At 54.0% G+C, this 113,486-nt stretch carries 110 protein-coding genes and 1 tRNA gene (1 of these 111 running past the window's edge); 74 read left to right on the top strand and 37 right to left on the bottom strand.

Annotated elements, in window-relative coordinates; translation table 11 throughout:
• The 12 genes from rsmH to BUB22_RS08570 all read left to right on the top strand — a co-directional run.
• Nucleotides 1–842: the 3' portion of a 16S rRNA (cytosine(1402)-N(4))-methyltransferase RsmH gene (gene rsmH, locus BUB22_RS08625; RefSeq protein WP_073114777.1), read on the top strand. Its footprint begins 172 nt before the window's first position; only the last 842 of its 1,014 coding nucleotides appear in the window; its start codon lies off the left edge, out of view; its stop codon occupies nt 840–842.
• A gap of 8 nt (nt 843–850) precedes the next feature.
• Nucleotides 851–1,153 (top strand): hypothetical protein, encoded by a 303-nt coding sequence (locus tag BUB22_RS08620; protein ID WP_175547270.1) that lies wholly within the window; start codon nt 851–853, stop codon nt 1,151–1,153.
• Complete coding sequence (locus tag BUB22_RS08615) at nt 1,146–3,014, top strand: penicillin-binding protein (RefSeq protein WP_254794691.1); 1,869 nt, start codon at nt 1,146–1,148, stop codon at nt 3,012–3,014. Before BUB22_RS08620 ends, BUB22_RS08615 begins: the two co-directional genes overlap by 8 nt.
• On the top strand, nt 3,014–4,438 hold the full coding sequence (locus tag BUB22_RS08610) for a UDP-N-acetylmuramoyl-L-alanyl-D-glutamate--2,6-diaminopimelate ligase (RefSeq protein ID WP_073114775.1): 1,425 nt from the start codon (nt 3,014–3,016) through the stop codon (nt 4,436–4,438). The genes BUB22_RS08615 and BUB22_RS08610 overlap by 1 nt, the downstream gene beginning before the upstream one ends.
• The gene (gene murF, locus BUB22_RS08605) at nt 4,432–5,820 is read left to right on the top strand and encodes a UDP-N-acetylmuramoyl-tripeptide--D-alanyl-D-alanine ligase (RefSeq protein WP_073114774.1); all 1,389 of its coding nucleotides are present in this window, start codon (nt 4,432–4,434) and stop codon (nt 5,818–5,820) included. The genes BUB22_RS08610 and murF overlap by 7 nt, the downstream gene beginning before the upstream one ends.
• A 30-nt stretch (nt 5,821–5,850) precedes the next feature.
• Entirely contained in the window at nt 5,851–7,083 is a 1,233-nt protein-coding gene (locus tag BUB22_RS08600) for an FtsW/RodA/SpoVE family cell cycle protein (protein WP_073114773.1), read from the top strand.
• The gene (gene murG / locus BUB22_RS08595; RefSeq protein WP_073114772.1) at nt 7,080–8,150 is read left to right on the top strand and encodes an undecaprenyldiphospho-muramoylpentapeptide beta-N-acetylglucosaminyltransferase; all 1,071 of its coding nucleotides are present in this window, start codon (nt 7,080–7,082) and stop codon (nt 8,148–8,150) included. Before BUB22_RS08600 ends, murG begins: the two co-directional genes overlap by 4 nt.
• Nucleotides 8,150–9,532, top strand: coding sequence for a UDP-N-acetylmuramate--L-alanine ligase (murC, locus tag BUB22_RS08590; protein WP_073114771.1), 1,383 nt, complete (start codon nt 8,150–8,152; stop codon nt 9,530–9,532). Before murG ends, murC begins: the two co-directional genes overlap by 1 nt.
• Complete coding sequence (locus tag BUB22_RS08585; RefSeq protein WP_072808675.1) at nt 9,529–10,371, top strand: cell division protein FtsQ/DivIB; 843 nt, start codon at nt 9,529–9,531, stop codon at nt 10,369–10,371. Before murC ends, BUB22_RS08585 begins: the two co-directional genes overlap by 4 nt.
• Nucleotides 10,364–11,605 carry a cell division protein FtsA gene (gene ftsA, locus BUB22_RS08580; protein WP_072808673.1) on the top strand — a complete coding sequence of 414 codons (1,242 nt, stop codon included), beginning with the start codon at nt 10,364–10,366 and terminating at the stop codon, nt 11,603–11,605. The genes BUB22_RS08585 and ftsA overlap by 8 nt, the downstream gene beginning before the upstream one ends.
• Before the next feature lie 41 nt (nt 11,606–11,646).
• The gene (ftsZ, locus tag BUB22_RS08575; RefSeq protein WP_073114770.1) at nt 11,647–13,212 is read left to right on the top strand and encodes a cell division protein FtsZ; all 1,566 of its coding nucleotides are present in this window, start codon (nt 11,647–11,649) and stop codon (nt 13,210–13,212) included.
• Nucleotides 13,213–13,475: 263 nt separating this feature from the next.
• Entirely contained in the window at nt 13,476–15,035 is a 1,560-nt protein-coding gene (locus BUB22_RS08570) for a hypothetical protein (RefSeq protein ID WP_073114769.1), read from the top strand.
• Nucleotides 15,036–15,274: 239 nt separating this feature from the next.
• Here BUB22_RS08570 and BUB22_RS08565 read toward each other — a convergent pair whose 3' ends face one another.
• Nucleotides 15,275–15,463 carry a hypothetical protein gene (locus tag BUB22_RS08565; RefSeq protein ID WP_073114768.1) on the bottom strand — a complete coding sequence of 63 codons (189 nt, stop codon included), beginning with the start codon at nt 15,461–15,463 and terminating at the stop codon, nt 15,275–15,277.
• The gene (locus BUB22_RS08560) at nt 15,450–16,007 is read right to left on the bottom strand and encodes a hypothetical protein (protein WP_073114767.1); all 558 of its coding nucleotides are present in this window, start codon (nt 16,005–16,007) and stop codon (nt 15,450–15,452) included. Before BUB22_RS08560 ends, BUB22_RS08565 begins: the two co-directional genes overlap by 14 nt.
• Nucleotides 16,008–16,493: 486 nt before the next feature.
• On the opposite strand from BUB22_RS08560, the gene BUB22_RS08555 reads away from it, so the two are divergent.
• From BUB22_RS08555 to BUB22_RS08520, 8 genes are all read left to right on the top strand, one after another.
• Nucleotides 16,494–18,332, top strand: coding sequence for a type I restriction-modification system subunit M (locus BUB22_RS08555; protein ID WP_073114766.1), 1,839 nt, complete (start codon nt 16,494–16,496; stop codon nt 18,330–18,332).
• A 59-nt stretch (nt 18,333–18,391) separates the two neighbouring features.
• Nucleotides 18,392–19,720: a restriction endonuclease subunit S gene (locus BUB22_RS08550; protein ID WP_073114765.1), complete on the top strand. Its 1,329-nt coding sequence runs from the start codon at nt 18,392–18,394 to the stop codon at nt 19,718–19,720.
• 47 nt (nt 19,721–19,767) lie between these two features.
• On the top strand, nt 19,768–22,740 hold the full coding sequence (locus BUB22_RS08545; RefSeq protein WP_073114764.1) for a type I restriction endonuclease subunit R: 2,973 nt from the start codon (nt 19,768–19,770) through the stop codon (nt 22,738–22,740).
• Nucleotides 22,741–22,943: 203 nt separating this feature from the next.
• On the top strand, nt 22,944–23,264 hold the full coding sequence (locus tag BUB22_RS08540) for a type II toxin-antitoxin system RelE family toxin (protein ID WP_217650367.1): 321 nt from the start codon (nt 22,944–22,946) through the stop codon (nt 23,262–23,264).
• On the top strand, nt 23,236–23,640 hold the full coding sequence (locus BUB22_RS08535) for a helix-turn-helix domain-containing protein (protein WP_254794690.1): 405 nt from the start codon (nt 23,236–23,238) through the stop codon (nt 23,638–23,640). The genes BUB22_RS08540 and BUB22_RS08535 overlap by 29 nt, the downstream gene beginning before the upstream one ends.
• Nucleotides 23,641–23,755: 115 nt before the next feature.
• On the top strand, nt 23,756–24,940 hold the full coding sequence (purT, locus tag BUB22_RS08530; protein ID WP_073114762.1) for a formate-dependent phosphoribosylglycinamide formyltransferase: 1,185 nt from the start codon (nt 23,756–23,758) through the stop codon (nt 24,938–24,940).
• Nucleotides 24,941–24,954: 14 nt separating this feature from the next.
• Complete coding sequence (locus tag BUB22_RS08525; RefSeq protein ID WP_073114761.1) at nt 24,955–26,124, top strand: hypothetical protein; 1,170 nt, start codon at nt 24,955–24,957, stop codon at nt 26,122–26,124.
• Between the two features lie 5 nt (nt 26,125–26,129).
• A complete protein-coding gene (locus tag BUB22_RS08520; RefSeq protein WP_139258876.1) occupies nt 26,130–27,284 on the top strand; it encodes a hypothetical protein in 1,155 nt (384 codons plus the stop codon).
• 72 nt (nt 27,285–27,356) lie between these two features.
• On the opposite strand, the gene BUB22_RS08515 is transcribed toward BUB22_RS08520, so the two are convergent.
• Nucleotides 27,357–28,334: a tyrosine-type recombinase/integrase gene (locus tag BUB22_RS08515; protein WP_073114786.1), complete on the bottom strand. Its 978-nt coding sequence runs from the start codon at nt 28,332–28,334 to the stop codon at nt 27,357–27,359.
• A 123-nt stretch (nt 28,335–28,457) separates the two neighbouring features.
• On the opposite strand from BUB22_RS08515, the gene BUB22_RS08510 reads away from it, so the two are divergent.
• The 5 genes from BUB22_RS08510 (at nt 28,458) to BUB22_RS08490 (ending at nt 33,314) form a co-directional block, all read left to right on the top strand.
• Complete coding sequence (locus BUB22_RS08510; protein ID WP_175547269.1) at nt 28,458–29,777, top strand: PorV/PorQ family protein; 1,320 nt, start codon at nt 28,458–28,460, stop codon at nt 29,775–29,777.
• Nucleotides 29,778–29,853: 76 nt separating this feature from the next.
• The gene (locus BUB22_RS08505) at nt 29,854–30,519 is read left to right on the top strand and encodes an STAS domain-containing protein (protein ID WP_139258874.1); all 666 of its coding nucleotides are present in this window, start codon (nt 29,854–29,856) and stop codon (nt 30,517–30,519) included.
• 7 nt (nt 30,520–30,526) lie between these two features.
• Entirely contained in the window at nt 30,527–31,444 is a 918-nt protein-coding gene (locus BUB22_RS08500; protein WP_073114757.1) for a hypothetical protein, read from the top strand.
• A 31-nt stretch (nt 31,445–31,475) separates the two neighbouring features.
• Complete coding sequence (locus tag BUB22_RS08495; RefSeq protein WP_073114785.1) at nt 31,476–32,543, top strand: hypothetical protein; 1,068 nt, start codon at nt 31,476–31,478, stop codon at nt 32,541–32,543.
• A gap of 45 nt (nt 32,544–32,588) precedes the next feature.
• Nucleotides 32,589–33,314, top strand: a complete 726-nt coding sequence (locus tag BUB22_RS08490) for an NUDIX domain-containing protein (protein WP_073114784.1) — start codon at nt 32,589–32,591, stop codon at nt 33,312–33,314.
• Between the two features lie 68 nt (nt 33,315–33,382).
• Here the strand turns inward: BUB22_RS08490 and BUB22_RS08485 are convergent, their stop codons facing one another.
• The 3 genes from BUB22_RS08485 to BUB22_RS08475 all read right to left on the bottom strand — a co-directional run bounded on the left by BUB22_RS08485 (nt 33,383) and on the right by BUB22_RS08475 (nt 34,779).
• The gene (locus BUB22_RS08485; protein WP_073114756.1) at nt 33,383–33,595 is read right to left on the bottom strand and encodes a hypothetical protein; all 213 of its coding nucleotides are present in this window, start codon (nt 33,593–33,595) and stop codon (nt 33,383–33,385) included.
• Between the two features lie 72 nt (nt 33,596–33,667).
• Nucleotides 33,668–34,357 carry an LrgB family protein gene (locus BUB22_RS08480; protein WP_072808650.1) on the bottom strand — a complete coding sequence of 230 codons (690 nt, stop codon included), beginning with the start codon at nt 34,355–34,357 and terminating at the stop codon, nt 33,668–33,670.
• Nucleotides 34,354–34,779, bottom strand: a complete 426-nt coding sequence (locus BUB22_RS08475; protein WP_073114755.1) for a CidA/LrgA family protein — start codon at nt 34,777–34,779, stop codon at nt 34,354–34,356. Before BUB22_RS08475 ends, BUB22_RS08480 begins: the two co-directional genes overlap by 4 nt.
• A gap of 43 nt (nt 34,780–34,822) precedes the next feature.
• Here BUB22_RS08475 and fmt point away from each other — a divergent pair, with 43 nt between their 5' ends.
• The 4 genes from fmt to BUB22_RS08455 are packed head-to-tail and all read left to right on the top strand — an operon-like array spanning nt 34,823 to nt 39,421.
• A complete protein-coding gene (gene fmt, locus BUB22_RS08470; RefSeq protein WP_073114754.1) occupies nt 34,823–35,749 on the top strand; it encodes a methionyl-tRNA formyltransferase in 927 nt (308 codons plus the stop codon).
• Nucleotides 35,737–37,080, top strand: coding sequence for a transcription antitermination factor NusB (locus BUB22_RS08465; RefSeq protein WP_254794689.1), 1,344 nt, complete (start codon nt 35,737–35,739; stop codon nt 37,078–37,080). Before fmt ends, BUB22_RS08465 begins: the two co-directional genes overlap by 13 nt.
• The gene (locus BUB22_RS08460) at nt 37,077–37,709 is read left to right on the top strand and encodes a hypothetical protein (protein WP_072808643.1); all 633 of its coding nucleotides are present in this window, start codon (nt 37,077–37,079) and stop codon (nt 37,707–37,709) included. Before BUB22_RS08465 ends, BUB22_RS08460 begins: the two co-directional genes overlap by 4 nt.
• The gene (locus BUB22_RS08455) at nt 37,709–39,421 is read left to right on the top strand and encodes a hypothetical protein (RefSeq protein WP_073114753.1); all 1,713 of its coding nucleotides are present in this window, start codon (nt 37,709–37,711) and stop codon (nt 39,419–39,421) included. Before BUB22_RS08460 ends, BUB22_RS08455 begins: the two co-directional genes overlap by 1 nt.
• A gap of 52 nt (nt 39,422–39,473) precedes the next feature.
• Here BUB22_RS08455 and BUB22_RS08450 read toward each other — a convergent pair whose 3' ends face one another.
• On the bottom strand, nt 39,474–40,616 hold the full coding sequence (locus tag BUB22_RS08450; protein ID WP_073114752.1) for an A/G-specific adenine glycosylase: 1,143 nt from the start codon (nt 40,614–40,616) through the stop codon (nt 39,474–39,476).
• Between the two features lie 109 nt (nt 40,617–40,725).
• On the opposite strand from BUB22_RS08450, the gene ettA reads away from it, so the two are divergent.
• Nucleotides 40,726–42,420 carry an energy-dependent translational throttle protein EttA gene (gene ettA, locus BUB22_RS08445; protein ID WP_073114751.1) on the top strand — a complete coding sequence of 565 codons (1,695 nt, stop codon included), beginning with the start codon at nt 40,726–40,728 and terminating at the stop codon, nt 42,418–42,420.
• A gap of 81 nt (nt 42,421–42,501) precedes the next feature.
• On the opposite strand, the gene BUB22_RS08440 is transcribed toward ettA, so the two are convergent.
• Nucleotides 42,502–42,912 (bottom strand): hypothetical protein, encoded by a 411-nt coding sequence (locus BUB22_RS08440; protein ID WP_073114750.1) that lies wholly within the window; start codon nt 42,910–42,912, stop codon nt 42,502–42,504.
• Nucleotides 42,913–43,267: 355 nt separating this feature from the next.
• On the opposite strand from BUB22_RS08440, the gene BUB22_RS08435 reads away from it, so the two are divergent.
• The 10 genes from BUB22_RS08435 to BUB22_RS08390 all read left to right on the top strand — a co-directional run bounded on the left by BUB22_RS08435 (nt 43,268) and on the right by BUB22_RS08390 (nt 50,486).
• Nucleotides 43,268–43,555, top strand: a complete 288-nt coding sequence (locus tag BUB22_RS08435) for a BrnA antitoxin family protein (protein ID WP_073114749.1) — start codon at nt 43,268–43,270, stop codon at nt 43,553–43,555.
• Nucleotides 43,556–43,567: 12 nt separating this feature from the next.
• A complete protein-coding gene (locus BUB22_RS08430) occupies nt 43,568–43,825 on the top strand; it encodes a hypothetical protein (RefSeq protein WP_073114748.1) in 258 nt (85 codons plus the stop codon).
• 172 nt (nt 43,826–43,997) lie between these two features.
• On the top strand, nt 43,998–44,528 hold the full coding sequence (locus BUB22_RS08425; protein WP_073114747.1) for a hypothetical protein: 531 nt from the start codon (nt 43,998–44,000) through the stop codon (nt 44,526–44,528).
• 3 nt (nt 44,529–44,531) lie between these two features.
• Nucleotides 44,532–45,176 (top strand): ABC transporter permease, encoded by a 645-nt coding sequence (locus BUB22_RS08420; RefSeq protein WP_073114746.1) that lies wholly within the window; start codon nt 44,532–44,534, stop codon nt 45,174–45,176.
• A gap of 16 nt (nt 45,177–45,192) precedes the next feature.
• Entirely contained in the window at nt 45,193–45,732 is a 540-nt protein-coding gene (locus tag BUB22_RS08415; RefSeq protein WP_073114745.1) for an RBBP9/YdeN family alpha/beta hydrolase, read from the top strand.
• A 151-nt stretch (nt 45,733–45,883) separates the two neighbouring features.
• Nucleotides 45,884–47,653, top strand: coding sequence for a type II secretion system protein GspD (locus BUB22_RS08410; protein ID WP_073114744.1), 1,770 nt, complete (start codon nt 45,884–45,886; stop codon nt 47,651–47,653).
• Nucleotides 47,653–48,750 (top strand): hypothetical protein, encoded by a 1,098-nt coding sequence (locus BUB22_RS08405; protein ID WP_073114743.1) that lies wholly within the window; start codon nt 47,653–47,655, stop codon nt 48,748–48,750. Before BUB22_RS08410 ends, BUB22_RS08405 begins: the two co-directional genes overlap by 1 nt.
• Nucleotides 48,740–49,759: a hypothetical protein gene (locus BUB22_RS08400; protein ID WP_073114742.1), complete on the top strand. Its 1,020-nt coding sequence runs from the start codon at nt 48,740–48,742 to the stop codon at nt 49,757–49,759. The genes BUB22_RS08405 and BUB22_RS08400 overlap by 11 nt, the downstream gene beginning before the upstream one ends.
• On the top strand, nt 49,756–50,298 hold the full coding sequence (locus tag BUB22_RS08395) for a prepilin-type N-terminal cleavage/methylation domain-containing protein (RefSeq protein WP_083535461.1): 543 nt from the start codon (nt 49,756–49,758) through the stop codon (nt 50,296–50,298). Before BUB22_RS08400 ends, BUB22_RS08395 begins: the two co-directional genes overlap by 4 nt.
• Entirely contained in the window at nt 50,277–50,486 is a 210-nt protein-coding gene (locus BUB22_RS08390) for a PilW family protein (protein ID WP_073114740.1), read from the top strand. The genes BUB22_RS08395 and BUB22_RS08390 overlap by 22 nt, the downstream gene beginning before the upstream one ends.
• A 4-nt stretch (nt 50,487–50,490) precedes the next feature.
• Here BUB22_RS08390 and BUB22_RS08385 read toward each other — a convergent pair whose 3' ends face one another.
• A complete protein-coding gene (locus tag BUB22_RS08385) occupies nt 50,491–52,041 on the bottom strand; it encodes a glycosyltransferase (protein ID WP_073114739.1) in 1,551 nt (516 codons plus the stop codon).
• 189 nt (nt 52,042–52,230) lie between these two features.
• Here BUB22_RS08385 and BUB22_RS08380 point away from each other — a divergent pair, with 189 nt between their 5' ends.
• Genes BUB22_RS08380 through BUB22_RS08370 form a run of 3 tightly spaced genes read left to right on the top strand, consistent with a single transcriptional unit; the run spans nt 52,231 to nt 53,715 of the window.
• A complete protein-coding gene (locus BUB22_RS08380; protein WP_073114738.1) occupies nt 52,231–52,767 on the top strand; it encodes a sulfurtransferase TusA family protein in 537 nt (178 codons plus the stop codon).
• Nucleotides 52,768–52,776: 9 nt separating this feature from the next.
• Complete coding sequence (locus tag BUB22_RS08375; RefSeq protein WP_073114737.1) at nt 52,777–53,367, top strand: hypothetical protein; 591 nt, start codon at nt 52,777–52,779, stop codon at nt 53,365–53,367.
• 9 nt (nt 53,368–53,376) lie between these two features.
• The gene (locus BUB22_RS08370) at nt 53,377–53,715 is read left to right on the top strand and encodes a hypothetical protein (protein WP_072808607.1); all 339 of its coding nucleotides are present in this window, start codon (nt 53,377–53,379) and stop codon (nt 53,713–53,715) included.
• A gap of 5 nt (nt 53,716–53,720) precedes the next feature.
• Here BUB22_RS08370 and BUB22_RS08365 read toward each other — a convergent pair whose 3' ends face one another.
• Both BUB22_RS08365 and BUB22_RS08360 read right to left on the bottom strand, forming a co-directional pair.
• Nucleotides 53,721–54,272: a pseudouridine synthase gene (locus BUB22_RS08365; RefSeq protein WP_073114736.1), complete on the bottom strand. Its 552-nt coding sequence runs from the start codon at nt 54,270–54,272 to the stop codon at nt 53,721–53,723.
• 16 nt (nt 54,273–54,288) lie between these two features.
• A complete protein-coding gene (locus tag BUB22_RS08360; protein WP_254794688.1) occupies nt 54,289–54,822 on the bottom strand; it encodes a carbohydrate-binding family 9-like protein in 534 nt (177 codons plus the stop codon).
• Nucleotides 54,823–55,030: 208 nt separating this feature from the next.
• Here BUB22_RS08360 and BUB22_RS08355 point away from each other — a divergent pair, with 208 nt between their 5' ends.
• Entirely contained in the window at nt 55,031–55,366 is a 336-nt protein-coding gene (locus tag BUB22_RS08355) for a SpoVG family protein (RefSeq protein ID WP_254794687.1), read from the top strand.
• A 9-nt stretch (nt 55,367–55,375) separates the two neighbouring features.
• Complete coding sequence (locus BUB22_RS08350; RefSeq protein WP_073114734.1) at nt 55,376–56,902, top strand: YifB family Mg chelatase-like AAA ATPase; 1,527 nt, start codon at nt 55,376–55,378, stop codon at nt 56,900–56,902.
• Between the two features lie 70 nt (nt 56,903–56,972).
• Here the strand turns inward: BUB22_RS08350 and folB are convergent, their stop codons facing one another.
• Nucleotides 56,973–57,338 carry a dihydroneopterin aldolase gene (gene folB, locus BUB22_RS08345; RefSeq protein ID WP_073114733.1) on the bottom strand — a complete coding sequence of 122 codons (366 nt, stop codon included), beginning with the start codon at nt 57,336–57,338 and terminating at the stop codon, nt 56,973–56,975.
• Nucleotides 57,332–58,378: a hypothetical protein gene (locus BUB22_RS08340; protein ID WP_073114732.1), complete on the bottom strand. Its 1,047-nt coding sequence runs from the start codon at nt 58,376–58,378 to the stop codon at nt 57,332–57,334. Before BUB22_RS08340 ends, folB begins: the two co-directional genes overlap by 7 nt.
• Nucleotides 58,379–58,575: 197 nt before the next feature.
• Between BUB22_RS08340 and pgk the strand changes: the two genes are divergently transcribed.
• The 4 genes from pgk (at nt 58,576) to hisH (ending at nt 64,399) form a co-directional block, all read left to right on the top strand.
• Nucleotides 58,576–59,832, top strand: coding sequence for a phosphoglycerate kinase (gene pgk / locus BUB22_RS08335; RefSeq protein ID WP_072808597.1), 1,257 nt, complete (start codon nt 58,576–58,578; stop codon nt 59,830–59,832).
• A gap of 326 nt (nt 59,833–60,158) precedes the next feature.
• Nucleotides 60,159–63,359: a glycoside hydrolase family 9 protein gene (locus BUB22_RS08330; protein ID WP_073114731.1), complete on the top strand. Its 3,201-nt coding sequence runs from the start codon at nt 60,159–60,161 to the stop codon at nt 63,357–63,359.
• Between the two features lie 8 nt (nt 63,360–63,367).
• On the top strand, nt 63,368–63,721 hold the full coding sequence (locus BUB22_RS08325) for a hypothetical protein (RefSeq protein ID WP_073114730.1): 354 nt from the start codon (nt 63,368–63,370) through the stop codon (nt 63,719–63,721).
• Nucleotides 63,722–63,784: 63 nt separating this feature from the next.
• The gene (hisH, locus tag BUB22_RS08320) at nt 63,785–64,399 is read left to right on the top strand and encodes an imidazole glycerol phosphate synthase subunit HisH (RefSeq protein WP_073114729.1); all 615 of its coding nucleotides are present in this window, start codon (nt 63,785–63,787) and stop codon (nt 64,397–64,399) included.
• Between the two features lie 116 nt (nt 64,400–64,515).
• Here hisH and rph read toward each other — a convergent pair whose 3' ends face one another.
• From rph to bioB, 4 genes are all read right to left on the bottom strand, one after another.
• On the bottom strand, nt 64,516–65,241 hold the full coding sequence (gene rph, locus BUB22_RS08315; protein WP_072808586.1) for a ribonuclease PH: 726 nt from the start codon (nt 65,239–65,241) through the stop codon (nt 64,516–64,518).
• A gap of 39 nt (nt 65,242–65,280) precedes the next feature.
• On the bottom strand, nt 65,281–66,132 hold the full coding sequence (locus BUB22_RS08310; protein WP_073114728.1) for a prephenate dehydratase: 852 nt from the start codon (nt 66,130–66,132) through the stop codon (nt 65,281–65,283).
• A gap of 127 nt (nt 66,133–66,259) precedes the next feature.
• Nucleotides 66,260–66,943, bottom strand: a complete 684-nt coding sequence (locus BUB22_RS08305; RefSeq protein WP_073114727.1) for a C40 family peptidase — start codon at nt 66,941–66,943, stop codon at nt 66,260–66,262.
• A 51-nt stretch (nt 66,944–66,994) separates the two neighbouring features.
• Entirely contained in the window at nt 66,995–67,966 is a 972-nt protein-coding gene (bioB, locus tag BUB22_RS08300) for a biotin synthase BioB (RefSeq protein ID WP_073114782.1), read from the bottom strand.
• A gap of 197 nt (nt 67,967–68,163) precedes the next feature.
• Here bioB and BUB22_RS08295 point away from each other — a divergent pair, with 197 nt between their 5' ends.
• Both BUB22_RS08295 and BUB22_RS08290 read left to right on the top strand, forming a co-directional pair.
• Complete coding sequence (locus tag BUB22_RS08295) at nt 68,164–69,024, top strand: TIGR02147 family protein (protein ID WP_073114726.1); 861 nt, start codon at nt 68,164–68,166, stop codon at nt 69,022–69,024.
• Nucleotides 69,017–69,904, top strand: coding sequence for a hypothetical protein (locus BUB22_RS08290; protein ID WP_139258869.1), 888 nt, complete (start codon nt 69,017–69,019; stop codon nt 69,902–69,904). The genes BUB22_RS08295 and BUB22_RS08290 overlap by 8 nt, the downstream gene beginning before the upstream one ends.
• Before the next feature lie 17 nt (nt 69,905–69,921).
• Here BUB22_RS08290 and BUB22_RS08285 read toward each other — a convergent pair whose 3' ends face one another.
• Entirely contained in the window at nt 69,922–70,896 is a 975-nt protein-coding gene (locus BUB22_RS08285; RefSeq protein ID WP_073114724.1) for a glycoside hydrolase family 16 protein, read from the bottom strand.
• Nucleotides 70,897–71,023: 127 nt separating this feature from the next.
• On the opposite strand from BUB22_RS08285, the gene BUB22_RS08280 reads away from it, so the two are divergent.
• Entirely contained in the window at nt 71,024–72,031 is a 1,008-nt protein-coding gene (locus tag BUB22_RS08280) for a glycoside hydrolase family 11 protein (RefSeq protein WP_073114723.1), read from the top strand.
• 5 nt (nt 72,032–72,036) lie between these two features.
• Here BUB22_RS08280 and ybaK read toward each other — a convergent pair whose 3' ends face one another.
• A complete protein-coding gene (gene ybaK, locus BUB22_RS08275) occupies nt 72,037–72,537 on the bottom strand; it encodes a Cys-tRNA(Pro) deacylase (protein ID WP_072808570.1) in 501 nt (166 codons plus the stop codon).
• 63 nt (nt 72,538–72,600) lie between these two features.
• On the opposite strand from ybaK, the gene BUB22_RS08270 reads away from it, so the two are divergent.
• Both BUB22_RS08270 and BUB22_RS08265 read left to right on the top strand, forming a co-directional pair.
• On the top strand, nt 72,601–73,320 hold the full coding sequence (locus tag BUB22_RS08270; protein ID WP_073114722.1) for a 4'-phosphopantetheinyl transferase family protein: 720 nt from the start codon (nt 72,601–72,603) through the stop codon (nt 73,318–73,320).
• A complete protein-coding gene (locus tag BUB22_RS08265) occupies nt 73,317–74,357 on the top strand; it encodes a Gfo/Idh/MocA family protein (RefSeq protein WP_073114721.1) in 1,041 nt (346 codons plus the stop codon). Before BUB22_RS08270 ends, BUB22_RS08265 begins: the two co-directional genes overlap by 4 nt.
• A gap of 165 nt (nt 74,358–74,522) precedes the next feature.
• Here BUB22_RS08265 and BUB22_RS08260 read toward each other — a convergent pair whose 3' ends face one another.
• Both BUB22_RS08260 and BUB22_RS08255 read right to left on the bottom strand, forming a co-directional pair.
• Nucleotides 74,523–76,997 carry a glycogen/starch/alpha-glucan phosphorylase gene (locus tag BUB22_RS08260; RefSeq protein ID WP_073114720.1) on the bottom strand — a complete coding sequence of 825 codons (2,475 nt, stop codon included), beginning with the start codon at nt 76,995–76,997 and terminating at the stop codon, nt 74,523–74,525.
• A 222-nt stretch (nt 76,998–77,219) separates the two neighbouring features.
• Entirely contained in the window at nt 77,220–77,468 is a 249-nt protein-coding gene (locus BUB22_RS08255) for a hypothetical protein (RefSeq protein WP_175547268.1), read from the bottom strand.
• Between the two features lie 89 nt (nt 77,469–77,557).
• Here BUB22_RS08255 and BUB22_RS08250 point away from each other — a divergent pair, with 89 nt between their 5' ends.
• Both BUB22_RS08250 and BUB22_RS08245 read left to right on the top strand, forming a co-directional pair.
• Complete coding sequence (locus tag BUB22_RS08250) at nt 77,558–78,163, top strand: fibrobacter succinogenes major paralogous domain-containing protein (RefSeq protein ID WP_073114718.1); 606 nt, start codon at nt 77,558–77,560, stop codon at nt 78,161–78,163.
• A 9-nt stretch (nt 78,164–78,172) separates the two neighbouring features.
• Nucleotides 78,173–78,883: an NAD(P)H-binding protein gene (locus tag BUB22_RS08245; protein WP_073114717.1), complete on the top strand. Its 711-nt coding sequence runs from the start codon at nt 78,173–78,175 to the stop codon at nt 78,881–78,883.
• Nucleotides 78,884–78,891: 8 nt separating this feature from the next.
• On the opposite strand, the gene BUB22_RS08240 is transcribed toward BUB22_RS08245, so the two are convergent.
• The 4 genes from BUB22_RS08240 to BUB22_RS08225 all read right to left on the bottom strand — a co-directional run bounded on the left by BUB22_RS08240 (nt 78,892) and on the right by BUB22_RS08225 (nt 81,881).
• The gene (locus BUB22_RS08240) at nt 78,892–80,109 is read right to left on the bottom strand and encodes a geranylgeranyl reductase family protein (protein WP_073114716.1); all 1,218 of its coding nucleotides are present in this window, start codon (nt 80,107–80,109) and stop codon (nt 78,892–78,894) included.
• Nucleotides 80,102–80,293, bottom strand: coding sequence for a 4Fe-4S binding protein (locus BUB22_RS08235; protein WP_073114715.1), 192 nt, complete (start codon nt 80,291–80,293; stop codon nt 80,102–80,104). The genes BUB22_RS08240 and BUB22_RS08235 overlap by 8 nt, the downstream gene beginning before the upstream one ends.
• Before the next feature lie 93 nt (nt 80,294–80,386).
• Nucleotides 80,387–80,460: transfer RNA gene (locus BUB22_RS08230), tRNA-Ile, on the bottom strand.
• Nucleotides 80,451–81,881, bottom strand: a complete 1,431-nt coding sequence (locus BUB22_RS08225) for a glycogen synthase (RefSeq protein WP_072808544.1) — start codon at nt 81,879–81,881, stop codon at nt 80,451–80,453. The genes BUB22_RS08230 and BUB22_RS08225 overlap by 10 nt, the downstream gene beginning before the upstream one ends.
• A gap of 146 nt (nt 81,882–82,027) precedes the next feature.
• Between BUB22_RS08225 and BUB22_RS08220 the strand changes: the two genes are divergently transcribed.
• Nucleotides 82,028–83,089, top strand: coding sequence for an LptM family lipoprotein (locus BUB22_RS08220; protein WP_073114714.1), 1,062 nt, complete (start codon nt 82,028–82,030; stop codon nt 83,087–83,089).
• A 71-nt stretch (nt 83,090–83,160) separates the two neighbouring features.
• Here BUB22_RS08220 and opgC read toward each other — a convergent pair whose 3' ends face one another.
• Nucleotides 83,161–84,219 carry an OpgC domain-containing protein gene (gene opgC / locus BUB22_RS08215; RefSeq protein WP_073114713.1) on the bottom strand — a complete coding sequence of 353 codons (1,059 nt, stop codon included), beginning with the start codon at nt 84,217–84,219 and terminating at the stop codon, nt 83,161–83,163.
• 34 nt (nt 84,220–84,253) lie between these two features.
• Nucleotides 84,254–85,396, bottom strand: coding sequence for a hypothetical protein (locus tag BUB22_RS08210; protein ID WP_073114712.1), 1,143 nt, complete (start codon nt 85,394–85,396; stop codon nt 84,254–84,256).
• Nucleotides 85,397–85,503: 107 nt separating this feature from the next.
• On the opposite strand from BUB22_RS08210, the gene BUB22_RS08205 reads away from it, so the two are divergent.
• The 4 genes from BUB22_RS08205 to BUB22_RS08190 are packed head-to-tail and all read left to right on the top strand — an operon-like array spanning nt 85,504 to nt 90,135.
• The gene (locus tag BUB22_RS08205; RefSeq protein ID WP_072808535.1) at nt 85,504–86,139 is read left to right on the top strand and encodes a LolA family protein; all 636 of its coding nucleotides are present in this window, start codon (nt 85,504–85,506) and stop codon (nt 86,137–86,139) included.
• Between the two features lie 2 nt (nt 86,140–86,141).
• Nucleotides 86,142–87,770: a hypothetical protein gene (locus BUB22_RS08200; protein ID WP_073114711.1), complete on the top strand. Its 1,629-nt coding sequence runs from the start codon at nt 86,142–86,144 to the stop codon at nt 87,768–87,770.
• Complete coding sequence (locus BUB22_RS08195) at nt 87,767–88,867, top strand: PorV/PorQ family protein (protein ID WP_073114710.1); 1,101 nt, start codon at nt 87,767–87,769, stop codon at nt 88,865–88,867. Before BUB22_RS08200 ends, BUB22_RS08195 begins: the two co-directional genes overlap by 4 nt.
• Complete coding sequence (locus BUB22_RS08190) at nt 88,864–90,135, top strand: DNA replication/repair protein RecF (protein WP_073114709.1); 1,272 nt, start codon at nt 88,864–88,866, stop codon at nt 90,133–90,135. The genes BUB22_RS08195 and BUB22_RS08190 overlap by 4 nt, the downstream gene beginning before the upstream one ends.
• A 103-nt stretch (nt 90,136–90,238) precedes the next feature.
• Here the strand turns inward: BUB22_RS08190 and mscL are convergent, their stop codons facing one another.
• The gene (mscL, locus tag BUB22_RS08185; RefSeq protein WP_072808527.1) at nt 90,239–90,679 is read right to left on the bottom strand and encodes a large-conductance mechanosensitive channel protein MscL; all 441 of its coding nucleotides are present in this window, start codon (nt 90,677–90,679) and stop codon (nt 90,239–90,241) included.
• An 84-nt stretch (nt 90,680–90,763) separates the two neighbouring features.
• Here mscL and BUB22_RS08180 point away from each other — a divergent pair, with 84 nt between their 5' ends.
• On the top strand, nt 90,764–91,636 hold the full coding sequence (locus tag BUB22_RS08180) for a DMT family transporter (RefSeq protein WP_073114708.1): 873 nt from the start codon (nt 90,764–90,766) through the stop codon (nt 91,634–91,636).
• A gap of 61 nt (nt 91,637–91,697) precedes the next feature.
• Nucleotides 91,698–92,285 carry a dephospho-CoA kinase gene (gene coaE / locus BUB22_RS08175; RefSeq protein ID WP_073114707.1) on the top strand — a complete coding sequence of 196 codons (588 nt, stop codon included), beginning with the start codon at nt 91,698–91,700 and terminating at the stop codon, nt 92,283–92,285.
• Nucleotides 92,286–92,377: 92 nt separating this feature from the next.
• Here the strand turns inward: coaE and BUB22_RS08170 are convergent, their stop codons facing one another.
• Entirely contained in the window at nt 92,378–94,249 is a 1,872-nt protein-coding gene (locus BUB22_RS08170; protein ID WP_073114706.1) for a glycoside hydrolase family 9 protein, read from the bottom strand.
• Between the two features lie 259 nt (nt 94,250–94,508).
• On the opposite strand from BUB22_RS08170, the gene BUB22_RS08165 reads away from it, so the two are divergent.
• Nucleotides 94,509–95,555, top strand: a complete 1,047-nt coding sequence (locus BUB22_RS08165) for a hypothetical protein (RefSeq protein ID WP_073114705.1) — start codon at nt 94,509–94,511, stop codon at nt 95,553–95,555.
• Nucleotides 95,556–95,699: 144 nt separating this feature from the next.
• On the opposite strand, the gene BUB22_RS08160 is transcribed toward BUB22_RS08165, so the two are convergent.
• The 4 genes from BUB22_RS08160 to BUB22_RS17345 form a co-directional block, all read right to left on the bottom strand.
• Nucleotides 95,700–95,930 (bottom strand): CopG family antitoxin, encoded by a 231-nt coding sequence (locus BUB22_RS08160; RefSeq protein ID WP_073114704.1) that lies wholly within the window; start codon nt 95,928–95,930, stop codon nt 95,700–95,702.
• Entirely contained in the window at nt 95,927–96,220 is a 294-nt protein-coding gene (locus BUB22_RS08155) for a BrnT family toxin (RefSeq protein WP_073114703.1), read from the bottom strand. Before BUB22_RS08155 ends, BUB22_RS08160 begins: the two co-directional genes overlap by 4 nt.
• Nucleotides 96,221–96,353: 133 nt before the next feature.
• Nucleotides 96,354–96,509 carry a hypothetical protein gene (locus tag BUB22_RS17105; protein WP_254794686.1) on the bottom strand — a complete coding sequence of 52 codons (156 nt, stop codon included), beginning with the start codon at nt 96,507–96,509 and terminating at the stop codon, nt 96,354–96,356.
• A complete protein-coding gene (locus BUB22_RS17345) occupies nt 96,479–96,658 on the bottom strand; it encodes a His/Gly/Thr/Pro-type tRNA ligase C-terminal domain-containing protein (protein ID WP_371586871.1) in 180 nt (59 codons plus the stop codon). The genes BUB22_RS17105 and BUB22_RS17345 overlap by 31 nt, the downstream gene beginning before the upstream one ends.
• Nucleotides 96,659–96,935: 277 nt before the next feature.
• Between BUB22_RS17345 and BUB22_RS08145 the strand changes: the two genes are divergently transcribed.
• On the top strand, nt 96,936–97,610 hold the full coding sequence (locus tag BUB22_RS08145) for an outer membrane beta-barrel protein (RefSeq protein ID WP_073114701.1): 675 nt from the start codon (nt 96,936–96,938) through the stop codon (nt 97,608–97,610).
• 61 nt (nt 97,611–97,671) lie between these two features.
• On the opposite strand, the gene BUB22_RS16345 is transcribed toward BUB22_RS08145, so the two are convergent.
• Genes BUB22_RS16345 through BUB22_RS08135 form a run of 3 tightly spaced genes read right to left on the bottom strand, consistent with a single transcriptional unit; the run spans nt 97,672 to nt 100,309 of the window.
• On the bottom strand, nt 97,672–98,199 hold the full coding sequence (locus BUB22_RS16345) for a hypothetical protein (protein ID WP_175547267.1): 528 nt from the start codon (nt 98,197–98,199) through the stop codon (nt 97,672–97,674).
• Nucleotides 98,200–98,229: 30 nt separating this feature from the next.
• On the bottom strand, nt 98,230–99,498 hold the full coding sequence (locus BUB22_RS08140) for a hypothetical protein (protein ID WP_139258865.1): 1,269 nt from the start codon (nt 99,496–99,498) through the stop codon (nt 98,230–98,232).
• 19 nt (nt 99,499–99,517) lie between these two features.
• The gene (locus BUB22_RS08135) at nt 99,518–100,309 is read right to left on the bottom strand and encodes a hypothetical protein (RefSeq protein WP_073114699.1); all 792 of its coding nucleotides are present in this window, start codon (nt 100,307–100,309) and stop codon (nt 99,518–99,520) included.
• Nucleotides 100,310–100,546: 237 nt separating this feature from the next.
• Here BUB22_RS08135 and BUB22_RS08130 point away from each other — a divergent pair, with 237 nt between their 5' ends.
• From BUB22_RS08130 to BUB22_RS08110, 5 genes are read left to right on the top strand one after another with little or no spacing between them, the layout of a single operon-like run.
• Nucleotides 100,547–101,389, top strand: a complete 843-nt coding sequence (locus BUB22_RS08130) for a TIGR02147 family protein (RefSeq protein ID WP_073114781.1) — start codon at nt 100,547–100,549, stop codon at nt 101,387–101,389.
• Nucleotides 101,386–102,483 carry an FISUMP domain-containing protein gene (locus tag BUB22_RS08125; RefSeq protein WP_073114698.1) on the top strand — a complete coding sequence of 366 codons (1,098 nt, stop codon included), beginning with the start codon at nt 101,386–101,388 and terminating at the stop codon, nt 102,481–102,483. Before BUB22_RS08130 ends, BUB22_RS08125 begins: the two co-directional genes overlap by 4 nt.
• Nucleotides 102,484–102,507: 24 nt before the next feature.
• Nucleotides 102,508–103,170 carry a hypothetical protein gene (locus BUB22_RS08120; RefSeq protein WP_073114697.1) on the top strand — a complete coding sequence of 221 codons (663 nt, stop codon included), beginning with the start codon at nt 102,508–102,510 and terminating at the stop codon, nt 103,168–103,170.
• A complete protein-coding gene (locus BUB22_RS08115) occupies nt 103,167–104,414 on the top strand; it encodes a hypothetical protein (protein WP_139258861.1) in 1,248 nt (415 codons plus the stop codon). The genes BUB22_RS08120 and BUB22_RS08115 overlap by 4 nt, the downstream gene beginning before the upstream one ends.
• 37 nt (nt 104,415–104,451) lie before the next feature.
• Nucleotides 104,452–106,080, top strand: coding sequence for a hypothetical protein (locus tag BUB22_RS08110; protein WP_073114695.1), 1,629 nt, complete (start codon nt 104,452–104,454; stop codon nt 106,078–106,080).
• 157 nt (nt 106,081–106,237) lie between these two features.
• On the opposite strand, the gene thrS is transcribed toward BUB22_RS08110, so the two are convergent.
• On the bottom strand, nt 106,238–107,641 hold the full coding sequence (gene thrS / locus BUB22_RS08105; RefSeq protein ID WP_254794685.1) for a threonine--tRNA ligase: 1,404 nt from the start codon (nt 107,639–107,641) through the stop codon (nt 106,238–106,240).
• 249 nt (nt 107,642–107,890) lie between these two features.
• On the opposite strand from thrS, the gene BUB22_RS08100 reads away from it, so the two are divergent.
• From BUB22_RS08100 to BUB22_RS08085, 4 genes are read left to right on the top strand one after another with little or no spacing between them, the layout of a single operon-like run.
• Nucleotides 107,891–108,376: a hypothetical protein gene (locus BUB22_RS08100; protein WP_073114694.1), complete on the top strand. Its 486-nt coding sequence runs from the start codon at nt 107,891–107,893 to the stop codon at nt 108,374–108,376.
• An 8-nt stretch (nt 108,377–108,384) separates the two neighbouring features.
• The gene (locus BUB22_RS08095; RefSeq protein WP_073114693.1) at nt 108,385–112,332 is read left to right on the top strand and encodes a hypothetical protein; all 3,948 of its coding nucleotides are present in this window, start codon (nt 108,385–108,387) and stop codon (nt 112,330–112,332) included.
• A gap of 3 nt (nt 112,333–112,335) precedes the next feature.
• The gene (locus tag BUB22_RS08090; RefSeq protein ID WP_073114692.1) at nt 112,336–113,001 is read left to right on the top strand and encodes a hypothetical protein; all 666 of its coding nucleotides are present in this window, start codon (nt 112,336–112,338) and stop codon (nt 112,999–113,001) included.
• 33 nt (nt 113,002–113,034) lie between these two features.
• Nucleotides 113,035–113,427, top strand: coding sequence for a hypothetical protein (locus BUB22_RS08085; RefSeq protein ID WP_073114691.1), 393 nt, complete (start codon nt 113,035–113,037; stop codon nt 113,425–113,427).
• Nucleotides 113,428–113,486 lie beyond the last annotated feature (59 nt).

Raw genomic sequence — 113,486 nt, 5'->3', positions numbered from 1 at the left:
GCGGACATTCCTACGCGATTGCAAATAAATTAAATGAAGACGGAACGCTTCACGCGTTTGACCGCGACGAGGAAGCCGTTGCGTTTGCGACCAAGCGCCTTGCGGGTGTAAAGTGCAAGTTCATTGTACATCCGGTGCGCTTTGGCGAGCTGAAGAACGAAATTGCACCGAACACTCTCGACGGTATCCTTTACGATTTGGGAATCAGCAGCCACCAGGTCGACGATTCCAAGCGCGGGTTTACCTTTGTGGGCGATAACCCGCTCGACCTCCGCATGGACCGCCGTGAAGGAACCTCTGCGCAGGAATGGCTCAAGAATGTCGATGCAGAAAAGCTTGCCGGTGCTCTCCGCAAGAATTCGGATATGGACCGTGCGTTCAAACTTGCGACCCGCCTTGTAGAAATGGCGACTATCGCCAAAAAGGAAGGCCGTGCCATTTTGCCCTCGGACGTGAAGTCTGTTGTGGAATCGGTATTCCCCGACAAGAAGCGCGAAGTGAACGGCCTTTTGGCCCGCGTATTCCAGGCGGTACGCATGGAAGTGAACGGTGAACTGAAGGAAATCGAGGACAGTCTCCGCGCCGCGGTGGATTGCCTCAAGGTGGGTGGCCGCCTGGTGGTGATGAGCTACCATTCCGTGGAAGACCGCTGTGTCAAGGAAACGGCAGCCGAATTCGAACGCGCTTGCATTTGCCCGGAGAACCTGCCGGTATGCGTGTGCGGTGGCAATCACCAGAAGCTTAGGAAGGTCAATCGCAAGCCGATTTTGCCGACAAACGAAGAAATTGCGAACAACAGCAGGGCTCGCTCTGCAAAACTAAGGGTTTACGAACGGGTATGAGCGAAACTGTGAAAATGCCTGTACTGAAGACGAACAAGATGATCGCTCTGATCGTCGTGCTCGCCGCGTTCGCTATCGTGATCGGTATCATGACTCCGCTATACTTGCAGAACAAGATCAACGCGCTCTACAAGGAATATAGCAGGCTTTCGAACGAGACGACTGTTCTGGAGAGCGATATACTGCAGTTGAAACTCAAGGTGAACCAGTATTCTTCGCTGGAACGCTTGAGGGACTTTGCCAAGGTCGCTGGGCTTGAATTGAATGCCGTGCCGGTGAAGGTCATGGGCGAAGGAGGGGCCGGTGAATAACAAAGTCCAGATAGAACCGCTCGCCTTTATCAAGTGGCTCCTGATGAGCCTCATCGCTATCCTTGCGTGGCAGACGATAAACATCCAGGTGGTGAACCGCGAAGTTTACCAGACGCAGACTGAGAGCATGGTGGTCAGCACGAAAAACGTGCATGCCGACCGAGGCCGTATTCTGGACCGTAATGGAAACGTGTTCGCGGATAATGTCAGCGATTCGGCGAACAACTATAGCCGCCTTTTCTTGCAAGGTAAGCTTGCGAGCCAGCTCATCGGGAAGGTGGGGCACGACGGAAAGGGCAGCATGGGCCTTGAACTTACCTTTGACGAAAAGCTGAGGGGCGTTAGTGGCCTCAGGGTCGGGGTGAAGGACCTTTACACGCGTTCCCGCGAAGTGGCGAAGGCCGAACCCGGTATGAGTCTCGTGCTTACCATCGACAAGAATATACAGGAAATTGTCGAGAGGGAACTTAAGGACGGTGTCGAGGAATTTGACGCGAAGAGCGCGAGCGCGGTTGTGGTGGAGCCATACACGGGCGAAATACTTGCGATGGCGAGCTACCCGACGTTCGATCCGAACTCCAAGACGCAGGGCGTTGGCCGCATGTCGAAAAACGATATCGTCTCCATGTCGTACGAACCGGGTTCTACCTTCAAGGTGATTACCGCCGCTGCGGCAATCGAGAACAAGGTGGTTGACCCGGCCCGCGTTTACGAGAACGAGGGCAAGTGCTGGAAGTGGAACCCGAAATCGGAAAAGATTTGCGATACGCATATCTACGGCGACATGGACATGAGCGAGGCGATGGTGCAATCCTCGAACATCGTGTTTGCAAAGATTGCCGACGAGGTGGGCGCGGACAGGCTCTACCACATGGCGCGCAGTTTTGGTTTCGGAATGCCGACGTCGGAGTTCTTTGCCGGCGAGGAAAATGGCCGCTTGCTCAAGCCCTACGAACTCAAGCGCGATGACCGTACGCTGAAGACGATGGGTTTTGGCCACGCAGTTTCCGTGACGCCTATCCAGATGGCGATGGCTTATGCGGCAGTCGCGAATGGTGGCGTATTGATGGAACCGATGATTGTGCGTGAATGGCGCAATGCCCAGGATAGCGTTATTGAGAAAAGGCTGCCGACTCCCGTGCGCCGCGTGATTTCTGAAAGCACCGCGTCGACAATCCGCTCCATGCTCTACCGCGTGGTGAACAGCGGTACGGCGAAGAAAGTAGTCTCGAAGAAGATTCCCGATGTGCTGTTCGGCGGCAAGACGGGTACGGCAGAAAAGTTCAACCAGGAAACGCAGAAGTATGACCGCGACCATCAGGTGGCATCGTTCATTGGCCTTGCCCCTGTGGAAGATACGCGCTACGTGTGCCTGGTGCTGGTCGATGACCCGCAGGGCAAGCACGTGGGCGGCCTTACCGCGGGCCCGATTTTCCGCCGGATTATGGAAGGCATCTACTACAATCCGGAAACATCGCCGCTTTCGCATAACCTCGCGCAGGTCAAGTCGCAGAACCCTTGCGATGTGGAATTTATGGGCCTGACTGTCGATGGCGCCAAGAAACTTGCCGATGACAAGGGCTGCAAGGTTACCTTCGTGGGTGAAGGCAACCGCGTGATGTCGCAGAATGTGGACGGAACGGGCGATGCGGGCATTGTGCTTTCGCTCGGGAACGTTTCGGCATCCAGAATGCCGGACCTGAACGGGCTTTCGCTCCGTGACGCTATGGAAATTATGGGCAATATACGCGTGAATGTGGAATACGAAGGCAAGGGCCGCGTAGTGGCGCAGTCCCCGAAGCCCGAGGAAGAACTCCGCAAGGGGACCATTTGCAAGTTGACGCTCAAGGAGAGAGGCTGATGATTTCGGAAGGATTGATGCAGAACTTGTCTGTGAAGGGTCTGTGCGACGATTCCCGCCGTGCGAAGCCTGGTGATTTGTTCTTCTCGCTTTCGACGGAAGGTTTCGAGGAATTTGCGCGCAATGCCGTTGCCGCGGGTGCCGTTGCCGTGGTAAGCGAGTTGCCTGCGCCCGAAGGGCTTACCTCCAGGTGGATTCAGGTGTCCGACGTGAAGGCGGCGCGCCTCGAGGCCGCAAGGATTTTCTACAAGGACCCGTTCGCGAAACTGGCCTGCCATGCCGTTACCGGTACGAACGGTAAGACGACGAGTGCATTCCTGATGAACGCGATGCTCGAGTCTTCGGGCAAGAAGACGGCGCTCCTCGGGACCATCAAGAACAAGATTGGCGATACCTCCGTGGTGGCGACGCTTACGACGCCCGGGCTTCTGGACCTGTTCGCTTTTGCCGCGAAGGCCGTGGCGGCGGGCTGCACCGACCTGGTGATGGAAGCCTCCTCGCATTCGCTGGTGCAGGGGCGCGTGGCGGGAATCCGCTTCAGGAGCGCGCTTTTCAGCAATCTCACGCAGGACCATCTCGATTACCACAAGACGATGGAGAACTACTTCGAGGCAAAGAAACTCCTGTTCACGAAGTATCTCGCGGAAGATGGCGTTGCGGTACTGAACATCGACGATGCGCATGGCGAAAAGATTTTTGACGAGATGAAAGCGGCCGGCCGCAAGGCGGTTGCCGTGTCGCGCCTCGGGAATGCGAAGGCCGACGTGAAGCCCGAGGGGGCGGTGAAGAGCACCGAGGAAGGGCTCGAGATGCTGCTCCCGATGATTGCGAAGGAAAAGCTGGAAACGCCGCTATGTGGCGAATTCAACGTGGATAATGTATTGCTGGTGCTCGCCTGGGCGAATGCCATCGGGATTCAGGAACTCGCTATGCGTGCGGCAATTGCGAGCGTGCGTGTGCCGGGCCGTTTCGAGAAGGTCTGGAACAAGGGTGGCCGCCACGTGATTGTGGATTACGCCCACACGCCCGATGCCCTGGAGCGCGTGCTGAATACGGCACGTAGCCTCTGCCGCGGCACGCTTTCGACCGTGTTCGGCTGTGGCGGCGACCGTGACCGCACCAAGCGCCCGATTATGGGGCATATTGCGGAAACTCTTGCAGACAAGGCCTGGCTCACTTCCGATAACCCGCGCACGGAAGACCCGCTCGCGATTATCGAGGACGTGCGTGCCGGAATGAAGACGGAAAAGTTTGAGGTGGTCCCGGACCGTGCCGAGGCGATTCGCAAGGCATGTGCCGCCCTGAAGGATGGCGACTGGCTCGTGATTGCGGGCAAGGGGCACGAGGATTACCAGATTGTCGGGAAGACGAAACACCATTTTGACGACCGCGAACAGGCGGTGAAGGCGATGGAAGAATGCTGAAACTTGATTTGACAGTGCAACAGATGCTGGAAATCCTGGAAACCGATGCAGTCGGCGTTCCGGCCCGCACTCTGAAAAGGAAGGTGAATCTTTGCCTGGATTCACGCGAGAAGGCCAAGGGCGTGGTGTTCTGGCCTATAAAGGGCACGCGTTTCGATGCCCACAAGTTTGTTCCTCAAATGGAAAAGGATGGAGCGCTGATGAGCGTAGTAAACAAGGAATCCGTTGAAGAGAATACCATCAAGATGTACGCCCCGGTGGACGATACCACCAAGGCCCTCCTCAAGCTCGCGAAGGGCTACCAGCGCCTCTTCAAGGTGAAGAAGGTGGCCATTACCGGCAGTAACGGCAAGACCACCACGAAGGAAATGGTGAAGGCGGTACTTTCTGCAAAATACAATACGCATGCCACGCAGGGGAACTTCAACAACCATATCGGTGTCCCGATGACGCTGTTCCAGCTGAGGCATAGCCACGAGGCGGCCGTCGTCGAGATGGGCACGAGTGGCCCCGACGAGATTCGACCGCTTTCGCTTGCGGTGGAACCCGATGTGGCGGTGATTACGAACATTGGCGCCTCGCATCTTGAACGTCTCGGTGACCTGGACGGAGTCTTCAGGGAGAAAATCACCATCAGGGAAGGCCTGAAGGCGGGCGGCACGCTTATCGTGAATGCGGACGACCCGCGCCTCTGCAAGGTGCGCAAGACGAGGAACATGAACGTGGTGACCTTCGGCGTGAAGCGCGGTATCATCAAGCCCGAAAAGCTTACCTGGAATGAGAATGCCTGTGCCGATTTCTATATCGGGCGTACGCACTTTGTGCTGAACGTGCCGGGCACGCACAACCTCTACAACTCGCTTGCCGCCATTGCGGTGGGCGATGCATTCCGCGTGCCGCGTACCACCATCGCGCGTGCCCTCGGGAACTTCCGTGCGACCAACATGCGTATGGAAATCCGTAAGGCGGCTGGCTTCAAGATTGTGTCCGACTGCTACAATGCGAACCCGTCTTCTACCCGTATGGCGCTCCAGACCATCGGCCATATGGATATTCGCGGGAGCCGCATCGCGGTGCTCGGCGACATGCTCGAACTGGGCAAGGCGAGCAAGGATTTGCACAAGGAAATCGGCGCCCTCGTGCCCGAGATGAACTTTGACCTCCTCCTTGCGGTAGGCAAGGATGCGCAGGAATTCGTGAAGGGAGCGCGTGCTGCCGGCATGGCGCAGGCGTACCACTTCGATTCCGTGCAGGAAGTGATTGAATTTCTGGGCGATGTCGTGTCGGAAGGCGATGTCGTGCTGGTGAAGGGCAGCCGCGGCATGCATATGGAGCAGGTCGTGGATGCGCTCACGAAACTTTCTCCGGTTTCCAAGGACTAGCAACTGTAGGTAAAGAGGCTTTAGATAGCGATGAGTAACAACCAGTCCGTAGGCGTAAACAAGCTGCTGTTGGTATCGACAATCCTGTTGATACTGTTCGGCGTTGCTGTCGTTTATACTGCGTCCGCTCCTGCTGCGATAAAGAAGTACGGGGATCCCGAATTCTACCTGAAGGCTCACTGCAGCAAGGTCCTGATTGCGTTTGTCGCCATGTTTGTTGCATCCCGGGTGGATTACTCCATCTGGAAAAAGGCGGCCCGCCCGGTATTTATTGTCGGGTGCGCCCTGACGCTTGCCGCAGTCCTGTTTGGCCCGACCATCAATGGGGCGAATCGCTGGATTTGGGGTATTCAGCCCTCCGAAATCCTCAAGTTCGGTTTTATCTTGATGGTGGCGACAAAGCTTTCCGATGCAGGTACCGAAATCAAGTCGCTCAAGTGCAGTATTATCCAGCCTGGCTTCCCGTTCTTGATTGCGGCATTCCTGCTTGCTCTGCAGCCGAACTTCTCGATGGTCGGCATGTTTGCTGGAATCTTTACGATAATGCTCCTGGTGGCTGGCGCAAACTTCAAGCATATGCTCAAGAGTTACGGCATTGCCGCGGGTGCAGGTACTATCGTGATTCTGCTGAAGGAACTTGTCAAGGCCATTTCTGGGAGCAAGGATAAACCCATATACCAGCATGTTAAGGACAGGTTTGATGCGTTCTTCTCGTCGGGTGACCCTGCGATGCAGACCGAACTTGTAAAGAAGAAGATGTACCAGACGCAGCAATCCCTGGAAGCGCTGGGTAACGGCGGAATCCTGGGCACGGGTGTCGGTAACAGCGCCCACAAGCTGGGGTACCTGCCCGAAGCCCACAAGGACGTGGTGTACAGCGTGGTGGGCGAGGAATTCGGTGTCGTGGGTACGCTGGCCGTGCTTGCCGCCTTCAGCATCCTTTTCTACCAGGGTTTCGAGATTGCGAGGAATTCTACGACGCGTTTCGGCAAGTACCTGGCGGTGGCGCTTACGGTTTCGCTTTTCTTCAATTTCTTGGTGCATGTATGCGTGAGTACGGGCCTGATGCCTACGACGGGTCAGCCGCTGCCTTTCATCAGTTATGGCGGTACGAACCTTATTGTTGCAGGGCTCTTTATCGGGATTCTCTTGAATATTTCGAAGGCGGGTACCGGCAAGAAGTTGACCGAACCCTATATGGGCGGCATCAACACGGATACCTACACCATAGGTGGATTTAATATAACGAGGGCTGAAACATGAAAAAGTTCCTGTTTGTATGCGGTGGCACGGGTGGCCACATTTTCCCGGCAGTCGCCATTGCCGAGAGCCTAAAGAAGATGGGTGTCGAAGACATCACGTTTGCAGGCCGTAAGGATTCCATGGAGGAACGCCTTGTGGCAAAGAACTGGCCTTACGAGTACATTACGGCAGAACCGCTGCACCGTGGCCCGTTCCTCAAGAATCTTGCCCTCCCGTTCAAGCTTTCCAAGTCGCTCGTGCGTGCAAAGAGCGTGCTCAAGAAGGTAAAGCCCGACGTAGTTGTCGCTACCGGCGGTTACGTGTCGCTCCCGATTGTGCTTGCGGCAGGCTCGCTTGGCATTCCTGTGTACCTGCAGGAACAGAATGCGGTTGCGGGTATCGCGAACAAGGTCGGTTCCCGTTACGCGAAGACGATTTTTGTGACCTCCGATGATGCGGCGAAGTTTTTCCCCGCAGAAAAGTGCATGGTGTTCGGTAATCCGGTCCGTAAGCTCCCCGATGCGGGTGCACTCCCGCGCCCGGCTGAATTTGCGGAAGGCAAGAAGGCCGTGTTTATCGTGGGCGGTTCGCAGGGTGCTGTAGGCATCAACAACAAGATTGAAGAAAGTATCAAGGATATCGCTGCCCGCGACGACGTGAATGTCGTGTGGCAGGTGGGCGTGAAGAACGTGGATACGATTACCGCCCGCGTGGGGAATGTCCCGAACGTGGCGATTCGCGGGTTCCTCGACGGTATCTATTCCTACATGAGCCATGCGGACTTGATTATCAGCCGTGCGGGCGCATCGGCCCTCGCTGAAATCCTTGCCTTCGGCAAGCCCTCTATCCTGTTGCCGTTCCCGCACGCGACTGCGAACCACCAGGAACACAATGCCCGTGTGGTCGAGAAGGCGGGTGCCGCCCTCGTGGAACTCGACAGTGACCCGAACGACTTGTGGAACAAGACGCTTTCGCTCCTCTCGGACGAAGAAAAACTTGAGAAGATGGCCGTCGCGGCGAAGGACCTCGGGATGCCCGATGCCGCAGACCGCATTGCGGCAGTCATCATGGAAAAGGAAAACGCATAATGCAGATAAATGATTGTAAGCGTGTCCGTAAACTGCACTTTGTAGGCATCGGTGGTGCCGGCATGTCCGGCATCGCGGAAGTGCTTCACGACAATGGATTTGTGGTGAGCGGTTCCGATACGGGCGAGAGCCCGGTTATCGATTACCTGAAGGGGCTCGGGATCGCGATTGCCCCCAAGCACGAGGCGAAGAATGTGGAAAACGCGGACCTCGTGGTCTATTCCTCGGCTGTCCCGTACGATAACCCCGAACTCGTGGAAGCGCGCAATCGCCGCATTCCGGTGATTCGCCGTGCCGAGATGCTCGGCGAGCTGATGCGCCTCAAGTACACGCTCTCGATTGCGGGTACGCACGGCAAGACGACGACCACGTCCATTGTGGGCCAGATTTGGGAAGAGGCCGGCCTCGACCCGACAATTATCGTGGGCGGCGTGGTGAAGGGCAAGGGCAGCGGCGCCAAGGTGGGCTGCGGCGACTACCTGATTGCCGAAAGCGACGAGTTCGACCGCAGTTTCCTTTCGATGATGCCTTCTTCGGCGATTGTCACGAACATCGATGCCGACCATCTCGATACCTACGAGAACATCGAGGATATCAAGGATGCGTTCGTGCAGTTCGTGAACAAGATTCCTTTCTACGGGCAGGCGATTCTGTGCCTCGACGACCCGAACGTGCAGGCAATCCTTTCGCGCGTCAGGAAACCCGTGATTACCTACGGTTTTAGCCGCCAGGCGAAATACCGCGTCGATAACCTGCGTTTCGAGAAGGGCTACCCGGTATTCGATATCCTGAACGATGGCGAGAGCCTCGGCGAATTCAGGCTCCAGATTCCCGGACGCCACAACGTGCTCAACGCGACTGCCGCCGTGGCGCTCGCGAACGAGGAAGGTATTGCTCCCGATATCGCGCGCAAGGCATGCGCCGAATTCCAGGGTGTGACCCGCCGCTTTGAATTCATGGGCGAGAAGAAGGGCGTTATGGTGTTCAACGACTACGCACACCACCCGACGGAAGCGACCGCCACGCTTCTCGGGTTCCGCGAGGCGTTCCCCGACAAGCGAATCGTGGTGGCGTTCCAGCCGCACCTCTTCAGTCGTACCCGCGACCAGCACGAAGCCTTCGGCATGGCGTTCGCGAACTGCGACGTTCTTTTGGTTGCCGACATTTACCCCGCGCGTGAACGCCCCATTGAAGGCGTTACCGGCGCACTCGTGGCAAACAGCGCGAGCGACCGCGGGCACCGCAATGCGCGCTTCGTGGGCGACCAGGCGAACATCTTGCCTATCCTCAAGGAAGAACTCCGTGAAGGCGACGTGGTCGTTCTCATGGGTGCAGGCAACATCTATAAACTCGGGACCCGTATCTTGGAGGAATGTATTTGAGCGAATCCGGGACGACATTTCTAGGCCGTCGCATAGGCTATAACGAGAGCAAGCGTAAGCAGGCCCGCAAGGAAAAGATCAAGCGCGGGTTCAAGGGTGCTTTACGCTGGTTCAAGCGTTGTGGCTGGATTCTCTGCATCCTCGTCGTGGCTGCAGGTGTCGCTCTGTGGCAAAACCGCTTCTACGTGCAGCGCTTCAACCCGCTCGAGCTTCGCCACCTGAAGTATATCGATATCGAGGGTAACCGAATGCTCACTTGGGAAGACGTCATCCAGAACGCGCAGGTGGAACCGGGCATGCTCATGTCGGAAGTCGTTCCCGATTCTATCGAGAAGATGCTCATGCGCTCCCCGCTCATCCGGTCCGTTTCGGTCACGAAGCATTTCCCGTCTTCGATGTCCATCTCGCTCGAGGAATCGAAACCCGTCGTGTCGTATTTCGATGCGGGGAAGGCGACCGTCTATTCCGAGAGGGGTCTCCCGCTTCCGCTTTCTACGTCGACCGCGTTCCGCCTCCCCGTAGTGGAGCAGGGCTCGCTCGAGAACGTGAAGGCGATAAGCAGGTTCCTCGCCGAAATGCAGAAACTCGACCCCAGGCAGTATTCGCTTGTGTCGCAGGTGGGGTGGTCCGCAGAGGACCGCGCCTTCGAGGTGTTTTTCAGGGATGTCGCTTTCCACGTGCTTTACCCCCAGTCGGGCTGGAACCGCGACATGTTCGCCCTTTACGATATGGTCAAGGCGGGATTCCCGCAAGATATACGTTGTGCAGGTGAAGTGGATTTACGATTTGTTGGCTTTGCCTATGTAAGGAACTTTGATAAGAGGTGTGTCAATGGATGAACCCAAAAATGAAATAAGGAAAGAGGACTTGTTGTTCGGTCTGGACATCGGTGCCTCTAAAATCAATCTGTTCGTCGGTGTGGCGAATGGATCTTCCGTGCGCGTGCTTGAATGCGGCGATTTTCCGCTGAAGAACGCAGACGAGTTCGACAACGTTGTCGAAACGCTGAAGAAGGCCGCGCAGACGCTCGAATCGACAGCGGGCGTGGATGTCCACGATGTTTACGTGGGCATTGCAGGGAAGCACGTGTCCTCATTCAATTATAGGGGCCTCATTACGCTCCCGACCGGCGAAGTCCGCAGCCAGGATATTGAGACCGTCAAGGATCAGGCGAGCACCATTCCCGAGAACGCGGGCCAGATAATCCACGTGTTCCCTGGCGAGTACACGCTTGACGACCAGCCGGGCATCCGTAACCCGAAGGGCCTCAACGGCCGTCGCCTGGGCGTGGAAGTGCAGGTGGTCACCTCGAGGCTCAATGCCATCCAGAATCTTGACAAGTGCGTGCGCAGCGCGGGGCTGCATACCGTGGAGTTCGTGCTCGAACCCCTTGCCGCCGCATACGCCGTGCTTACTCCCGACGAAAAGGAACTGGGCGTTGCCCTGGTAGATATTGGCGCGGGTTCTGCCGATATCGCCGTGTTCGTGGGCGAGTCTGTCCGTTACACTGCCTCGCTCGACCTTGCGGGCAACAAGATTACCAGCGACATCAGCAAGTGCCTTAAGGTGCCTATATCGCTCTCTAAGGCCGAAGAAATCAAGAAGAAGTACGGTACCTGCAAGTTGAACAACCTTCTCGAAGACGAGACGTTCCCGGTTCCGGGCGTCGGCGACCGTGGCGACGTGCAGTGTTCCCGCGAACTCCTTGCAAGGGTGATTACTGCCCGCGTGGCAGAAATATTCAAGATTATCAAGGATAATCTCGAGACCCACAAGATTGACGGCCTCATCAACGGTGGCATCGTGCTTACCGGCGGGTGCTGCGCTCTCGAGGGAATCGACGAGATTGCCGAGAAGGTATTCAAGAAACCGGTCCGCATCGGTTACCCGAAGGGTACGAGCGGTATCCAGGAAGCGTTCCATAAGCCGTCCTATGCAACCGGCATCGGCCTCTTGCACTATGCTGCACGCCAGCAGAGCGTAAACAAGAAGCACGATACGGGCGCGCAGTTGACTGTTTCCGTAAAGAAGGGAATCCAATGGTTCAAGGACATGGTTCGCACGTACTTTTAACTAAAACATCAAACACTCAAACAATCACAGGGAGATAAACCATGAGTGAAATCACATCCCACATCGAGATGGACGAAACCACCCTCAATAACGCGAAGGTGAAGGTGTTCGGCGTAGGTGGCGCCGGCGGAAACACCGTAAACCGCATGGTCGGCATGAATATTGAAGGCGTAGAATACTATGCCGTCAATACCGATGCGAAGGCTCTTGAACTGAGTCTCGCAGACCACAAGATTGCCATTGGCCAGAAGACGACGAAGACTCTTGGCGCCGGCGCGAAGCCCGATGTGGGCCGCAAGGCAGCCGAAGAGAACATCGACGACCTGAAGGAAGCCATGAAGGGCGCCGACCTGATTTTCATCACTGCCGGCATGGGCGGTGGTACGGGTACGGGCGCTGCTCCCGTGGTCGGTGCGGTTGCCCGCGAAATGGGCATCCTCACGATTGCCGTCGTGACCAAGCCGTTTAGGTACGAAGGCCCTGTGCGTGGCCGTAATGCCGACAAGGGTATCAAGGACCTGCGCGACAAGGTCGATACCATGATTGTCGTCGACAACAAGAAGCTCATGAACATCGTGGACAGGAGCATGACTCTTGACGGTGCGTTCAAGCTCACCGACGAAATCCTCGGCAACGCTGTGCGCAGCATTTGCGACATCATGTTCCGCCACGGCCTCATCCACGTTGACTTTGCCGACGTGAAGACCGTGATGACCAACGGCGGTTCCGCCCTCATGGGTACCGGCATTGCCGAAGGCGACGGCCGCGGTCTCAAGGCCGTCGATATGGCGCTCTCTTCTCCGCTCCTGGAAGACGTGAACGTGGAAGGCGCTACCGGCGTGCTCGTGAACGTGTCCCACGGCGAAAACTTCTCCATGATGGAATACAGCGAGGCCATGGACCACATCTACGAAGCTGTGGGCGACATGGGTGACCCGAACATCATCATCGGCGATATCCTCCTCCCGGAACTTGGCGAGAAGGTGTGCATCACCATCATCGCGACTGGTTGCGGTGGCACCGGCAACCAGCCCGCTGCTTTCACGCAGCCGGCTGCACAGCCCGCAGTTGCCCCGGCCCCGCGCCCGACCGACCTCGTGAACAGCATCGGTGGCCCTGCCGCCAACTACCCGCAGGCAGCACCCGCTGCTCCTGCCGCCCCGGTGCAGCAGGCCCCCGTGGCTCCGCAGCCGGTGCAGGCGACCCCGCGCCCGACGGCATTCAACTTTGCCGCCATCGCGCGTGGCACCATCCCGATGCCCTCCGTTGAAAATCCGGTCGGCTTTGCCGCCCCGGGCTTCTCGGCAACCGCTCCTGCCGAAGAAGTCATGCTCGGCACGCCGAACGCTTCCCTGCACGACACCCAGGAATTCTCCGAAATCGCCGATACCGACGACATGAACGGCGTTCATGAAGCCCCGGCGAAGTCTGTGCAGATGGATGCGAAGTCGCTCGAGACCCCGACCTTCATGCGTCAGGAAGCCCTCGCGACTACCGTTGCCTCCAAGACGGTGCAGGATGACCCCGGTTCCATCAAGAAGGCAAGCGGCGTCGATTACGACGTGCCCGCCTTCCTCCGTGGAAACGCCCTGAGCGACATCTTCTAAGATGCCTCTGAAGAACTTCTAGAAAGAAGAATAACACACACACAGGGTGTGCGTATTCCGCGCACATCCCCACAACACACAAGGGACTACCTGGGTCTCCCTGCCTGGGTAGTCCTTTTTGCGTACCGTTCGCGCTACGTCTAGGGTATATTTCCTCCGGTATGCGCTCACTCTCGCCACCACGGCACGCTCGCGCCGTGCCGCTTGTGGCTCACGGGCGTCGTTTTACAACGCAAAAACTTTTTTTTGCTATTTTACAAGGCATGAGCACTCGCGTTCGCACCATAGCCCTCTGCGCACTTGGCCTGGCTGCCCTGTGCCATGCATACCCGGCGCCCCCGCAGTCGGGCGAACGCGGCTATTTCCAGATAGGCACCGATTTCGACTTCGGGTTCAACGGCGGCCCCACCGACCCCACCTTCGCGGTAGATACCGCCGACTGGTTCGGGGGCAACTGGCGCGGCCTGCAGATTCCGCTCGAAACCGCCCGCAGTTACGAGGAACACCTCGACCCGTTCTTCACCCTCAGTTTTCGCGCCGGCTACAAGAGTTTCCACGTGCTTCTGGAAGCCCCGCTCCGGCGTGATCTCGAGGCCTGGTACCAGGACGAACTCTACAAGAATTTCACGTACGACCCGAGCGAACTCGATATAAACGTGCCGAACAATGCCTACGCCGTTTGGGAAAACCCCGTGGGCTACGTGCAGTTCGGGCGGTTCGCGCTCGACGACTTGAAGGTTTCCAGGAACGACATCCTGGTGGGCGGCGCACCCTACCACGACGGCCTGCGCTGGAAATTTGCTGCCGGCATGTTCCGCTACGACTTCCTGTTCAGTTCGCTCAACGCCTGGCTCTACGGCGACGTGATAGACCATTCGACCGGCTGCCCGCCCGTGGGTACCGAGGCCTACGCGCAAAAATGCACCGAGCGCGACAACCAGGTGGCGAACCAGCGCAACCGCACCTACGACGACAACATCAAGACCTTCATGTTCCACAAGTTCGGCATCGAGACCGAAAAGTTCTGGATCTACGTTGCCGAACAGAGCATGATTGGCGGCAAGGCTCCCGAGTTCCGCTCCATGAGCCCGTTCATCTACTGGCACGACAACTACGCGACCGGCTACACATCGGCGGCTACCTCCGTGGAACTCGGTTACAAGACAAGCAACGGCGCGAAGTTCTACAGCCAGATAAATATGGAAGACATCAACAGCCCGGTGGGCGAGGACGATGACAAGGGCACGAGCCGCTCCGTCATCAACTACCTCGTGGGCTACTATCACGAACTTTCGACCGCGCTCTACGGCAAGTTCAGCTGGAGGCTCGACGTGGTGCGCACCGACCCCGTGGCTGGCAACAGCAGGCTCCCGCTCCTCAAGTACACGAGCCGCCGCAACTACCGCAGCAACTACCGCGAACAGGACGACCCCGATTACGCCGACGCCTACTTTGTGGATTACCCGATAGGCTACCGCCGCGGAGCCGACGCTCTCGACCTGTGGTTCGATTTCGGCTGGCAGTACGGCAAGCACTCGCTCGCGCTCACTCTCGCATGGCTGCGCCAGGGTGACAAGGAAATGTACACCGACTACAACGTGGCCCTCGCCGGCGGAGAGAATTCCCCCTCCGGCGTGGAAGAAGCCCAGTACCTGGTAGATGCGCTCTACAAGATGAAGGTGAACGGCTGGTTCGGTTTTTACGTGGGAGGCGGTTTCCGCAAGTACGAAAATCTCGCGCACGTGAAGGGTGATGACGGTTACGACGGCTGGCTGCGTTCCGGCGTGAAGTTCACCTTCAACCCGGTCGATACGAAGTTCTAGACGACTATTGGAGTTAGGAAACTTGTTCTTGAAGGATAAATTTATGTTGTCATCTTCGGAATCACTCTCGTCATCCTCGCGACTTCTTTTACTGAGTATGATAACTATACCGCTGACTACTGGTACTTGAAAGCGAACGGTGCTACCTGCGGCCTCGTCGGTGAGGACTTCGCCCTCTCAGTCCGTTGCATCAAGGACTGAGTAGGCTCGCCACTTTTAGACATAAAAATTGGCCAACTCTACACCTTGAACTGCAAAATTTCTTCGGCTGTCAGCATGTCGATTTTTTTACCGACACGCTCGGCGTATTTTCCCAGCTCGTAGATGTTCAGCTTGCTTTTGGGCGGTTCCTTGTATGGATCAGGCGTAGCCATGTATTCTTCCATGGAATCCGCCAAAATGACGGCAGGCTTTCTAATTCCACTCATAAGTATAGACCTCCAAAAGTTTTTGAGCTGAGGCTTTATCAATCATAAACTGATAAGGATGTTGCGCCCCTAAATAGGATGCTCCTAACACATCAATATAGTGATTTAACAGCTCTTTGTTAAGGGCAAAACCATGTACAAATCCTTCATGTCCCCACAAAAATGACCGATCCGCAGCAATGGCAAAAAGATGTCCGCCAACACCACTGTATTTCTGCACTCCGAACCTGTATTTGTTGTTGTGCGGAGCGGTGCAACCCCAATGCAGGTATGCAGCTTTCACTGAAATGTCGTTTTTCACCCCGACAAGCCCCTGAATTTCGTTGTTTTCCTTCAAGGCGAGCGCAAACACCTCGACACTATTGGGAACCTCGATCCAATCAATTCCCCATCCGTTCTTTTCGTTGAAATTTTTCAGAAACGAGCGGCTCTCAATCCTGAACACCACGGTTTCCTTGATTGCTCCTGTTTCGGTATCCTTGAGGCAGGGGACGATTTCGTCAAGCCAGATTCCGACACCACCGATTTTTGCATCGCTATACATCGTTTACTCCTTTCCCCGCGGACATGCGTAAAAACAGCGGGGCTTTTTATTAAATTTGCTCTTTTGAGCACTATAAATATAAACTTTCCAGGGGCGGATGTCAAGAGGTTTTCAGAAAAAATTCATTTTTCCCCTATTCCAATAATCTATATTGCTGTTGACATAGCCCCATTCCTCACGGTTTGGGGCGCGAGTTTAACGTTGAGTTAGCTCTTATTCTCGTAATGGAAATCTGGTAAATTTTCAAATTCTGCGAGTTTAAGGCGAAACACTCACGTCCAGCAATGGGCGTGGGTCGTTTGTGCTTATTGCAGAATAGGTTTACCAGAGCCTCCATTACGATAAGTTCATTCGACGCCACGCTTTTTCTTTTTTGCGAACGCGTGGTTGCCGGGCGAGATAAGGGTCATTGAGCTTGCCGAAATGACCGCGGAATTTTGCTTGCAGTTGAATGCACCAGTATAAGGGCTAGCAAATGAGGCCCTTATGGATAACACGCAGCAGTTCAACAAGCTGGTCAGTTTTATGTGGAATATCGCCAACGACGTGTTGGTGGATGTCTTTGAACAGGTCGATTACAAGAAGGTCATTCTCCCGATGATGGTGCTCCGCCGCATCGACGTTCTCTTGGAGCCCACGAAAGATGCCGTTCTCAAGCAGAAGGCCGAACTCGACAAGCAGAAGATTGTGAACTACGAGCCTGTGCTGACCGCCATCACCAAATATCCCTTCGTGAACGTTTCGAAGTTTACGATGCGCAGGCTGACGGCAGAGACGAACCCGAACCGCCTGAAAATGAACTTCCTGGAATACATCGACGGTTACAGCAAGGATGTCCAGGACATTGTCAAGAAGTTCGAACTGTTGCCGACCATCGACAAGCTTACCGAGAACAACCGCCTGGGATCCATTCTCGAGAAGTTTACCGACAAGTCCATCAACTTGGGAATTCAGCCCGTCAAAGATGCGAGCGGAAAAGAGACCTTGCCTGGTGTCGATAACCACATGATGGGAACTGTGTTCGAGGAATTGCTCCGTCGCTTCAACGAAGCCTATGCGGTGACTAGCGCCGGTCGTCACTTTACGCCGCGCGACATGGTGAAGTTGCTTGCCGACTTGACGATTCTCCCGATTGCGAACAAACTTGAAAATTCGACATACACCGTTTACGATGGAGCCTGCGGTACGGGCGGAATCTTGTCGGTTGCCAAGGAGAAAATCCTTGATATGGCGAAAGAACGCGACAAGAAAATCAAGATTCACATTTTCGGTCAGGAACTGATGCCCGATACTTACGCCACCTGCAAGGCGGACATTATGATTTCGGGCCAAATCAAGAGTTTCAGTTATTCGTTGAACAAGCAGCAGCGCGACTACATCGCCTTCGGCTCGACTATCTCGCAAGACGGCCACATTGGCGAAACTTACGACTTCTGCATTTCGAACCCGCCGTTCGGTACGGCATGGAAAGAAGACCTCAAGAACTGGGGGATTTCGGACAAGAAGGAAATTACCGACAGCCGTTTTGTGCTTTCGGACGACATAAACTTTGTCCCCGACATTGGCGACCCGCAGATGCTCTTTTTGGCGAACAACGTGAGCCGCATGAAGAATACGGAACTCGGCACCCGCATCGTGGAGGTGCACAACGGAAGCTCGCTCTTTACGGGCGATGCAGGCTCGGGTAACAGCAACTTGCGCAAGTACATTATCGAAAACGACATGCTCGAAGCGATTGTCGCCATGCCCGAAAAGGACTTTTACAACACGGGTATTGGCACCTATATCTGGATTGTCACGAACCGCAAGGAAAAACGCCGCAAGGGCAAGGTGCAGTTGATTGATGCGACCGCCATCAAGACACCGCTCCGCAAGAATCTGGGCGAAAAGAATTGTGAAACGAACGAGGCGGACCGAGCAAAGATTTTGAAACTCCTGATGGATTTCAAGGAAACGGAACAGAGCAAGATTTTCGACAATTCTGAATTCGGTTACTGGTCTGTGCCGCTGATGAAGCCCGTATTGGACGAGAATGGCAAACCGGTCAAGGACAAGAAGGGCAACGTAAAATACAAGGCGAGCCGCAGCGAAACGGAGCAGATTCCGATGAACTATCCGGGCGGGATTGATGGCTTCTACGAGAACGAAGTCAAACCCTATACACCTGACGTGATTTTTGGCGAACCCACCGTTGGCTACGAACTCAGCTTTACCAAGTATTTCTACAAGCCCGTTGAGCTTCGCAGCCTGAAAGACATCAAGAACGACATCATGAAGCTGGAACGACAAACCGAAGGTGCCCTAGCGGAGATTCTGGAAGAGTAGCCTCACTTGTCATTCCCGGCTTGACCGGGAATCTCCCATGAGAAAAGGAATTTGTCTATATGAGAAAGTATGCGCGATACAAGGATTCAGGAATCTCTTGGATAGGAGATGTGCCGGAGCATTGGGATGTTGTTCCTTTTAGGTCTGAATTCTCTTTGGGAAAGGGCTTGCCGATTACAAAGGATAACCTTATTAATGATGAAATTAATGGAGTCCCTGTTGTCAGTTATGGGCAAATTCATTCTAAGGAAAATGAAGGAACTGTTTTAAAAAGAAATTTGTTGAGATTTGTTGAATCTTCATGGCTTGATTCAAATCCGCAATCTTTATTGCGGAAAAATGATATTGTATTTGCCGATACTTCAGAAGATTTAGATGGTTGTGGTAATTGTGTTTTAAATACGGAAACGAGAAAGATTTTTGCAGGCTATCATACAATAATTGCGTTTACAAATAAAGAAGAAAACGGACCATTCTTTGCTTATCTTTTTCAATCTGATATTTGGAGATCTCAAATTAGAACTCGTGTAAACGGCGTAAAAGTTTATAGTGTTACAAGAGCTCATTTGAAGCGTTGTAAATTGCTACTCCCTCCTCTCTCAGAACAAAAGACGATTGCGGAATACTTGGACAAAAAGACTGCGCAAATCAATGAACTTGTTTCGGCAAAACAGAAACAAATCGAACTCCTGAAGGAATACAAACAGTCCGTTATCGCAAATGCCGTCACAGGCAAGATAGACGAAAGACGAGAGAAACGCAAATGGAAAGACTCCGGCATTTCTTGGATAGGAAAAATCCCTGAAAACTGGGAAGTAAAACGTGTAGCCTCGTTTTTTGATGAAAATAAGGTGTTGAACAAAGATTTCTCTTTCAAGAAAGCTTACCAGTTCAAATTCGGCACTCTGGTTATGAAGAATGAAGTTGGCGATGAAAAAGATTATGAAGAAACATACGTAAAGTACACGGTTTTGAAAAAAAATGATATTGTCCTGAATGGGTTAAATCTTAACTATGACTTTGTTTCTCAGCGTGTCGCAATTTGTCCGACTCCCGGTATTATCACTTCCGCTTATATTGCAATGACACCAAGAAAAACTATTGAAGCAATGTATTATTTGTGGCTTTTCAAAACCATGGATAATAAGAAAATGCTTCACGGAATGGGTTCTGGTATTCGATTGACATTATCGTTTTCAGATATGAAAAATCAGCGAATCCCAGTCCCTCCTCTTTCCGAACAAAAGGAAATAGTCGCCTATATCGAAAAGAAAGTTTCTTCTATCGATTCTCAAATTGCGTCCATCGAAAATCAGATTGCGAACTTGAATGAGTATAAGCAAAGTTTGATAAGTGATGTGGTTACAGGCAAGGTAAAAGTTTGTTAGTTCACTTCGGCAAGCTCAGTGAACTTAAAAGAAAAGAGGTTTGATATATGTCGACGGATACTTCAGAAAAGGGTCTCGAAACTCTCATCGAAAAATACCTTCTTGAGACTAACGGCTACTATAGAGGTATGCCGTCCGATTACAGCACCGATTACGCCTTGGATTGCGACAAGTTGGAGCTGTTCCTTTGCTCCACGCAAGAAGACAAAGTCCAAAGAACTGTAGATTTCAAGAACCCGCATATCCGTCATTCGTTCTTTGACAGGCTTAAGAACGAAATCACCAAGCGTGGCGTCATCGACGTCATCCGCAAGGGCTACAATTACAATACCACGCACTTCGACATGTATTACCCGTTTCCGTCCGAGTTGAGCGAATCGGGACAAAGTTATTACGACAGGAACATTTTTTCCGTTACGCGCCAGGTTCACTTTAGCGTCGCGAACCCTGACTTGTCTATCGACATGGTGATTTTCATTAACGGCATGCCCGTCATCACCATCGAACTAAAGAATCATTATACCGGCCAGACTGTGTTGAATGCGGTGGCGCAGTATTCTAACCCGAATGAACGCAATCCCAAGGAATTGCTACTGCAGCCCAGGCGTTGTGCGGTCCACTTTGCCGTAGATGACGACAACATCCGCATGTGCACGGAATTGAAGGGCAAGGAATCGTGGTTCCTGCCGTTTGACAAGGGTGTCGATGGCGGAGCCGGCAATCCGGTAAATCCCAGTGGCCCGCGAACAGCCTACTTGTGGGATTATGTGCTTACAAAGCAGACTCTCTCCTACATTGTTGAAAACCTGGCTCAGGTCGCAAAATTTACCGATGAAAAGGGAAGAGTCGTCAAGGAATCGGTTGTGTGGCCCCGCTACCACCAGCTTGATGCCGTCCGTTATCTGGTGCAAGAAACCAAGTCGCATGAACTGGGGCAAAAGTTCCTGATTCAGCATAGTGCGGGCTCGGGTAAGTCGAATACGATTACGTGGCTTGCCTTTATGCTGGCCCAGCAACTGCGCGGAACGGAAAAGCTGATGGATTCCATCATCGTCGTGACCGACCGTGTGAACCTCGACAAGCAAATCCGCAACAACATCAATGCCTACAACCAACTCGGCAACATTGTCGGCTGGGCGGATTCTTCGGAAACGCTTCGCAAGGAACTCACTGCGGGCAAGCGAATTATCATCACGATTGTTCACAAGTTCCCGTTCATTCTCAAGGAAATCGGAACGGCACTTGCTGATCGCCGATTTGCAATCATCATTGACGAGGCGCATAGCAGCCAGAGTGGCTCGCTCTCGGCTAAAATGAATATGGCGATTGCCGGTATCGATGTCGAGAACGAGGAAGATTTCGAAGACATCTTGAACAAGACTATCGAAGGCCGCAAGATGGTGAAGAACGCGAATTACTACGCCTTTACCGCGACGCCCAAGAACAAGACTCTCGAAATGTTCGGAAAAAAGATTCCGCAGCCCGATGGAAGTCCGAAATTCGAACCGCACCACAATTACACCATGCGCCAGGCCATTCAGGAAGGCTTTATCTTGGATGTGCTGAAAAACTATACGCCGTACCAGAGTTACTACAAGGTTGTTGAATCGGAAATAATCCGCAAGCGAAAGGAAAATCCCGAATTTGACCGCGACCAGGCGCAAAAGAAAATCCGCTGGTATGTGGAAAGTCGCCCCGAAACGGTCGAGAAAAAGGCCGCCATCATTGTAAACCACTTTATCAATAACGTCATCAACAAGAACAAGGTGGGTGGACAGGCCCGTGCCATGGTGGTGACTGCCGGAATCGAAAGGGCGATTGATTACTATTACGCCATTTCGAAGCAGTTGCAGGATATGAAGAGTCCGTACAAGGCTGTTGTTGCATTTAGCGGAAAGAAAATGTATCACGGCAAGGAAGAAACCGAGGCGAGCATCAACAAGTTCCCGTCTGCCGATATCGAAAAAAACATGAAGGTGGACCCGTATCGCATTCTCGTTGTCGCTGACAAGTTCCAGACAGGGTATGACGAACCGTTGCTGCACACCATGTATGTCGATAAAGGCTTGACTGATATCAAGGCCGTGCAGACGCTTAGCCGATTGAACCGCTGCCACCCCAAAAAGAAGGACACGTTCATTCTCGATTTCGCGAATGATCCCGAAGATATCAAGGAATCGTTCCAGCGCTATTACAAGATGACGACGCTTGCAGGCGAGACCGATCCGAATAAACTGAATGACCTGATTTTCGAACTGGATGAATTCAACATTTACACGCAAGCCGAAATTGATTTGTATTGCAGAAAATATCTGGGTTCTGCTCCGCGCGAAGAACTGGACCCGATTATTGATACGTGCGTGGAACGATTCAAGAATGACCTGCAAGAAGAACAGCAGATTGCCTGCAAGAGCGCTATGAAGAATTTCGTGCGCATCTATACCTTCCTTGCTGCCATTATGCCGTTCGGTAGTGAGGATTGGGAAAAACGTTGGACGTTCTACAAGTATCTTGTGACGAAATTGCCCAAGCTGAAACGCGAAGACTTTACCGAAGGCTTGTTGGAATCAATTGACTTTGACCAGTTGCGAATTGTGGAACAGGAAGCGGCAAAAATTTCTCTTGAAAACGAGAATGCCGAAATTGCGCCCGTGCCGACAGGTAATGGAGCCGCTGGCAAAAAAGAACCGGACCTTGTCAAGCTGAGCGACATTCTGGAAGAATTCAACCAGCGCTATGGCGGTGTGGACTGGGAATATCCGGATAAAGTAAAGAAGGATATTGACGAACTGCCCAAGGAACTTGCCGAAAATGAAAGCTTCGCCAACGCCGTTTTGCATGCCGATGAATCGACCGTGCAAATCGAAGGCGGCGACGCCTTGCAGCAAATTATCGTCAAGAACATGGCCGCCCGTTCGGAACTCTTCCGCATATTCCTAGAAAACCAGGAATTCCAGAACTTCCTCGTGGAACGCGTGATTAATGCTGCGAGAACGATGGTAAGGGGCGCTGCAGGGTAGAATGAATAACCCCAGTGGTTATGTAAAATTTTCTTGCTCCCCTTGCCAATTTTGATAGATTTAGGTACATTAATGCCCGACGTGTTTTTCCGTCTAATGGAAAAATGCGTCTTTTTTTTTATTCTGAGATTTCAGGATAAGGGGGCGCCTCTAACATCATCCGGCCGCAAATAGCGGCCAAATGGAGGCTTGAAATACCTGTTATGAAAGAAAATATTGACAACTTGTCAAAAATTGAGTATATTGTAAGAAAGTACGCTGTTAGAATAACTCATAAGGCTTTGAAGAACCTTGATAAAATGCCCAAGCCGGAACAGGAAAAGTTTTTCCGTCTGAAGACGGCTTTGGAAACAAGTGGTCCAGAACAGCCTTCGTTTATGAATTATTCCAAACTCGGTGTAGACATGTACCATTGCCATTTGTCGAGGAAATGGGTTGCATGTTGGAAAAATGAATCGGGAACTTTAACCATAGAGGTCTACTATGTTGGCAGTCGTGAAAGCGCCCCCTACGCACGGCACTAAGAAGCCGGTTTCCTTCAAGATTGAAGGCGAACAGATTCCCGACTTCGTTTTGGGGATGCTTAAGTACATGTTCCCGAAGTGCGTCAAGATTTATGATGCCCCGGTCAAGAAGCGCCATGATAAGGACGAGGAGTCTGTTGCGCTTGAAAGCACCGATTGGTACAAGAAGATGTCTGCGGAGATGACTCCGGGCAAGGCAATCCGTGCCGATCGTGGGCTTCGTGGATGGACTCAGAATGTTCTTGCGCAAAAGCTCGGCATCTCTATACAGAACCTTTCCGCGATGGAACACGATCGCCGCCCTGTATCCAAGAAAATGGCCACGAAGCTGTCCCAGGTTTTCGGTGTTCCGCCCGAAACGTATTTCAGGTTCTGACTGTACTAAAAAATGCGGAATATCGCTCAATGGCGTAAAATGGCATATAAAACACCTTAGCAAAATCGGTACCATCTCTATATAACTATATTATTCCTAAACCAAGGAGTTTTTTATGGCAGAAATCGGTACACCTCTAAGTTCTAGCGCCACGAAGGTGCTGTTTTGCGGAGCGGGCGAACTCGGCAAGGAAGTCATCATCGAGATGATGCGTCTCGGCGTTGAGGTTATCGCCGTGGACCGTTATGCCAATGCGCCCGGCATGCAGGTGGCCCACAGGAGCCACGTCATCAACATGCTCGACGGTGCAGAACTTCGCCGCGTGATTGAACTGGAGAAGCCCGACTACATCGTCCCGGAAGTCGAGGCGATTGCGACCGACACGCTCGTGGAACTCGAGAAGGAAGGCTTCAACGTCATCCCGACCGCGAAGGCCACCAAGCTCACGATGAACCGCGAGGGCATCCGCCGCCTTGCCGCTGAGGAACTGGGCCTCAAGACGAGCCCGTATCGCTTTGCCGACAACTTCGAGGATTTCCAGAAGGCCGTCAAGGAAATCGGCATCCCCTGCGTGGTGAAGCCGGTGATGAGTTCTTCGGGCCACGGTCAGAGCGTCATCAAGACGGAGGCCGACATCCAGAAGTCGTGGGACATTTCCCAGCACGAGGGCCGCACCGGCCATGCCAGCCGCGTGATTGTGGAAGGTTTCGTGCCGTTCGATTACGAGATTACATTGCTTACGGTTCGCCATGTGGGCGGAACCAGCTTCCTTGAACCGGTGGGTCACCATCAGGTGGGCGGCGACTACCAGGAATCCTGGCAGCCCCAGCCGATGAAGCCCGAACTCCTGGAACAGGCGAAGGACATCGCAAAAAAGATTACCGACGCTCTCGGTGGCCGCGGCATTTTTGGTGTGGAACTTTTCGTGTGCAAGGACCAGGTGCTCTTCAGCGAAGTTTCTCCGCGCCCGCACGATACTGGCATGGTGACATTGATTTCGCAGGATTTGTCTGAATTTGCGCTGCACGCTCGCGCGATTCTCGGCCTGCCCATCCCGAACATCGCGTTCCACGGCCCGAGCGCTTCGAAGGCTATTGTGGTGGACGGCAATTCCGACCACGTGAAGTTCGGCGGCCTCGAAGAAGTGCTTGCAGAACCTGACACTGCGCTCCGCCTGTTCGGCAAGCCCGAACTCAAGGGCCACCGCCGCCTGGGCGTGCTGCTTGCCCGCCGCGACACGGTGGAAGAGGCCAAGGCGCAGGTCATGGCCATGCGCGAAAAAGTGAAGATCACTCTGTAAATATTTACGTGTCGATGAAAAAACTGTTTGAATTACTCCTGCCCGCGCTGCTTGTTGCGTGCTACTCGCCGGAACCTTTCGAGGCCGAATCGGTCGAGTCCGCGTCCAGTGGTAAGTCCGATATCGGGACGGTCTTCCCGGTGAACACGCAGAAGCAGATTTGTAACCCCTCCGTATCCCAGGATACGGCGAACTATCCTGCTGCGATGCTTTGGCTGAACTTTGGCGGTACGCTCAAGGTGACCCCGCCGGATTCTGGCTTTACGACAAGCGGGGTAATTCAGCATGACCGCCTGACTATTTCCGATACCTCGGGCAAGGTGCTCTGGTACATGATGCGCGATACGTCTGCGGGCGAATGCCAGTTCCAGGACCCGGAATGGAGTACGCACGCCGACTACGCTGTCGCGCTCCGTGCCTACGACTTGGACGGGAAGAAGGCCTGCGAGAATCTGGACTACGGAATTTTCGCCGTGCGCATGTCGGATAGCAAGCGGTTCTGGTTCTACGACAAGAAGATTATCGAGACGGCGTCCCCGCACCTGTGGGTTTCGCCGGATGCCTCCGTTGATGAGGATGCCGCGGATTCTACGGTGGAAGGCTTCTTTGGCACCGACAAGGTGCGCCTGACTTACGTGAACGACGAAGACAAGATTGTGTTTGTCGATTTTGCGAACGGCGGGCTCGATAAGGCGAAGACGCTTGCAAGGCCTTCCGGCAAGTCCGGCTGGAGCATCGATGCCCCGATGATTTCACCCGACGGTAACTTCATCGTCTATAACGTGCTCGAGAATCCGACGACGTGGGAAGCCTACATCCAGGAACTTTCCGCGAACTCTTTGCCGGTAAAAATCGAACGTGGGCAGAACTCGCTTTCGGAACCCGCACAGCCGCACTGGTTCTCGTTTGGTGGCAGGCTGTTTGTGGTGTGGACGGAATTCCCGCAGGGCTCGCAGATGCTCAATAAGAACGACCTCACGCAGGAATCCGTGCAGGATGGCTCCGTGGGTCGCACGGTGATGCGCGAAGTTCGCCTGAATGCGGGTGCCCCGAGCGACCTTGCGGTAGAGTGGGTCGGAGATGTTCGTGAAATCGCCTCCATTCCCATGATTGGCGGGCGCTCTCCCGATGGCAGGTTTCTTGCCACCGGTACAAACTACGGCTATTTGCTGGAACTTCCGTGAGGTAGATGATGAAGAATTCCTTATTGAAGTCCGGTAAAAAATTTGGCAAAAAATTCGGTGCGGTCGCATCTCTCGCGGCTCTCGCTACCTGCGCGTTCCTCGCCGCGTTCAACGCTCCGGTCGAACCCGCTACCCCCTGGGAATCCATTGGCGGGTGCGGTGCCGGCGGTTCCGGTGGCGGTGCGAGCGATGGCATCAAGTGGATTGGCCAGGGCGTTTCGGGCGGCTATCTGGAAACGGAAGTGTTTACCAAGTACAGCGTCGGCCAGAATTTCTCGGGCCTCACGCTCACCCCGCATTTTTCCATCAAGCCTACATGGTCCACGAAACTCGGCGTGTCCATACCGTTTGTTTCGCACCAGGGTGAAGTCCAGTACCGCAGTAACCAGGCTCCGACCGACCGCAGTACCGGCGGGCTTGGTGATATTTCGTTTGACTTTAGCAAGACGATTGGCAGTGGGGGAGCGGCGTCGCTTTCTGCATCGCTCACGATTCCTACCGGCCAGTACGACATCAAGCGTGGTACGGATGCTTCCGAAGAAATCTTGCCAGCAAGTTTCCAGAAGGGCTCGGGCCTGTATTCGCTTACGCTCGGCTGGGACTACAGCCGCGATACCGACAAGGGAATCTGGCTCTACGGGCTTACGTTCACGTACCCGTTCGCAATGCATTTGATTTCGGGCGAGAACGAGTTCAATGACAGTTACTGGAAGAACATTGAACACGATGGCGACCGTTTTGAATACCGCTTCAAGCCGTATGGCGAAAATGACCTGGGCGCCTTCACTCCGCCTTCCGTGAGCGCGTCTGTTGCCTATGGCTATCGCGGCCGCCCGGGTATAGTGCAGAGTTTTGGCCTGAACTTTTCCGTGCCTCTGGGCGTTGCCTGGATTAGTTCCGAAAAGGCGGGTACGTACGACCCGCGCCCCGACCCCGATCATCAGGCGTGGTCCGTGGCGCTTGCCTACGGTATCGAGTTCTCGGATGCGGACTTCCCGGTGTTCCTCGCACTCTCCGTGCCCATACACGACAAGGCGAATGCGGCTGACCCGAGCGACGAGTACGACGAGAGCCCGATGCGCGAATGGAACGCTCCCGACTGGGGCGACATTCTGCAGCAGTGGACCATCGCTGTCGGCATCAAGGGAAGTTTCTTCTAATTAGACGAAAGACGAGAGAAAGCTAAATATCTTTCGTCTCTTGTCTGTAGGCTCGAAGAGCCGTTCTATAGTCTAAGCTCGCGGGTGCGTCTTCTTGAAGGCGGCGCGCAGGCGTTCTGCATTTACATGCGTGTAGACTTGGGTGGTGGAGATGTTCGAATGCCCGAGCATCTCTTTGACGCTCATGATTTCGGCACCGTTTTCGAGCAGGTGCGTGGCGAAACTGTGGCGCAGCACGTGCGGGCTAGCTTTCCCCTCCCAGCCGATTTCGCGCAATAGGTCGTGGATGTCGTTCCGGAGCGTGCGTATCCCGAACGGCTTGCCGTCTTCGCTGAGGAATACATATCCCGTTGCGGTGGGGAGGTGGCCCGCTTCAGCTTCCATCTGCTTGAAGTTCGCGATGCGGTCGATGAAACTTTCGGTGAGCGGCACGATGCGTTCCTTGTTGCCCTTGCCGAGCACGCGCACGAGTTTCGCGTTAACGTCGATGCGGTCCCACGTGAGGTTCTGGCATTCCGAGATACGCAGGCCCGAGCCGTAGATGAGTTCGAGCAGGATGCGTGCACGCACCTGCTGTAGCGTCGGGTTCTCGACTTCGGGGAACTTCTCTTCGGCGAGGTCCTTTTGCCCGAGCACGTTCACGAGCCGCTTGGGGCGCTTGGGCATGGGGACTGCTTCGGCGGGATTTGTTTCCAGCACTTTCGAGCGGACCAGGTACTTGCCGAAACTCTTTAATGCGGCGAGGTGCTCGCAGATGCTCGTGGGTGCAAGTTTCTGCTTCATCTTCAAATCCCACACGAAGCCCTTCACGTTCATCTCGGAAAATGCGGAAAGTTCCGGCGCATTCTCGATGCCTGCGATTCCCTGCGCATTCTCGATGCCCGCAATTTCCGGCGCGTTGCCCGATTTGCGCGCGGGTATGGGCGCGCCGCCCAGGTGCTCGAGGAACTTCACGAGCGACTTCTTGTAGGTGTCCACCGTGCGGGGCGAAAAGCGCCGCCTCTCCGCAATGTACTGCAAGAACTGCTCTATGTGTTCCGGAAGGTTCATGTCGCATAATTTAATAAACAAATGACCATAATAAGGGAGCTTCCGGTTGGTCTTGCTCCGGCGAAAAATCTATTTTATGGACAAGGTATGAGACTCGCGCGCATTTTAGACACACATGCTCTTGTGAACTGCCGCTTTCGGGCGGCGGTCGCTTTTGCGTGCCGTCGTGCGGTGGTCGCTCTGGCGGCCTCCCTGCTGTTTGCGGGCGCATCCCTTGCCGCCGACCGTGTGGCGGGCGCGAACGAGACCATGAACATGGAACCCGGAGCGCGGTCTGCAGCCCTCGGTTCTGCTACGATGGCGGTCGACGGCGATTACCTCGGGCTTGTCTCGAACCCGCACCAGCTGTCTTCGGTACGCTACCTCTGGGCGTCGTTCTCGCATACCGCATACTACGAGGATACCCGCTACGATTTTGCGTCTGCGGTTATCCCGCTTTCCGAGGGCCAGGGCCTGGGTATTTCTTTTGCGCGTTTTGGCGCCGACGACATTCCTTATATACGCGAGGGCGAACCGCTCCCCGAGGGGAACGACTACAATACGCTTTCCTATGACGACTGGATGTTTTCTGCAACCTGGGGCAGGCGCCTGTTCGGCCGTTTTGACCTGGGGGTGGGCTTCCACCTGCTGTACCGCGACATGGACCAGACGGGCTGGGGCTTCCGGGGCGATGCTTCCCTCCGGTATCGCGTAGTTGACGAACTGTATGTCGCGGGCCTCCTCAAGGGTTGGACTTCTTCTGCGACTACATGGGAGTCGGGCGAGTTCGAGTACTCCGCGCCCGAGTTCTACCTGGCGGCGAGCTACTCCCTGCCTGTCGCCTACCTGTATGGCAAGCTGAACCTTTACTGGCAGGGCGCGGGACTGCTCCACCGCGAGGCGCGCGCGCTCGGGTACGAGACCGATGACGATGTGGGGGGCCGCATCTGGGAAAGCCCGCTTGACTGGCTTTCGGGTGGCCGCGGCGGTATCGAGTTCGCCTTTGATTTCGGGCTCAGCGTGCGTGCGGGCCTATCGAGTTTTACCACCTTCAAGAGCGTGACCGCGGGTGCCGGGCTTACCATCGCGAAGTTCCTGCGGGTCGATTACGCGTTCGAGTCGCACCCGGTTCTCTCTCCGGTGCATCGCGTGAGCATAAGCGTGAGCCCCTACTTGTTTGCGCATGCGCCCAAGCCTGAACCTGAAGCAGCAAGGCGTGGCAGTGCGGGTAGCAGCCTGCTCGGCGCCGAACCCGACGCCCCTGATGAAATCGCTCCGGAAGGCGCGTCCAAGGATGCCGCTCAACCCGCGGGCCAAGCCGACGGACAACAGGCTAGCCAGGCAACCAGCCAGCCTGCCGGACCAGCCCCTGAGGCTCCCGCCCCGCAGGCGCCCGTAGTGGAAGAATCTTCCGACGAGGTTCTTGAACCCGCGCCCTCTGGAGGCGTGTACTGGGAGGAGTAGCCGTTTTTTCGCTTTTTTTTAACTTTTGTCTGTGATTTTTTGCACATTAACCATTTTTTAGTTTATATTTCTTACCATGACGCAATTGAAGAACTATCGTGAAGTTGGCATTTTTGACCTTTTGTCTGCCCCTCTCAACCCTATAGGGGCGTTTGACGCCGAACAGTTCAAGAAAGATGTCCGCAAGCTGATAGACGACAACCCCGACGACAAGTTCGTCGCGGTCGACCTCATGGGTCTCGATTTTGTATACAGCGATGCCTACAATGCTTTTGTCCAGTTCCAGTGCGAACTTTCGGGCAAGGGAGGCATGCTCGCGCTCCTCAGCAACAGTGCGACCATCGCTGACGGTCTGAAGAAGGCCGGGCTCGACCGTACGCTCAAGGTGTTCGGTGCCGAAGCCGAAATGATGACTTTCTCGTTGCATAGCCACGATCCTGTAGAACTGCCTCCCCGTGAGCAGGCTCCTGCCGCTCCGTCGGAACCCGAAGCGGTTCCTGTCGCCTCGCAGAATGGCGGTCAGGCTCCTTCGATGTCGGGCGAGTTCCGTTCCGAGCGCCGTACGGGCCACAACCGCAGGTTCACCAAGAGCTTCAACGCTGTCGTGAAAGACGAGAAAAAACTTGCCTCGAAGGGCATGAACATGCCGTTCGAAGAGGAATCCTCGTCGGGAAAAACTGTATTCTTCATCATCCTCGTCCTTCTTGTTCTCGGTGGCCTTGCGGCCTTCTTCTTGATGTGATTGAAGGATGTCTGAAGGTTTTTCGGAACATCGCTGTAAAAAAAGATACAAGCCCAAGCGCTACAATTACCCCGTAGTGCGCATTCTCCTTTTTTGCGTGGCCGTGGTGCTTTTCGTGCGTCTTGGCTTTGCCGAAAAGGTCGTGCAGCTGTTGCCGGGTTCGACTGTTGTGGAGGCGAGCGACTGGAAATCCCGGTGCGAAACTATGCGCGGCAAGGCCTTTGAACTCAAGAACGGTCTTGGCCAGTGTTCCTGGGTCGTCTCGGATTCCGTGTTCTACCTGCCGAACGATTTTTTGCGCTACATAGCGTCACAGACAAATTCAATGCACCCGAAACTTCACTGGGTTGCCCCGCGCGACCGTTTTTCCGAAGCGGTTCTCGTGCAGGTGGAAGATTCGCTTGTACGTACCTTCATTCACGTGAGGGGTCAGGATTCGCTTTATTACTGGGTCGATATCGCCGACGGGTGCCGCTATCCCGGACTATGCCCGAGGCAGCCGCTGGACTGGTCGGCGCTTACCATTACGGGTGACTTCGATTTCGAGGGCCAGGAATCGCTCCTCGCGATGGACGCGATGCTTGGAATCGGGGAGGCTCCCATACATCCGATTCTGCCCGGAATCGTACTTTCGTCGGGCAAGGATTCACTGGGCCAGTTCGTCGTACTGGATCACGGCAACAACGTGACCTCGCGCATGTCGGGCATGTACCCGGTGAACCCTGCCGATACGGTCCCGTTCCTCGAGGGCGAATATCTCGACATGAATTCCATCGTGGGGCGCCTTGCTCCCAGGGATAGCGCGACGTTCTACCTTACGGTGCGGCACAACGGGTTTTTCGTGCGCTGGGCCGATTTGTATTCGCAGACGCACCCGCTCGACAGCGCGGAAATTGCTAAATTCCTGCAGAAGATTGAGCTCTAGGTTTAGGGCGGTTTGATTTCGGAGAGTGCAGGTGCGCAAGTCGTTTATCATCGGGATTTTTGCTGCGGTCGCGGCCTTGCTTTGCGTGTCCGCGTGTACCCGCGACGATGATGGCGCGATTCCTGTATCTGCAGAAGACGATTCCTTCGTGGGTACGGGCTTTTTCCGCATTGCCGAATTCGATTCCAACTCGTTTATCCATCTCGTGTCCGATACGCTCTATTTGCGGATAGACAGCCTCTGGAGCTATTCCAACTGCGCGCTCAAGCGAATCGAAATCGATACCTCGCACGAAGGTGACGCTCTCGTGTTTTTCCCGAAGATAATCATCGAGTCCGATGGTAAGGATTGCCCGTCGCCGTTCCTCCACCCGGATACGGTAATCAAGCTGTTGCCCCCTGCCGAAGAATTTGGGGATGCGACGGTTCTCCGCGTGCGTAACGACGAGGGCAACGTTCTCGATACGGTTCTTTTGCGTCGCGGCAAGTTCGAACTCGATACTTTCGCCATCTACGTGGATAGCCTCTTCGATACGGTTTCTTCGCTCCCGCTCCGCACCAAGGATTCTCCCTCGGTCCTGAAGGTGCTCGATAGCCTCAACCCGCGCGTGTTTTACTGGCGTGCGATGCAATCTTCTTGCGAACTGCGCATCGACATGTGCGATTCTGTCGTGAACGATACGCTGTTCCCGATGGCCTGGAGCCTTACCGATACTGCCCTCGTGCCTATCCGCAAGGCGTGCGCGTCCGACGATTCCACCTACTGCGTGGCGAACCGCTGGGTGAACGATTCTTCTGCGGTCGGGCCTGTGCAGGAACGCGCCGATACCGTGTGGTTTACGAGCCTCTACTATGTAGAGGAGATTCCCGAATGCGCCACGATGAATTCCTTCCGGGTGGCGGGATACGCGCTGGGGAAGAACGTGAACTTTATCCGTGAACTTATGGTTCCTGACGAGTCCGAGAGCGCCTGCGGGCCTTCTGCACTGAAGGACGTGTTTATCTATGACATGGGCCGCAACCGCGTGTTCCCGGATTCCCTCGATGCGGATTCGCTCTACGGTACCTGGAAATCCGCGAAGGTCGCGCCGGCAAAGTAAATCGTTTGCATGTCGTATTCTTCGCGGAACCTATTGGAAGTAAAGATGCTACAAGATAATATCGAATACTCGTTCGCGACGGACATTCCCGAAAGTGACTACCAGATAATCGTCGATTGCCCGTTTTTCAAGGACTGGATTGCGAAGGCGCGCAAGGATTTTGCGGTGACGCACATCCATGTGGATTCGGTCGACTACTTTAGCCGTGTTCACCGCCCGCTGTTCATCAAGATTACCGCGACGGCGACATTGCCCGATGGCAGGCCCGTGCACGGCGTGGTGCTCTTGCGCGGGAATGCGGTGGGCGTGCTCGTGGTGCTCCGCTGCGAAGGGAAAAAGTACCTGCTGCTGGTTCGCCAGCCGAGGCTTGCCATTACCGAGGAAGCCTCGCTCGAAATACCCGCGGGGATTCTGGACTGGAGCGGCGATTACCGCAAGGTGGCGCTTTCTGAGCTTGAAGAAGAAGCGCAGATAAAGGCGGAAGATTCGGAACTCATCGACCTTTCTGAATTCTGGTGGAAGGGCATGACGGAAGGCTTTGCGGGCAGTTGTGGGCTTTTGGACGAGCGCATTCGCCTGTACGCCATTGAACGCGACGTGACGCCGGAACAGTTGAAGGCGATGGACGGCAAGAATCAGACGTATGTCGAAGAGAACGAATGGATTAGGACGGTAGTGTTGCCCTACGAGGAAGCTGCCCACAAGTTTATCGACGGCAAGAACCTGATTGCGCTGTTCCTGTACGAACGCTGGCTAGAGTCCCGCAAGTAGCTTGAACCACTGATGCAATTGTCATCCCCGGCGCCTGTCCTCGCTTGACGGGGATGACCGGGGATCTTTTACCAATTGCCTATATTATTAACAGTTAGTCCGATGAAAAATACGGCGAGGTAGCCGTACCATAGGCCCGTGAGCACGTAGTTGAGCCCGCGCTTGTACGCCTTCGGTTCGTTCTTGTTTTTCTCGCGGATGGCGAGAATGTTCTTGCGCAAAAAGTACGCGCAGATGGCAAGGCCGATAAGGGTAGCGAGAATCAAGAGTACGTAAGCCATGGTTTAAATATAATAATTTCGTGTAGTTAGTGTGAGCCGAAGCCTTCGATGTTAAATCGGAAGTGTGTGGGTCTAGAACTGCGCGGTCAGTAACGGCGCGACGACTGCGGTGAATAGCCCTGCAATTCCGATGGCAAGGCTGCTCATGGCGCCCTGCACTTCGCCCATCTCCATGGCGCGGGTGGTGCCGAGCGCGTGGCTTGCGGTGCCGATGGCGATACCCTGCGCTACCTTGTGCTTTATGTGGCAGAACCTGCATACGGCGGGGGCCGCGACCGCACCCGTGATTCCCGTGACGGTGATGGCGATGATGGTGACGGAAGGAATGCCGCCGATTTGCGACGAGATGACGCTCCCCATCGGGATGGTGACGGATTTCGGGAGCAACGAGAGCATGAGCGTGTTGCTCAGCCCGAGCAGTTTACTGAAAAGAATCACGCACGCAATCGAGGTGAGGCTACCCGCGAAGATGCCCGCGAGTATGGGCTTCCAGAATTGCCTGAGTTTTGAAATCTGCCTGTAGAGAGGCACGGCGAGCACGACTGTCGCGGGCGAGAGCATCACCGAAATATAGTCGCCGCCCACGTTGTAGCTTTCGAGGCTGATGCCCGTGATGAGCAGGAATCCGACGATGAGGATGTTGCCTATCAGGAGCGGGTTCAGGAAGGAATACTTGAACTTCTTGCTGATGAAGACGCCGGTTTCAAAAGCGACGAGCGTGAGGAATATGCCGAACAGGGGAGAATTGATGATGGCGTTCATTTTTCGCCCCCGATTGTGCCGTTGCGTTCTGCACGCTTGGAAAGGCGTTCTGCACGCAGGGCCAGGTTTTCCCGGTATTCCTGCCTGCGGATAAAAAACTGCGTGACTCGGCCGCCGGCAGCAATGGTCACGAGCGTGAAGGCGATGCAGAGGAACAGTAAAAGCGGCCACTTGGAAAGGATGTCGTCGCCGACGGCCATGATGGCGATGCTAGGCGGCAAGAAGAAGAGTGCCAGGTGGTTCAGGAAAAAGCTCGCGACGCCCGAAATCTGTTCCGGCTTGATGACTTTAGTACAAAGTAATATGAGCAGCAGGACCATGCCGATAATGTTCCCCGGCAGGGGCACGCCCACGATGCGGTGGAGGAATTCCCCGGCAAGGCAGATGGCGAAAATGACGGCAAGTTGGAGCGGGATTCTCATTGCGGGCGTAAATTTAGAAAAAGTATATTCTATATTTCATAACATGAAAGTCGTATTTATGGGAACGCCGGAATTTGCGGCCTGTTTTTTGAAGCATCTCAAGGAATGTGATTTTGCGGACGTGGTGGCTGTTGTCACGCAGCCTGACCGCCCGGCAGGGCGCGGGCGCGTGCTCACGCCCCCGCCAGTCAAGCAACTGGCGCTCGAATACGGGCTCCCTGTGCTGCAGCCGACCGACCTGAAGTCTCCCGAATTCGAGGCGGATTTGCGCAAGTTCGAAGCCGACCTGTTCGTGGTCGTTGCATACTCGATTTTGCCGAAGAACATCCTGGGTGTCGCGAAGTTCGGTGCCGTGAACGTTCACGGGAGCCTCTTGCCGAAGTACCGCGGGGCAGCCCCGGTGCAGCGCGCGATTGCCGATGGCCTTCCCGAAACGGGCGTGACGGTTTTCCGCCTGGACGAGAAGATGGACCACGGCCCGATTCTTGCGCAACGCAAGGTGGCGATAGACCATCAGGATACGACGGCTTCGCTCTTGGAAAAGATGGTTGCACCCGGTTGCGACGCACTGGACGATGCGATTCACCAGTTGCTCGAAGGCCGCGAGAAGGACTTGACGCAGGATCACGCGCAGGCAAGTGGCGCGCCGAAGCTCAAGAAGGAAGAAGGCCTTATCGATTTTAACCTGCCCGCGAAGGTGATTCACAATAGAATTCGCGCATTCAACCCGTGGCCCGGCGGTTACGGGAAGCTGGGCGGCCGTATGGTTTACCTGCGCAAGACGGATACTCCGGAGGCGGGCCCGAAGCTTGCTCCGGGTGCAGTGGAATTCAAGGACAATCGCTTTTACGTGGGTACGGGCGAGGGCCTGCTCGAGGTCATCGAGATTCAGGCCGAAGGCAAGAAGCCTATGCCTGTCGCCGACTTCATGCGCGGAATCCAGAAGCGCGAAGGACTTTGCTTTTGCTAGACGATTCCCTGAAAGAGCGCATGGACGCATACCGCGTGCTTCTGCTGTGGCAGAAGGACGGTAGCTTTATTAAAGAAAGCGGGCTTTCGCCTTTCGCGATGGAACTTGCCCTGGGCGTGTGCCGCAGGCACCTGTACCTGCAATACTTTTTAAAGACTCTCGTAAAGAAAATGCCCTCGCTTGAAGTGGCGACCGTGCTTGAAATGGGAATATTCCAGATGTTCTTTATGGAAATCCCGGACCACGCCGCCGTTTCGACGAGCGTGGAACTTGTGAAGGCGGCGAACCTTGGCGAAGGTTCCGCGCGGCTCGTGAACGCCGTACTGCATTCCGCGCGGAGGTCCAGGCTGCCCGCACTTCCGCAACAGCGCGTGCGCCGCGTTTCGATTGAAAGTTCGGTGCCCGAATGGCTGGTGCGTCGCTGGTTCGATATTTACGGCGGTGACCGTGCAGAAGCGCTTGCGAAGGCGACGCTCGAACGCCCGGTGGAATGGATTCGCGTGAACCTGCAGAAGACTTCCGCTCCGGTACTTGCCCAGAAACTCGGGCTTACGGGTGCTTCGATTCTCTACGACCGCTACATCCAGGTTCCCGAAGATGCGAAACTCAAGCCGATTCTGGAATCGGAATCTTTCGCGAAGGGCGAGTTCAGCATGCAGAACCCTTCCGCGTACGAGGTCGTGAAACTGCTCGACCTGAAGCCCGGCCAGAGGGTTTGGGATGCGTGTGCCGCTCCCGGCGGAAAGTCCGCGCTGATGGGCGAGATGGACAGTTCGCTCGATATTCTCGCAAGCGACGTTTCCGCATTCCGCGTAGAAAAAATGCACGACGTGGTGGACCGCCTGGGCCTCAAGAACGTGCGGCTGGAATGCATCGACGCGCTTTCGCCTCAATGGCCTGTCACCCTGGAGGAGCGACGCTCCGATAGGGTCCAAGAAGCAATGGATCCTATCGTTTCGCCTACGGCTTCACTCCAGGATGACACGCACTCGTCTAAATTCGACAGGATTCTTCTCGACGTGCCGTGCAGCAACATGGGCGTTATGCCCCGCAGGCCCGAATCAAAGTACCGCATTACGCAAGATTCCATGAAGGAACTTGCCGAACTGCAGTACGGAATTCTTGAATCCGCATCAAATCACCTTGCGGAAGGCGGCGTTCTCGTATATGCCACGTGCAGCCCCGACCCGCTAGAAACGACCCAGGTCGTGAACCGTTTCTTGAAGGCCCACCCTGAATTTGTCAAGCGTGGCGAGCATGTGCTCCCCGGCGCGCAGGATAATCGTTTTGACGGATTTTTTGCACAGGCTTTGGAACGGAAAAAAGTATGAAACTGAAACTTATTTTATCTGCAATAGTTCTGTGCCTTGCGACGGTTCCGTTTGCGCAGACTGCTGATTCGGCCGTTGTACAGACTCCTGCGGATTCTGTTAAGGCGAACCCTGCGGATTCCGCTTTCTCGAAGGCCTACGTGTCTATCGAGGGTGGCGAGATGTACCCCTTCGGCGACCTTCAGGATGCCGTGGAAAATTCGTTCTATGGGGGTGTCGGGCTGCGTTACAGCTACTGGGATGACTTTGACGGCTTTGTGCATTTTAACTACGCCTACGTGAAGGTGCGTGCTGAAGGGATTCCGTTCCCGGGCGTGCACCAGTTTGTTGGTCGCCTCGGGCTTGACTGGCGTTGGAAACGCATCCGCCCGCTGGCCGTGGGTGCGGGCTTCACCTGCAACTGGACGCGTGCCGATTACGATGGCGAGGAGGACTATTTGAAGGGCCGTGGCGGCATGCTTCTCGATAACGAAACGGAATTCGGGTGGTTTGCCCGCGTGAACATGCCGTTCCTCTACTTCAAGGACTTTACGGCGGGCCTGAACGTACTCTGGGAACAGCTGTGGACTCTCCCGGAAAGGTCGAATATGCTCACCGTGGGCTTCTACATTGAAAGGAGGGTCTGGTAATGAAGTTTTCCTCCTTGTTGACAACGTTGTCAATAGCCCTGCTTGCGGTAAATGCAAGTGCGGCGATTGACCCCGAAATGGAAGGGATGGAGCCGGTTAGCCGTGACGACGGAACATTCCTTGTCGGCGGGCCTACATACTTCTTCGACCGCATTCTCGGTGCGGGCGGAATCCACTCCGAAAGTGAACTCTGGACTCCGCAAAAATTGCGCAATCGCCTCCTGTTCAACCGCATGTCGGTACTGCCCTCGTGGGAGCCGATGGAACCTTCCGTGTGGGTCAAGACGGGCAATGAACTCGGCGACATGATTTACCAGGACGTGATTACCGAGACGGACAGGCCCACGAACCGCACGCCCATCCTCGAAGGTGGCTTCAGGACGCCTGCTTTCAAGGGATTCTGGGCGACCGCCCGCGGTTTCCAGGACGACCACTATTCTGCGCGGACTGCAAGCTACCGCAAGAAGATGGTCGATGACGAGTTCTCGCTGTTCGGCGAAAATTACCCGATGTTCAGCTCCATCTACGGCGGGCTGGGCTATACGAACGATTTTGTGAACGCTTCCGTGCTTGCGGGCGAGGAATACATCTGGGAATACATGGAATCGTCCCGCTGGATTCCGGTACACATGGCGCCCCGTGTGGAAGGCCGTGTGGATTTCTGGAACTTTGCGCTGACTGCCGCTTACGAGCACGCGGAATACCAGAACAAGCGGGTCGGTGAATCTGGCGAGCGCGACGAGGTGAGCGGTTCCGTGCTTTACAAGTGCGGCGAAGATTGCCAGAAGGGCGTTTTCCAGATTTCGGCAGGCTTGGCCTTCCGCTTTGTGAGCGATGATGGCGACGTTTATACCGGGCTCGATAACGATCGCGTGCTTTGGCCGTTTATGCAGTTGCGTGTACAGCCGCTCCGTTGGCTCCGCGCCGACGTGATGTTCGGCATGAATGATTCCGACTGGCTCGTGCAGGATAGCGTAGAGATTGGTGCGCCCGTTCCCGTGAAGGGCATGGGCGTTACGCTCGGTATCAAGAATGTTTCGGGTACGCGCTTGAACCCGCTCGCCGACGACGTTGAATATTTTGCATTGAAGGGCGTGAATGACGAAATTGACCTTGCACCGGATGGCCAGATGAACCTGGTGCAGGGTTACCTCGCGTTTGCCGATACGGTCGCTTCCGTTTCGCTTGGCGGGCGCGCAAGCTTCTGGGCGGAACACGGTGCCGAGACGTTCGACGTGGAAGGTTTCGTAAAAGATGACGCTTTCGAGTTCCGCTATGGTGACGTTGCCCGCATAAATTCCTGGATCAAGGGCATTACGGGCGAACTCTGGATTGACGCGTGGTACGAGGATATGTTCAAGTTCCGTGCGCTCGCGGGCTTTGAACGCATCGACGGGCCTACGGAACGCTTCGAGGTCACGCCTTCGGAATTCTTTGTCGCGTTTACCGGCGACTGGCTTATCCGCAAGAGTTTCCGCGTTTCGCATTCGCTGCGCTACAGGAGCGATGCCCAGTGGAACCTGCGTGGACACGACCCGCTCGTGGTGAAGGGCGACTGGTACTGGGACGCTACATTCGAGCAGCAGTTCCCGAGACTCGGGCTTTACCTTGCGGGAACACTTATACACGTGCTTGCCGACGAGGTGGTGCAGGTGCCTAACGGCGACTACGACCGCATCCGTTTCGTCTGCACCGTCAAGAAAACGTTTTAATTAAAGCGCGTGTCATCCTCGCCCCCTTCGTCATCCTCGCGAAGGCGAGGATCTAAAAAACATTTTTCAACGCCTTTAAACTAAAACTATTCGCGAACGCCTTCGCGGCATCTTCCTTCTTCACCCACGTTGCGTTGAACTGCGGGTCAATTTTCTTGCCCGAGCTGGCGACGCACTTGCTTGCCTTTGTGGAGAGCTTTACGTGCAGAACCCTGCATTCAATCTTATGCACCGTGATGTTGTGCCGGAAACTCCCGCATTCGCGTGTATGTACAACGTTGTCTGCGTTAAGGTAGGCTTCCGCTTCTGCGGGCAAACCCGCGGTGGCGTTCCTCGGGCTTTCAAAATGCGGGAGCGTCGCCTGCCCCGCAAGGAAGGCTTGTCCGGCGGATACGGCAAGCAACTTGCCGTCGGCGCTTTCTACGACAAGCGCCGTGCCGTGCCAATCCCTCTGCGTGCGCTCGCGTTTGGGCGGGAACTCTCCAGTGCGCCCTTCGGCATTGGCACGGCATCCGCCGTTTAGCGGGCAGTTTGCACAGTCGGGATTCTTGCTCCTGCATACGGTGCGCCCGAGTTCCATCAGGGCCTCGTTGTGCATGTATGCCTTGGGAGAGTCTGCGACCTCGCGGGCGTATTTCCAGTAGGCCTCGGCACAACTTTCGTTCTTTCCGGTTGCGTTCTTGCCGGCGCTCGCCTTGTCTGTCGGCAGAAAATCGAGCGCGTAGAACCGTGCAAAGATGCGCACGAGGTTTCCGTCCAGAATCGCTTCCCGCTGGTGGTACGCGAGGCTCAGTATTGCCCCTGCGGTGTACGCGCCTATTCCCGGCAGCGCTTCCAGTTCCTTGCGAGTCCGCGGCATTGTGGCAGGTCGGTGAGCTTGCCGAACCGCCTGCTCGCAGACGGTTTTTGCCGTTTTCAAAATATTCCTTGCGCGGCTGTAGTACCCGAGCCCCTGCCAGTACCGGAACACTTCCTCCTCGTTCGCCTTGGCGAGAGTCTCGATATCCGGGAAACGCTCCATCCACTTTATGTAGTAGTCGCGAACCGTCGCGACCTGCGTCTGTTGCAACATCGTCTCGCTAATCCATACCGCATACGGGTCGCGTGGTGCGTCCAAATCTGTGGGCCTCCACGGGAGCATTGCCGCATTTTTCTTGAACCACTCGCGCAGGCGCTTTAGGATGTTGCTTTCCATGCGTCAAATATATCAATATTGGGTGCGTCGCTTGCTCGGGCAGGTGCGCGTTTTTTGTATTATTGAACGGAGAAATAAAAACCTGTAACCTGATATCTGGAACCTGAATATGGCCGAACAGAATAAAGCAGAAAAATTCGTTTTCTACATGTACAAGATGACCAAGTCGTACCCGCCTAACAAGGAGGTGCTGAAGGATATTTCCCTCAGTTTCTACTACGGCGCAAAGATTGGCATCATCGGCCAGAACGGTGCCGGTAAGTCGACGCTCCTCCGCATTATGGCGGGTATCGACAAGGAATTCCAGGGCGAGGCATGGATCGAACCGGGCCGCACCGCAGGCTACCTGCCGCAGGAACCGCAGCTGGACCCGAACCTCACCGTCAAGGAAAACGTGATGCAGGCTGTCGCCAAGAAGCAGGCCGTACTCGACCGCTTCAACGAGATTTCCATGAAGTTTGCCGAACCCATGGAAGACGACGAGATGAACAAGCTCCTCGACGAACAGGCGAAACTCCAGGACATCATCGACGCTCAGGACTTGTGGAGCCTTGACCGCAACATCGAAATTGCGATGGACGCTCTCCGCTGCCCGCCGGGCGACTGGCCGGTGACGAACCTCTCCGGCGGTGAAAAACGCCGCGTGGCTCTCTGCCGCCTGCTCCTCGAAGAACCGGATTTGCTGCTCTTGGACGAACCGACGAACCACCTGGATGCCGAAACGGTCGCCTGGCTCGAACGCCACCTCCGCGAATACAAGGGCTCCGTGATTCTGGTGACGCATGACCGTTACTTCCTCGACAACGTGACGAACTGGATTTTGGAAATTGACCGCGGTCGCGGCATTCCTTGGGAAGGCAATTACGCCCAGTGGCTCGACCAGAAGCTGGAACGCCTCCGTGGCGAAGAGAAGGGCGAATCCGACAGGCAGAAGCGTTTGGCCCGCGAACAGGAATGGGTCAAGCAGAGCCCGAAGGCACGCCAGGCCAAGAGCAAGGCCCGTCTCAAGGCTTACGAGGAACTCTTGGCCGAGGATTCCCGCGAGCAGATCAAGGTGGCGCAGATCCACATTGCAAATGGCAAGCGCTTGGGCGATATCGTCATTCAGGCGGAGCACTTGCAGAAGGCCTTTGGCGACAAGGTGCTGTTCGACGACTTGAACTTCAACCTGCCGCGCTCCGGCATCGTGGGCATTATCGGCCCGAACGGTGCAGGTAAGACAACGTTGTTCAAGATGATTATGGGCCAGGAAAAGCCCGATGGCGGTACGCTCAAGATTGGCGAGACTGTGGAAATCATCAGCATGGAACAGGGCCGCGAAAGCTTGGACGATTCCAAGACGGTTTGGGAATCTATCACGGGTGGCAACGATGAAATCTTGGTGGGCGACCGCAAGATGAATGGCCGTGCTTACTGTGGTCTCTTCAACTTCACGGGTGCAGCCCAACAGAAGAAGCTTTCGCAGCTTTCCGGTGGTGAACGTAACCGCGTGCTTATGGCAAAGAACTTGCAGAAGCCGGGCAACCTCTTGTTCCTTGACGAACCGACGAACGACTTGGATATCGAAACATTGCAGGCTCTGGAACAGGCTATCCTCAAGTTTGCAGGCTGCGCCGTGATTATCTCGCATGACCGCTGGTTCCTGGACCGCATCGCTACCCACATCCTCGCTTACGAAGGCGATTCGAAGGTGGTGTGGTTCGAAGGCAACTGGAGCGAATACGAAGCCGACCGTCGCAAGCGCCTCGGCGAAGATGCCGACAACCCGAAGCCCATCAAGTACAAGACGCTGACGAGACAGTAATTTTCAGAGTGTCACCCCGGCCACAGTGCCGGGGTCGCCTTTTTTCTCTTGTCATCCCCGCGTAGGCGGGGATCTATTTAATTATAAAATTGCGAAGAACTCCAGCAGTTCTTTCACGAAAATGCTTGTCAAGAGTAGGCAAATGACCAGAATCGAACTTCTGGTTAGGGGCCTGTCTTGCCAGGTGTAAATCTTTTTCCTTATCTCGACCTGCTTCGTGAAAATGCTCGCTATTGTTGCAACAAAGAAAATCGAGAAAAATGTGATGATGTCCAGGAGTTGCAGCGGCCTTCCGGAAATGGGAGAGAGCCCGAATAAGTCGAGCGTGTCGTAAAAACTATCCAGTGCGAAAAACCAGAAGAGAAGGATAATGATGCCGAACAGTACGGGCTGCTCTTTCCATTGAATCTTGAAGACGTACTCAATTTTCTTGGTGCGGGTGTAATGAATCCCCAGGTAGAGCCCGCCAATGAATGCAAATATGTTGTCCATGGTTAAAAGTTAGGAATTTTGCCTAGACTATTATGTTGGCTGCGGCGGTGTTCTTTAAAAAAGATTGGTTCGTGATATTAGGGCTTTTTTTGAAATTTGTTGCTATTGACATTTTTTGACGTTTGCTTTATATATATTGTGCGAGAAGTTTTTGTAGAATCGATGTGTTTTGATGCTATAGTTGTGTTGGTGATGGAGTAAATTCACTGAAAAACGTCTAAAATTGTATTGACAAAAGTGTAAATACGGGTTATATTTACAATGAAGGTCGGAAAGCTCTGGACAATCGTCGCGAACAGGAACACGGGAAAGGTAATCACTGCCCGAAGGGCGCACGGAAAGGAGATAAGGCTCTATGAAGAAAAGCATGGACGTTGATTTCTACAAGAAACATGACTTCGGCGACGAAATGCGCGAGGCTGTGGATTCCGGACGCGGTTTCGTCGGCGAGAATATGACTCCTGACCAGTTCTTCGCTATGGCGCGGGCTAGGAGTGAGGCAAGGAAGGCCGAGAAGGCATCGAAGGCCGTCACTATACGCATTCCCGTGCGCGTAATTGAGGGCTACAAGAAGAAGGCTGCGTCTGATGGTGTGGGTTACCAGACGCTAATGAATGAAGTTCTAGAAGCAGCTCTCGGCTAGAAAGTTTACGATATGACGATAGACGCTCTTATCGAAATGAGCCGTAATGAAGGTCTTTGGGTCGATGATGACGACAAGGACTATGGATTCTGCCAGTGCAAGGTATCCATGACTGGCGATGTCGTGTGGATTGCCGAGCTTGATGGCGAAATATGGTACGTATTCCAGTCGTTTGACACGGATGCGCCTATGCTGTCACTTGAAACAGTTGAATGTGGGACTATTGCCGAACTTGCCGCTAGGCTGAAAGGTGAATCGGAGACGGTGTAGTTCTCGCTTCATTTTTTCTGTGGCTTATAAAGAGCCTCTATAAGATGTACTTCCTGAATATATCTTATTTCATGCGGCAGCGCAAGCGATAATAAATGTTTTTGCCGCACCTTGGCTCTCGCTTATCGCGAATAAATCTATTTTATAGCAAAGATTTTCTTGGAACGATATCATGATTCGTGTTTTATTGATGCTTTTGCTTGTTGCCTCGTCCGTGCTGTGGGCGCGTGATATTGACGAGAGCGTCATTGATGCAAATTCTCTGCGGTTAGACGATGTGATTTGCAAGGGCTGCGAAAAGATGCGAGAAGGTGACGCTGCGGGTTACGATTATGTCCGCTGCAAACAGAATAATGAAATTGTTGAGTACTCTTCCGGGCCGATGGGCGGCTGGGAGTATGTGGACGGAGTGGGCGTTTTTAAGGGCAATACGCGTGGGCTTAAAACATGTTCTGTTCGTATTTCTTTTAGTAATGGCGTTCGGTTGGGGATGACGAAGGATGAGGTCTTGAAGAAAGATCTCGCCTTTAAGCAAGAAAGCGATTCTGTCTGGAGATGGGAAAAATGGAAACGATTGGGCCCAATGGAGCCCGATGACCCCAATGACTGGCATGATTGGCAGGGATATGAGATTCGTTTCTGCAAAAATAAGGTTTGTAATATCTATTTTTGGCATATTCAAACTGATGGTGGTCCGGATTAACCCATGCTCCACGTTTTTAGACACGAACTTCGCCTGATATTCCGGGATCCGCGATTCTGGATTCCGTTCATCATCCCGCCGGTGATTCTCGCGGCGAGCCAGGGAATTGCGGTTTCGCGGTACGGCGGGCAGATTATGGAAGGCATGGAAGGTTACATGATGCTCCTGCTGGGGTGCCTCATGGCCCCGATGGGTTCGCCGTTGGCCGGAGATTCGTTTGCGGGCGAGCGCGAACGCAACTCGCTTGAACTGTTGCAGCTTTCTCCCATCGCGCCTGCGAGGCTCTTCTGGGGCAAGTTGCTCGCGATTGTTCCGTTCCCGGTGGGTTTCGCGCTCCTGGCGCAGTTCGTCTACTGGGCATCGCATCCCGATATTTCGACCGTCGCGGCGCTCGCTTCTATTCTCGGCGCGCTCTCGGCGGTGTTCCTCACGACATCGTTCTCGCTGATGCTTTCGCTCCGCGTGAAGACGGTCCGCGCCGCGGCGCACATCTCGCTTTTCATTGTAGTCCCGCTGCTCCTCCTGGTCCAGCTGTTCCACGAGACGTTCCTGGTCGGGCTTTTCATTCCTACGGTTACGTTGTTTGTAAGTCTGGCCCTCAGCGTACTCACTGCTATCCTAAGCATGCGCAAGTTCGTGAACATGTAATTCAACAAGGTTCTTGATGCATTATCTGATTGTTCCCGGTTACAGCAATTCTGGCCCCACTCACTGGCAGACTTATTGGGCGAACAACATGCCCGATGCAAGTCGCGTTGAACAGCACGACTGGGAACACCCGCACAAAGCGGATTGGGTCGATACGCTCGACAGGACGGTGGCTGCGCTCGTGTCCGATACGGTTCTCGTTTCGCACAGTCTGGGGGTCGCGACGACGGTCCTCTGGCTTATGCAGAAGGCGAGGGAAGGTGCCGTTCCGGCAAAAGTCAAGGGCGTGTTCCTCGTTGCGCCTGCGGATATCGATGTGATTGACATTGTCGATGACTTTGCTCCGATGCCTTTGGAAAAGTTGCCGGTGCCCTCGTGTGTTGTCGCGAGCGAGAACGACGAATATGTGACTATTGAGCGTGCGCGTGTTTTTGCGGATGCGTGGGGCTCGATGTTCTTTGACGTGGGCCGCAAGGGGCATATCAATGCGCTTTCGAACCTCGGCGAATGGGAAGAAGGCCGTGCCCTCCTGAAAGAATTTGAAAAAAATCTCTAATTGCTGGTTTTTCCGTTTTTAATTTTGTAGATTATGCTCAACTCGTTTTTCGGGTTGTGTCGGCTGTCGAGTGACGCCCTTTTATTATAGTGTTAAAATCTAGGGGACGATTGTGCCTCGCAAAAATGCGGAGGAAAGTCGCGGATGCTTTATGCCCGCGGTAGCATGCCTCGTTATTATTTTACTTCTTTGCCTGGGGCGCGCGTGGTGCGCTGAGCGCGACGTGCCCGACAAGGTTTCGCTCGATTTCGTGGATGCGAGCCTGCAGGATGTCGCCCGCTCGGTTTCGCTTGCCTACGGGGTGCCCGTGCTTGTGGACGTCGGTGCGGAGGCGCGTGTCACGTTCCACCTTGATGGCGTCGGGCTGCTGGAGGGGCTCACGTCGTTGTGTTCTACCCTCGGGCTGGAACTCATTCGCGACGGGACGGTTTTCCATATTCGCAAACGGCTGGAACGAGGCGAGAATTTTTTTCGGGTAGCAGATTCGCTCGTGTCGCTCGACGTGCGGGAGCGCGACGTTCGCGAGTTTATCCGGGATTTTTCTGCGAATACGGGCCTGAACGTGGTGGCTTCGCCCGATGTTGCTGGGCCTGTGAGCGGTCATCTAGAATCCGTACCGCCCGGGACAGCGCTCCGGGTGCTGCTCGAGTCGCACGGTTTCCGCGTGAGGCGCGATGCGGACTGCTTCCGTGTGGAACGCTCGCGCAATTCTCCCGCGGGTGGCTCGGGCCCGAATGGCGCGGGTGCGAACGGCGTTTCGCCCGCGGGCGCAAATTCCGTGCCGGATATCGTTCAGGACGATTCGCTCTATACGGTAGAACTGGACGGCACCCCGCTGGACGTGTTCCTCAAGGAACTGGCGCGGGTATCGAACCTCAATCTGGTGCTGTACGGAGACGTGCGCGAGAGCTTGCAGATGCGTTTTGAACGCGAACCGCTTGCGAATCTCCTGCAGTCGCTCTTTCGCGGGAGCCGCTACACTTATGCGTTGGATATGAATACTTTGTTTGTAACAGAACGCGGGGCGAAAAACGTGCTCTCGCGTACGGAACTTTACCCGTTGAAGGCTATGACGCCGGAGGCTCTCGTGCCGCAACTTTCCAAGCTGTTGCCGGGTTCGGGGCTTGTCGTGTCGGAGGTGAAGGAACAGAACGCGCTGATGTTGCGCGGCTCGCCCGCAGAAATTGCGGAGGCTGTCGCTATCCTCGAAAACCTGGACAGGCCCGCCATGCAGGTGACCATCTCGTGCGTGATTGTGGAACTCAAACGCGGGCGCAACTTTGAAATCGGGCTCCACAGCGGCTCTACGCGCAAGACGGGCGAGAACGAACTGGGCGTGCGCGGATTCTGGGACTTTATGGGGAAGGACGTTTCCACCTCGGGAGCGTTCGGGAAAATCGGGATTCTGCCGGCGCGTTTCGAGATGGAACTTTCCGCGATGGAAGAGAACAACAGGGCCGAGGTTCTTGCGCGCCCGCGGCTCACGACGCTCAACGGGAACAAGGCGGAACTCAACGTGACGAACACGGTCTATTACCTGGTGAGTCAGGTATCCGCCGACGGCTACCCGATTACGGATTACCGCAGTTTCAATGACGGAATCTCGCTTGAAATCACGCCGACGGTCACGCAGGGCGGGAGCATCACGCTGAACATTTCGCCCGAAATCAAGACGGCGGGGCGCTCGAGCGGCGATGGCCCGCGCGATATCAGCACGCGAAACCTGAAGACGACCGTCACCTTGAAAAACGGCGAGACACTTTGCCTGGGCGGCCTCGTACGGAAGGGCAAGTCGGAGGTGCGCACGGCGGTGCCGTTCCTCGGGAGCATCCCGCTTATCGGCAGGCTTTTCAGTTACGTGAGCGAGGTCGAAGACGAGAGCGAACTGGCCATCTTCATCACGCCCGAGGTGAATTTCTGATGTGGGCGAGAACGGCTTTTGTGGAGGCACGGCTCTGGACCTGGGAGGTGGTGACAGGCTTCGATGGCGTGCTGGACCCGCTGACGCTCCGCAGGCGCTTTGCCGAGGATTTCCCGAGTGTCGCGCAGTCGTGTTCAGAAAGCTCTTGCGCGGCGCAACCCGTGTTCCGGGAAATGGTGAGCTTCAACAGCACGGACGGGCGAAAACACCGTTACCTGGTGATGCTTGCGAACGAGAGCGATTCAGAAAAGGAACCTGCGAAATATCGCGGGCGAGGCGAGCGCATCTTGCCCCGGACGGCGATGCTCTACGGGTGTGCGGACAAACTAATGCGCGAGGAAGATTCGTGCGAAAGCGCTTATTGCGGGTGCAGCCTGCGCGAAAGTTGCGGGAACTGCCGCTTCGCATTTCTGGACAACGGCTGGCTGTACATCCTCGTCTTCTTTGAAGGAAGGCTTTGCCACTGGAGCGAGGAACCTCAGTATAATAATAAAGAAAGCGTGCAGGAACGTCTCGGGCGGTTCGATGTTTTTCTCCGGAACGACGATCTGTTTTCTCGGGCGGAAAAATGGTACTGCGCGTTTATGGACGTAGGGGACGTGCAGGAACCGGAAAGGCTCCGCTGGTTAAGGCGTGCGGGGAGCGATCCGTTCTGGCGGGTACGAACCTGCGGGAAGCTTGTGCTGCCTGCGTTTGCTGCGGGCGTGGCGCTGTTGCTTGCGGTTAGTACCTGGTGGAACGTTCTTTCGGGAGATTTGCCGGGCGCGGCACCCGAAGTAATATCGCCTGCAGGCGCGGAACTTCCGGCGCTCACGCCTCCGCCGGAGATGCGCCCGAGCGAAGAGGTTGTCGCGCAGTTTAATGAGAGCGAGATGCGCGCGCCGTTTAACAAAGAAAACAACGCGTGCGACCTCCCTCCTGTCCGCTTGCACGGCGTCGTGGCGGGTCGCATCTTCAGCGCATCGATTGCGGGCGCATCGCCTTCCTGGTACAGCCTCGGGGATACCCTCGGGCCCTTCGAAGTCGTTTCTATCGGGAAGGACCGTGTGCAGCTTGCCTGCGGGGGCGAAACTCGGGAGGTTCGCAATGGAACGTAAGCGCGGTTTCGTTCTGGGATTTGTCCTCACGCTTATCCTTTCACTCACCATCCTGTTCGGTTGCCTTTTGCGGGTGCCGGGAAGCGTGCTGCGTTACACGAACTGCTATGCGCGCGAAGTGCAGGCAGTCTATGATGCGGAATCGGCAATCATCGCGAATCTCTCGGGATTGCCTGACGGGTTCTTCGCGGGCCTCCCGCCGGTGTATGCCGAAAGCGATGGCCCGTGGGGTCGCATTTGTGCCCCGCTACTGGTCGGCGGGCATCTTGTACCAGCAAAAATCCCGCATTCCATGCCTGCAAATACATTGCGTCCTGCATCAGCAAATACGGCCCCCAGCCTATGTGCATATTACGGCACGCGCTATTCCCGCCTGCGGTTTGACGACTGGTACACCGCCATGATTCAATATCGTGCCGCCCTTCGCGAGTCCATCACGACGGCAAGGGGCTTTCGCGTCATGTCCGGCAATCGCCGCATCTTCCGGCTCGATACCGCAATCGCGTTGCACGTTGCCGATGGCGACCTCACGCTAGATTTCGATACACGAGTCCCTTCCGCCGCCTTCTTGGTCGAAGGCTCCGTGAACGTGAAGGGGCGGGCGCGTTTCGACACGCTGTGCATCTATTCTGAGGGCGATGTAACCCTCGGCGGCGAAGTCTCGGTCGCGCATCTCGAGGTCTATTCCGGCGCATCGCTGGAGGTGCATTCCTCCTTCAGGTTTTCGGGCATGCTCTATGCCCGCGATTGCATTGCAATTCGCGACCGTGTACGGGCAGATTTCCCGAGCGTAGCCGTATCGCTCGGGTCGGGCAGCGGGCGCATCGCCTTCCTGAATCGAGCCTCCTTTGCTGGCGTGCTCGCTGCGCCGGGCGGCACGGTCGAACTCGATGTTTCCGACAGTCTCGCGGGTGCTGCGTTTCCCGGAACCGTGCGCGACTCGGCCCAAGCCCTTCTACCCGCATTTTTTGACGGCGAGAAAGTCGTGTTCCGGAGGTCCGCGCAGTGATTACCCGCGATAAACATCTCGCCTCCAGCGATAAGCGTCTCGCTCTTTGCAAAAAACTTCTCGCCTGCGATAAACGAAAAGCCTTTACTTTGCTCGAGGTCCTCGTCGCGCTTGCGGTTCTTGCCGCAGGGGCGGCCACCCTCTCGCTGTACCTGGGGGCGTTCCGGCGCATCTCTGCCCTCGAGTTCTCCCGCTCGGATTCCGCGCTTGCTGCAGTCGCGTACATCGATTCCCTTGCAGTTTCTCTCCCGCCCTGCGTCGACACCATCTATACCCGCCGCGCATCTCTAACCCGCAACCCGCCCGCAATAAACGGCAACTCCGCAATAAACAGCCGCCCCGCAATAAACGGCCACCCCTCGATAAACGTTACTCCCGCAATAAACGATCCCCCCGAAATAAGCAATCAACTCGCGACAAACGATTCCCCCGCAATAACCATCACCCCCGTTCCCGCCGCGTCGCTCCAGTGGCTCGAAATCCGCACGCCCGGCTACACCTTCAGGAGGCTCACCCGATGCAAAAAGGCTTCACGCTAATGGAACTCATGGTGGCGCTTGCGGTTGCGGGCATCCTTGTCTCGTCTGCGCTCGGGCTTTACGGCATGTTTCACCGCGAATACGTGCACATCCTTGCCGCCTACGATTCCCGCACGACTGAATATATCCATACCATGCAAAAAAGCATCCGCGAACTTCGCGGATGCCCTGATGCAAATCGTTTGTAGCGGATTACGATTCCTGCTCTTCGACGTTGCCGTGTTCCTTGCGGGCCTTGTGCACTTCGATAATGTTGCCGATAAAGTGCATGAAGCTGAGCACGCCCACGGAGAGGAAACCCACCGCGTAGAGCGCGAGGAACGGTCCGATAATGAACTTCTGTGCGCCGATGTATTCGAGCAAACCGAAGATGCAGTACACGCCCACGGCAAGTTCGAGGACGGCCATCCAGGGGAACTTCTGTGCGTAGTGGCTCTTCGCCTTCTTCTTGGATCCGCCGCTCTTCGGGGTACGGACAAAACTGCCCTTCACGCCGGTCACGGCACCGAACACGGCACGCGTGTTGTTCACGGCGATGCCCACGCCAAGCGCCATCAAGATGGGGAGGCTCAGCATGCGGATTTTCCAGCCGGTATAGCCCGAGCAGCGCTGTGCAACGAAGTAAAGGACGGAAGGAGCGATGGCGGCGAGGAAAATGAAACTGAAGCCGATGGTGTAGGCCCAGCTGGGCAAGTGCGCGACCGGTTCGAAGAACGCGAGGAGCGGCCAGGCGCAGAGGGCGGTAAACAGCATGCAGGGGTGAATCGAGTAGTGCGTGGTGTGCAGGAACGCGCCAATCTTGATGCGGAGCGGGACTTTGGCCTTCCACACGCGCGGCAAAATCTTGATGGCCGTCTGGATGGAACCGCGGGCCCAGCGGAACTGCTGTGCCTTGTAGGCGTTGATGTCGTTCGGAAGTTCAGCCGGCACAATCACGTCAAACACGAACTTCATCTTCCATCCGGCGAGCTGGCTGCGGTAGGAGAGGTCCATGTCTTCGGTCAGGGTGTCGCCTTCCCAGCCGCCACCGTCGTAAATAGCCTGCTTGCGCCACACGCCTGCGGTACCGTTGAAGTTCATGAACAGCTTGCCCCAGCTACGGGCGGACTGCTCGATAACGAAGTGGCCGTCGATACCGATGGACTGGGCGAGCGTAAGGCCCGATTCCGTGCGGTTCAGGTGGCCCCAGCGGCCCTGAACGAGGCCAATCTGGTCGTCCATCACCAGGTAGGGGATGGTCTTCAACAGGAAGTCCTTCTCGGGGACGAAGTCCGCGTCGAAAATCGCGAGGAATTCGCCCTTCGCGACGGCCATGGCTTCCTTGAGGGCGCCGGCCTTGAATTCCTTGCGGTTCGTGCGGTGGATAAGCTTGATATCGTAACCCTTCGCGGCAAGTTCGGCCACCTTCTTCTTCGCCACTTCGTAGCATTCGTCGGTGGAGTCGTCCAAGACCTGGATTTCGTGCTTGTCCTTGGGGTAGTCGATAGCACAGACCGCGTCGAGCAGTCGTTCCACGCAGTTCGCCTCGTTAAATACGGGGAGCTGGGTCGTGACCTGCGGGAGGTCGTTGATGGAGTGCTCACGGTAGAACTTGAGAATCTTTTTGCGGTCTGATAGTCTAGTATGGCGGCTATTCTTCAGGAATAGATATATGCTGTAGTAGCAACTGAACCCGTAAATCACCAATCCCACGCCGGCGATGACATAGACTACGAACATTGCGTAGAGGAGAACTGTATTCATCGTTTACAAAACCTTTTGCATAATCAAATGCTTGGGCGCAAATATAGAAATCAAAGCCTCTTTTTGCTATGTTTCGTTACTATTTTTATGGAAAAAAAGAGTGATAGACTTAACTTTTTTACAAAAAATCGCGTTTTTTCGCATTTTTGCGACGAAGTGCAATTAAATTGTATATTTAGGTAAAAAATTATGGATGAACGGAATTCGGGCGAACCGTCTACGGTAGTCAAATGGATGCTTTCGCACAGGGACGATGCCGGTTTCGGTGATGCGCTGAAATCGCTTATCTCGTATGCGTGTGTCGAGTGGCTCCGCGTGACGTTCGGGGTGCAACTTGCGTCCGAGGATGCCCTTTCCAGGGTGATGCTTGCGGACCTGCCTGCATATCCGGTCGGGCGCTGGCTCGAACATCCGGAACGTCATTGCGAGGAAATAGCCGCGTTTTGCGAGAAGGCCAAGTCCGGCGAGCCGCTGCCCGGAGTGACGGTCGACGTTCCCGACGTGCTCGACCTTCGGGGCGTGGTTTGCCCTGGCAATGCCGCCCGTTCGAGGCTTGTGATGTCGGGTTACCCCCGCGGGCGTGTGCTGAAGATTGACCTCGACGAGGGTTCCCCTATCGAGAATGTCCCCGGAGCGCTGGTTGCGGACGGCTGTAGCATTGTCTCCCGCGAAAAAAAAGACGGTTTTTGGGAAATTTCTGTGGTCAAACCCATCGATAGTAAGTAAATTAAAGGCATGGAAAACAGGATTCTCATAATCGGCGACGAACTCTTCGGAGAACAGGGTGAGGTGGCCTCCCGTGTGGCCGAGATGCTCCTGTGCCGGGAACCATCGCGGCCCATGCAGTTTTCCATCAATTCTCCGGTTCCACTTTCGTTGCCGCAGCTCTTGGCGCGGGCTGCATCCGACATTATCGGCAAGAAGGCGGGGCGCATCGTGCTCGGCCTCGGGCTGACCGACCTCAAGAAGGATTCGGGTTCGGGGTTCCTTACGGCGGAGAACTACACGAGCCTCGTGCATGAACTTGTCAACAAGACTCAGTCCGGCATCTTCGTGGTGACGGTTCCTCCCGATTCCGTGCCCGGCGTGAGCGACAAGGCAGAAATCCTCAACAATGCCATCCGGGCGTTCGAAACCGCATTCCCTTCGCGGGTGAAGGTGTTCGATTTCGCGGGGCATGCGGATATTTTCAAGCAAAAGCAACTGGAAAGGGGCAAATTTGCCCGCAGCCTGTATTCGGAAGACGCAAAACCCACCTCTTTGTGCATTACGCTCGAATCGCTTTTCTTGCAAGATTGTATATTAAGAGAGTTAGAAGATAAATAAGGAGCTGATATGAGTCTTTTAGATGATGGTTTTGCCAGAAAGATTGCAGCCCAGAGACGTGCCTGGGACATGACTACGGAACATGGAAACAAGGATCGCGGTCCGCGTCAGCCTGCCGCCCCCAAGATGGGTGTGTGCGACAAGTGCCACAAGGAAACGATGGTGCGAGCCTTCCGTAGCCGCCAGACGGACCGTATGGACGGTGCCGCCAGTTTCGGGACGGTGTTCAAGCACTATTGCGAGGAATGCGCCCCGAAGTCCCGTGCCCAGAAGGATGCCGAGGTCCCGCAGCTCACAAACAAGCAGGTGAAGAACCTGATGCGTTCGGCAAAGAAGGGCCTGCTCTAAAAAAATCAAATTACCCTATCGGTAACCGTTTTCCACTCGCCGGGCTTCAAATCGCCCAGCGGGATGTTTCCTATTTGTATGCGGATGAGCCGTAGCGTGGGGAACCCGACCGCGGCAGTCATGTGGCGCACCTGCCGGTTCTTGCCTTCTATAAGGGTGAGCCGCACCCAGCTTGTGGGTATGTTCGCGCGGAACCGCACCGGAGGGTTGCGCGGCCAAAGCCAATCGGGCTCTTCGGCAATCTCTGCCTTGCAGGGCTTGGTGCGGTATCCCTTGATGTCCACACCTTTTGCGAGCCGCTGCACGGCCTCTTCGGTAATCTGCCCGTCGACCTGCGCCAGGTAGGTGCGCGGGTGCTCGAATTGCGGGTCCAGCAACTTCTTGATGAGTTTCCCGTTGTCCGTAAGGAGCAATGCGCCTTCGCTGTCATGGTCGAGCCTGCCTGCCGCGTACACTCCCGGCGGGAAGGCGAATGTATTGAGCGCCGGGTGGCCCGATTCGGGCGTGAACTGGCTCAGTACGCCGAACGGTTTGTTGAAGAGGATTACGGTAGACATGTCTTACCCGGAATGCCTATGCAAGTTCCTGGAAGAATTCCGGGCGGTGGAAGTCCGGCTTCTCGGTATCGATGGGGAAGGCGCTCAGGTAGTGCGGGGTCTTCGCCTTGTCGGCGCACTTGTACAGGTTCCCCCGCAGGTGACCGCCCTCGAAGGCGTCGAGCCCGAATATGCTCGCCGGGATGCGCAGGCTTATGCCCCAGCTTATAAATTCCCCGATGATGCTCGCGAGTTGCTTGGTACGCGCGATTTGCGAGAGTGCCACCTCACTGAGTACGGTACGGTTCTCGCGCCCTTTTCCGCGTGCGGCAAGCAGGGCCCCGCGGCTCGTGACCTCGAAGTTGAAGTACTCTTCTGCGTTTGCGGGGTTCTGCAGGAACACCTCGACGCAGGAATCTTCCCAGCTGTGGCCGCCGTCTTCCATGACTTCGGCCCTGAAGCAGTCGAGCGGTTCCTCGACGTAGAAGTCAATCTGTACAAATTCACGTTCTTCCGAGACGTTCGCCATCACGGTCGGGGTCTGGATTCCCTGGTTCGCTTTCCAGTTCATATTCGGTTTTAATAGCATAGTGATTAAAATAGATAAATCAGTGATTTAATCGATTAATCACTAGGTAGGGGTGTCGCGATATGGCGAATTTTTGCGAAAAACGGCATTTTAAAATTGGCACGGAAATTGCAACTATAGGGGTGCCCGTCGGAAGCGGCAAATGGGTTGCCGTGGAGGCGGTTTAACACAAAATATAGGAGGCCATAATATGGCAGAAAATACGAATGCAGCAGGCAATGCTGCCCAGCAGAAGGTGGATCCCGCTTTCGACTGCCTTGCGGTAACGCAGGTGCAGGTGTTCCCGTTCAAGGAAGGCCCGAGCCTCGGGCATCTGAAGGGGCTCGCGCAGATTGTGCTGAACGACCAGATGGTGATTCGCGGGCTCCGCGTGATGGATGGCGTGAACGGGCTCTTCGTGAGCTACCCGCTCGACCCGTTCTACAAGGGCGAGGACTTCAAGTCCATCTGCAATCCGATTACACGCCAGCTGCGTGAGCACATTGAAAATTGCATCCTGGAAAAGTACCAGGCTGCTGTAGCTTAGTAGGTGCAAATGTTCCGCAGGATCCGTTCTTACTGCTTGTTTGGTATAAAGGCCGTCCCTGTGAGTGTTGAGGTTGACGCCTCGCAGGGCTTGCCTGGGTTTACTCTGGTCGGCCTCCCGGACAATGCGGTGAGGGAATCCCGAGAGCGCGTCGTTTCGGCGATACGTTCCATCGGGAAGGTGGTGACGGGTTTCCGTACTACGGTAAACCTGTCGCCAGCGGATTTGCGGAAGGAGGGGAGTGCACTAGACCTTCCACTGGCTATCGGGATGCTCGTTTCTACAGGAGAGATAAATGTAGAGGAGGTGGAGCGCTATGTCTTTGTCGGTGAACTTTCGCTGGATGGATTGTTGAAGCCAGTGAGAGGGGTTTTGTCCATCGCGATGGGTTTACCGCGGGATAGCGAGAACATCCTGGTGATTCCCCGGGCGAATGCTTCCGAGGCTTCGCTGGTGGAAGGTCTTCATTACGTTTGTGCGGATTCCCTGAGGGAATGCGTAGAATTTCTAGAAGGGGGCGGGGGCTCGAAACCATCAATCGCGTCCGGCATACAAACGAGGCCCCAGCCCCCTTCCCTTGAGGTTCCCGACTTCAAGAACGTGGTTGGCATGGAAGGCGTGAAGCGCGCACTCGAGGTGGCAGCGTCGGGGGCGCATAACTTTTTGCTCGTGGGTTCCCCGGGCGCCGGCAAAACGCTGTGTGCGCGCTGCCTGCCGGGAATCTTGCCTGATATGACTGACGAGGAAGTGCTGGAAACGACCCGCATACATTCGTGCGCTCGCCGCTCGGGCGACTCCGCGGAATTCAGGCCGGTGGTCGTTCGCCCGTTCCGCACGCCCCACCACAGCGCCTCGATGGTATCGCTGGTGGGCGGCGGTGCCCGGCTGTTGCCGGGCGAGGCGAGCCTCGCGCACAACGGCGTGCTCTTTCTGGATGAACTCCCGGAATTCAACCGGACTGTTCTAGAGGCTCTCCGTGAACCGATGGAAGATGGCTTCATTTCGGTAAGCCGTGCGAGCGGGACCGTGGTGTGGCCCGCGCGCTTCATGATGGGCTCTGCGATGAACCCGTGCCCCTGCGGGTTTGCGATGGACCCGAAGCGCGTGTGCACGTGCCTGCCCGATGCGCGCAAGCGTTACCGCGAAAAGATTTCGGGCCCGCTATTGGACCGCATCGACATCCAGGTGAGCGTGCCGCCCATGGAGGCGGGTGCACTCGTGGATAACCGCAAGTGCGAAAGTTCCGCCGAAATCCGCAAGCGGGTCTGTGCGGCACGTGCCATCCAGCGCCAGAGGTTTAAGGACCTGCCGTTCAAGTCCAATGCGGAGATGTCGTCGGAATGCGCGAAAAAGTTTGCGGGCATGTCGCCCGAAGTGGAACGCTTTGCGGTTTCTGCCGCCGACAGGATGAACCTGAGTGCCCGCGGGTTCTACCGCATGCTGAAGGTCTCGCGCACCATTGCGGATATGCGGGAGGCGCCGAATGTGGAAGTTGTGGACATTTCGGAGGCCCTGCGTTACAGGACAATCAACTGACTGTCAAAAAAAAAGCCGCGTCGTTGCGGCCTCTTTTCTAGAACTTGGGTGGCGCTTTGAGCGCGGAACCTTACCGGCGGATGCGGATGCTGGATTCGGCGCCTGCGCAATTCGGGATGGCTCTCGGTTTGCTTACCCGCACTTCGGCCGCCTGTGCCTTGGGGTAGTTCCCCAGGATGTACTTCGCCGTTTCCAGCACGAGGGTCTCTTCGAGCTGGAACTTCGCTCCCCGGATGAACTCCTTGAGGTTGTCGGAGAGCTGGGCGTAGTCAATGGAATGCACCAGGTCGTCGTTACGGGCGGCCTGCGTAAAGTCAAGCCAGATGGAAATGTTCAATACAATCGGCTGCTCCTTTTCTCTCTCGAAAGGGAGCGTTCCGATAATGCAATCGAACGTCAGGTCTTTTAGCGAAATTTTGCCGGTTTCGACTACCATACGAAGAGCACGATGGCTGCAGTCAGGGATACCGCCGTCACGCCGAACCAGAGGTTGCGGGCGAAGGTGTAGGAATCCTGGGTCTTCTTGTTGGTGTCCATGCGGGCTTCGAGGTCGGCAAGGGTGTACTTTTCGGTCGTGTTGTAGGTGGCGTACTGTTTCATTGCCACTTCACAGGCCGCGGGTTCCTTGTCGGCCGCACAGGCGCTCGTGATGCCGGCCATGATACCGGAATGGACTTCGTCGAGGTCGTCGTAGGCATCCTTGGCCTTGTTGGCTTCCATCTGCTGCATCACGCCGATAACGGCGCCGGTAACGGCGAGGGCGGAAAGGCCCACGGCAGTCCAGAAGCGGACTTCGTCAGCAATACCGAAACGGTCGGTCGCATTTTCGGAAGCGTCGCTGATAGCGTAGTCGCGTTCATCGGCGCGGGAGTTGGATTCGTCGAGGTCGCCCTTGACGTCGATATCTTCGTCTTCTTCCTCGTCCTCGCAGTCCGGATCGTACTCGTCGCATTCTTCCTCTTCGCTGGAGGCGACTTCGGGTGCAGGTGCTTCTTCTTCGGCGGGTGCTGCCGATTCGTCGCCCTTCAACTGCACCATGCTGCCGTCAACGAATGCAATAGCGGAAGATAGACCGGGAACATACACGGCCTTGCCGTCGAAATAGACCTTTTCGACGTCTTCCTCGATAGGCATGCCCCTGCGGGCGTAGATACGGGTCGTGACTAGCTTGGAATAATCGACACCTTCTGCAGTCAGGGCCACGAGTCCGGAGAGGTCGCCCTTGCCACCCTGGTAGAGCTGGTAGGCTGTGGGGGTCTCGCCGAACGGGTCGGTGAACTTCTGGCGGACAACCAGGCGACCGTCCTGGAGGGAACTGACCTCGTCTGCCGGAGCGGTCTTCAGCTGGCCACCGAATTCGGCGGTGATGTATTCGTCGGGCGTGCCGGCGTCGGTTGCGGTAAATTCTTCAATATCGTAAGAGCCGGCGAAAGCCGTTGCAATGGAAAGGCAGAATGCCACTAAGAAACGCTTCATTTTGTACTCCAATACGGAATTGCTTTTCAACGAAATATATAAAAAAAAGGGGAGATGTTATAAAAAATAAGTTTTTTTGAGGCTTTTAACCCCATTTTATGATGTAGAACAATCTTTCTTGCCATTTATATGGTATTTCGGCACGAAAAATTCTACTTTTTAGCCCGTAAATTTTAACCCTAAAAGAGGAATCCATAATGGCAAAGCTCTCTATCGAAGATCTCGAACTCGCCGGCAAGCGCGTGTTCATCCGTGTCGACTTCAACGTTCCGCAGGACAAGGTGACTGGCGAAATCACCAACACCAAGCGTATCGAAGCCGCCCTCCCGACCATCCAGTACGCTCTCGATCACGGTGCAGCCGTCGTGCTCGCTTCCCACCTGGGCCGTCCGAATGGCGAAAAGAACATGAAGTACACCCTCGCTCCGGTTGCCAAGAAGCTCGAAGAACTCATCAAGAAGCCGGTGAAGTTCCTCTCCGACTGCGTGGGTCCGGAAGTTGAAGCTGCCTGCGCCGCTATCAAGCCGGGTGAAATCATCCTCCTCGAAAACCTCCGCTTCCACATCGAAGAAGAAGGCAAGAGGAAGATCAAGAACGCCGATGGCACCGAAACTAAGGAAAAGGCCGACAAGGAAGCCGTGAAGGCCTTCCGCGCAAGCCTCACCAAGCTCGCTGACGTCTACGTGAACGACGCTTTCGGTACCGCTCACCGCGACCACTCCTCCATGACTGGTGTTGAACTTCCGCAGCGCGCTGCCGGTTTCCTCATGAACAAGGAACTCAAGGCATTCGACCAGGTGCTCAACAATCCTCCGCGTCCGTTCCTCGCCATCCTCGGCGGTGCCAAGGTCGCCGACAAGATCCAGCTCATCAACAACCTCCTCGACAAGGCCGACAAGATCATCATCGGCGGTGGCATGGCTTTCACCTTCAAGAAGGTTCTGAACAACATCGAAATCGGTTCTTCTCTGTTTGACGAAGAAGGTGCCAAGCTCGTTCCGGATCTGATGGCCAAGGCCAAGGCTGCCGGCAAGGAAATCATCCTCCCGGTTGACTACATCGCTGCCGACAAGTTCGCTGCCGATGCCGCCACGAAGGCTGTCACTGACGCCGAAGGCATTCCGGCTGGCTGGATGGGCCTCGATGTGGGCGCCGAATCCACCAAGCTCTTCGTGAACGCTATCAAGTCTGCAAAGACCATCGTCTGGAACGGCCCTGCAGGCGTGTTCGAATTCGAAGCCTTCGAAAAGGCTACCAAGGCTATGGCCGACGCTATCGTCGAAGCTACCGCTGCCGGCGCAATCACCGTGATCGGTGGTGGCGATACCGCTACGGCTGCCAAGAAGTACGGCGCCGACAAGAAGGTGACCCACACCTCTACGGGTGGTGGCGCTTCCCTCGAACTGCTGGAAGGAAAGGTGCTGCCGGGCGTCGCATTCCTCACGGATAAGTAATTCGTCGATAAACTTCGCAATACTGCGTCACGCGAGCTCTCGCTGTATGTCTTATACAGCTTCGGCTCGCGTTTCTTGTCTTGCTCGTTTCTAGACGAATTACAGTTTATTAATTAAAGGCTTTTTTTGCGCTTGCGCAAATTCCTGCTTTTTATAAAGACTCTGCTTTTTGCAGGGTCTTTTTTTACGATTTATTTTGCTTCGTTTGTCCTGTTTTAAGTGTGTGTTGCTGGGGGTGGGCGTTTTTACCAAACTTTTGCGTTTGATTTGTTTGCAAATGGGGGTGCGGTGTATTATATTTATTTTATCCGATAAGGAGGAAGATTATGAAGAATTTTGGGGTACTAACCGCAATTTCTACCCTGGCCGCCATTTCGGCCTCTACGGCAATGGCCGCTACCACGCCTTACGACCTGATTCGCCCGACCTGGCCCTTGAGCTGGGACGCGAAAGTGTTCGAGAATTTTGACACGACGGTCACCAAGAAGATTGGCGTTCTGAATATTCCCGCAACGCCTGCAAGTTTTAAGGCGGGGGCGATGATGCCCGACACCCTGGACCAGGCCTACTTTGATGCCATCAACACCAAGATTTCGCCGATCCGCGTGAACCAGGCGGGCTACCTCAAGAGCGACAAAGTTCGCCAGTTCTACTTTGTGGGTGCGGCCAAGGACTTTGAAATTGTGGATGCCGACGGAAAGTCGCTCAGCACTAAGGTGACCGGTCTCTTTACCACGACCACCACCGAAACGGCGAGCAACTGGACCATTGTTGCCGGCACAAACGCAACAACAAATGATCAACAGCGCTACAAAGTTGAATTCACTGGTCCTTCCGGCATTGTCCAGGTTGGAAACATCCCGCAGAACGTACCTACCGAAAAGCGCCTGCGCATCAAGGTCGGTGACGAAATCTCTAGCACCTTCATTGTGAGCGACGACGTTTACACCATGGCAAAGGATGCCACGCTCAAGTTCTTCGGCATCCAGCGCAGCGGAAACTCCGAGTCCTGGTTCCACGGACCGAGCCATACCAAAGACGGCGGTGGCGCGATTACTACGGCAGGAGATACTACCTCTTCCTTTGACGCATCTAGGGCAGGTTCTTTGGCAGGCGGTTGGTATGACTGTGGTGACCACCTGAAGGAATCGCAGACCATGGCGTACGCCTTCATGACCCTTGCCGTGATGCATGCCACCAACCCCGGTAAAGACGTGGACCACTACGATTACAACCAGGGTGAATTCGTGAAGACCGACGGCGTGCCCGATGTCTTGCGCGAGGCCAAGCATGGTGCTGACTTCTTCTTGAAAGCGTACGAATTCGCCAAGGGCGTCGTTGACGACATGCCTGTTTCTGTGGGCAGCTTCGGTAGTGATCACGGCTGGTGGGGACGCCCCGAAGCTCAGGATTATCTCCCGACAGACAATTCTTCCGTTGCCACAGACCGTGGTGGTCCCGCAGCCAGAATCGTGCGACTCGGAGAACTCGGCGCCAACATTTCCAGTGACATCGCAGCAGGCCTTGCAATTCTTTCCAAGGACTACGCCAAGTACGACAAGAAATTTGCAGACAGTTGCTTGGTGGTTGCCGAAAAGATGTACGCCTTTGCCAAGGATTTGGCCCAAGGCAAGACTTTCAAGAACAACAAGACTACCTTCAGTTCTCCCGCCTATAACGGCAACAATGAGTTTACCGACGACTTGGCGCTCGCTTCGGTGGCGCTCCTGTACGCTACAGGCAAAAAAGATTACGCCGACGACATGATCCGCACGACGGAACTGTTTGCAAGTCAACAGATCCGTGACGGCGCAGGCTTCTTTGGTGGTGGTTGGTTCGCTGCCGATGCGGGTGGCATGCTTAAAAACCCAAAGAACACCAACTGGGCGAACGCCCATAGTTTCGCGCTGTACGCTTTGTACAAGTTGATTCTTGCCGACAAGACCAAGGCAACATCTGAATACGGTCTTACCGAAGCTGAACGCCTCGCGGCCATTGAAGACTGCCTTGCCGACATGATTGCGAACCTCAGTGATGTAAGCGGAAACATCGGGAGCGAATCGGTTGTGCTTCCGGCAGGTGGCGTCGCCTTCAAAGGCAATACGGTAAAGTACAACCCCATCTGGTACACGATGCTTACCGACCAGAAATGGAATTTCAACCGTTATCAAGCGGGAAACATCTTTGAAGTTTTGGCATACGCCGATGTAGCCGCCGATATCGAAAAGCAGGGCGCCACGCTCCCGGCTATGGCAAGTACGGGCCTCAAGGCAAGTGAAATGCGCCAGCTCGGCATCAACCAGCTGAACTACATGCTCGGCGTGAATCCGTGGGACGTTTCGTTCGTGTACGGCATTGGCGATAAGAACGACGCTCACCCGCATCACCGTGCTTCTAACCCCGAAGGCAAGACCTCTCCGGGTTTTAACTACAAATATAATTGCCCCGTAGGAGCCCTTTTTGGTGGGACTGTTCCTGGCGATTCAAGCTCGTTGGTTCCGGAAAGCAAAATGAGTTGGGAAGATTATCATTTGTCTGAAACCTGCCTTGACGCCTCTGCGACGCTGCTGTCGGCCCTCACCATCGTCAGCAACGGCGGCAGCGACTACTACGAAAAGAAGTGCGATAACTGCAAGACCGGCGAAATCAATCCATTCTCTGAAGAGGTCTATGCAACGGCATATCACTATACGTGGACAGACATGGACATGTTCAACATTCAAATCTTCAATGAAACCATAAAAGACGTTGACAGCGTTATGGCCTATATCTACTTTGACGCAACCGAAGAAGATGTGGATGCGTGCGGGGTCATATTCGATCAAGACCTATGCGCAACTTACGATATGGCCGGATTCATCAAGGCTTGCAGTAACGATTCGGAAATAAGAAACTATATGAGGAGCCATGGACCTCAAAAGGTTGAAGACACCTACAACGAAGAGAAAAAGACGTACACATGGGTACAACCCATTTATGTCGGAAGTATCGGACTTGGAACTAGAATCCGAATGGACGTAGGCGTATCTTCCGGTATTAAGGAGGGTAATACATGCGAAACACTTCGCACTCCCGCCAAGGTCAAGGTAACGGAAGGCTGGAGCTTTGTCGCCCACGAGGCCAGCAAGGATGCTCCCGCCTACGATGGCGCTCCTGACTGGGACAAGGATCAAGGCGATATTCAGGAAGCTCCTCAGAATCCCTACATCGTCGTCCGTGGCAAGGGTAAGCTACTGTGGGGTTACGGCCCGGGCAACACCACCAGCGACCGCGTCGGCTTTGTGAGCGTCGCACAGAGACTTGATACCCAGATGCAGCTCAGCCGCAACACGCTCTACATGCAGACAAACGCCCGGGGCACCAAGACCTTGAAGATTTTCGACATGCTAGGCAACCAGCTGCTGACCCAGAGTTTTGAAGGGTCGCAGGCTCGGGTGAACCTCGAGAACCTCCATCGCGGTGTTTTGGTGGCGAGACTCGTGGCTGGCAACAAGCTGCTTGCGTCGAAGGTCATCAGGGTTAAATAAGGTTCTATATGGCAGAGAAGATTTCCGAAATTTCGAAGAAATTCCATGCGGACAAGCGCGGGAACTGCGCGATGTCGGTGGCTTACGGTTATGCCCGCGCTACGGGCAAGTCCGAGGCGGAAGCCGTTGAGGCGGCGGAGATGTTCCGCGCATTCGGTGGAGGCAAGGCTCCGAACGGCGCCTGCGGTGCGCTCTATGCAGCAAAAATGATGCAGCCCGACCATGCCGATGCCATCGAGGATTTCTTTAAGCGCGGCGCTCAGAATTTTACCAAGTGCCAAGAAATCCGCCCGAACAAGGTCATCCCGTGCAACCGCTGCGTGGAACTTGCGGGCGAGGCGCTCGATTTTCTGGAAAAGTAGGATGGCATCCTGCGTTGCGAAAATTCTATCTTTGAGCTTGGTCTTTAGCAAGAGGAATTCCCTATGTCCGTAATCGTGGTTGACTACAATGCCGGTAACTTGACATCCGTGATGAACGCGCTTGCCCGTATCGGGGTAGACGCGAAGTCCAGCCGCGATGCGGACGAAATCGCGAAGGCGACTCGCCTGATTTTTCCGGGTGTGGGTGCCGCCGCTTCTGCGATGGAAACGCTTACCCGCACGGGTATCGGCGATGCCATCAAGACTGTGGTGAAGGCGGGGAACCCGGTGCTCGGCATTTGCATCGGCTGTCAGATTATCCTCGAAGAGAGCGAGGAAGACGGTGGCGTCAAGACCCTCGGGCTAATCCCCGGCAAGGCGGTTCGCTTCAAGGACGAACCCGGCCTCAAGATTCCGCACATGGGCTGGAACCAGGTGAACTTCACCCGCGAGCACCCGATTATGAAGGGCATCCGCAGTGGTTGTGATTTTTACTACGTGCATTCGTACCACCCGGTGGTACCTGCGGAATATGCGTTTGCCGAAACGACTTACGGCACGCAGACGTTCCAGGGGCTCATCGGCAAGGACAACCTGATTGCAAGCCAGTTCCACCAGGAAAAGAGCGGTGACGTGGGTCTTGCGATGCTCAAGAATTTCTGCGACTGGAACGTATAGTAGAGCGGTCGCCCCGTGAACGAAAAAGGCCCGTGTTAAACGGGCCTTTGTAGTGAAAGCGAGTGAGAAACCGGAGGTCTCGATAACAGGGACGACGAACGAGCGGTCGCTAAATCTTACGGTAATTCGCCGCCGATAAGTTCCATCTGCTTCTTGAAAATATCCTTGCAAGCGTTCTCGCCGAGGTCGAGGAGCGTGTTGAGCATGTTGCGGTCAAAGCTCGCGTGTTCGCCCGTGCCCTGCACCTCGATGAAATTCTTCGCATCTTGCATCACGACGTTCATGTCGACGTCGGCGGCGGAATCTTCCACATAGCACAGGTCGCAGAGCGGCTTGCCCGAGACGACGCCCACGGAGATTGCGGTGATACCGTGCTTTAGAATCTGCTGCGTGATACCGAGGCGTTCCTTGATTTTCTTGAGGGCAATGGCAAGGGCCACGAAGCCGCCAATGATGCTCGCGGTACGCGTGCCACCGTCGGCTTCGATCACGTCGCAGTCGACCACGATTGCGTTCTCGCCGAGTGCTGCCAGGTCGGCTGCGCCGCGCAGCGAGCGGCCCACCAGGCGCTGGATTTCTTGCGTACGGCCGCTCGCGCCCTTGCGTTCGCGTTCCACGCGCTTGCCCGTGCTCTGCGGGAGCAGACTGTATTCGGCAGTAATCCATCCGGTACCGCGGCCGGCGAGCCAGTCGGGAACTTTCGGCAGGAGGGTCGCATTGCAGATGACGCGGGTGCGTCCCATCTCGATGAGCACGGAACCGTCGGCGCTCGAAATAAAGCCGGTGGTCATCTTTAGGTTACGGTATTCGTCGAATTTGCGGTCAGTACGTTCGTAAGCCATAATTGCTCCAATTATCAATCATCCATCATCAATTATCAATTAATAACTCAGTTTCTCCGTCGTGCCTTCGCGGAAACTCCCGAGACGGTACACGAAGTCGCAGTAGCTTTGCAGTTCCTTGAGCGCCTCGATGACGGCAGGGTCCTTCGGGCTCCCCTCGAAGGAGAGGTGGAATATGTATTCCCACGGGCGGTCGGGATGCGGGCGGCTCTCGATGCGGGTGAGGTTCAGGTCGCGCTTCGCGAAACACCCGAGTGCGGCATGCAATGCGCCGGACTTGCCGGAATCGCTCAACATGAACAACAACGTTGTCTTGATTGTGCCTTCTTCCGGGAGCGGGTTTGCCGTCTTCTGGATGGCGTAAAACCGGGTGAAGTTCACCCCCGGCAAGTTCTCTATACCTTCGGCCAAAATATCCAGGCCGTAGAACTTGCCGGCGTAGGCGCTCGCAATCGCGCCTACGGTTTTATCGCCGCGCTTCGCAACCTCTTCGGCACTGCCTGCGGTATCGTAGAACGCGGTGCTCTTGATTTTCGGGTTGCGCCCGAAGAATCGGCTGCATTGCGCAAGGCCCTGCGGGTGGCTCAGCACTTCCTTCAGGTCAGTAAGCTTTGCCCCGGGGAGCGCGCAGAGCGAATGCGAAATCTGGAGTTTGACTTCGCCCACGATGGGGTGGCGCCACTTGTACAGCAGGTCGTAGTTGTCGTAGATGGAACCCGCGGTGGAGTTCTCGATAGGGATAGCCCCACCATCCACGGCGCCGGTCTCGATGCCCTGGAAAATCTGCTCGAACGTGTCCATCGGGACAACTTCGATATCGTTTCCGAACAAGTGATATGCGGCGCTTTCGCTGTAGGCCCCGCGACGGCCCTGAAATGCGATTTTCTTCATAGGTAAAAAGATAAAATAAAATGAATTTGGTTATTGGTTGTTGGTCGTTAGTTGTTGGTTGTAATAATCGCACCGTAGGTGCCAAACTAAAACTATTGACTATTAACTAATGACTAACAACTATCAATTACCTAAACCTTCTCCCGCCCTGGTACTTGTGGCTCCAGTACTTGTCGTTCATGGGCGATATCATCACGCCCTTGCTGGAACTTGCATGTATGAACCTGTCTCCCGAAAGGTAGATGCCCACGTGGTCGATTTTCCAGAAACTCCCGAAGAACACCAGGTCGCCTTCGCGCAGGCTTCCACGGCTCACGCTTGACCCGCGGCTGTCCTTGTACATGCTTGCTGCATTGTGGTCTAGCGCTATGTTGAAGTAACCCTTGTAAACCTGCATCACGAATCCGGAACAATCGGTCTTGCTCTTGCTTGCGGCGCCATACACATATTTCGCGCCAATCCATCCGCTTGCGTATTTTTCGAGCGAACCCTTCGATTCGGGTTTCGGCGCCGCCTTTGCCGCTTCTTTCCGGGTCGCCGCGTCGCGGACTTTCTGCGCGGAGTTCTTGTGCTGGCTAGAATCGCTCCTTGCCGCAGTTCTTGCGGGTTCTGCCTTTGCGTCTCCCTGCGCATTTTTTGCCGGCGCATCTTCGCTTGTATTGCTTGCCTGTGCCGCGCCCGCATCTGTGGATACCGGCTTGTAGTCGCCGATGTTACGGTCGTAACCCGTGCGTTCGGGGAATGCGCAACACACAAGCCCCGCACAAATCGGGACCAGCATCAAGCCTGCGATTTTCGAAAGCGAAACCATCGCTACGAAATGTAATTAAAACGCGCTCCCTTCGGGCTACAAACCCTTGTCCTATCCGATGAATCCGTGCGGTTCGAACCCGAGACCCTTCACGAGTTCGAAGTCCTTGCAGCTGTTTACACCGGCGGTAGTGAGCATGTCGTCGGTGATGGCCGCGTTCGCACCACTCTGGAATGCGCGCTTGCCGTCATCGCCCAGTACGCCGCGACCGCCAGCGAGGCGGATGAACGCCTTCGGGTTGATGAAGCGGTAGATTGCCACGATGCGGCAGAACTCGTCGTTCGTGAGTTTCGGGAGGTTCTCGTAGGGCGTGCCGGGGATGGCGTTCAGCACGTTCACCGGAGTGGATTTCACGCCGAGCCCGCGCAGGTCGAGGCACATGTCGATGCGGTCTTCCATCGTCTCGCCGAGCCCCATGATGCCGCCACTGCAGATTTCGAGCCCTGCGGCAAGCGCGTTATGCAAGGTGGCTATCTTGTCGTCGTAGGTGTGCGTGGTGCACACGTCGGGGAAGTGCCTGCGGTAAGTTTCCAGGTTGTTGTGGAAGCGGGTGAGGCCCGCCTCCTTGAGCTTCTCAAACTGTTCCCTGTTCAGGAGGCCTGCCGAAAGGCATACGGAAAGTTTGGTCTCTTTTTTGAGTCTGCGGATGGCTTCGCTAATTTGTTCGACATCACGGTTCGAGAGCGTGCGCCCCGATGTGACGATGGAATAGCGCGGGATGCCTGCGGCTTCTTTCTTCTTCGCGTCCTTGACGATTTCGTCGGCGCTGAGCAGCTTGTATTCGGGTGCTCCTGTGTGGTAGTAACTACTTTGTGCGCAATACTTGCAGTTTTCGGAGCAGCGTCCGCTGCGGGCGTTCACGATGGAGCAAAAGTCGAAATCGTTTCCGTGGAACTTCTCGCGGATCTCATTTGCCGCCTGCGTGAGTTCGCCGAGGTCGGCGTCCAGCAGCTGGATAGCCTCTGCGCGGTTGATTTCGTACCCTTGCAAAACCTTGTTCTTCAGGTCGATGACAAAAGACATGGCGTGCTCCTTGAAACAGTCGGTGCCAAATGTAGAAAAATGCGGGTCGTGCATCCGTGCGTATATGCAACAAAATGTTCAATACGTGGCGAAAATATGATAAAATTTTATAAAAATGACTAAATTTTAATAAAAACTTTGATTTTGTTCTATGAAACGCTTGCTTTTGATGGTCGCGGAATGTATATTTGTGGGTGATGAAACCGATTGTCGAATATTCCGATTTCCGCAAGTACATGCTGGATTTTTACGAGGAGCGCAAGCGCTGCTCCGCCTTTTCGTGGCGTGAGTTCTCGAAAATCGCGGGCTTCACTTCTTCTTCGTACATGAAGGTAGTTTGCGACGGCAAGAGCAAGCTCAGCAGGATTGGCGTGGAACGCACGGGGGCTGCCATGGGCCTCGTGGGGTTCGAGATGGAATATTTCCGCGCGATGGTGGAATACGGCCAGGTGGAATCCGAAGAGAAGAAGGTCGCCGCCTACAACAACATGCTCGCCATCGCGAAGGTGCACAAGGTGCGCGTGCTGGAAGGCGACCTGTTCAAGTTTTACGAGACGTGGCAGAACCCGGTGGTGCGCGAACTTGCCCCGCAGATGCCGGGCGCGACACCGGGCGAGATGGCGAAGAAGTTCTATGCCGACGTGAGTGCCGCCGAGGTGCGCGAGTCGCTCGATTTCCTCACGAAGTCGGGACTCCTGAAGAAGACCGAAGACGAGAATTTCTTGCGGACGGAAAGTTCGATTACCGGAACGCCCGATGCCACAAGGCTTGCCCTGCGCGGAATGCACCGCCAGATGTCCAAGCTCGCGACACCCGCGCTGGAACTCCCCGTGAATGAACGCAACTTCACGGGCGTTACCATGGGCATATCCAGGGAACTGTACGGGCGAATCGTGAAGGAACTTGACGAATGCCTCCGCCGGATTGTGGCGCTCGCTTCGGAAGAAAAGAACATCGAGCAGGTTTACCGCCTGAACCTGCAACTTTTCCCGCTGACGAAGAACATCAAGGAAGGCGAAGCCGTTGCCTGCAGCGACAAGGAGAATGACGATGAATAAGGCTTTTGGATTCTCGGCGGTTCGCCTGCATTTTACTTTGTCTGCGCTTGCGGTTCTTGCTATTGCGCTTGTTTGCGGTTGTTCCGATTCCGACAAGCTTGCTGGTACCGCCGTAGAACCGAACGAATTGGCCCTGGAATCTTCCAGTTCCTGCTTGGAACCGGAAGAGCGCCTGTCCAGTTCGGAACTAGATAAGCCGTTGTCAAGTTCGTCGGAAAATGAACCGGCATCCAGTTCGTCGGAAAAGCCGAGTGAGTCCATGCTGCCGGAACCGAAAAGCAGTTCTTCTTCCGTTAGCCCCGGTGAGCCCGCCATGAATCCGACAGGGCTTGAAGACTATGCAAGTTTCTACGGGGTGTCGGATGCGCAGTTCGACAAGGCGGTCATTGCCTCTGCGGTTGTGTATTCCGCGAAATCCGTCAGTACGTTGAATCCGCCCCAGACTCCGGATGATTCTTCGAATACGGAAATTCAACCGGTTGAGGGTGCTGTGACGGAACTGAACAGCCCCGGCCTGCACAAGATGAGCGGCAGGCTCGAAGCTTTGAATAGCGTGTTCCCGGAATCGGCAAAGGAGCTTGTCGCGCAGGCCAAGAAGGCGGCTGCAGAAGACCCGAGCTGCGAAACGTACCTGTACAACGTGCGTGGTCAGGAAGGCTCCATCGCGCACATGCTTGTGGGCGTTGCAAGCGATACGCTTACGGTTCTCGATATCCGCGACAGCAATTGCAGGAGTACCCAGGGCCAGGTATTTGGATTCGTGTTCATCTACTGCGGTGAAATGGACCGCATGCCCTTCGAGAATCGTATTTATGCGGACCGCGACCCGGGTGCGGGGAAATGCCCGGTGATTGACACAGATTACGAGTGGACCGAGTAGACGCGGGGTTGCGCGCTTTACGGCTGCGAAACGCGAATGTAGTCCACGAGCATCTCGTTCGGGAACTGCGAATCGTCTACCTCGAATCCGGGCCAGTTGCCTGCGACGGCTACGTTCAATATGAAGAATTGCGGCTTGTGGAATGCCTCCAGACCGTCCTTCGCGTTCTCGATTGCGATTTCTTGGTACTTGAAATCGTCGACGTACATCGCGATGAGCTTTTCGTTCCAGACCATCTTGTAGTTGTGGAACTGCGTGATGTCGAGTTCCTTGCTTGTGCCGTAGTAATCCCTGGTGTTGTTGCCGTAGTCGGCTTGGTTCCCTCCGGCTTGCCAGTGGTTGGTGCCGTAGACGACGTTCTCGCTGTTTACCGCCTCGATGATGTCGATTTCGCCACAAGCGGGCCAGGAGACTGCGTCGATGTTTTCGCCGAGCATCCAAAATGCGGGCCAGATTCCCTTGCCTACGGGTAGCGCGATGCGGGCCTCTACCGTGCCGTAGGTGAAGCTGAACTTGCCCTTGGTTATCATACGGGCCGACGTGTATTTTGCGCCTTCGTAATCTTCCTTGTTCGCGCGGATGTGGAGGATGCCGTCTTGCGCGAAGGCGTTCTCGCTGCGCGCGGTGTAGTATTGCCACTCGTTGTTGCCCCAGCCGCTTGCTCCTGTCTCGAATGTCCATGTGGTGGTGTCGATTGAGTCGAATTCGTCGTGCCAGAGGTACACTTCGGCAGGTTCGGCAGGCTCACCAACCTTATCAGAGGCCTTGTCGCTGCTGGATGTCTCGGCGGAGACGGAAACATCTATTGAAGAGGATGATAAGTTCGCTGAGCTGAGCCGAAGCGAACTCGAAGAATTCGTGGCAATCTTGTCGCTGCTGCTCGCGGGCGGTTCTTCTGCGGGGCCGGAACTGCTCGAATCGGAGGAGCATGCGAAAAAGACGGCACTTGCTGCCGAGACGATTACAAGGGGCGCTGCGAACTTTTGGAACATTCTTTAAATATAGCCTAAATTCCTGCGTCAGTGCCCTGGATACTCCAAATTGGAATAACGGGCGCGGTGAATGCTCCCTGCGAAAACGTGTTTTTGTAGTAGATTTCTTGAAAAAAGGGATGTTTATATGAAAGCTATTCTCAAGTATGGCCTGGTTGCCGCGTGTGCCCTGGCTGCAAATGCGTTTGCGCAGGATTTCTGCAACACTGCCGCCCATAGCGGGTCCAAGGTGGAGGTCTCCACGAACAATGTGGGTTCGTTCAGTAACGGTATCGGATACGAACTCTGGAACGAAGGCGGCAACGGTGGTTCCGCGACGTTCTACGACGACGGCTCTTTCAACTGCCAGATGACCGGCGCCAAGGACTACCTTTGCCGCGCGGGGCTTTCTTTCAATAGCGACAAGACCCATGCCGAACTTGGCCACATGAAGGCGGATTTCAAGTTGGTCAAGAGCAATCTTTCGGGAATCCAGTATTCCTATATCGGTATTTACGGCTGGACCCGCGAACCGCTGGTGGAGTGGTACATCGTCGATAACACCGGCAGTGAATACATGCCTGGCGATTGGGTGGCCCAGGGATCCTCAGCAAAGAAACATGGTGTTTATGACATTGATGGAGCGAAGTATACGGTTTACGAAGGCGACCGTACCTCCTATTCCATCGATGGAGACAACAAGTACTTCAAGCAGTATTTCAGTGTGCGTACTTCGAAGCGCGACTGCGGTACCATCGACATTACGGCCCACTTCAAGAAGTGGGAAGAACTCGGCATGAAGATGGGCAAGATGCACGAGGCAAAGATTCTTGGCGAAGCGGGAAACTCCGAAGGGGCAAAAGCCAGGGGCGAGTATGATTTCCCCTATGCGAAGGTCTATATCGAAAGTGATATGCCGTCGAGTTCTTCTGTTGCTCCTGAGGTCAGCAGTTCGTCGACCACGGCTCTCCAGGGAATACGCTCCGTGACTGTCGGCAGCAATACGTCGCTCGTATTCGACGCCCAGGGCAAGTTCCTCAGTTCCTTCGAGACTGAAAACGATGCGGACTTGACTACTGCAATCAAGGCCAGGTTCCATTCCGGCATCTTCCTGGTGAAGCAGGGCGGGAACGTCCGCAGCATCTCGGTGAAGTAAAGAAACTAGTCCTGCGGGGCTTCGGGCGGGACTCTCGCAATCACGCCGACGGTCGCGCGCGTCGCCTTTACGAGGTCGGCGGGTGCGATTTTCAGTTGCAGGCCGCGTTCGCCCGCACTCACGTAGATGAACGGGAACTGCATCGCCGTCTCGTGAATAAAGATGGGGAAGTTCTTCTTGAGGCCGAGCGGGCTACAGCCGCCGCGGATGTAGCCGGTAAGCGGGGTCAAGTCCTTGAGCGGGACGGTGTCGATTTTCTTGTTGCCGCTGACCTTGGCGGCGCCCTTCAGGTCCACTTCGAGGTTGCCCGGCACCACGCACACGAGGTAGCCGATCTTATCGCCGTGAACGAGGATGGTTTTGAAAACCTGGTTGATGTCTTCGCCGAGGCTGTCTGCCACGTGTTGTGCGCCGAGGTCGTTCTCGTCGACCTTGTAGGGGATGAGCTCGTAACTGATTTTCTGGCGGTCGAGAATGCGTGCCGCGTTTGTCTTCTTGATGTCCATGTGGTAAAATATAAATCTTTGCGGTATGGCGTGCAATAGGCCTAAATTGCTATATTGCGCGGTATGGATACGCTCGTCTACACGGCAGATATTTCGGCGCTGGAAAGTCCCGCAGTTTTTGAAAGGCTGCTCGGGGAGGTGCCCGAGTACCGGCGCGAGAAGGCGATGCGTTTCAAGTTCCCGGGTGGCCGTGCGCAGTCGCTTGGGGTGGGCCTGCTGTTGCGTATCGCTTGTCGCGATTTCGGGATTGAAGGCGCGGACGCCCATGTGGTGCTCGGCGAGAACGGGAAGCCCGCTTTTCGCGATGAGCCGGAGGTGCACTTCAACCTCTCGCATTCCAAGACGCGCGTGATGTGCGTTATTTCGCCCTACGAGGCGGGTTGCGACGTGGAGCGCGTGCGTCCGGGGCGTTCTCGCCTTGCGGAACGCTTCTTTAAGGAATCCGAGAACGCATGGATACATTCCTTCCCGGAAGGCGATGCGCAGGATATTGCTTTTTGCCGGCTCTGGACGCTGAAGGAATGCTACATGAAGGTGACCGGGCGCGGGATGGCGCTCTCGCCGGACAAGTTCACGCTTTCTGTGACGCCCGATGGCATATTGCTCGATCACGAAGGCCCGCGACCGGAATACAGGTTCTTTGAACTGCCTGCCCGCCAGCTGACGGAAGGTGACCGCTACTGCCATGCGTATTGCTTGAAGGGCATGCCCGAGGGACATCAGGTGTTTTGTCGAGATGTTGACCTTGCGGGAAATACTCCGTTCAATGAGGTCGCGCGATGAAACCGTATAATGCAATCCTTGTCGGGAACGGCACCATGGGCAAGCGGCACCGCGCACGTTTTGAGGCGTGCGGTGTGAAGTTTATCGCTGTTGCGGATAATCAGGAAGAATTTAACGAGATTACTGATAAATTAACATATTGGACTGTAGATAAATTAACGTGCAGGGCGGCAGTCGATAATACTGCAGACGTGTTGTCTGCTGGCATTAAAACTGCAGGTGGGCTGCCCGCAGACTTTGCGGTAATCGCGTCGCCGGCATCGACGCACTATGCCTACGCGAAGTTCTTCCTGGAGCGTAAAATTCCCGTGCTTGTCGAAAAACCGCTTGCCACCTCCGGCGAGGAGGCGCAGGAACTTGTAGACCTGGCTGCGAAAAACGATACGCTCCTGTTTGTCGCGCAGTCGGAATGCTTCAATCCGATTTTCCTGAACTTTCGCAAGCATTTCCTTGCGGAACTGAACGCGCGTCTTGGTGCGGGCGATAAACAATACGATGCCGGCGATAAACAATTAGGTGCCGGCGATATGTTTGTTGCTGGCGATAAACTGTCCGCGGGCAACGTGCGCCTGGAATTTCGGCGCGAGCACAAGTATTCTGAACGCTGCCGCGATGTAGACGTTTCCCTCGATTTGCTGGTTCACGATCTCGGGCTGTTCTTCACCCTGTTCCGGTATGAAGATGTCGATATCTCGTTCAAGACATCTGCCGAATCCCGCGATAGGGCAAGGATGTATTTGAAGGTTGCGCGCGGGCCCTACAAGGGCGTGACTGCGGATTTTTACGTGAACCGCGACAGCGACGTAGATGTACGCACGATTTCCGTGAGTTATGGCCGGCAGGGAGGCTCTCCCGGCTCCGATTACACCGTGAGCCTTGCGCGATATCTCGACAACGGCGAAATCGCCCACATCCCGGATTCGCTCGAGAACGAACACAGGTTCTTCCTCAAGCTTTTGGACGGAGCCTGCGGTGACTGGGGCAAGCGCATTGCTCGGATTGCGGCGGACTGCGTGAAAATCGCCTCTCGGCAATAAGTAATTTTTCCATTTGCTTCGCATAGCTTCGTTTTTATAACAAGGACGAATCTTGCGCTTGCAAAAAAAATCCCGCGATTTCTCGCGGGACTTTCTACAGTCGTCATGTTCGCGCAGGCGAACATCTTAGATCCCCGGTCAAGCCGGGGATGACAAACGGGCCGATTACAGCTTGATGCTGCAGGGCTTGGCGTGCCAGATTTCCTCGGCGTACTGCTTGATGGTACGGTCGGAACTGAACTTGCCCATGCGGGCCACGTTGAGGATAGCCTTCTCGGCCCATGCCTTCTTGTTCTGGTATTCCTTCGCCACCTTGGCCTGCATGTCCACGTAACTGCGGAAGTCGGCGCAGAGCATGTACGGGTCGTGGGTGAGGAGTTTGTCTGCAATGTGCTTGAACAGGTCCGGACGGTCGGGGCTGAAGAAGCCGGAACCGATGAGGTCGATAACGCGGCGCAGGTCGTCGTCCTTCTCGTAGAAGTCGCGCGGACGGTAGCCCTTGGCGAGCAGGTCGGTGACTTCTTCGACGGTGAGGCCGAAGATGAAGATGTTCTCGTCGCCGACTTCTTCCTTCATTTCCACGTTGGCGCCGTCGAGCGTACCGATGGTGAGCGCGCCGTTGAGGGCGAACTTCATGTTGCCGGTACCCGAGGCTTCGGTGCCCGCGGTAGAAATCTGTTCGGAGAGGTCAGCCGCCGGGATAATCTTCTCGGCGAAGGAGACGCGGTAGTTCTCGAGGAACACCATCTTGAGCTTGCCCTTGCAGACCGGGTCGGCGTCGATGATGGCGGCGACGGCGTTCGCGAGGCGGATGATCTGCTTGGCCATCCAGTAACCCGGAGCGGCCTTACCACCGATCATGATGGTACGCGGCAGGATTTCCTTGCCGTCCTTCACCTGGATGTACAGGTGGATGGCGTGGAGGATGTTCAGCAGCTGGCGCTTGTATTCGTGGATGCGCTTCACCTGCACGTCGAAGAACGTATCGGTATCGACATCCACGCCCTGCGTTGCCTTGAGGTACTTGGCGAGGCGTTCCTTGTTCTGCTTCTTGACTGCCATGAATTCCTTCTGGAATGCGGCGTCCTTAGCGAACTTCTCGAGCTTGCGCAAGTCATCGAGGTCCTTGACCCAGCTTTCGCCAATCTTCTTGGTGATGAGGCTCGACATGGCGGGGTTGGCCTTGCGGACCCAGCGACGCGGCGTCACGCCGTTCGTCTTGTTGTTGAACTTTTCGGGCCACAGTTCGTAGAAGTCCTTGAAGAGGGTGGTCTTCAAAAGGTCGGAGTGGAGAGCGGCCACGCCGTTCACGGCGAACGAACCCACGATGGAGAGGTAGGCCATGCGGACCATCTTGCAGCCGCCTTCCTCGATGAGGCTCATGCGGGCGAGGCGTGCGTTGTCGCCGGGCCACTTCATGCTCACCATGCGCAGGAAGCGTGCGTTGATTTCGTAGATGATCTGGAGGTGACGCGGGAGGAGCTTCTCGAAGAGGCTGACCGGCCACTTCTCGAGGGCTTCCGGCATCAGGGTGTGGTTCGTGTAGGCGAACGTCTTGGTGACGATGTCCCAGGCTTCGTCCCATTCCATGTTCTCGATGTCGAGGAGAATGCGCATCATTTCGGCGATGGAGATGGCCGGGTGCGTATCGTTCAGCTGGATGGCGACCTTCTCGGGGAACTTCTTCCAATCGCCGTCATGGAGCTTCTTGAAGCGCTTGATGATATCCTGCAGGGAGGCGGAGCACAGGAAGTACTGCTGCTTGAGGCGCAGTTCCTTACCGTTCATGGAGGAGTCGTTCGGGTACAGCACCTTGGAAATCGTTTCGGAAAGTTCCATGTCCTGCACGGCGGCGATGTAGTCGCCGTTGTTGAAGTAGCTGAGGCCGAAGTCGTCGGTGGACTTCGCGCTCCAGAGGCGCAGGTTGTTCACGGTGTTGTTCTTGTAGCCCGGAATCGGGGTGTCGTACGGGAGGGCGAGCACGTAGTCCTTCGTTTCCCAGCGGTTGCGGAGCTTGCCCTTCTCGTCCATCCAGCTCACCACGTAGCCGTAGAACGGGACCTTGATGGCGTTGGCCGGGCGGGCGATTTCCCAGGGGTTCGGGAGGCGCAGCCAGTTGTCCGGCTGTTCTTCCTGCTCGCCGTTCACAATCTTCTGGCTGAACATGCCGTATTCGTAGCGGATGCCCATGCCGGTGGCCGGGAGTTCGAGCGTTGCCATGGAGTCGAGGAAGCAGGCGGCGAGGCGGCCGAGGCCACCGTTGCCGAGACCAGCGTCAACTTCCTGTTCGCGGAGTTCTTCGAGGGTCATGCCGATTTCGTCGAGCGCTTCGGTGACGGCGCTTTCGACGTCGAGGTTCAGCACGGAGTTGCCGAGCGTGCGGCCAATCAAGAATTCGAGGGAGAGGTAGTAGACGCGCTTCACGTCCTGCTTGTAGTAGGTCTCCTGGGTCTTGATCCAGCGGTCCACGAGACGGTCGCGGACGGCGTATGCGACAGCGAGGAACTTCTCGTGGTCGGTCACGGTCACCTTGTTACGGGCGAGCGTGTGGTGGATGTGGTCGGTGAACGCCTTGCGGAACGATTCCGCGTCGGTGCCGAGCACTTCGACTTCTTCTGCTTTCTTGGTTGCTTTTGCCATGACTAAGCCTATGGGTTAAAGTTTAAATTCTGGTTCGGGAAACCCGATTTTTTCGGGCTAAAATTTAGAAAAAACGATTTTTTATGTAAAATGTTTTTTCTAAAAGCGGGTTATAAATGTATGCGGGCGGGGCCCCAGCTCAGAGTTGCGAAGGCCGCACGGGCCCCTCCCTGCACCCTCCCCATCCTTGGCCGACGCTACTGCAGGTTTGGCTTGTTTATTTCAGTCATTTTGTGCTTTTTCTTGTGTGTCTGGAATGGATTCTTTCTGCGTGCGGATGTTTTCCATCAGGAAGTGGATGGCCTTGAGCCGGCCGTTACATTTCTCGATGCAGTTGTCGTAGAATCCCTTCGTCTTCTCGTCCCATTCGGGCACGATTTCGGATGCGTACAGGAAGTGTTCGACGCAGATAGAAAGCTGGTCTGCTTCGCGCCGCAGGTCGTCAAGGTTCGATCTCGTGAAGAATGCCATGGTAAAAAAGATAGAAAAAGGGATGCGATAATCCGTGCTGTCATCCCCGACTTGGTCGGGGATCTCTTCAAAAATCATATATTTAAAACATGTCTAAAAGGTTCTTTTTCATCTTGATTGCGCTGATGGCGGTTGCCCTTATCGGGTGTAACGAGGCGGAGAATGTGTTGAAAGACCCGCGCGATGGCAAGAAGTACAAGACAGTGAAGATTGGCAACCAAACGTGGATGGCGGAGAATTTGAACTACGAAATAGCGGACAGTTATTGTTACAACAATGACACTAGCAACTGCAAAAAATATGGTCGCCTTTACACGAGGGATGCTGCGTTGAAGGCGTGTCCTGCGGGCTGGCACTTGCCCAGTATGGATGAATTCAAGGTCTTGATAAAGACTGTCGGTGGTGAAAAAATTGCGGGTGAGAAACTGAAATCGAAAAGCGGTTGGAACGATGGTGGCAATGGCTCGGATGCTTTCGGTTTTTCGGCACTGCCTGCCGGTACTTGGTTCGATGGGGGAACCACGGGGGATGATGAAGGATTCTCTGAAGAGACTGTTGGTACAGGCTTTTGGGGTTCTACGGAAAATGCGAACAAGGAACTTTACGAGATGAATTTGGTCGATGCTGATAATGCTCCTTATTTTAGTTATAGGGGACGGGGCTTTGGAAATTCTGTCCGCTGCGTAAAGGACTAAATTTACAGTATGAAAGTTGCGCTTTTCGGTTCGACCGGCCTGATCGGAAAAAATGTCTTGACGCTCCTGGTGCGCCTTGACCAGGTGGAGCATGTGTACTGCCCGGTACGTCGCGTGCCCGAGCCTGCCGAAACCGGTATTTTAGAGGGTGCCGCGAAAGTTGACTTCGATGTGGTTGACTTTGAACAGGTGGACCAGTTGCGCGAGAAGTTTGCGGGCCTCGACGCGGCAATATGCTGCCTCGGCACGACCATCAAGCAGGCGGGTAGCAAGCCCGCGCAGGAAAAAATCGATGTGAGGCTCCCGCTATCGCTTGCGGCTGTCGCGAAGAAGGCGGGCGTGAGGCATTTCTTGTGCGTGAGTGCGCAGGGCGCGAATTCGCATTCGCCGTTCTTCTACAACCGCCTGAAGGGCATGCTTGAGGAAGGTCTCACGATGATGAACTTCGAGGCGCTCACGCTCGTGCGCCCGTCGCTACTGCTCGGCAAGCACAAGGACAAGCGATTCGGCGAAGAACTCATGCAGAAGATTTTTGGCAAGCATCTCGCGATACTGCCGGCGAGAATCCGTCCGGTGTTCGCGGAATCCGTCGCGGCTCATCTTGTGGCCTCGATGCTCAAGCCTCCATTCGACCATGTTTGCGCAAGCGCCGGCGTGAAGGGCAAGCGGATTATATATAACCGTGTGCTTTCGAGCACGAATGCAGAAGGGTTGTTCTAGCGGACCGCTTACTTGAATTTCCAGAACTTGTACAGGTATTTGGCGGTCTGGACGGGAGTTTTTAAGAAGGCGCTCTTCTTGTACCCGCTCAGGGCGAACCCTTGCAGTACCTTGTAGAGGCCAATCTGGTCTTCGCGGTTGATGGCGAGCAGGAACCTGCGGAACTTGTACTCGAAATCGTGCGTCTTGCCGAAGTACTCGTAGCAGCGCTTTTCGTACTGCTTGAGAAAGTTGCGGCTGAGTGCCGCAGCCTCGCCGGAGGTTGCCCTGAGGCCCATGTCCACGTAGTCGGCGCAGAATCGGCCGGCCCTCATCGCGGCAGCGATGCCACCACCCGTGAGCGGGTTGGTGTGGTGGGCGGCGTCGCCCACGAGGGCCAGGCGGTCGAGCGTGTAGTCCTTGAGCGTGCTGGAAACAGGCACGAGCCCGCCAACGGTATGGTTGATTTTTGCCCCCGGGAAGAGCTTCTCGAGCCATTCCATCGTGATTTCGAGAATGTTGCCCGCATGCTTGCCCGCGGCGAGAAACCCTGCGCCGAAGTTCGTGACGTTCGACTTCTGCTTCGGGAAACTCCAGATGTAGCCGTCGTTGATAAAGTCGTGGCCCTGCCAGAAGGTGAGGTAGTCGGGTTTGGTCAAGAGCCCCTGCACCTGGATGTCGACTCCCGTGCACGTTTCGCGCGGGTCCTGTGCGCTCTTGAGGCCCACCATGCGCCCGATACGGCTTTCCACGCCGTCGGCCGCGATGACCATCTTCGCAAAAATTTCCTGCGTGCCCGTTTCGGTCACGCTACCGTCGCCGTTGCCTTTCCCGAGTACGACTCGCACCATGCGGGCATCGCCCTCGACGTCGCCCACGAATTCGGCGCGTGCGCAGGTTTCTACCTGGGCGCCGTCGTCGGCAGCAAGCTTTGCAAGCCACGGGTCAAAGACTTCGCGGTTGAGCATGATGCCCGTGTTCGGCTTGGGGACTTCGATGTTCACGCCGTTCGGGCCGTAAATGTAAAGGCCGTTGATGATGCTCTCGATGCAGCTCTCGTCGATGGGGCCATATGTCTGGAGGTCGGCCAGCGTAGTGCTCGCCTCCCCGCACCGTACCGGGAAGCCGATGCGTTCGCGCTTCTCGAGGAGCAATACCTTGTGCCCCGCCCGTGCCAAGTTCCTTGCGGCAACGGAGCCGCCGGGCCCTGCGCCAATCACCACGACATCGTAACGGGAATCAAGCATCGTTCACCTCCGTAATCGTGAGCGCACCGACGGGGCACGCCTTCACGCAGATGCCGCAGCGCACGCACTTTTCGGAATCAATCTGCAGGTCGAGCCCGAACATGTCGAGCGCCATCTTGGGGCACACGCCCACGCAGCCTGCGCAGGCGAGACAGATTTTACGGTCGTGAACGAGTTTCTTCATCGTTAAATAATATAGTAAAAGAGATCCCCGCCTACGCGGGGATGACAGTGGGTAAGGAAAAGCCCCGCGAACCTTGCGGCTGCGGGGTTTTCGTGGGGCCTCCCGGACTTGAACCGGGAACCAACGGGTTATGAGTCCGTGGCTCTAACCGATTGAGCTAAAGCCCCAGTTCGCCCAATATTAGCAAATATTTTGAAATTGTGCGTGCCCACTCGTAGTGGAATCCGCTGTAGGCGTTTACCACCGCCTTGTCCCAGTCGGCGACTTCGTTCTTGTACACGTGGAACGCGTCCTTGAGCCTGCGCAGCATCTGGTGCGGAGCGTTCGCGTCTTCGACGAGGAATGCGTTTGCGCGGCCTGCCGTTTCGGGAGTGTAGTCGTCGAGCATTGTGGCGACCCCGACGTTGAAACCGGTGAGCGGGAGTGTTCCGCAGGCGAGCGCCTTGAGGATAATCGATGTGGACGGTTCACGCAGGTTTGCGGCAAACAGGATGTCGGAACCGGCGAGGACCTCCTTGAGCGGTCGGACGTTCTCGGTCTCGCGGTCGATGGGCATCACGTGCATGATGTCGGGGTACTGCTTCGACACGTCCTGGTAGAAGTTCCATTCCGGGTCTTCGGGCGAGATGCCCACGACGATAAACACGTCCTGCTTCGTGATGTCGGCGAGGATTGTCGCGAGCGTCTCGGAGGTGTTGCCCGCTTCTTCGTCGAGGTGCACGTAGAGGACCAACTTCGACCCGAAGTCCACGTGGAGTTGCTCTTGCAGCGCAAGCCTGGCCCTGTGTTTCGCTTCCTTGATGGGGAGCTGTTCTTCGCGGTTGAAGTCCCATACCCGGTAACTTACACCGAACTGGACGCCGATAAGCTTGTCGGCGTTGTGGTTCAAAAAGCCGCTGAGTCCGCCGGGCAGGTTCGTGTTGAGCATCGCGTCGCGGTAGCCGGGCGAGGGGAACAGGACTTTCTCGGCAAAGCAGATGCCCGCCTTGAGGAGGCTTACCTTGCCCCAGAACTCGTAGCCGTCCATGTTGTACCTTTCGCGCGGGAGGCCGATCTTTTCGATTTCCTCGGACCTCACGTGGAAGTCGTAGGTGATGTTGTGGACGGTAAAGAAGAACGGCACGTCGCCGAATTCTTCCTTGTAGGTGTTGTGCGCGAGGGCTCCGGCGAGTGCGCCGCCCCATTCGTGCCCGAGAATTGCCTGGAATTCGGTCTTGGACTCGATGGCGTAGCTCAGGCAGGCCGAAGCGAGGAAGGCGAACCGGAGGTGGTTGTCGCCGTAGGGGACGTCTTTAGGAGGGCCGTAGACGTAGGGCCTGCCGAAGTATTCCTCGTTATAGATATAGGTGTGCAGCGGGTCGGTCTCGGATTTCCATATTTCGTAAACCTTGCCCTGAAGGCGCTCCGTCCCGCGGAAAACGCACTTGTAGTTTTCCGGATTCTGTAAATGGTTCTTGTAAAACGGGGAACAGGTAACAACATTCACCCCGGCCTGGGCGAATGCGTCGGCAAGTCGGTTGACTGCCGTGGTGAGCGGACTGGGCACTAGCCAATTGCCCGCTTCTGGACTGACGACCAGAATTCTCATTCCCTATACACACTCCAAATAAAAATTTACGAATACGAGTGATATATGACAAATTTATTTAATTAAATTATCGTATGGTAGACCTGAAACGCGCTTTTGGCTCGATTTGGGGCTTATTTTGAACTTTATCCTTGAGGATTAAATCAATGAAGAAAATTTTTCTTGCCGCTTTAGCCGTGTCGGTCGCCTTTGCGCTCTCCGGCTGTAAGGGTGCCAACGAAAAGCGTGGCGACGAACACCTGGAAAACCAGCGTTACAGGAACGCCATCAACTCCTACCTGGATGCCCTCAAGAAGGGTAAAGTCTCTGACGAGTTCTACGACAACTTCACGCTCGCCCTAGTGCGCGGCGCGAACATCGAAGCCAAGAGCAACATCAACAGCGACCTTATCAGCGGTTACTTCGACAAGGCCGCCACCAACATTTCCAAGGTGCAGAAGCCCGAAGTGATTGAAGAATTCGTGACGAGCTACGCTACCATTGGTAAGCAGCAGGCTGCCCAGCAGGGACTGGACTACGGTTCTACCCTTCAGGCGTTCGCAAAGATCGACACTGCGCTCTCCATCGCGAAGAGGATGAACGTGGGTGAGGCCTCCGTGAAGACCATCCGTACCGAAGCAGAAAACCTCTATGTCGGACCGGCCCTCGCCGAAGCGAACGAAGAAACCGATCCGGTGGTTTGCGAATACTACCTGCTCCGCATTGCCGAAATCGCTCCGGAAAATGCCGACGTGAAGGCAGCGCTCAACAAGAGCCGCAAGGGCACGCGTGGCTACTTCCTCATCTTCGGCGAAAACATCCCCGATCCCTCCGGCAAGAACCGCGTGGACAAGTGGGGCTACGTGATGGCCCTCCCGACCATCAAGATCACCCCGACTTCCTTGAGCGGCGAACTGCAGTTCTGGGCATCGACCGGCAACAACACCGTGCTCGACCCGGCTAACATCACGCTCGTCTCTACCGAGGGCAAGTCCGTCAACGCCAAGGCCGGTACCGGCTGGTGCGAAGCCGAAGTGCTCGTGGGCAAGAAGGGTGACGAAAAGATCGAGAAGAAGCGCCAGAACCTCAAGGCCGGCGAAAAGGGCAAGCTGATGAACGAATTCCAGTGCGGCCTGAACGTGACCTTCAGTTTCGAGAAGGGCTTCGTTCCGGACTACATCCAGTACAAGGATGAATTCGGCATCGGCAAGAAGTTCCTCGGTCAGTAATTCTCGCTACAAGAATTTCAACGCGCACCCCGGTAAAAACCGGGGTGTTTTTGTATGAACCGAAAACCACATCAGGGTGCCCGCGGTTCGCGGGCTTTCGCGAGGGCCCAGAGCAAGACGCAGGCCACAAGCGGGACAAGGACGTTCCACGGCCCGTGGTAACGGAGCGTTCCGGGGGTCGCCATCCAGAGATAAATGAGCACGATGTGCGCGGTATAGACATCTAGGCTATGCCGCCCCATCACGTTGGTCGCCCTGAAGTCGAGCAGGGCGGGCCACCTGCGCACAACCGCACATATCAAGAGCATGAAGGTAAAGAAGTTCGCGAAGCGGAGCGGGCCGACGTGCACCTTGCTGGTCCAGAAACTGGCCGGCTCCGCGAGGGCGATAAACTGGTGCGACCAGAGGAAGCAGAAAACGAGAAGCACGATGATTGCGGGGGTTGCTCGCCGGACCGCGTTTACGGCGAGCGCGTTGTCGGCGGATTCGTCCCTGCGGGCGATGCGCCACCAGGAGGCGGTCGCCGCTCCCGAGAAGTACACGAACTGCCAGCCGAACGGGTCGAAGTCCCCGTGGTGTATCCACTGCGGGAAGATACCGTTACACGCGTCGCGGAGCCCGAATTGCGCTGCAATCCAAAGCGCGAGGGCGGGGAGCCAGAGGCATAGCACCTGCCGCTTGCGCGCCGCCCGCGTAAACAGCGGGAACACGAACGAACCCGCCAGAAGGAAAATCACGTACAGCGGCAGCACGTCGAGATACTCGGGGGTATTTGCGAGCAGGAGGCTGAACGCGCTTCCCGATGCGGGGTGGCTGTAGATGGATTCGAACAGGTAGCCCACTCGCGGCAGGAACAGCCACGCTGCCAGGCAAAGCGACACAAGCGTCACGATGTGGTAGCGCCACGTCTTGAACGCACGCCAACGCATCCAGGACTGCTTCGGGTCCTTCACTCCCTTGCTTGTGGCGGCAAGCATCCCGACGAATCCCGACAGGAAAAAAAAGCCTTCGGCCGCACTGAAGAAGCCGAAGCACTGGTACAGGTAGTACGATATGGGCCTTCCGAAATGGTCAAGGGTCATCTGCAACAGCAGAAGCCCGCGGATCGAGTCAAGCGCCCTGATTCTCACGGATTCTTCCGGGGGAAGGCTCGCCTGTCAAAGGCTAGAAGCTGGCCTTCGCGCTGATACCCATCGCGAAGTCGGTATCGACCTGGTCGTTGAAGTTGTAGCCGAACCAGAACACGAGTTCCGTCTTCAGGGTCGGGTACAGGTAGAAGTTCATGCCGAGGTAGTGGAACGAGTCGTCGAAGTTTTCGGACTTGTTGCTATCCTTGTTCGTGTCGCGGTCGTGGTATTCGTAGCTCACGCCCATGGTGAACTTCTTGTGCAGGTTGAAACTCGGCTCGACGGCAAACATCATCTGGTCTTCTGTCAAGATCTGCGGTTCGGCGTCGTATTCTTCGTCGGTAATCGCGTAGAAAAAGTTCATGTTCAGGTTGAAGAAGTCGTAGTTGAAGCTCGGTTCCAGGAGGAAGGAGTGGACGCCCTTGCCCTTGTACGGGTGGATGCCCCACACGGCGTAGATGCCGTAGTTCATCTTCTCGAAACTCTTGGTGTAGTCCACTTCCAGGCCGAACGTGTAGGTGTAGCTGCGGCTGATTTCGCTGCCGAACAGCCAGTCCACGCTCGGGGTAAGCACGAGGTGTTCGTCCACGTGGTTCAGGATGGGGTAGGAGTACGTGCCGAAAAGGGCCATGGAGTGCACGTTGTTCTCGGATGCACCCATATAGACCTTACCGTTGCCGTACTTCTCGTTGCCGACTTCGATACCGGCACCGCGCAGGTGCGATTCACGGACAATGACCGCGTAGCGGGCGGGGTCGCGCCAGTAGTAGTAGTTGAACGCGCCTGCAGAGTAGGTGAGGTCGCCGAACACGAGGCCGATGGAATGGGTCACGTCCCAGCGGAGTTCCACTCCATCAAAGTTGAATTCGGTGAACCTTCCGCCGTCACCCATGGCGGTGGAACGGGCAAAGTAGTGGCGGCGGGTTTCGGACGCCTTTGCCATGCCGTCGGAAGAATCGACGTAGGTGCTGTGCGTGTTGGCCTTCACGGTTACGGACACGTTCTCGTCGAGTTTTGCCTTGGCGGCAAGGTCGATATCTTGGTTGGCGGCATTAGTCGGGTCGAAATCGCTGTCAAAATAGCTGCCGTAGTCAAAGTTTACGTTACCGTGCAGTTCGACATCCAAGGCGAGGGCAAAAGATGCGGACGCGAGGGCGATGGGCAAAATGAGTTTGCGCATAAAATCCTTCCAAAAAAGTTCTTGGACAAAAGATAGAAATATATCTTGCAAAAACCCAACGTCGCGGGCGCTTACGTTTTGTATTTTTGTGTATATACAGGAGATTTATGAAAATTCGTAGTCTGTTTATTGCTTTGTGTGCATTGGGCGTCTTGGCCGTCAATTCCTTCGCGGTTACCGCCGACGAGGCCCTCAAGGGCTCCAAGGAGTGGTTCAAGTCCGGCAAGGCCTGGAATCTCGAGTTCCAGGTGCAGATTTTTTATGCGGAGTCGCCCGATATCGTAAGCCAGACGGGAACGCTCCTGGTGGCCGATGCCGATAGGTTCCGCCTGAAGGTCGCGGGAATCGAGTTCGTGAGCGACGGCGAGAGCATGTGGCAGTACAACCCCGAACAGAACCAGGTGCTCATCAAGGCTATCGAGGACCTTTCTTCGGCGTTCCACCCCTCCGAGATGCTGTTCAAGTATTTGGAATGCAAGGCGAAGGAACTGAAGGAAGCGGAATTCAACAAGCAAAAGTTGTGGGTGCTAAAGCTCGACGCCTCAAAGTATGCGGGCCAGTTCGACCAGATGGAAGTATGGCTCTCGAAGAAGGACTTTTCGCCGGTGCGCCTGTTTACGGTTGACCCCGCGGGGAATTCCTCGTGGTACAACATTCTCAAGCTGAACGTGGTAAAGAAGGTTTCGCCCGACGATTTCAAGTTTAAACCGGGCAAGGATGTCGACGAAATCGACATGAGGTAACGATGAATTTTTTGGTAAATGCGGGTTTTGCTAGGCGTGTCGCGGGCGTTGTTGCCGTGGCGTCTTCGCTTGCCCTTGCCGCCACCGAGACGCTGTTCAGCAACTGGGCGTTTTCTGTAGCACCGGGGGGTGACTACGGGTCGCTGTGGGTGTTTTCGCGTGGTGATATGAACAGCGGGGTGACCCGCCTGGACTTGAAGGTTTCTGCTTCGGGGCAGGTGCAGGTTTCGGGTACGGAACAGGGCCCGCTCTCTGATTCGGTGACTGCCGTGCACGATGGCATATTTACGGACGTGAATGCGAACCACCGCCGCATACCTGCCGAGAATGCGGGCAGGCTCGGGCTCGTTTACCCGATGTACGGACTCGACAACAACGGGAACTTGCTCCAGCCCGAGGGTATTATCTCGGTGCGCAGTACCGAGGACATTTTCGAGACACCGCTTGAACTCCCGAGCGCGGCGGAAGAGCTCGATTCTGCGATGACGTATGCGGTGAGCGGCCTTGCCTACGATTCGACGCGGAAGACTCTCTGGATTGCGCGCGGCATGCTCGGCCTTACGGGTTACGACATCTCGCGCGGTGCGAACGACCCGAAGGAATTCAGGCTTATCTTTGACCGCGAGAACAAGACGCTCGATACGCTCAAGCTGAATGCCTCGAAGGACCTCAAGAAGTACACCGAGGTATTTGACGTGGCGCTGGACCCGAATACGCGCGACCTGTGGATGGCGACGGCCCGCGGGCTCTGGGTGCTTTCTGCGGATGGCAAGCTTGCTAGCGCTTCGAAGGTGCTCGATTCCATGCGCGTTACGGGCGTGTGGGTTGGCGGCGACCCGCTTATGGTTATTGCCGAGACTCAGGCGCAGGGCAAGGAATCTATGAAGGGTGGCCTCTGGCGCAAGTATGTAGAAAAGTCGGGCGATTTTGCGAAGGTGCCGTTTATCGACGTGAAGGGAAACTCCCAGAAGAAGGACGTGTACGACAATGCCGATTACACGGTAAGCAATGTGGCCTTTGTCGGGAAACAGGCGCTTGTTGCGGTACGGACTGTGGGCGGCTCCGTGACCGGGCTCTTGCGGGTCGATTCGCTCGGGGTGCGAGCCTATGAAAGCGACGAAGAAGAAAGCCAGTGGCTTTTCGGTTTCGAGATGGGTGTGACCGACCGCGACGTGATGATTTGCGATATAGCCGCTTTCCCGCTCGAGAAGAATACGACAGGGCTTGCGGTTGCCACCTACGGCAACGGCATATCTGTTTCGGCGGATACGGGGCGAACCTGGACGCCGATACTGAACCGCGCGAAACTGAGCGGGAACCTGGGAACGGTGCGCATGGTGCCTTCGGTGATAACTGCGGGTAGCGAATCGCTTGTTTCGTACAAGGTAAGCAAGGATTCGAAGATTACCATCGAGGTGTTCAGTTACGACATGAAGAAGGTGCGCAAGATTGTGAAATCCGCCCCGCGCTTTGCGGATGCCTCGCGCTCCACGAACGCGAAGGAAGACGTTTGGGACGGGCTTGACGATTACGGGAACCCCTGCGCGATGGGCGTGTACTACGTGCGCGTGAAGGATAACCACGGCCATGTGGGCTGGGGCAAGGTCATGACGCTAGGGGGTACCCGATGATTTCGAGACTTGAGATTCGGAATTGTCATTGCGAGGACCTGCGCAGCAGGTCCGTGGCAATCTCCTTCCTGCATGCTCTCCTTGTTGGATTGCTGTTGGCTTCATCTGCATTTGCGGGCGTTGTTGACAAGAAGGCTGCCCTCGGTGGCTTTGACGGCTTTGTGGAACGCATGGGCGCGGGTGCGCGCGAACTCGGGCGCGGCAATACGGGCTCTGCGGATACGGCCTCTATGCCCGGTGCCTACTGGAACCCCGCTATTCTCGGGTTCCGCCAGAACTTCAACTACACGCTCAATGCCGAACGCAGGAGTCTTGACCGCATGGGCGGTTCCCTCGGGCTCGAAACGCCGGTTGGAAACCGCATGGGCGTGGGGTTCGCGATGCTCTACCGCGGCGATATAAACTTCGACGTGATTGATGACGACGACCAGACTCTCGGTACGGCGACCCCGTTTTTCACGATGATGTATCTCGGGTTCTCTTACCGCGCGACTCGCCGCGATGCCTTCGGTATATCGCTCTCGCTGGGCTACGACAACATGGATGTCGCCGAATACTACGATGGCATCGAGATGGTGGACGGCTTCACGAGCCCGGTGGCGATAAACCTGGGTTGGCTCAGGCAGTGGAACGAAAAGTGGTCCACGTCGGTTGTCATCAGGAACATCAGTTTCGGCAGGAACCTTTCGGCCCGCTGGTCTCGCAGCCCGAGTACGGACAACAGCATAGCCTCTACGGAAGGCGTACGCCCGAAGGTGTTGCAGGTGGGGCTCGGCTACCGCTCGAAGGTGCTGGGCAAGCCCGTATATGCCTGGATGGAAGCGCTCGACTACCAGGTGGCGGATACCTTGCTCGTGTTTGACCCGCAACATCACGTGTGGACGGGCCGCGTAGGATTCGAGTGCGAGATTATTCCCGACGGGACGGTGCGTATAGGCATGGACGACCTGGATGCGATGATTGGCCTGGGATACAAGTTCAACATACGCATAGGCAAGAAACGTTACCTGTTCGACGTGAACTATGCCCTGACGTATGAATCCAGCGCTGGGCTATGGAACCCGCTGAGCCTTGGTGTGAGGGGCTTTATCCCGTGATAAGTTCGCTGTCGCTAGCGCACGTCCGCAGTCTTGACGGGCGGGAATACCGCTTTGTACCCGGAATCAACGTGATTCACGGAAAGAACGGGTGCGGAAAGACTACGGTGCTGGAGGCAGTGCACCTGCTGGCGCAGGGGTTCTCGTTTCGGGCACATGACCTGAAGGAACTTATTGCCTGGAATGCGAACGAGATGATTCTGCGGGGCGCGTTCGAGTACGACGGGCGTGAACTTGCGCGTGCTGTGCAGGTCGGGCGCTACAAGAACATCGTGAAGGAAAACGGCGAGCCGTTGCGCGCGGTTTCGCATTTTTTCGGGAAGGCGCCTGCGGTGATTATGCAGCCTTCTGACATAGAACTGCTGCGCGGTGCACCTGAAATACGCCGGCGCTGGCTCGACGAGATTCTGTGCTTTAGGTCGGCATCGAACGCGAAGGTGCTGCGCGACTACAGGCGCGTATTGCAGCAGCGTAACCAGTGGCTTAGGCAGTTCAAGAAGGATGGCGCGGCGCTCGGCGGCGAGGACTTGTTCCACGTGCTTACGGACCAGCTTGTTGCGCTCGGGGCGAAGCTCTGGGCGGCGCGCATTAGCCTCTCGAACGAGATTTCCCCGATAATCACCGGATACTACAGGCGGCTCTCGGGTGGGGTGGATACCATTACCTGCAATTACAAGAGCTCCATCTTGAAGGATTTGGACGCGCTGGATGCGGCGGTGTTCATGGACGAGAATGAGCTGGAGGCGGTTGCTGCCGAAAGTAGCCCGCAGTATGTTCCGGAGGGATGCGATGCTGGCGAAAACGGCGCAGGTCAAAACGGCGCTGGCAGCAACCCGAATGACGCATGTGTTGCGGGTAGCGGCAGTGCGAGCGACGCTCCCGTGAGCGAAGAAATGCTGAAGAACGCCTTCGCGGAAAAACTCGCGGGCCTCGAGTTTATCGAAAAGTTGCAGGGAATCACGATGTCGGGCCCGCATAAGGACGACCTCGCGCTTTGTGCATCGGGCTACGAGATGCGTTCCGTGGGCTCGCAGGGGCAGTGCCGTTCCGCGGCGATCGCCATGCGCTTTGCTGCGGTGGATGTGGCTGCCCGCTACCTCACAAAACCGGTGCTCCTGCTTGACGATATATTCGCCGAACTTGACGTGGATCGCCGCGGGGCGGTCGCATCGCTCATCCGCGAGAAGGACTGCCAGGTGCTCATCGCCACTCCGCAGGTCGAGGAACTGCCGTTTATGGCGGATGCGGAAATAAGCCTAAGCGACTAGGGCGGGCTTCGCCCTCCCTAAGAAAAATCCCCGCGTAAAGACGGGGATGACAAAATCCATAACCGGATCCTTCGCGCTTACGCGCTCAGGATGACGCTACGCGTCATTTCTTCAGCAGGTCGCGGATTTCGGTGAGGAGCTTTTCTTCGGCGCTCGGCTCAGGAGGAGCCGGAGGAGCGGCCGGGGCTTCTTCCTTCTTGCGCATGTTCTGCATGAATCCGAGGAACTTCTTCATCACGAAGAACACCACGATGGCGACGATGAGGAAGTCGACGATGCCGCCGATGAAGTTGCCGTACGGGATGGTCACGCCGTTAGCGGTGGTGTAGGCGAGAGCCTTGAGGCCTTCGCCCGCGTCCTTGCCACCGGCCATAGCGATGATGGCAGTGACGCTCGGCATCACGATGTCGTTCACGAAGGAGGTGACGATTTTACCGAATGCGCCGCCGATGATAACACCGATGGCCATGTCGACGATGTTGCCCTTGAACGCGAAGGCCTTGAACTCTTCGAGAAGGGACGATGCTTTACCTTTGATACCCATGTGGGCTCCTTTTGTTAATGTTGCTTTTGAAAAAAATAGTATTGTCGTGCAGTTTGGCAAGGCATTTTCTAAATTGTGTGCGCTATGTCATGGTTGTTTCTGGCTTTTGCGTCTGCAGTGTTTCTTGGTTTTTACGATTTGGCCAAGAAAAAGTCGGTGCAGGACAACGCTGTACGTCCGGTCCTTTGCCTGTGCAGCGCCTTCTATGCCCTCTTTATGCTCCCGGTCCTGTTCCTGGGGCACTGCGAACCCCTGTCGTTCCACGACCACCTGTTGCTGATGGCGAAGGCCGTCATCGTGGGGCTCAGCTGGCTGTTTACCTACAATGCCATCGCGCACATGCCGCTCAGTATTTCGACCACGATACGCGCGCTCGCCCCGCTCTTTACCATCATGATTGCAGTCGGGTTTATGGGGGAACGCCCCTTCCCGCTCCAGTGGGTGGGGATTGCCGTCTGCGTGTGCTCGTACATCGGGCTGAGTCTCGCGGGCAGGAAGGAGATGGGGCACTTTTTCAGCAACGGCTGGGTGATTTCGATGCTCCTGGGCACGCTTCTTGCCAGCTGCAGCGGCATTTATGACAAATTCATATTGCAGCGCATGAACTTTGAACCCCTGACGGTGCAGGTGTGGTTCAGCATTTATATGCTCGCGGTGCAGTTCATCACGACAGCGTTCACGTGGTACCCGACCCGCAAGAAGACGACCCCGTTCAAGTTCCGGTGGAGTTTCCTTGCTGTGGCGGCGCTCCTGATTATCGCAGACCGTTGCTATTTCCTTGCGGTGGGGAATCCCGATGCGCTGATTTCCATCATCACGGTGCTTCGCAGGTCGAGCGTGTTCATCAGTTTTATCGCGGGTATCTTGATTTTCCGCGAACGCAAGAGCAAGCTCAAGTTCCTGGCCCTGCTCGGGATAGTCGCGGGTCTTTGCCTTATATCGCTCGGCAAGGGGTAGGGGCAAGCCCGCAGGCCATCGCTTGAGCCCTCCTTTGTCGTATTTTTCTATAATGTCTTTTATGAAGAAAATCGGCATCACGGGTTCCATCGGGTCGGGCAAGTCCTTTGTGGGCTCGCTCCTGCGGGAACGTGGCTATATGGTGCTCGATGCCGACAGGCAGGTGCATGAACTGTACCGCACGAGCGCTCCCCTGCGGGCTTCCATTGCGCAGGCGTTTGGCGCGGAGAGCCTTACGCCGGAAGGTGTCGACCGCAAGTACCTTGCTCGCCTGATATTCAAGGATGATAGCGCCCGCGAACGGCTCGAGAACCTGGTGTACCCTTACCTGACGAAGTCCGTGGGGGATTTCCTCATGAGCGAAATTCCGGGTGGTTCGGGCGTGAAGTTCGTGGAGGCCGCCCTCTTTTCGCGTACACCCGAGATAGTCGCGATGCTCGATGAAATCTGGATTGTGAAGGCTCCGGAGGACGTGCGGCTTCGCAGGCTGATTGCCCGCGGGCTTAGCGAGGAAGATGCGCGGCTCCGCATTCAGAACCAGCGCGGGGTATGCGACGAATCGCTTTTCCCGGGCAAGTGCGTGCGTGTGCTCGAAAACGCGGAAGGAAAGCCCGCCATCGTGAACCAGCTGGATCAGCTCCTCCTGTAATTTGCATGGGCACCTTCGGTGCAGTGACAAGGTTGAGTTCAACAAAAAGCGACCCTTTCGGGCCGCCTTTTTTGGAGGAGGATTATGAAAACTTACTTGAGGTTCTTGCCGCGCAGGTTGAAGTAGCGGACAGTGCCGTCGCGCATCTTTCGTTCGACCTGGACCGCTCCGTTCTTGAACACGAGGCGGTTGCCTTCGGCCTGCTTGCTGAAGTTTGCCTTCACGAAGGGAATCTTGTCGACATCGTATTTTTCCGGAGTGTCGGAACCGATTTCGTAGACCTTGCCCGTGGCGGTAATCGCCTGGAGCGAACCGGCCAGGTAGGCAAACGGCGCGTTCCAGTTGATGGCGACTTCGTTGGTGGCGTAGCTGCAGGAATTGTCGTAGTAGGACTTTGCCGGGGCATCCTTGTCGATGAGCTTCTTGGCGCAGTCGTCGGCAGAGGAGTTCGGGCCACCCACAAGCATTCCCGGCACGGGAGCTTCAACCGTGTCGCCCTGGCTCGGACGGTGGTGAGGCTTCATGACCTGGTTCACGCCCCAGCCCGTAAGGTAAGAAAGGTCGAGCGGGTTGCGTCCCAGGAGGTAGTCGAGGATTCCCTGTGCTGCATCGAGGTACTTCTGTTCCTTGGTCAGGATGTAGGCGTGAATGAGCACCATGCCCTTGTTCGCGACGACGCTGTTGGAACCCCAATAGAAGTCGCTGTTGTCGATGGCGAGGCCGTAGCCGTTGTTCATCTGCTCGATGTAGCTGTCGGCGAGGGTGAAAATGAGAATCTTTGCGGAGTCCACGTCAACTTCGTCGAAAATCTGCGGGTTGGTGGCGATGGTGAATGCTGCGAGAGCGTACACGGTCTGCCATCCCTGGAGTTTGCGGCGAGTCTTGGTGAGCAGGAACTGGTGCATGTCTTCGAGGAATTCCGGCTTCTGGGAAATGCGGTAGAGTTCCGTCGCGCCCCAGATCTGTTCGTCAACCGCGTTGCCATCGGTGTAGGAACCCGTTCCCACGTCGCTCGGCTGCGTGAAGAAGGCGTACGGGTTGTTGCGGGCCCACCAGCGGGCATCGGCGGCGGCCTTGGCGCACTTTTCGGCGAATTCCTTGTCGTACTTCTTGTAAATGTCGGCAGCGAGTGCCGTTACACCCACAAAGTCCCAGGTGGCGGTCACGCTCTTGCCGATGGCGTAGCGCTGCTTGGTGGACTTTTCGGGGAGAACCATTCCGGCGAACTGCTTGGTCGTGAGCTTGTGGAATACGCCACCGTCGTCATCCTGCATGGTGAGCATCCATTCGATGTTCCAGCGGATTTCGTCGAGAAGGTCGGGCACGTTGTTCTTGCTTTCGGGAATGTTCAGGTTGAGCGTGTCGAAGTATGCCTTGTTCTGCTGGTAGAGCTGCAGAAGGGTGTAGGTCGAAATGCCCGAGTTCACGACGTACTTGCCGTAGTCGCCCGCATCGTACCAGCCCTTCGCTCCGTTGAATGTGCCGGTGAGGTCTTCCTTGCCGGTGGATTCGTGGTACATGACTGCAGTATCCGGGGTGCCCATGGCACGTGCGTACTTGCCCGCGTATTCCTCTTCGAGTGCGGTGGAGGAACGCTGGAAGTAGAAGAACTTGATGGAAGCCTTCGTCACGTCTTCGAGCGCGTTGTCGGCAATCACGATGGGGTGGCCCACGGCCTCGTCGCCCACATATGCCTGGTAGGTGCCCGGCGTCTTGAGTTCGGAAAAGTCCACGAGCGATGCTTCCTCGTTGGCGGGCTTCCACATGGAGGCTTCTGGAGCCTTCACCGTGAGGGCCGCATTGCCGTCCTTGTCTTTGAATACGACATCCTTGCCGGCGGCATCGACCACTGCAATCTGCTTTAGACCGTTGGTCATGAATCCGACCTGGTTCTGGTATGCCGTTGCGGCAAAAATCGCGGGTGCCGCGACAGCCGAAATGAGGAGAATCTTTTTCATGTTCATTGAAACCTTCCCTTTGTTTGTCTAGAAATTTAAATTGCGAAACGCCTGCGGGGTATATCCGGCGGTTACAAAAGTGTTTTCTCTTGAAAACAAGGGCCTATTTTGTTTACGGGCGTGTCCGATAAAGCCCAAAAATTACAAAGGTTTACCCAAAAAGCCCTTATTTTGCCTGCAAAAGATGTATATTGTCCCATAGGCAAAATGTGCGGAATATGTAGTACCGCCAAATAGGAATGCTAAAATAGAAAGGAAAACGGAAATGGCTGCAGAATCGAAGATACTGGAACGTGCCGAAATGTACTTGCGTAAACTCGCCTGCGGGGTGAACCCGCTCACCGAGGAAACCCTGCCCGAAAATGATACTTGCCGGCAGGAACGAATCAGCAAGTGTCTCCTGTACGTTGCGGATTACCTGCAGCAGATAGTTTGTCCTAAACCGAAGGCCGCGAAGGCGGAAAAGCCCCTGACGCCCAAGCGCAAGCGGGAACAGGCGAACCAGGAACTGGCCCTAACGGAAGAGACTCTTGCGAAGTTTGAATTCTCGGAAGAACCGCTCTCGCTTTCGGGCATCGTGCGCCGGGTGAACGCGCTCATTCCCGAGGGTAGCGGCATGATGCCCCTCATGTATGCCGACGTGGCCGAAGTGCTAACGCAGGAAGGCTACCTCCAGAAGCAGGAGGGCGTCGCCGGCAAGGAAACCAACCTCCCGACCCCGCAGGGCGAGGAGAAGGGCTTTGTGCGGGCCGAGGCCGACATCCGCGGGCATTTCTCGATTTACACCAAGTGCAACGTGGATGCACAGAAGTTCGTGATTGAAAACATCCAGAAGGCGGTGGCGCAGGCGAATGCACGCTTGGCTAGGCGCAATGCGGAAAGGGCCGCCCGCGAGGCTTCGGGCATTGCGAATGCTGCCGGCGGTCGCAACGAATTTGCGGGTGCGCGGGTAGAACGTGCGGGTAAGGAAAAGTTCCACCTTACGGAGGAGCAAATCGGGAACTTCGCCGTCGATGAATCGCCCCTGCCGGTCAGCGAGATTGCGCGCCGCCTGAATGCGCTGCTCCCCGAGGGTTCGAACATCGAGCAACTGTATTTCAAGAAGATTCGTGACTGGTTTGTGGCGCAGGGTTTGCTCGAGGAACGCAAGAGCGTCGTGGGGAAGGTCTCGTTCTCGCCTACGGAACAGGGCCTTGCCGCGGGGATTCTCGTGGACAAGCGCATTGGCAAGAACGGCGAGGAATACGAGGCCGTGCTCTACAATGCGGCCGCTCAGAAACTCGTGCTTGACCACGTAAACGAACTGGCTTGATTTATCGCGCAACTAAAAAACGAAAAAACGCAGGCTCTTTTGAGTCTGCGTTTGAAATTTTATGGAGATACCCGCCTTCTCCCCAAAGAGGATGACTCTACTATGGCAACAAGTTGCCAAGTCTCGTATAGCGGGCATGACATATTAGGCAACCTGCTTTTTACGGGGTTTCGGGATAAACCTTGGTTCCATCTTTTCAGCTTTCGCCTGTGCGAGGAACATATTGATTAATACCTGATACGGAATATCGGTCTTTTCAGAGAGAGACTTGAAATAGGCGATGACCGATTCGCTTATGTTGATGCAAATTGTCTTTTTAAGTTTCTTTGCATAGGGGTTCTTGACTGCTTTGCTGAAATCGTAGTTCTTCTTCATGGCGACCTCCTTTTCCAGTACTGTTCTGATTCTTTCTTATTTGCCTTTCGCGATGAAATGATACGAATAATTTCGTCCCCATTGTCATCTCGCTCACAATAGCAAACCAAAAGAGTTTTCATCATATTCGAGACTCCCAATAAGATAAATCTATCTTCGTCATCAGAGTGCTTTTCATCGGCAATCAAAAGAGCTTCTTCGTCATAGAATACAGTCTGAGCTTCTTCAAAAGTCACGTTGTGCTTGGCGAAATTGATTTTTGCTTTATTCTCATCCCATTCGAATATCATATATATAATATATATACATAATCTATAAAAGTCAAGCCCTATTTTGCAAAAGGACGGACGGATGGGGATATTTCGAAAAAAAACATCCGCCTAATAAGGACGGATGTTTTAACTATTATGGATTGCTTCGTGATTATCTCACAACCTTGCGGTCGTCTTCGGTCATCTTGAGGAAGTCGGCAACGGTCATAGAGCCCTTGTCCCCTTCCTTGCGGCGGCGAACAGAGACAACGCCGTCGGCAACTTCCTTTTGGACTCCTACGGAGTCCCAACCGCAGCGGCTCGGCAATGGACAAACAAGTTTGTCCGCTGCTCTCGCCTTGGGCGGTTGTCACCGACGATGAGGAGGTACGGCACCTTCTGGAGTTCGCACTGGCGGATCTTGTAGCCGAGCTTTTGACGCCTTTGGCGTCCGCGGCTGCGCCTCGGCCATGCCAAAATAGCGTAGCGCAAGCATTTTGTCGCGACACTCGGCTTGCACGCTTTCCTTCACGAGGACGCAGAAGTCGGCCACTTCGTATGTTGGTCTTATGGGCGTTCCCGCACATATATGTGCGGTCGGGCTATATTGCAAGGCCACCCGTGCGCACCTGCGGCACGCCCGCGCGGCTCTTGCAACGGCACCACAGCGCCGCCCCAAGGGGTCACTATCCCTAACGCAAAACATCTTCATGCTTAAATTGATTCTTTTGAAGAAATTATATTTTCAGCGGAAATGAAAAAATGTATATCGATAAAATTAGCGTTGATCATAACAGTCTTGGCCGCTTTTTGTCATGCCAGCGACGCATCTAATCGTTTTTTCAGGCTCGGTACTAGCATTGGCCTTTCCTACGATTTTTTGATCGGTAAAGAGGGAAATCTGATGGATTCCAAGGATTTCAATGGACCAGGTTTTCTGCTCGCAGTCAACACCATCTTTAATTTTCAGGATTTGCCGGCACTTCGCACAGGGCTAACATACAATGTTCGCTTACTCAAGAACGATGTTGGGTTCACAGACGAACGCCTTGACCGCGATACCTATGTAAGATACGAAACGGTCAGTTTAGGAATCCCCGTTCTTGCTCATTTCCAAACTCAAAGTCCATTTTACTTTGATGCAGGATTAACCTTCGCGTTCATCATAGACGCAAAGGAGGGTCATTATTGGACCAAAGGCAGCGCCTATGGCTTCGGAACAAAGTGGGATGGCGCGGGTCTTTCCTTTTGCGACATACAACTCACTGCAGGAACAGGAATCATACTCGGCAACCGCTTCGAATTGGGTTTGCAAACGTTATTCGGTTTAACAACTGTCTTGGATGCAAGCGAAATAAACGAGCGATATGATGACATCAGCGTGCATCTATTGTCATTTAGCGTAGCACTCGGCTACTATTTCATCTAGCGAAACCAGGAAAAAATGTTTTGGCTTGACAAAACCCGTTTCTGCACTTCAACATTAGGGGCTATAAATGCGTCGGGCCTTTCTCGACGCAATAATCTTCTTTATATTCCCCTTTATTTGAGCAGACAACCCTTATGTTCGATGCAACAACATTAAAAACTTGTTCATTAAATTTGACATACCTATAATTCACTGATGGAACCTTGAAATCATGGGAGGAATAACAGGTGCACTTGGAAGCCTCTTGCACATTTACATAAGAAATAAACAGAGTATCATCTACAAAATCTAAAGCTACATCAGCGGAAACGTCACAATAATCTAAAGCGTAAAGAGTCAAGTCAAAGCAACCTCTGCAATCGCCTAAATAAACAGCTGAATGTTCATCATAACCAACAATTAGCGACGAAATCATCTTCTCAATATCCGACGAACTGGATGAGGAAGCGTCCGCACACTTTCCAAGAACCACCGAAGTATATAGCGTTGGTTTTTTCTCTTCCGCCGAACCGGATGCTGAATCATTGCATCCAACAAGGAACAACAGGACCGCTAGAAGAAATATTCGAACTACAGGCAGATGCTTCATATTATAAAAATAACTTATTTCCTGCCCTTATCACCTCTTGTTCTTGGGTAACTTTACTTCATATTCCACTGCTTTCACATCGTTATCCCTTACGTACCTGACAACACCCGAACGGTCAGGCAAGTGCCGTTCCTTGAATCTTTCGTATTGTTCGTGAATAATATAGTCTTCACGGCGGCTGTAGTTGGCAATGATAAGCACCGAATCCAGACGGGTCTGGTCGATATGCTTGTCAAGATTTTCGTAAATCCATTTATCGATTTTACTTAATGGGCGATGCATAACCACCGTTTCAGGGCGGTAATAACGGCTACGGTCTCTATTCAGAATCATATCGAATCGGCGAGTCAAGAACGAAAGGCCGTAATACTCCTTTTCGGAATACAGCTGTCTATACAAAAGAAAATGCACCGTATCGGCATAGTGCATGCTTTCGTCTATCAGCGGCGGAATAGAATCAAATTCACCATTTTCCAAATGGGTTAAAATTTTCTTTTTCAGGCTCAAATTTTTATTTATAGGAAGCGGGCCGCCAACCTGAAAAGGGACAAACGCCAAAGAATCCCCAAATGAGTCGCTGACGGACAATAATTCCTTCTTCGTAAGCACGGGAGTCCAGCCGTCATCAAAGAAAATGCGGTTTCCTGTAGGCCCTGGAAGGAAAAAATCCTTTTCAAATAATGCAACGGCAGAATCTGATTTCGCAGAATCGATTTCCGTCGACGCTCCCCGATAAAGGAACTTAAAAAATGTCTTGCGTTTTTCTTCAGGTGATGGAGCAATCCATTTTTTCGTTTCGACATCATATTTCTGTTTAACGTCAATCACCATATGCAGCAGAAAACATTGTGAACCGAATCCTGTAGAAATTTCGTTATAATCTTCAAAAGTTTCCTGCGTCTCTAACGATGCCTTGGCGACATTCGCTTTATATTCCTGTTTTTTATCATTGCACCATTTCGCAAACGACTCGGAATATTCTGGAAAAACATCTTCGATGTCCTTGTCAAGAATCTTTTTCTTGACGATAGAGCCAAAAACTGGTGCGTTCTGCGACGAGTCTTGCACTGCATTCAGCCTAGCCTTTGTTCTTGGGTAGAACTTTTTTGCATACTTGACAAAACTGTCTTCTCGCTTTTGGGATTGAGCCATCTTTTTCTGAGTTTCTTCATCGGTGTCATAGGACCAGACTGAAGACAATCCGCAAATACTGCGGTTGCCCCGGTGGTTGCTTTCATGGGCAAAAGCTAGACCTGCAAGCAAAAGGATTACGGAAACAGGAAGCGACAGACATTTCATAAACGACTTTTTTATCAAATCATTTAAATTTCGTTGTCATGTCAAGTGTATCGCCACGGCCATATTCGTCGCGATACACCAACTTCCAAGAAATAGTCGTATCGCGAAAAGGCTTTGACGTATTGTTGTATAGAACATATTGTATTCGTTTGGGTTCATTAGGCAAACTATAATAGAAGCAGGCCCCCCGATCATAAGTAATACGCGTTTCAGCTTTTGAAATCCCACATTTCTCGGTTCCCGTGGAGTCCCGGTATGCAAGCAAGCCAATAATTTGGCTGTAATCCGAGCGGTATGTTCCAAGCCTGTATTCATCTGTTTTCAACAAGGTTAAACTGTCGGGAAGCCCTACCGCTTCAAGAAAATAATTCGACGAATAACTAACCAGCAACTTGCAAGTTTCCCCTGACAATTCCGAGAAAAGACTCTTTACGGAATCGCGATTGAATTCTGAAATTTTTGCATAGGGTATGTAGTCCATTCGCGCATTCGGCCCAAAATTCAAATCCGCAACAGTCGTATCATATAAAGTATCTTTTTGTAAACAAGGAATTTCAACTTTATTAGAATCATAAGAAATCTCTATATAGGACGTATGAAAAATGTAGCAATCCACATTTGTCACTTGGGTACACGAGAAAGTCGAATCACCGACATGGCAATTAGACGCGTTCCACACAGAAGTATCCCCCTGTGGCCCAAGGATGCGATACATTTGAACATGCTTTAACACATAATCGTCACCTTCTTCGACACTCTTTGCATCTGCACTACTAGATTCCGCCGAACATGCCGCCAGAACAGCAACCATACATAGCAGAAATAGGGTTTTATCAAAAGGACTTTTCATCAAAATAGCCTCCGAAGATCCACTCTCAGAAATATACCTAATTTGGCGGCGGCATGACAGAACCTCACAAAATCACGTTTATTGCTGTCGGACTTTTTATGAAACGTATTTGTATCATATTTTAAATTCAGATGAAAAATTTGTAAAAAAACGCCGTTTTTATTGTGTATTCGATATTTTTGTTTTATTTTTAAGAATATGAGGCCTATTACCGAATATCAGGATTACCGTGAGTATATGCGAGATTTCTATGCCGAGCGCAAGAGAAGTTCGTATTTCACTTGGCGAAAATTTGCAAGTCTCGCCGGATTCGCTTCTCCGGCATACTTGAAACTGGTCAGCGATGGGAAAACGAGTCTCAGTAAGCCGGGCATAGCAAAAGCGGCACGAGCCATGGGACTCGAAGGTTTTGACTACACCTATTTTACCTTGCTTGTGAAATTCGGAAACGCTAAAAGCGACAGCGAAAAAGAATCGGCTCTCCGGGAACTCGAACGCGAAGCGCAAATGAACAAGATTCGCATCGTCGATGCAGACGCCTTCCGCTATTACGAAAATCCAGCCTACCCGATTATTCACGAACTCGCCCCCCTTATGCCAAACGCTTCATTTGGAGAAATTGCGTCTAAAGTAAAACATGAAATTACGGCTGCACAAGTCCGCGACATTCTCCAATTTCTTGTCAAGGCGGATTTGCTCAAAAAGAACGACGATGGAACTTACGAGCAAACACAAAAAGCCGTCAAGGGTTCCAAGGAAACGATTCCCCTGGTAATCCGCACGATGAACCGAAAAATGTCCGAATTGGCGGTTCAGTCCATTACCAAGGATTCCGTGGAAGAGCGCAATTTTTCAGGAATCACCATGGGGATAAACAAATCTGTTTACGACCGCATTACCAAGGAAATTGACATCTTTCGCAAAAAGATTATTGACATCGCAAACGAATGCCGAGATATTGATCAGGTCTATCAAATGAATTTGCAGGTGTTCCCCCTTACAGACAAGGCGACCACCTCGGATAAAAGGAGACGCAAATGAACACGACAAAACTCCTAATCGCATTATCGACAACTTTGTTCTGGGCATGCACCGAAAAGCCGAACGAAGCGGGAACCACTGAAATCGAAAACACGATGGCGGGAAACCCCGGCGAGATTTCGGCACCGGATGACGGCGGCCTGGCATCAGAATCGTTCGCCTCGGATACGAAAAATGGACTGAAGTTAGGCTCTTGTCTCGCCGGCTTGGGAGATTCACCCTCTTTGGCAAAGCGAGCCGCCAAAGCAGCAACCATCGCAGAAAACTCTTCCAATGGTTTACCCAAAGCGTATATCCTTAACGACGGCAACGGAAATTACCAGGTATTCGTCTTGAAAGTGATGGACCTCTGCTATGTCGAGGCGGATCTCCTGACAAAACGTTCAGGCGACACCTTGGAAATCGAATATGGCCCCGACCGTGTGGAATCGGCATATACGTGCTATAGCGACCACTGGTTCGATATTGCCCCCGAAAACAAGGACATCAGGTATTTCAAGTTCAGCGGAAAAATCTACGAAATTGACCCCGGCCCCGCTCCAGGACCTTCGAAAAAAGTAAAAAAAGCAGACGAAGGCCCTGAACTGACAGATGCCCGAGACGGACAAGTTTACAAGACGATTCAACTCGGCGAACAGACCTGGATGGCCGAAAATCTCAACTTTGAAATTGAAGATGGTGTCCAAAGTTGGTGCAACGGAAACAAAGGCGAAAACTGCGGTAAGTACGGTCGTCTATACACACTCGCCGCCGCAAAGATAGCCTGCCCACCCGATTGGCACTTGCCTTCAGTTGATGAGTGGCCCACAAAGGGGAATGGTGGCTATTCGGCGTTTTACGCTTATGGCGTTGAGGGTTGGGGAAATGCAAAAGACGAATACGGGTTCGCAATTTTGCCCGCAGGGAACTATCAAGCAGAATTCCAAAATTTTCTTGAGCCGGGCCTTTTAGCTTTCTTTTGGACATCCACAATAGACGAACTCAATCATAATTGTCCTAAAATGATTCATGTTGGCGACGGTTCCGAAGGAATGGTAAGCGTCTGTAGCGACAACGAAAACGACGGATTATCAGTCCGCTGCGTAAAGGACTAGATTTACAATATTATATTTATAGCCATGAACATAAGGCTGCGTAAAATTCTGGGAAAAATATTCCTTTCTTCTACCGCGTTTCTATGGTTCGGATGCGATAACGATACGGCAAGCGCCCCGAAAGACTCGCCGACGGAACCAACGCCGTTTATCGACATAGAACAGGAATTGTCTAAAATATCGCAACCCGATACGACCGGATTAAGGGGAAAGTGCATTTCGGCATACAGTTTCTGCGAAACTATCGAAGATTTCAACGCATATTACTACAACCGACAATGGGCCTCGAGTATTGCTCAAGAAAAAATTGATTCCCTTCTTAACGCACCGCAAAGTTCCCTATTTTCAAGCATAAAGAAATCCTGCTACAAAGACTTAATCGAGCTTGAATTCATGCCGGACTACGGGGTTTCACCATGCTATGATGTCTTGGAAATAGAGGCTTTCGAACCATCTACCCACGAGGACTCGGTTTTCATCGAGGAACATAAAGCCCGTTACGAAGCCTACTTAAAAAAATACAATCTTACCGAATGCGAATCTGGTAGCGTCGTTGTCGGCGACAAATACATCGAGGCCATCTTGGAAAACGACCAATACGAGAGGAGCATCATTCAAAGTAGGCTTGAGGAAATCAATGAAAAGGCTGCCGCATGCGACAACCTTGAAGAGGATGACGTTTTATGAATAAGAGCCTAATTTACCTGATAGCCGTTTCTCTGTGGCTTCTGGCCTGTAGCGATTCGTCGTCGGAACCGCAAAAAGAAGAATACGATATAAGCGGATGCTGCTCCGGGGAATGGACTATCGAAAGAATCATTTCGATCAATAGTCTTGGAGATACCATAAACATACGAAATGGAGATTCCACATATACAAATAAGGGCGTGTGCAATCCACCGCCTCCGAGTGTAATGACTTTCATGTGTGCGGAAACTCCGTTTAGATTTGTTGATTCTGTCGTTATAGATTCAAGCATTTCATCTTCTAGTGACCCGCTTTCGTCTTCATCGCTTTTCACACCTGTTCCCCGCTCGTCAAGCAGTTACAGCCTATCGCGAGAAGAAACGATAGACTCGACACGCGAAATGGTATATCGACTTTTATACCCGACACCCGAAGGAACGCTCGATACGGGATTCTTTGCCACGGGAGAATGCACCGTTAAAGCGGACGGTTCGTTTGAATGCGAGCAGCGGAGTTGCATAGAGGATATTGGCGGACGCATAAAGATTAATAATACCTCCTATCCGGCAAGTTACAAAGACCATGAAAAACTCGGCATCTATTTTCACGCAAGCACTGAAAAAACTCAACTTATCGATATCAATCTGGGTGACAGTGCACTCACGGAATTCATTCCCTACGCCAACATCCCGGAATTTGATACCGCCGACGCATTAAGCCGCCTCGCCGTTTTATCCGCAAAGACCTGCACGACATTAGAGCGCTTTGTAGGGCACTACCAGTTACAGGCAGAAGGACTTCCCGAAGGAATCATTCTTTACCGCGACGGTGCGGATATCGACAAACGACAAATCTCAACCGAATCCTATACCATGCTATTTTCCAAGGAAGATTTCAACACTGTTGAAAAGAGCGTTTCGGATACCGCATGGTTAAGGGAACACCGCGAAGAACTTTATAGCGAAGAGGACTACGCCGATTATCCGTATTACGCCTACGTTGACCCCAAATACACGGCTGCAATCAACAACTTTGGCTGCGGGGTCGTTTCGTTTTCTTACGAAGCAGACCCAATAGCGGGCTACTGCCACGGATGGCAAGTTCCCGACCTAGAAAAGGAATACTCCTTCCGCCTTATCAATATTTCGGACAAAGTTCCAGAAACCCCATTCCAATGGAAACTGCTTTACATGGACCAGTATGGTCGCGGCGGCTCGCTGAACGTCACGACACAATTTGAGTAAGTTGTTATATTTCAGAAAAACAAAAAGAAGGATTGACATGAATCGCTACTTTTATCTTTTGGCTTCAGCATTGTTCATTTTCGCCTGCTCTGACGACAACAGCACAAGTCCGTCGGAAAATCAAGAAATAGCCGGATACCAGCATGTGTCCATAGACAAAGAAAACCATAGAATCTTTGTAAACGAAGACGCTCACACCGAAGAATATTGCATTTTGGAACAAGGTTCTTTTAATTGGGGTGAAGTCTCTTACAAAGCGTATCAAGATTCAAATCCGACAACCTACGAGATTCACGGTGACACGCTAATCGTTTTCTTCTACGGCAATACGTATGATCCGCATTACTATCTTGGCGGTTCCACCGATAAGATTTATGGTAAATGGATTAACATTGGTTGTTCTAAATATCAGGATGAAGTATATTGCCAGTCCCAAGAGGACCGCGACTTTAGGGAACAATATGACGAATTTGTTTTGACAATTTCCGAAAACAAATTCCAGGAAGAGATTGTATATAAGCCCGCATATTTTGAATACGACGACTACATGAATTCCATGTATCTGTCCGACCTTTATGCCGTACTTGAAAATAATTATGCATACCCAACTATCGGGTCATTCGGCGCCTTATTTTCTCCCGAACAGGAATCTTACATAAAGGCTGTGGAAAAAGAACGGAACATTGAAGTTCTGGAACAAACAAAAACGATGAAAAAATTCAAGTTGGGTGGAAAAATATTTGAACTCAAGATTACGGACATCGAAAGGGATTCCCTGGATTATAGAGTCGCTATCAGCGTAAAGTCGGGCGACAAGGAATGTTCTTACGAAGAGCAGCAGGTGAACGCAACAAAAGAAAACTGCAAGGACCAGACTACAGAAGGCCTACGATACTACGATGAAGAACGTGACTTTCAATATCCACTGTATTTCAGGGACGCAAACATGATGAAAACGAAAGGCCTCGATGAATTTGACAAGTGCATCAAGGAAATCACAGTTTCAAAAGACACACAGAACGGGACACAAACCGACAAAGCGGATGCAACCGATTCCATCCAAACACTGGAAGCATTCCTTGAAAAATACGACATAACAGACTATTCTTTTGACAAAAACGTTCTCGCTTACAACGAGACTTCCGGCTACTGCGATGCGTTGCAGAACACCTGCTTCGAAGCACTGGGCATAAGCGAGTTCAGAACATTAGGGCTGCACAGGTTCGAGGCAAACGACATCACTGCATTAGGGACGATTTTTCCGCACGCTGCGGCAGCGATGAACAATAAAATCGAGGGGTGTCCGCTTTATGTGCTGAACATCAGCGATACTTCGCCCGCAATCCACATTCTCACCAACATCACGAAAGACACCATCACCATCGTAAATATCAGCGACGAGTGCGCCTATGAGCCGAGACCCTTCGACATGAATGTCGGATTCTTGTTCACCTATTGCGACGAACTTTCCGAAAATCCCGAAGTCGTCACCACACAAGTGTTTGACGACAAAATGGAATGCGGAACAATCGAATACGCGGAATACATAAGCGAGAAACATACAAACGAAGCGTTCATGGCCGACATGCGCAAGGCCCAGACGGAATTCAAGAAACTGAAGGCTGCGGCAGGGAAGCCCGCTGCAACGAAGACCGGGAAAAAGTAAGCCCGCTTACTTGATTGAAGAATATGAAAAAAACGCAGGCTCTTTTGAGTCTGCGTTTTCTAAAATGTCATCCCCGCGAAGGCGGGCGGACAGCACTTAGCACTTTAGTGCTTAGTGTGCATGGCCACCTAGGTGGGGATCTTTTATGCCGCGAGGATTATCTCACAACCTTGCGGTCGTCTTCCGTCATCTTGAGGAAGTCGGCAACCTTCATGCTGCCCTTGTCGCCTTCTTTACGACGGCGAACAGACACGACACCATCAGCAACTTCCTTCTCTCCCACAATCAGGAGGTAAGGCACCTTCTGCAATTCGCACTGGCGGATCTTGTAGCCGAGCTTTTCGTTGGATTCGTCGACTTCCACGCGGACGCCGGCGTTCACGAGCTCGCGTTCCACGGACTTGGCGTAGTCAACGAACTTCTCGGAAATCGGGAGCACACGGGCCTGAACCGGAGCGAGCCACAGCGGGAAATCGCCCATGAATTCTTCGATCAAAATGCCGAGGAAGCGTTCGATGGAACCCACGGCCGCACGGTGCAACATCACCGGAATGTGCTTCTGGTTGTCCTTGCCGACATACTCGGCACCAAGGCGCTGCGGGAGGTTGAAGTCGACCTGAATCGTACCGCACTGCCAGTCACGACCGAGGCTGTCCTTCAGCGTGAATTCGAGCTTCGGGCCATAGAAGGCACCTTCACCCGGGTTCAGGATGTAGTCGAGGCCGGCGAGCTTCGTAGCTTCGGCGAGGGCGGCTTCAGCCTTGTCCCAAATTTCGTCGGAACCCACGCGCTTTTCCGGACGGGTGGAGAACTTCACCACGATATCGTCGAATCCGAAGTCGTGGTAGATTTCCTTGACGAGGGCGCAGAAGTCAGCCACTTCGCTTGCAATTTGGTCTTCGGTACAGAAGATGTGGGCGTCGTCCTGCACAAAGCCGCGCACACGCATCAGGCCGTGCATCGTACCGGCAGGTTCGTAACGGTGGCACTTACCGAATTCGGCAAGACGCATCGGAAGGTCGCGCCAGCTGCGCAGCCCAGTGTTGAAAATCTGGATGTGGCAGGGGCAGTTCATCGGCTTCACGGCCATTTCCACGTCGCCAGCCAGCGTCTTGAACATGTTCTCGTTGTACTTGTCGGCGTGGCCGGACTTGATCCACAAAGTCTTGTTCACGATTTCCGGCGTAATCACTTCGAGGTAGCCGCGACGGTCAATCTTTCCGCGGATGTAGTCCTTGAGGGCGTTCACCATCTTGGTGCCCTTCGGGTGCCAGAACACCATGCCCGGAGAATGGTCTTCGATGTGGTAGAGGTCCATTTCCTTACCAATCTTGCGGTGGTCGCGCTTTTCGGCTTCTTCGAGGAACTTCAAATAAGTTTCGAGACCTTCCTTGTCGGCAAAGCAGGTACCGTACACGCGGGTCAGCTGGTCGCTGTTCTGGTCGCCATGCCAGTAAGCACCCGACATCGAGAGCACCTTGAAATTCTTGAGCTTGCCAGTACTCGGCACGTGGGGGCCGGCGCAGAGGTCTTCAAAGTTCTTGCCCGGTTCGCCAGTCACGTAGAAGCTGAGCGTACCGTCGCTACCTTCGCGGGCGAGAGCGATGAAATCGGTCTACTACTATTCTAATCCGCATCACTTTTGTGAAAAAGAATTCTGCCCAATTTAGGATGAATTGAATAATGGGGCAAGAAAAAGGCTTGACATAGCAACGATTTTAGAATATATTTATAAGCGAACTTAAGATTAAACCTAGGTCGTGTTAGTAGAGAAAATCCGCCATATAAAAATTTTAAAAGGATATTTCATATGAAAAAAATTATGGTGTTTGTAATTGTATTAGCCTATTTTGCCTTTGCTCAGAGAGTTTTGGATCAAGCCGCGTGCAATATGGGAAATTCGCAGAATTCCAATATGGGGATACCGGCTGAATCATGCTCAATAACATCTTTTAAAATCTCTCCAGGGACCAATACGTCTTTGAATGGTTCTTCAATGTTTTTCTTTGATCAAGACGTGACTGTAAACCTGATGATAAATGGGACACAGAAAAATTTGCCAATTCGTTTTGTTGTCTATTCCGATGAAAAAGATTATAATACGGTCCAAGTCCTTATACAGACGGCTTTTGCCTCTAGATCAAGTTTGAGTGTCGTTTTTGTAAATCCGTTATATAAATTATTACAAAGTGATAGCCATTTGAGTAGCCAGGCTTGCTATGTAAACAAAGATCGAGGTGGAGAAGTCGTTGGCTTGCATTGTCCGATACAGGCAATTCAAATAGTCAACGATTAATTGTTGATATGCGCTCCATCATTTTCTTTATCCTGATAATGAGCCTTGTGTTGTCGCAGGCTGTTTTTTCAAAGTCACTTCATATTAATCCAAATGAATTGTCTACTTTGAATTTGCAAGATGGCGATGAAATTATCCTTGACAACATGCCTTTTGGATGGGGCATCAGCAGAATTGTCCTTGGCTTAAATTCTGTGCCATCGATACAATTGAGTGGACGAATTGTGGTTGGCAATTGCGTCCATAGCCTTCATGACTATTATGAGCAAGTAGATTTTGTGTATGAGGGGGCTCCTACCATTAAGTATTATGGTCCACCACAAAAGTTGCCTATACAGTGGTGGGTAGACTCCTCGCCGGTGACATCGTCTTGTGAGTCCATACAGGGCATGTCTCGTAAGGATTCGGTTGTAGATAAAATATATAACGTGGTGGATTCAATCTATCATTCCAGAATGACTCTGTATAAGGATTTGGGAAATCTGAATACGGAGTATGTTTTTAAAGGAAGCTCAGAACACTTTAAGATTACATCGTTGCCGGATTGGTTCTTCAACCAGGTTTACGTCCAGATAGAACCCTTGGATGGTCGGCAATTAAACGGAGTTGTTTATTCTGGAGATAAAAAGGCAAAAATTGAAGGTTGGAGTACGGGAGTTGTTTTTTCGCCTGAAAGGGGACGCTTTCCAATTTTTGAATTGGCATTCCCAGAATACCGCAAAGTCAAAATCAAGTGGTGGGCTACTGCGGAATCGCCAAAAGAAAGCCTGATTCCCCAAAAAGTCGAAAATGTTGGAAACGATACGATTTCGGTTACGTATGATTTCTCCAGTTCCCCATATGCGCGGGGAAGGGTGAATCTGCGTTTTGGTCGAAATGCGTTTGCCGATGGGAAATCCCCTACGATAAAAAAATTGTCCTTCAATCCGGTCGGTTCTGCTGGAGTGGACAAACTTGCGTTGATGGGAACCGTATATGATATCCATGCCAAATTAAAACACGGCGATTCAGTCACTTTGGCCATTCCATTAGATTTCAATTACGTGCCGGGAGTGGATTCGGTTTTCGTTGGTCATTACATGGAAACTCAAGGTAAATGGGTAGAAGAGCCTGTTGACAGCATTGTAGACAATATTGCGTATTTCAAGGCGGGATCTTTTAGTCTACGTAGTTTGTTTAGAAAAGTAACCAAGGTGGTAAATACGGTTGTAGAGGTCGCAACTTGTCCCGCATGTGCTGTTGCGGCGTATTTTACAGACAACTGGGATGCATACGAATCTATAGCGTCTAAATGGAGTTCTGTCCAGATGGCTCTAATTGATGGTTCTGCAATTGACTTCGTGACTGATTTAATGATTGATTTGGGGTGCTTTAATTTTGATGACGCTGTAGACAAATTTAAGCGTCTTGGGACAAATATCAAAAATACGTTCATGCCTCCTTCCTCGTCGGAATGGAATGGTATTGACCAGGGCATTTTGTCTCAACATATAAAAGAAGACGGTGCATATGTGAATGCCCTTGCCCACATTAGAGATAAGGATTTGGATTTGTCCAATTTATCGTCATCAATGCAAGAGAGTGTGTGCGAGTCCTTAAATAATTATTGCATGGTTACTACAGGACAAAAATGTGATTGTGATGACGATGCGGAGCAATTGGAAGATGAATGGAAAATAACCATTTCTAACTTGGATATTCTGCTAGCTGACGCTGTATTGGCAATGGCCCATCCGGATTATGACCGTCGTTACGAATTTACCATGGATGGGGACGAAATGTATGTCAATGACCGTGTCAAGAATATAACATGGAAATATAGCGACATCCTAAAAACGGATGGTGGATTACTGGAAGATGCTAGTTGGGTTGTTTCGTGGCTGAAATCCTGTTATGGAGCGCTTAACCTGACGGGAACAATTGCGAGCACCATCGTTGACACTTATTCTCAGGTGGGTGAGGATTTGAAGAACTTGAACTTCAGCGATGCCTGTTCGGACAGGTTTACATCTATGGGATTGACAGACGCATACCGCGGCTTGTTTAACTATGGTGACCAAAATGTTGCGTGCCTGGAACATCCGCTAGGCGCCGTCGCACTGAACGATTTGCTAAGCGGCCATGTGAATAAGTTGTTAAAAATGTCCGAGGTAATGGTTCGGGTTTCCTTGCTCTCGTATATCGACAAGACCGAATTTCGGAAATACGCTGCAGTAGCGTACAAGTCTGTATACGACGGCACGAGAGCTTGGCTTGACTTGGCCGGCCCCTTGATGGAACGTAACAACGTCGTTATCAAGGCCTATGCCAGTCTAGCACTTTTTGAGTATATGAACTACGGCACCATGACCAATTTAAACATGGTGAATTTAGGATTGAGCAACCATTATGGTGCCAACGGCGGGTTCTCGGAAGGGACCGGATATTCGCAATACATTTGGGACGATGTCACCTACATCTTGGCCTCCTTGAAAGATGCTTACCAAAAGAACGAAGGGAAAAGTCTGCCGATAAACGGGAATTTTCTCAAGTCGCCCGATTACATGCTGGAATACTCGAGGCCTGTAAAAGATTATGGGATGATTCCAGTTGAGGTGGATGACGGATGTACCTATACCCCCGACTACAGGGTTTGGTCCAAATTGAAGGATGATGCCAAGTATCTTGCATGGAGCGAGGCAATGCCGCTGAAGCCGACCGACGGCAAGATAAACGCATTGGTCGCTTTTGGATATCCTGATGACGCCGTTTATGGCGCCGCCTCGCAGGGGCTTCCTGTTCACTCCAACAAAAAACTTTGGGGCTGTTTTAAGGATGGCCTTGGCATGATAACTGCGGTCAGCGGTGATGGTGATACGGTTGCGCTCTCGATGGCTGCCGAGGAGGGGCGGATGCTCGAAAGGGGACAATCCCACGATCAACAGGATAACTTGTCAATTACGCTTGCGAGCAAGAACAAGGGATTCCTGATTCAAGACAGGGGGTATGCCGGATTTGACAAACGGGAACCGTCTGATGGTTTTCACAGGTACCACGACCATAACGTGTTGACCGTTGGCAATAACTGCGAAAATGCCTCTCCCAGTCTTACTTGCATTGACGAAAAGGCCCAGCCCGATAACCAAATGATTGGAATTTCGGCAATCAGGGACAGATTGGAGAATTTTAGTGGAGATATTACGGGCGTTGGCTGGAGTGTATTTTCCTTTTTTATTTCTTCATTTAATATTGGCAAGGAGTATTTCTCTGTGGACGGCGGGTACGAAGCCTCCTTGGTCGGCTCCATTGTCGAACCGGAATCAGGCGTAATAGGCTATTCCGCCCAGACTTTTTTGCTGGACCATTACAAGCAAACCCAAGAAAATAATTATACAGTTGTTTCTAACACGCGCTCCATCCTGTATTTTGGCGGGAGCCTCTGGGTGATTGACCAGCCCTCGGAAAAGGGGTTGGTGTGGCTTGCGAATTCGCCTTATCAGGAGTGGAAAAATACAAAAATAAATCTTTATGGTTCTGAGGAGTCCCCCGTCACAGATGCGAAGGGTATCGAGGTTTCGATTTTCCAAGAAGGAGCGCGTGGGGATTATCAATCGGGAAAATTAAATAATTACTGGTACGTCATTCAAGATAAAGAAGCCCAATCCTATGTAATGAACTATGCCGTAGACGACGAAGGATTCAGTAGGAACTCGACGAAGTGTATTGCAGGATTCCAATGCTTTAGGAATGCTGGGGACACAAAACGCCTTGTGGTTCCGACCAACGGAACAAAGTACGAAGTGGCTAAAGTCCTAGGGAATAGCTACAGGGGGTATGCGGAAACGGACGGCATATTGCTTGCCGAACGGGCGGCTGATGACGTTTGGGACTATCGTGTACTGAATGGAAAAACATATGGGGAAAAACGTGTAAAATACTTGCCCAGTACCATGAAATTGTTATTGTTGCCGAGGTAAACCATGAAAATGTTTGCAACAGGATTGTTGTTTGCGATGGCTTTGCTCGCCTGCTCCCTGCCGGACCCCGGCTGTGACGATCACAGCTGCGATGGATGCAAGTATGTACTTAAGGAGCACGCCGAAAAAATGATTTACCATTTAAGTGTTGAGTGTCCCTATGATTCAGCATGCAATGCCACGCTAGTTATTTCTCGCCCTGTTCCGAAAGAAAAGAACAAATGTAAAATGGACAATTTTGAGTATACGCTCGTTAGCGGCAACATCCGAGAAAAAATGGAGCATAATACCAATCTAAGATTTCTTCCCATATCGTCGGATGACCACTTCCGTTTTTCTCTGTTTGACAGCGCCAAGGTGGAAAAAAAATACGACATAGACTTGTCTAGCGTAATCCATTCATACACCATCGATGGCGATTCTGTAAGGATAACTTTGCCATATCCGGGAAAGATGGGAATATCCTGTCTGGTTTACCGTGAAACCGAGGGATATGGATTTATGGGACACGACTACTGTGAGTATCTGAATGAGGGCAATTCCCCTTATAGCGTTGCAATAGACTATAATTGGGATAATCGCTATTATTATGATTATGGTATAGTAAATCAGGGCTCACTTGGTAATGACAGTATCAGCGTTCATGCCACTATCTATTTTCGCGAATAATTGAAAGGTCTATGAAGTTTGCCGAGGTAAACTATGAAATTGTTTGCAACAGGATTGTTATTTGCGATGGCTTTGCTCGCCTGCTCCCTGCCGGACCCTGGCTGTGACGATCACAGCTGCGATGGATGCAAGTATGTACTTAAGGAGCACGCCGAAAAAATGATTTACCATTTAAGTGTTGAGTGTCCCTATGATTCAGCATGCAATGCCACGCTAGTTATTTTTCTCCCTGTTCCGAAAGAAAAGAACGAGTGTAAAATGGACAATTTTGAGTATACGCTCGTTAGCGGCAACATCCGAGAAAAAATGGAGCATAATACCAATCTAAGGTTTCTTCCCATATCGTCGGATGGTCATCTCCGTTTTTCTCTGTTTGACAGCGCCAAGGTGTGGACCATGCAGGAGTTTAATAAGAGGGTAGCATAAGCTACTATATTCATTGCGCAACCCCAAAAAGGTAAAACAATGGCAAAAGTCAACTACAA

It is taken from the genome of Fibrobacter sp. UWCM, assembly GCF_900129735.1.
Classification (GTDB): domain Bacteria; phylum Fibrobacterota; class Fibrobacteria; order Fibrobacterales; family Fibrobacteraceae; genus Fibrobacter.
Note: the sequence above shows the minus strand (reverse complement) of the source record. Positions and strands in the feature narration are given on the sequence as shown.

Excerpts from the sequence above, each read along its gene's own strand:
- BUB22_RS08480 (WP_072808650.1), bottom strand. The coding sequence starts at position 34,357 with ATGAACGCCATCATCAATTCTCCCCTGTTCGGCATATTCCTCACGCTC.
- BUB22_RS08555 (WP_073114766.1), top strand. The coding sequence starts at position 16,494 with ATGGATAACACGCAGCAGTTCAACAAGCTGGTCAGTTTTATGTGGAAT.
- ettA (WP_073114751.1), top strand. The coding sequence starts at position 40,726 with ATGGCCGAACAGAATAAAGCAGAAAAATTCGTTTTCTACATGTACAAG.
- BUB22_RS08125 (WP_073114698.1), top strand. The coding sequence starts at position 101,386 with ATGAACACGACAAAACTCCTAATCGCATTATCGACAACTTTGTTCTGG.
- BUB22_RS08370 (WP_072808607.1), top strand. The coding sequence starts at position 53,377 with ATGAGTCTTTTAGATGATGGTTTTGCCAGAAAGATTGCAGCCCAGAGA.
- BUB22_RS08515 (WP_073114786.1), bottom strand. The coding sequence starts at position 28,334 with ATGAACCTTCCGGAACACATAGAGCAGTTCTTGCAGTACATTGCGGAG.
- rph (WP_072808586.1), bottom strand. The coding sequence starts at position 65,241 with ATGGCTTACGAACGTACTGACCGCAAATTCGACGAATACCGTAACCTA.
- BUB22_RS08430 (WP_073114748.1), top strand. The coding sequence starts at position 43,568 with ATGACGATAGACGCTCTTATCGAAATGAGCCGTAATGAAGGTCTTTGG.
- BUB22_RS08090 (WP_073114692.1), top strand. The coding sequence starts at position 112,336 with ATGAAAATGTTTGCAACAGGATTGTTGTTTGCGATGGCTTTGCTCGCC.
- BUB22_RS08285 (WP_073114724.1), bottom strand. The coding sequence starts at position 70,896 with ATGTTCCAAAAGTTCGCAGCGCCCCTTGTAATCGTCTCGGCAGCAAGT.
- BUB22_RS08410 (WP_073114744.1), top strand. The coding sequence starts at position 45,884 with ATGCCCGCGGTAGCATGCCTCGTTATTATTTTACTTCTTTGCCTGGGG.
- BUB22_RS08385 (WP_073114739.1), bottom strand. The coding sequence starts at position 52,041 with ATGAATACAGTTCTCCTCTACGCAATGTTCGTAGTCTATGTCATCGCC.
- coaE (WP_073114707.1), top strand. The coding sequence starts at position 91,698 with ATGAAGAAAATCGGCATCACGGGTTCCATCGGGTCGGGCAAGTCCTTT.
- BUB22_RS08475 (WP_073114755.1), bottom strand. The coding sequence starts at position 34,779 with ATGAGAATCCCGCTCCAACTTGCCGTCATTTTCGCCATCTGCCTTGCC.
- BUB22_RS08305 (WP_073114727.1), bottom strand. The coding sequence starts at position 66,943 with ATGGTTTCGCTTTCGAAAATCGCAGGCTTGATGCTGGTCCCGATTTGT.
- BUB22_RS08235 (WP_073114715.1), bottom strand. The coding sequence starts at position 80,293 with ATGAAGAAACTCGTTCACGACCGTAAAATCTGTCTCGCCTGCGCAGGC.
- BUB22_RS08110 (WP_073114695.1), top strand. The coding sequence starts at position 104,452 with ATGAATCGCTACTTTTATCTTTTGGCTTCAGCATTGTTCATTTTCGCC.
- BUB22_RS08165 (WP_073114705.1), top strand. The coding sequence starts at position 94,509 with ATGGCTGCAGAATCGAAGATACTGGAACGTGCCGAAATGTACTTGCGT.
- ybaK (WP_072808570.1), bottom strand. The coding sequence starts at position 72,537 with ATGGACATCAAGAAGACAAACGCGGCACGCATTCTCGACCGCCAGAAA.
- BUB22_RS08520 (WP_139258876.1), top strand. The coding sequence starts at position 26,130 with ATGATGAAGAATTCCTTATTGAAGTCCGGTAAAAAATTTGGCAAAAAA.
- BUB22_RS08525 (WP_073114761.1), top strand. The coding sequence starts at position 24,955 with ATGAAAAAACTGTTTGAATTACTCCTGCCCGCGCTGCTTGTTGCGTGC.
- BUB22_RS08200 (WP_073114711.1), top strand. The coding sequence starts at position 86,142 with ATGAATTTTTTGGTAAATGCGGGTTTTGCTAGGCGTGTCGCGGGCGTT.
- BUB22_RS08450 (WP_073114752.1), bottom strand. The coding sequence starts at position 40,616 with ATGGAAAGCAACATCCTAAAGCGCCTGCGCGAGTGGTTCAAGAAAAAT.
- BUB22_RS08500 (WP_073114757.1), top strand. The coding sequence starts at position 30,527 with ATGTCTGAAGGTTTTTCGGAACATCGCTGTAAAAAAAGATACAAGCCC.
- BUB22_RS08355 (WP_254794687.1), top strand. The coding sequence starts at position 55,031 with ATGGCAGAAAATACGAATGCAGCAGGCAATGCTGCCCAGCAGAAGGTG.
- BUB22_RS08540 (WP_217650367.1), top strand. The coding sequence starts at position 22,944 with ATGAAAGAAAATATTGACAACTTGTCAAAAATTGAGTATATTGTAAGA.
- BUB22_RS08460 (WP_072808643.1), top strand. The coding sequence starts at position 37,077 with ATGAAACTGAAACTTATTTTATCTGCAATAGTTCTGTGCCTTGCGACG.
- BUB22_RS08415 (WP_073114745.1), top strand. The coding sequence starts at position 45,193 with ATGCATTATCTGATTGTTCCCGGTTACAGCAATTCTGGCCCCACTCAC.
- BUB22_RS08390 (WP_073114740.1), top strand. The coding sequence starts at position 50,277 with ATGCAAAAAGGCTTCACGCTAATGGAACTCATGGTGGCGCTTGCGGTT.
- ftsZ (WP_073114770.1), top strand. The coding sequence starts at position 11,647 with ATGAGTGAAATCACATCCCACATCGAGATGGACGAAACCACCCTCAAT.
- folB (WP_073114733.1), bottom strand. The coding sequence starts at position 57,338 with ATGGTAGTCGAAACCGGCAAAATTTCGCTAAAAGACCTGACGTTCGAT.
- ftsA (WP_072808673.1), top strand. The coding sequence starts at position 10,364 with ATGGATGAACCCAAAAATGAAATAAGGAAAGAGGACTTGTTGTTCGGT.
- BUB22_RS08360 (WP_254794688.1), bottom strand. The coding sequence starts at position 54,822 with ATGAACTGGAAAGCGAACCAGGGAATCCAGACCCCGACCGTGATGGCG.
- hisH (WP_073114729.1), top strand. The coding sequence starts at position 63,785 with ATGTCCGTAATCGTGGTTGACTACAATGCCGGTAACTTGACATCCGTG.
- murF (WP_073114774.1), top strand. The coding sequence starts at position 4,432 with ATGCTGAAACTTGATTTGACAGTGCAACAGATGCTGGAAATCCTGGAA.
- BUB22_RS08440 (WP_073114750.1), bottom strand. The coding sequence starts at position 42,912 with ATGGACAACATATTTGCATTCATTGGCGGGCTCTACCTGGGGATTCAT.
- BUB22_RS08145 (WP_073114701.1), top strand. The coding sequence starts at position 96,936 with ATGAAAAAATGTATATCGATAAAATTAGCGTTGATCATAACAGTCTTG.
- BUB22_RS08115 (WP_139258861.1), top strand. The coding sequence starts at position 103,167 with ATGAATAAGAGCCTAATTTACCTGATAGCCGTTTCTCTGTGGCTTCTG.
- BUB22_RS08240 (WP_073114716.1), bottom strand. The coding sequence starts at position 80,109 with ATGCTTGATTCCCGTTACGATGTCGTGGTGATTGGCGCAGGGCCCGGC.
- BUB22_RS08100 (WP_073114694.1), top strand. The coding sequence starts at position 107,891 with ATGAAAAAAATTATGGTGTTTGTAATTGTATTAGCCTATTTTGCCTTT.
- BUB22_RS08545 (WP_073114764.1), top strand. The coding sequence starts at position 19,768 with ATGTCGACGGATACTTCAGAAAAGGGTCTCGAAACTCTCATCGAAAAA.
- purT (WP_073114762.1), top strand. The coding sequence starts at position 23,756 with ATGGCAGAAATCGGTACACCTCTAAGTTCTAGCGCCACGAAGGTGCTG.
- BUB22_RS08205 (WP_072808535.1), top strand. The coding sequence starts at position 85,504 with ATGAAAATTCGTAGTCTGTTTATTGCTTTGTGTGCATTGGGCGTCTTG.
- BUB22_RS08245 (WP_073114717.1), top strand. The coding sequence starts at position 78,173 with ATGAAAGTTGCGCTTTTCGGTTCGACCGGCCTGATCGGAAAAAATGTC.
- BUB22_RS08155 (WP_073114703.1), bottom strand. The coding sequence starts at position 96,220 with ATGATATTCGAATGGGATGAGAATAAAGCAAAAATCAATTTCGCCAAG.
- BUB22_RS08265 (WP_073114721.1), top strand. The coding sequence starts at position 73,317 with ATGAAACCGTATAATGCAATCCTTGTCGGGAACGGCACCATGGGCAAG.
- BUB22_RS08220 (WP_073114714.1), top strand. The coding sequence starts at position 82,028 with ATGAAGAAAATTTTTCTTGCCGCTTTAGCCGTGTCGGTCGCCTTTGCG.
- BUB22_RS08295 (WP_073114726.1), top strand. The coding sequence starts at position 68,164 with ATGAAACCGATTGTCGAATATTCCGATTTCCGCAAGTACATGCTGGAT.
- BUB22_RS08250 (WP_073114718.1), top strand. The coding sequence starts at position 77,558 with ATGTCTAAAAGGTTCTTTTTCATCTTGATTGCGCTGATGGCGGTTGCC.
- BUB22_RS08485 (WP_073114756.1), bottom strand. The coding sequence starts at position 33,595 with ATGGCTTACGTACTCTTGATTCTCGCTACCCTTATCGGCCTTGCCATC.
- BUB22_RS08120 (WP_073114697.1), top strand. The coding sequence starts at position 102,508 with ATGAACATAAGGCTGCGTAAAATTCTGGGAAAAATATTCCTTTCTTCT.
- murG (WP_073114772.1), top strand. The coding sequence starts at position 7,080 with ATGAAAAAGTTCCTGTTTGTATGCGGTGGCACGGGTGGCCACATTTTC.
- BUB22_RS08130 (WP_073114781.1), top strand. The coding sequence starts at position 100,547 with ATGAGGCCTATTACCGAATATCAGGATTACCGTGAGTATATGCGAGAT.
- mscL (WP_072808527.1), bottom strand. The coding sequence starts at position 90,679 with ATGGGTATCAAAGGTAAAGCATCGTCCCTTCTCGAAGAGTTCAAGGCC.
- BUB22_RS08435 (WP_073114749.1), top strand. The coding sequence starts at position 43,268 with ATGAAGAAAAGCATGGACGTTGATTTCTACAAGAAACATGACTTCGGC.
- murC (WP_073114771.1), top strand. The coding sequence starts at position 8,150 with ATGCAGATAAATGATTGTAAGCGTGTCCGTAAACTGCACTTTGTAGGC.
- BUB22_RS08135 (WP_073114699.1), bottom strand. The coding sequence starts at position 100,309 with ATGGTTGCTGTTCTGGCGGCATGTTCGGCGGAATCTAGTAGTGCAGAT.
- pgk (WP_072808597.1), top strand. The coding sequence starts at position 58,576 with ATGGCAAAGCTCTCTATCGAAGATCTCGAACTCGCCGGCAAGCGCGTG.
- BUB22_RS08600 (WP_073114773.1), top strand. The coding sequence starts at position 5,851 with ATGAGTAACAACCAGTCCGTAGGCGTAAACAAGCTGCTGTTGGTATCG.
- BUB22_RS08365 (WP_073114736.1), bottom strand. The coding sequence starts at position 54,272 with ATGTCTACCGTAATCCTCTTCAACAAACCGTTCGGCGTACTGAGCCAG.
- BUB22_RS08225 (WP_072808544.1), bottom strand. The coding sequence starts at position 81,881 with ATGAGAATTCTGGTCGTCAGTCCAGAAGCGGGCAATTGGCTAGTGCCC.
- BUB22_RS08455 (WP_073114753.1), top strand. The coding sequence starts at position 37,709 with ATGAAGTTTTCCTCCTTGTTGACAACGTTGTCAATAGCCCTGCTTGCG.
- BUB22_RS08400 (WP_073114742.1), top strand. The coding sequence starts at position 48,740 with ATGGAACGTAAGCGCGGTTTCGTTCTGGGATTTGTCCTCACGCTTATC.
- BUB22_RS08610 (WP_073114775.1), top strand. The coding sequence starts at position 3,014 with ATGATTTCGGAAGGATTGATGCAGAACTTGTCTGTGAAGGGTCTGTGC.
- BUB22_RS08290 (WP_139258869.1), top strand. The coding sequence starts at position 69,017 with ATGAATAAGGCTTTTGGATTCTCGGCGGTTCGCCTGCATTTTACTTTG.
- BUB22_RS08420 (WP_073114746.1), top strand. The coding sequence starts at position 44,532 with ATGCTCCACGTTTTTAGACACGAACTTCGCCTGATATTCCGGGATCCG.
- BUB22_RS08550 (WP_073114765.1), top strand. The coding sequence starts at position 18,392 with ATGAGAAAGTATGCGCGATACAAGGATTCAGGAATCTCTTGGATAGGA.
- BUB22_RS08195 (WP_073114710.1), top strand. The coding sequence starts at position 87,767 with ATGATTTCGAGACTTGAGATTCGGAATTGTCATTGCGAGGACCTGCGC.
- BUB22_RS08310 (WP_073114728.1), bottom strand. The coding sequence starts at position 66,132 with ATGAAGAAAATCGCATTTCAGGGCCGTCGCGGGGCCTACAGCGAAAGC.
- BUB22_RS08405 (WP_073114743.1), top strand. The coding sequence starts at position 47,653 with ATGTGGGCGAGAACGGCTTTTGTGGAGGCACGGCTCTGGACCTGGGAG.
- BUB22_RS08425 (WP_073114747.1), top strand. The coding sequence starts at position 43,998 with ATGATTCGTGTTTTATTGATGCTTTTGCTTGTTGCCTCGTCCGTGCTG.
- BUB22_RS08380 (WP_073114738.1), top strand. The coding sequence starts at position 52,231 with ATGGATGAACGGAATTCGGGCGAACCGTCTACGGTAGTCAAATGGATG.
- BUB22_RS08095 (WP_073114693.1), top strand. The coding sequence starts at position 108,385 with ATGCGCTCCATCATTTTCTTTATCCTGATAATGAGCCTTGTGTTGTCG.
- BUB22_RS08210 (WP_073114712.1), bottom strand. The coding sequence starts at position 85,396 with ATGCGCAAACTCATTTTGCCCATCGCCCTCGCGTCCGCATCTTTTGCC.
- BUB22_RS08350 (WP_073114734.1), top strand. The coding sequence starts at position 55,376 with ATGTTCCGCAGGATCCGTTCTTACTGCTTGTTTGGTATAAAGGCCGTC.
- BUB22_RS08280 (WP_073114723.1), top strand. The coding sequence starts at position 71,024 with ATGAAAGCTATTCTCAAGTATGGCCTGGTTGCCGCGTGTGCCCTGGCT.
- BUB22_RS08375 (WP_073114737.1), top strand. The coding sequence starts at position 52,777 with ATGGAAAACAGGATTCTCATAATCGGCGACGAACTCTTCGGAGAACAG.
- BUB22_RS08330 (WP_073114731.1), top strand. The coding sequence starts at position 60,159 with ATGAAGAATTTTGGGGTACTAACCGCAATTTCTACCCTGGCCGCCATT.
- BUB22_RS08260 (WP_073114720.1), bottom strand. The coding sequence starts at position 76,997 with ATGGCAAAAGCAACCAAGAAAGCAGAAGAAGTCGAAGTGCTCGGCACC.
- BUB22_RS08570 (WP_073114769.1), top strand. The coding sequence starts at position 13,476 with ATGAGCACTCGCGTTCGCACCATAGCCCTCTGCGCACTTGGCCTGGCT.
- BUB22_RS08490 (WP_073114784.1), top strand. The coding sequence starts at position 32,589 with ATGCTACAAGATAATATCGAATACTCGTTCGCGACGGACATTCCCGAA.
- BUB22_RS08565 (WP_073114768.1), bottom strand. The coding sequence starts at position 15,463 with ATGAGTGGAATTAGAAAGCCTGCCGTCATTTTGGCGGATTCCATGGAA.
- BUB22_RS08160 (WP_073114704.1), bottom strand. The coding sequence starts at position 95,930 with ATGAAGAAGAACTACGATTTCAGCAAAGCAGTCAAGAACCCCTATGCA.
- BUB22_RS08340 (WP_073114732.1), bottom strand. The coding sequence starts at position 58,378 with ATGAAGCGTTTCTTAGTGGCATTCTGCCTTTCCATTGCAACGGCTTTC.
- BUB22_RS08255 (WP_175547268.1), bottom strand. The coding sequence starts at position 77,468 with ATGGCATTCTTCACGAGATCGAACCTTGACGACCTGCGGCGCGAAGCA.
- fmt (WP_073114754.1), top strand. The coding sequence starts at position 34,823 with ATGAAAGTCGTATTTATGGGAACGCCGGAATTTGCGGCCTGTTTTTTG.
- BUB22_RS08140 (WP_139258865.1), bottom strand. The coding sequence starts at position 99,498 with ATGAAATGTCTGTCGCTTCCTGTTTCCGTAATCCTTTTGCTTGCAGGT.
- BUB22_RS08560 (WP_073114767.1), bottom strand. The coding sequence starts at position 16,007 with ATGTATAGCGATGCAAAAATCGGTGGTGTCGGAATCTGGCTTGACGAA.
- BUB22_RS16345 (WP_175547267.1), bottom strand. The coding sequence starts at position 98,199 with ATGAAGCATCTGCCTGTAGTTCGAATATTTCTTCTAGCGGTCCTGTTG.
- BUB22_RS08085 (WP_073114691.1), top strand. The coding sequence starts at position 113,035 with ATGAAATTGTTTGCAACAGGATTGTTATTTGCGATGGCTTTGCTCGCC.
- BUB22_RS08170 (WP_073114706.1), bottom strand. The coding sequence starts at position 94,249 with ATGAACATGAAAAAGATTCTCCTCATTTCGGCTGTCGCGGCACCCGCG.
- BUB22_RS08325 (WP_073114730.1), top strand. The coding sequence starts at position 63,368 with ATGGCAGAGAAGATTTCCGAAATTTCGAAGAAATTCCATGCGGACAAG.
- BUB22_RS08180 (WP_073114708.1), top strand. The coding sequence starts at position 90,764 with ATGTCATGGTTGTTTCTGGCTTTTGCGTCTGCAGTGTTTCTTGGTTTT.
- BUB22_RS08505 (WP_139258874.1), top strand. The coding sequence starts at position 29,854 with ATGACGCAATTGAAGAACTATCGTGAAGTTGGCATTTTTGACCTTTTG.
- BUB22_RS08270 (WP_073114722.1), top strand. The coding sequence starts at position 72,601 with ATGGATACGCTCGTCTACACGGCAGATATTTCGGCGCTGGAAAGTCCC.
- bioB (WP_073114782.1), bottom strand. The coding sequence starts at position 67,966 with ATGTCTTTTGTCATCGACCTGAAGAACAAGGTTTTGCAAGGGTACGAA.